This window comes from Streptomyces cylindrosporus, assembly GCF_022698165.1.
Taxonomy (GTDB): Bacteria; Actinomycetota; Actinomycetes; order Streptomycetales; family Streptomycetaceae; genus Streptomyces; species Streptomyces cylindrosporus.
The window spans coordinates 1-112,943 of the sequence record NZ_JALDAY010000023.1; the positions used below are offsets into that span (position 1 = coordinate 1).

Consider the following 112,943-nt stretch of genomic DNA (forward strand, 5'->3'; position numbering starts at 1 on the left):
GCCGGGCATCACGCGTAACGACAACCCGGTGTTCGGGATGCCCGAAGTGGTCGAGCAGATGGCCCAGTTGTCGGCGCTGGGGCGGGTGGGGGAGCCGGAGGACATCGCGGACGTGGTGGCCTTCCTCGCCTCGGATGACGGGCGTTGGGTCACCGGGTCCTTCGTGGACGCCACCGGCGGCACCCTCCTCGGCTGAGCCGCGCGGCAGGCCCCTCACCCCAAGGACTCCAGATGACCACCCGAACGACGACCGCCGAGCCGCCCGACCCCGCCCGCCTCGCGGCACTCACGCCCGAACAGCGGCGCCGGACCCTCGACCGGTACATCCGCGAAGAGATCGGCCGGCTGCTGGGCATCGCGGCGGAACGCGTCGACGTCACCGGCCGCACCATGTACAGCCTCGGCATCGGATCGATCGCCGGGCTGGAGCTCCAGTACCGACTGGAGGCCGCCCTGCACGTCTCCGTGGACCTCCAGCGCCTGCTGCGGGCCAACAGCGCGGCCGAACTGATCGACTGCCTGGCGGGACAACTCGGCCCGGACGGCGCCCACCAGCGGTCTGCGATACCGGTATGACGGCGCCGGTCGCCCCACCGGCGCCCGACGGCACGGCACTGCCGTCGCCGGTGTTCACCGTCTCGTCCGACCGGCTCGACCTGTGGCTCATCCGCAGCCCCGCCGGTGGTGACGTGAGTGCCCTCGACCTGTCCGGGCTCGACGACACGGAGCGGTCGAAGGCCGAGGCCTTCCTGCGCCCCGCCGACGGGCTGCTCTACGCGAGCGCCCACATCGCGCTGCGCCGTCTGCTGGGCCGCTACACCGGACGGCGCCCCGAGCAGGTGCGGTTCGGCCGCGAACCGTGCCCCGGCTGCGGGGAGCCGCACGGCCGCCCGGCCCTCGCGGATCCCCCGTACCCCCTGCACTTCTCGCTCTCCCACAGCTCCGGCGTGGCCCTGGTCGGCGTCGCCGCCGTGCCCCTGGGCGTGGACGTGGAGAAGCTGCCGGGCCAGGAGCGGGTCGAGGTCTGCGCGCAGGCGCTGCACCCCGACGAACGAGCCGAACTCGCCGCGGCACGGACCGCCGACCGGCCGGGCCGGTTCGGGCGGCTGTGGACCCGCAAGGAGGCCTACCTCAAGGGCCTGGGGACGGGACTGAGCCGCAGTCTGGCCGCCGACTACCTGGGCCTGCGCGCAGAACTGCACCCGGCCGGCTGGACGGTGCTCGACCTGCCCTGTTTCCCCACCCACGCGGCCGCGGCCGCCGTACACAGCACCGCGCCCGCCGAGGCGCGGGTGCGCCGTGTGCCGGAGCGCTGGCTGGACGCCTCGGACGCCTGGCTGACACAGGACGCCCCACCGGCGGTGCGGGTGGACCTGGGCGCGGCGGCTCCGGCCACCTCCGCGGCGGCCCTCCCGGCCCGCCTCACGAGCGACGGAGAGGACGCGCTCTGATGAACGGAAAGGACGTACTCGGATGACCTGTACCGCCTTCGTCTTCTCCGGCCTCGGCCCGTACCGCGTGGGCCTGGCGGAGTCCCTGCTCGCGCACCGGCCCGGCCTGGCCACGACGTACTACCGCGCGGCCGAGGACCTGCTCGGCATCCCGCTGACCCGGCTGTGCCGGGAGGGCCCCGCCCACCACTTCGCCGACCCGGCGGTCGCCCACCCGGCGGCCTTCGTGACCGGCCTCGCGGCCCTGGAGCTGCTGCGCGCCGAGGTAGTGCGACCCGACCTCGTCGCGGGGCACGGCCTGGGGGAGTACACCGCCCTGGTCGCCGCGGGTGTCCTGGACTGGACCGACGCGCTGCTGCTGGTGCGGCTGCACGCCGAGCTCGTGGCCACCGCCGACGACCGGGTGCCGGGCGCCATGGCCGTGGTCGAGGGACTCGACGCGGCCACGGTGGCCCGCCTGTGCGCCGAGTCCACGGCGGCCGGCCGGCGCGTGGGGATCGCCTGCGAGAACGGGCCCGGGCACACCGTCGTGTCCGGCGAGGTGGCCGGCGTGCACCGGCTGGCGCGGACCGCCGAGGCGGCCGGCGCGAGGCGCACGGAGCGGCTGCCCGTCGGCGGGCCGTTCCACTCCGGCCTCCTCGGCGGCTGCACGGCGGAGTTCGCCGAGGCGCTCCTGGAGACCGAGTTCCACGACCCGGACCTTCCCGTCGTCTCCAGCGTCACCGCCCGCCCGGTGACCGACGCGGCCGGGGCCCTCGTGGCCCTGCGCGACCAGCTCACCGCACCCGTGCGGTGGACGGACACCGTGCGGCGGCTGGTGGCCCTGGGCGCCGGGCGGTTCGTGGAGGCCGGCCCCGGACCCGTGCTGGAGGGGTCGATCCGCCGGGTCGCCCCCGGCGCCGACATCCGGGTGACCGGCACCGCCCCCGGGCTGCGCCTGGCCCTGGCGGCGGCGCCCGCAGCCATCCCTGCCTGAACCCCGTGGAGGACCACATGCCCGACGCGACCGGGACCATACGCAACCGCATCGACGAACTGACCGACCGCAAGCGCACCGCGCAGGACGGCCCGAGCCCCGCCGCCACCGAACGCCAGCACGCCAAGGGCAAGCTGACCGCCCACGAGCGCATCGCACTGCTGCTGGACAAGGGGTCGTTCAACGAGGTGGAGCCGCTGCGCCGGCACCGGGCGACCGGCTTCGGCCTGGAGGACAAGAAGCCCTACGGCGACGGTGTCGTCACCGGCTGGGGCACCGTCCACGGCCGCACGGTCTTCGTCTACGCCCATGACTTCAGGGTGTTCGGCGGCGCACTCGGCGAGGCACACGCCCAGAAGATCCACAAGATCATGGACCTGGCCGAGGCGGCCGGCGCGCCCCTGGTGTCGCTCAACGACGGCGCGGGCGCCCGCATCCAGGAAGGCGTCACCGCGCTCGCCGGCTACGGCGGCATCTTCCGGCGCAACACCAGGGCGAGCGGGGTCATCCCGCAGATCAGCGTGATGCTCGGCCCGTGCGCGGGCGGCGCCGCCTACTCGCCCGCCCTCACCGACTTCGTCTTCATGGTCCGCGAGACCTCGCAGATGTTCATCACCGGGCCCGACGTCGTCAAGGCCGTCACCGGCGAGGAGATCACCCAGAACGGCCTGGGCGGCGCCGACGTGCACGCCGCCACCTCGGGCGTGGCCCACTTCGCCTACGACGACGAGGAGCACTGCCTGGACGACGTGCGCTACCTGCTGTCGCTGCTGCCCTCCAACAACCGTGAACTCGCGCCCGTCGAACGCTCCGGCGACCCCGCGGACCGGCTCAACGACCGGCTCCTGGACCTGGTGCCGACCGAGCCGGGCCAGGCGTACGACATCCGCGCGGTGATCGAGGAGATCGTCGACGACGGCGAGTACTTCGAGGTCCACCCGGCCTGGGCGACCAACATCGTCTGCGCGCTGACCCGGCTCGACGGCCAGGTGGCGGGCATCGTCGCCAACCAGCCCGCCAGCATGGCCGGCGTGCTGGACATCGAGGCGTCCGAGAAGGCCGCCCGGTTCGTGCAGTTCTGCGACGCGTTCAACATCCCGCTGGTCACCCTGGTCGACGTGCCCGGCTTCCTGCCGGGCGTGGACCAGGAGCACAACGGCATCATCCGGCGCGGGGCCAAGCTGTTGTTCGCGTACTGCAACGCGACCGTCCCGCGGATCTCCCTGGTGCTGCGCAAGGCGTACGGCGGCGCGTACATCGTGATGGACTCCCGCTCCATCGGCGCCGACCTGTCCCTGGCCTGGCCCACCAACGAGATCGCGGTGATGGGCGCCGAGGGCGCCGCGAACGTCGTCTTCCGGCGGGAGATCAACGCGGCCGAGGACCCGGAGGCGGTACGGGCGGAGCGCATCGCCGAGTACAAGTCCGAGCTGATGCATCCCTATTACGCCGCCGAACGCGGACTCGTCGACGACGTCATCGATCCGCGCGAGACCCGCTCGGTGCTGATCCGGTCGCTGGAGATGCTCCGCGCCAAACACGCCGACCTGCCGTCGCGCAAGCACGGCAACCCCCCGCAGTGACCACCGTGAGGACACCGCCCGTGACCAGCCCCGCCCCCGACCCGGCCGACGCCATCCGCGTCGAGCGCGGCAAGCCCACCGACGAGGAACTCGCCGCGCTCGCCCTGGTGTTGATGGCCCGCTCGTGCGGTGCCCCGGACGAGTTCGACGAGGAAGAGGCGCGGCACTGCCCGACCGCCCCCTGGCAGGTGCCGGGCCACCGGGTCGCCCGCAGCTGGCGGGCCGACCCCGCGGCCGCGCGGCGGTCGTGAAACCGAGTGAGGAGCACAAGACGTGACGACCGTGGCACCGCACCACACGACCCCCGCCCTGGCCGACGAGGTCGCGGCCCTGCGCCGCGAGGTGCGCGAACTGCGCGACCGCGCCGAGCTCAGCGAACTGATCGGCCGTTACACGGTCCTGCTGGACACCCAGGACGAGGACGGCTTCGACGGGAACTGGCCGGCCACCGTCTTCACCGACGACGTACTGCTGCACTTCCCCATCGGCGTCCACGAGGGCATCGCGGGCGTCGCCGAGTTCCACCACCGGGCCAAGCTGCGCTTCGACCGCACGATCCACCTGAGCTCGAACCACCAGGTCCGGCTGGACGGCGACCGGGCGCGGCTGCGTTGCCACATGCACGCCACGCACGTGCACCACCCCGCGCCGGACACCCCGGACCGGATCGGCGCGCTGTTCTCCATCGGCGGCCACGGCGAGGGCGAGGCCGTCCGCACGCCCCGGGGCTGGCGGATCCGGGAGTGGGGATTCCACCTCGCCTGGGCCGACGGACCCGGCCCGGACGGCACTCCGGTGCTGTGAGCCGGCCCTCCGCCGTCGCCGCCCCTTCCACCGCCCGGGACAGCGCCCCCACCGCTCAGGACGCCCCCACCGCTCAGGACAGCGCCCCCACCGTCCGGGACATCGTCCTCGACGCCGACGGCGTCCAGCTCTCCGGGCTGCTCGCCGAACCGGCCCGGCAGCCGCCGCGCGCCGTCGTGGTCGCCGTGCACGGCAGCGGCATGCGCGCCGGTTACTTCGACAGCCGGGCCTGCGCGGGACTGTCGCTGCTGGCCACCGGCGCCGGGCTCGGCTACACCGTGCTGTCCGTGGACCGCCCCGGCTACGGCCTGTCGGCGGACCGGCTGCCGGAGGGGCTGCCGCTGGCCGAGCAGGCGCGTGTCCTGCACGCCGCGCTGGCCTCCTTCGCCGCCGCGCATCCCGTCGGTGCCGGGTTCTTCGTCGTCGGCCACTCCAACGGCGGGAAACTGGCGCTGGCCACCGCCGCCCACGAGGACGGCACCCGGCTGCTCGGGGTGGACGTCTCCGGCATCGGCACCCGGCTCGCCGTCACCTCCGACCAACTGCCCGGGCTCGCCGGGCACGGCGACTGGCGGCGGCACTGGGGCGCCCTGCGGCTGTACCCGCCGGACGCCTTCCGGCTCGGCCGCGCCCTGGTGTCGCCCGTCCCCGCCGCCGAGGTGCGTGAGGCGGCGGCCTGGCCGCGCGCCTATCCGACGCTCGCCGCCCGGATCCGGATCCCGGTCCGGTTCACCTTCGCCGAGCAGGAGCGCTGGTGGCGCTTCGACGAGGAGGCCCTCGCCGAGCTGCGCCGACCGCTGGCCGCACCGAAGGTGACGGTCGATCAGCTGCCCGACGCCGGCCACAACATCAGCCTCGGCTGGGCGGCCCGCACCTACCACCTGCGGGTCCTGGGCTTCCTGGAGGAGTGCCTGCTGGCCCGCGACGCGGCCCCGCCGCACCTCCGTACACCCATGGCCGGACCTGCCGGGCAGACCCGGCAGACGTGACAAGGAGACTCCATGGCTTCGCCGACCCCGACCCCCGTGACCGCCCCGCCCTCGCCCGCGGACACCGTGCCGGCCGCCCGGCTCGCCGCGCTGGAGGAGCGGCTGGGCGCACTGGAGGACCGGGCCGAACTGACCGCCCTGGTCGACCGGTTCGTCCACGGCCTCGACGACCCCGGCCCGCTGACCGCGGCCTGGTACCGCACGCTGCTCACCGAGCGGGTGCGGCTGAACCTTCCCAACGGCACCCACACGGGCATCGACGGACTGCCCGAGTTCCTGGCCGCCCCCAAGGCGCTCTTCGCCGGCAACCAGCACTACGCCACCAACTGCGCCGTCACCGTCGACGGCGACCGCGCCACGGCACACGCCAACCTCCACGCCGTGCACATCCCGCTGGACGACTCCGCCCCGCTGTTCACCGGCGGCGCCCACTACGACGTACGGGCCGAGCGCACCCCCGAGGGATGGCGCATCGCGGAACTCACCGTGCGCGTGCTGTGGACCGCGCAGGGGGCGCGTGGATGACCCGACCGAAGAAGCATTCTCGGCAACGTCCCCGGAATCGGGGCGAGAGGAAGAATCTGCCATGAAAGCCCTGGTGTTGTCGGGCGGGTCGGGGACCCGTCTGCGGCCCTTCAGCTATTCCATGCCGAAGCAACTCATCCCGATAGCCAACAAGCCGGTTCTCGAACACGTTCTGGAGAACGTGCGCAGTCTGGGCGTCACCGAGGTCGGGATCGTCGTCGGGGACCGCGCGGCGCAGATCAGCGCGGTCATCGGCGACGGCGAGAGGCTCGGCCTGCGCATCACCTACATCCGGCAGGAGGAACCGCTGGGCCTGGCCCACTGCGTCTCGCTGGCCCGCGAATTCCTCGGCGACGACGACTTCGTCATGTATCTCGGCGACAACATGCTGCCGGACGGCGTCGAGGCCGAGGCCCGGGAATTCACCGAGAAGCGCCCCGCCGCCCAGATCGTGGTGCACAAGGTGGCGGACCCGCGCGCTTTCGGAGTCGCCGAACTCGGCCAGGACGGCCGCGTGGAACGGCTCGTGGAGAAACCGGAGCACCCGCGCAGCGACCTCGCCCTCGTCGGCGTCTACTTCTTCACGCCCGCCATCCACGAGGCGGTGGCGGCCATCGGCCCCAGCGCCCGCGGCGAGCTGGAGATCACCGACGCCGTCCAGTGGCTGGTCACCCGCGGCGACCGGGTCACCGCCAGCACCTACGACGGCTACTGGAAGGACACCGGCCGCGCCGACGACGTACTGGACTGCAACCGCAAGCTCCTGGACGGCCTGAAGCACTCCGTGCGCGGCCAGGTCGACGAGGCCAGCGTGCTGATCGGACCCGTCGTCGTCGAGGAGGGCGCACGGGTGGTCGGCTCGCACATCGTCGGGCCGGCGATCATCGGCGCCGGCACCCTGGTCGAGCACAGCCACATCGGCCCGGACACCTCCATCGGCCGCGACTGCGTGCTGCGCCGCACCCACCTGAGCTTCTCCATGGCCCTCGACGGCGCGACCGTCACCGAGGTGCGCGGTCTGCACGGCTCGCTCATCGGCCGCATGGCCATCATCGGCCCCGCCGACGGACGCACCCCGCACCACCGGCTGGTCGTCGGCGACCACACCACCATCGAGGTCGCGGCATGAGGATCCTGGTCACCGGCGGCGCCGGCTTCATCGGCTCGCACTACGCGCGCACCCTGCTGGACGGCGGATACGACGAGTACGAGGGGTTCGCCGACGCCCGCGTCACCGTCCTGGACAAGCTGAGCTACGCGGGCAACCGCGACAACCTCCCGCTCCACCACCCGCGGCTGGACTTCGTCGAGGGCAGCGTCTGCGACCTGCCCCTCCTGCTCGACCTGCTGCCCGGGCACGACGCCGTGGTGCACTTCGCGGCCGAGTCGCACGTGGACCGGTCCCTGGAGTTCGCCGCCGACTTCGTCCGCACCAACGTGGGCGGCACCCAGGCACTGCTGGAGGCCTGCCTGCGCACCCGCGTGCCGCGGATGGTGCACGTCTCCACCGACGAGGTGTACGGGACGATCGACGAGGGCTCGTGGACCGAGGAGTGGCCGCTGCTGCCCAACTCCCCGTACGCGGCCTCCAAGGCGGCCTCCGACCTGATCGCCCGCTCCTACTGGCGCACCCACGGCGTCGACCTGTCGATCACCCGCTGCTCCAACAACTACGGGCCCCACCAGCACCCCGAGAAGCTCATCCCGCTGTTCGTCACCAACCTCCTGGAGGGCAGGCGACTGCCGCTGTACGGCGACGGCTCCAACGTGCGCGAATGGCTGCACGTGGACGACCACTGCCGGGCCATCCAGCTCGTGCTGACCCGGGGCCGGGCCGGCGAGATCTACAACGTGGGCGGCGGCAACGAGCAGACCAACCGCGCCATCACCGAGCGGCTCCTCGACCTGTGCGGAGCCGACTGGTCCGCGGTCCGCCAGGTCGCCGACCGCCTGGGGCACGACCGGCGCTACTCGCTCGACGAGACCAAGATCCGCACCGAGCTCGGCTACGCGCCGCGCATCCCCTTCGAGCGGGGCCTGGCCGACACCGTCGCCTGGTACCGCGACAACCCGCAGTGGTGGAAGGCCGGCAAGGACAAGGCCGGGCGGGCGTGACCGGCCGCGACGTCGTGGTCCTCGGCGCCACCGGTTTCCTGGGGCGCCACATCTGCGAAGCCTTCGAGGCCGCGGGCGACCGGGTGCTGAGGGTGTCGCGGAGCGCGCCGCCCGGGGCCGCGATCGACCTCGCGGCCGCCACCACACCCGACCTGACCGCCTTCCTCGCGGCACACCGGCCCGCCGTGGTGGTGAACGCCGCGGGCACCGTGTGGCAGGCCGACGAGCGACGGATGTACGAGCTCAATGACGCGTTCGTACGCCGCCTGGTCGCGGCCCTGCCCGGGCCCGCCCGGCTGGTCCAGCTCGGCAGTGTGCACGAGTACGGCCCGGCCCCGGTCGGCGTCCCGCTCACCGAGGACCGCGAGGCGGCCCCCGTCGGCGCCTACGGCCGCACCAAGCTGAGCGGCACCCGGTGGGTGCTCGGCGCCGCACGGGAGGGCCTGGACGCGGTCGTCGTCCGGGTGGCCAACGCGTGCGGGCCCGGGGCGCCGCCCGAGAGCCTGCTCGGCAAGGTGGCCGCCGAACTGGCCCGCCAGGCCGCCCGGAAGGACCCCGCGGGCGAACTGCGGCTGGCCCCGCTGCGGGCCCGGCGCGACTTCGTCGACGTACGCGACGTGGCCGAAGCGGTCGTGGCGGCGGCCGGCGCCGAGCGGGGCGTGGCGGCCGGCCGGATCGTCAACATCGGCCGGGGCGAGGCCGTTCCGGTACGCCGGCTGGTGGACCGGATGGTCGCCCTCAGCGGACTCCCGGTGCGGCTGGTGGAGCTGGAGGCCCCGGACGGCACCCGCGCCGCCCCCGAGTGGCAGCAGACGGACATCGCACTCGCCGGACGCCTGCTCGGCTGGCGGCCCCGGCGCGAACTGGACGAATCGCTGCGAGACCTGCTCGCAGCCGTATGAACCCCATCAGCGACAGGAAGCAGGGAAGGCGACGATGAGCGTCCACAAGGAACTGGCCCTGGACGAGGTCCGCAAATACCACCGAGACACCGCCGCGGACGGCGGGTTCATACCCGGCACCACCGAGATCTGGCCGTCCGGCGCCGTGCTGGACGAGGAGGACCGGGTGGCGCTGGTGGAGGCCGCCCTGGACCTGCGGATCGCGGCGGGACGCAGTTCCCGTATGTTCGAGTCCCGGTTCGCGCGCCGGATGAAACGCCGCAAGGCGCACCTGACCAACTCCGGCTCCTCGGCCAACCTGCTCGCGACCACCGCGCTCACCTCGCACCTCCTGGAGGACCGCAGGCTGCGGCCCGGCGACGAGGTGATCACGGTGGCGGCCGGGTTCCCCACCACGGTCAACCCGATCCTGCAGAACGGCCTGGTGCCGGTCTTCGTCGACGTGGAGCTGGGCACCTACAACACGACCGCGGCGCGGGTGGCGGCGGCCATCGGCCCGAAGACCCGCGCGATCATCATCGCGCACGCGCTCGGCAACCCCTTCGAGGTCGCCGAGATCGCCCAACTCGCCGAGGACCACGACCTGTTCCTCGTCGAGGACAATTGCGACGCCGTCGGAGCCACCTACAACGGGCAGCTCACCGGCACCTTCGGGGACTTCACCACGGTCAGCTTCTACCCGGCGCACCATCTGACGATGGGTGAGGGCGGGATCGTCATGACCTCGAACCTCGCCCTGGCCCGGATCGTGGAGTCGCTGCGCGACTGGGGCCGGGACTGCTGGTGCGAGCCGGGCGAGTCCAACAAGTGCCTGAAGCGGTTCGACTACCAGATGGGCACGCTGCCGGCCGGCTACGACCACAAGTACATCTTCTCGCACGTCGGCTACAACCTGAAGGCGACCGACCTGCAGGCGGCGCTCGGCCTGACCCAGCTCGCCAAGCTCGACGACTTCATCGACGCCCGCAAGCGGAACTGGCGGCGGCTGCGCGAGGGCCTGGACGGCGTCCCGCACCTGCTGCTGCCCGAGCCCACCCCGAACAGCGACCCCAGCTGGTTCGGCTTCGTCATCACGGTCCGGCCGGACGCGCCCTTCACCCGGGCCGCGCTGGTCGACTTCCTGGAGGACCGGAAGATCGGCACCCGGCGCCTGTTCGCCGGCAACCTCACCCGCCACCCCGCCTACATCGGCACCGAACACCGTGTCGTCGGCGACCTCACCAACAGCGACATCGTCACCGAGCAGACCTTCTGGGTCGGCGTCTACCCGGGCCTGACCGACGAGATGCTCGACTACGTCATCGCCTCCGTGCGCGAGTTCGTGGAGGCCAACTCATGAGCACCCTCACCCTGGGGATGGCCCTCAAGCCCCGCGAGGACCTGGCGCTGCCGTCCCGCATCGCCCGCTCCGCCGCCGCCACGACGGGCGCCCAGCTGCGCACCGAGGACTTCGCCGGCTGGCTCGAACAGCGCCGCCTCGCCCACCACTTCGAGGTCGACCGGATCCCGTTCGAGGAGCTCGACGGCTGGTACTTCCGGCAGGACACCGGCGACCTGGCGCACCGCAGCGGGCGCTTCTTCTCCGTGCAGGGGCTGCACGTCACCACGGGCGAGGGCGCCGTGCGCGACTGGCACCAGCCCATCATCAACCAGCCCGAGGTCGGCATCCTCGGCATCCTCGTCAAGGAGTTCGACGGCGTCCTGCACTTTCTGATGCAGGCCAAGATGGAGCCCGGCAACCCCAACCTGCTCCAGCTGTCCCCGACCGTGCAGGCGACCCGCAGCAACTACACCAAGGTGCACAAGGGCGCCGACGTGAAGTACCTCGAGTACTTCACCGACCCGCGGCGCGGCCGGGTCCTCGCCGATGTGCTCCAGTCCGAGCACGGCTCCTGGTTCCTGCACAAGAGGAACCGCAACATGATCGTCGAGGCGGTGGACGAGGTCCCCGAGCACGAGGACTTCTGCTGGCTGACCCTCGGTCAGATCGGTGCGCTCCTGCACCGGGACAACGTGGTCAACATGGACTCGCGCACCGTACTGGCCTGCGCGCCCTTCCCGGACGAGACGGGCGGCGCCCTGCACTCCGACACGGATCTGCTGTCCTGGTTCACCGCCGAGCGCTCCCGGCACGACGTGAGCGCCGTCCGCGTACCGCTGGCCGGGCTGCCCGACTGGCGGCGCGACGACAAGGCCATCAGCCATGTCGAGGGCCGCTACTTCGACGTCGTGGCGGTCCGGGTACAGGCGGGCAGCCGGGAGGTCAGCGGCTGGAGCCAGCCGCTGTTCGAGCCGGTCGGCCTCGGCGTCACCGCGTTCCTGACCCGTGAGATCGACGGGGTGCCGCACGTGCTGGCCCACGCCCGGGTCGAGGGCGGCTTCCTGGACACGGTCGAGCTGGGTCCCACCGTCCAGTACACGCCCGGGAACCACGCCCACCTGGGCGAGGCGGGCCGGCCGCCCTTCCTCGACCTGGTGCTGGGCGCGGGCCCGGACCGGATCCGCTACGAGGCCGTGCACGCGGAGGAGGGCGGACGGTTCCTCAACGCCGAGAGCCGGTATCTGATCGTCGAGGCCGACGAGGACGAGGCGCCCCTCGACCCGCCGCCCGGCTACCGCTGGGTCACCCCGGCCCAGCTGACCACCCTCGTCCGGCACGGCCGCTACGTCAACGTCCAGGGCCGCACCCTGCTGGCCTGCCTGAACGCGATGCGGACAGACACCTGATGGCTCCCCTGCGGATCGGCGTGCTGGGCTGCGCGGACATCGCCCGCCGCCGGGTGCTGCCCGCCATGGCGGCCACGGCGGACATCGGGATCGCGGCCGTCGCGAGCCGCGACACGGACCGGGCCCGCACCCTCGCGCGGCGGTACGGGGCCCGGCCCGTGCACGGCTACGCCGCACTGCTGGAGCGGGACGACGTCGACGCGGTGTACGTGCCGCTGCCCGCCGCGCTGCACGCGCGCTGGACGCGGGCCGCGCTGCGGGCCGGCAAGCACGTGCTCGCCGAGAAGCCGCTCAGCACCGATCCGCGCACCACCGGCGAACTGCTGGCACTGGCCCGGGAGTCCGGACTGGTCCTGATGGAGAACGTCATGTTCGTCCACCATCCCCAGCACGAGACCGTACGCGGCTGGATCGACGACGGCCTGATCGGCGAAGTCCGCGCGTTCCGGGCCGAGTTCGCGATACCCCGGCTGCCCGACCAGGACATCCGGCACAGCGCGGAACTCGGCGGCGGTGCCCTGCTGGACACCGGGGTGTACCCGGTCCGGGCCGCGCTGCACTTCCTCGGCGACGGGCTGCGCGTCCTGGACGCCGTGCTCCACACCGCGCCCGGCCGGTCCGTGGACATCGCGGGCTCGGCCCTGCTGAGCGCCCCCGGCGAGGTCGGGGTCCAGCTCACGTTCGGCATCGACCACGCCTACGGCTCCCGCTACGAGGTGTGGGGGAGCGAGGGCCGGCTCACGGTCGACCGGGCCTTCACACCCCCCGCCGACCACCGGCCGGTCATCACCCTGGAGCGGCGGTCCGGCACCGAGCGGCGCGAACTGGACCCCGCCGACCAGGTCCTGGCCACGGTCCGCGCGTTCGCGGCCGCCGTCACCTCCGGCGCCCTCCCCGACCCGGGGGTCCTGCGCCAGGCCGAACTGCTCGCGGACATCCGGCAGTCGGCCTTCCAGCCGGCGCCCGCATGACCGATTCCCGACATCGAACACGGAGGAAGGCATGGGCGCATCGACGGCGCCGGCCGCGTCCGGCCGCCCGCCCGTCGGCCCGCTGGGCCTGCCCGGCGCGTACTGGTGGATCTGGACGAGCATTCTCGTCAACTGGCTGGGCGCCTTCACCGGGCCGATCCTCGCCCTCTCACTGACCGACGCCCGCGGCTACTCCGTGTCGTACGCGGGTTTCGTGGTCTCGCTGCTCGGCGCCGGAGCCATCGCGGGTTCCGCGGCGGGCGGCATCCTCGCCGACCGGATCGGGCGCCGGCGGACGATGTTCGCCGGCCACTGCCTCACCGCCGCGAGCATGGTCCTGCTCGGGCTCGGCACGGACCGGGCGACGGTGAGCGCGGCGGCGTTCGCCGTGGGACTCGGGGCCGCCTCGGTGCGGCCGGCCGCCCAGGCCTCGCTCGCCGACCTGGTCCCGTCCGCCGACCGGCCGCGTGCCTTCGCCTACAACTACTGGGCCGTCAACACCGGCACCGCGGTCTCCGCCGTCCTCGCCGGGCTGATGGTGGAGCACGGCTACACCCTGCTCTTCCTCGCCGACGCCGCGACCACCCTGCTGTGCGGGGCGGTCGTACTGGCGAAGGTCCCCGAGACTCGGCCCGTACTGCCGCGCCCGGCGGACCGCGCCCGGCGGGAGACGGCGCGGGCCGGTTCTCCGGTGCCGCTGCGCAAGGACGCCCCCTTCCTGCTGTTCGTCCTGCTCACGCTGGTCTTCGCCGCCGTGTACGAGCAGAAGGCCGCGGCCCTGCCCGTCGTGGTCACCGGGCACGGCCACAGCGCGGCCACCTTCAGCCTGCTGATGGCGCTGAACGCGCTGCTCGTCGTCCTGCTGCAACTGCCGGTCACGAAGCTGGCCGCGGGCCGCTCACGGGCCGCCGTGCTGCTCGCCGGAGGAGTCCTCGTGGGCGTCGGCTTCGGGCTCACCGGCCTGGCGACGGGCACGCCGGCGCTCGTGGGCACGGTGGTCGTCTGGACGGCCGGCGAGATGCTCTACGCCCCGCTGGCGGGTGCCGTCTCCGCCGAACTCGCCCCGGTCCACCGGCGCGGCCGCTACCAGGGCGCGTACGGGACCGCCTGGTCCGCCGCCGCGTTCATCGGGCCGGCCGGCGGCACCTGGGTGCTCGACCACGCCGGTGCGGGAGCCCTCTGGTCCCTGTGCGCGGCGGCGGGCGTCGGGGCCGGCCTCGGCTGCGCCCTGATCCTGCGCACGGCCCGCGGCGGCACCCCGCACCCCGAGAACTTCCGCACGGCGCCCGCCGTGCGGAGCCGCCGACGCGACAACGGGTCGCGCCGGCCGTCCCGGTCCCTCCCCGGACGGGACACCATCATCGAGAGGAACTCCGCATGAGCGAGCGCATCACCCCCAACACCTGCGTCGCGGCCTTCGCCCCGAACACCTGCGTTTCGGCCTTCGCCCCGAACACCTGCGTCTCGGCGTTCACGCCCAACACGTGCGCCCCGGCATACGCCCCGAACACCTGTGCCCCGGCCTTCGCGCCCAACACCTGTGCTCCGGCGTACGCCCCGAACACCTGTGTAGCGGCGTTCACGCCCAACACCTGTGCTCCGGCGTACGCCCCGAACACCTGTGTAGCGGCGTTCACGCCCAACACCTGTGTCTCGGCGTACGCCGCGTAATGCAGACCAGCCAGACCAGCCAGCACCCGAAGCCCGCTCCGGACGGAACCAACCGTCCGGAGCCGGGCTCCGGCCCGTTGTCCGCCATCGTCGCCGGGACACAGGTGTTCAGCGGCTACGGCGGCACCCCGCCCCGGCTGCACCTGGCCGTGTCCGAGCTGCGGGACGCCACCGAACGCCTGCCGTGGCAGACCGACCGGCAGTCCTTCGGAACCTCCTGGGAGAGCCCGGAGCAGGCCGTACGGTCCGCCGAGGGCGAGGCCGTGGAACGCTTCTGCGGAACCTGCCCGCCCGCACGGACCGTCCACGGCTCGTACGAGCAGCTCACCCGGCGCGGACTGCGCGCCCTGGAGCCGCGGACGCTGGTGCTCCACTCGGACCGCCAGTACGCCACCGCGGGCTTTCCGTTCCGGCCCTTCCGGCCCGACTCGCCCGCCCACTGGGTCGAGGGCCGCAGCGCCGTCGACGGCGAACCGGTGCAGGTACCCGCGTTCATGGTCTACACGGCGTGGGCACGGATGCCCCGGCCGCACCCGGAACCCTTCTACGCCTTCCCCGTGATCGGAGGCATCGCCGCCGGCCCCACCGCGGACTTCGCGCTGCTCTCCGCCCTCGAAGAGGTCATCGAACGGGACGCCGTCGCCGTGTGGTGGGCCAACGCCACGGCGCTGCCCGCGCTTCGGCCGACGGACCGGCTGAGCGCCCTGGGAGACGGCGCCGAGCGCGCCTTCGAGACCCGACTGGTCCGTATCGACAACGAGTTCGGCGTCCCCGTGATCGCCGCCGGGGTGCGCAGCAGGGCCGAGGGATGGCTCACCTACGGGTGTGCCGCCCGCGCGGACGAGGAGGAGGCCGCGGCCAAGGCGCTCGCCGAGGCGCACACCCTGCAGATCACCTGCCGGGTCCTGGACGATCCGGCGACGCGCCCGGCCACCCCGGGCCGGCCCTCGCCGCTGAAACCCTGGCGCCGTGACCGCCGTTACCTGGACGACTACCGCGCCGACGGCTCGGACGCCGTCGAGCAGATCTGCCAGCAACAGCTCTATCTGGACCGCCGGGCCGCCGACCGCGTGGCCCCCTGGGCCTGGGACCTGCCCGAGGGCTCCTGGACCGGACCGGCGCGGCGCCCGCGGTACGACGCGGCCGGGCTGGTCGGCCGGGTCGCCGCCGCCGGGTACGACGTCGTGACCGTGGATCTCACCACCCCGGAGGCGGCCGAGGCGGGGATGCGGGTGCTGCGGGTCGTCGTCCCGGGGACGGCCGGGGTCGCCCCCGCCGCCTATCTGCCGCTCGGCCGCCGCCGTATGCAGGACACCGCGGTCCGCCTGGGCCGACGCCGGACCCCGCTGCGCGAGGAGGACCTCAACACCTTCCCGATGCCGCACTCCTGAGCCCGCCGGGGAACACGGTCCGCCCTTCTGTGGTACTGAGTCGGCATGACGGATGACGGATGGCGGATGGACGCCGGATGGACGCTGGACGGAGACGGATGGGCGGACGGATGCGGGCGCCGTGGGCGCGGCGAGTGGTCAGGGCCGGGCTCGCGGGGACGGTCTTCGGCGGTGCTGCCATGGTGGCGTATCTGTGGGTGGACCAGTCCTGGCGGTACTCCGTGACGATGGCCGTGTCGCTGATCGTCGTGTTCGGGGTGGTTCCGGAGATGGTCGGGGCCGGAAGCCGCCGGCGTACCGGGCAGGGAGACCGTTGAGCGCTGACCGTGGAAGTGCGGGAAGCGGGGGAAGCGGGTACTCCGGTACGCCCCTCGCCAAGAAGATCGGAATCAAGGCCGGCCACCGGGTCGCCCTCCGACACGCCCCGGACGCCTTCGACATCCCCGGCCTCCCCGAGGGCGTCACCCCCGCCCCCGGCGGCCCCCGCGACGCGGACGTCACCGTCGCCTTCTACCGCGAGCACGCCACCTTGGCCGCCGAAGCCCCCGCCCTGGTCGCCGAACTCGCCGACGATGCCATGCTCTGGATCGCCTGGCCCCGCAGGGCCGCCGGGCACGTCAGCGACATCGCCGAGAACGACCTGCGCGACCTCTTCCTCCCGCTCGGCGTCGTCGACGTGAAGGTCGCCGCGCTGGGGGAGGACTGGTCGGGGCTGAAGTTCGTACGGCGCAAGGAGAACCGGCGCGAGGGCGTACTTAAGAAGTCCTTACCGTGAACGGCTAGCATCGCGCCGGGAGTTTTCGGCGGCCGGACGGGGTGAGCTCATGGAGGAGTGCAACGCGCCGAGGATCGCCGTCGCCGTGGTCACCATGGGCAACCGCCCCGCAGAGGTCGAGGCCCTGCTGGAGTCCGTCGCCAAGCAGGACCACGCCCCCGCCAGGATCGTCGTCGTCGGCAACGGCTGCCCGCTGCCCGACTTCGCCGCCCGCCTCGCCCTCCCCGGCGAGGTCACCCTCCTCGAACTCGACGAGAACCTCGGCTGCCCCGGCGGCCGCAACCAGGCCCTCGCCCGGCTCAGGGACTTCGGCGACGTCGACATCGTGGTCGAACTGGACGACGACGGCCTCCTCGTGGACGTCGACGTGCTGCGCCGCGTGGGGGAGTTGTTCACGGCCGACCCCCGCCTCGGCATCGTCGGCTTCCGCATCGCCGACGAGCACGGCGAGACCCAGCAGCGGCACGTGCCGCGCGTCGGCGCCTCCGATCCGCTGCGCGGCGGATACGTCACCGGATTCCTCGGCGGCGGCCACGCCCTCCGTACGGCCATGCTCAACGAGGTCGGCGACTGGCCCGCCGAGTTCTTCTTCGCCCACGAGGAGATCGACCTGGCCTGGCGGGCGGCCGACGCGGGCTGGAAGATCCTCTACGCCCCCGAGATCCTCCTCCAGCACCCGAAGACGTCACCCGCCCGCCACGCCATCTACTACCGGGTGAACGCCCGGAACCGGGTGTGGCTCGTCCGCCGCCGCCTGCCGCTGCCGCTCATCCCCGTCCACCTGGGCATCTGGACGGCGCTCACCCTGTTGCGGACCCGCTCCCGGGAAGGGCTGCGGGCCTGGTTCGGCGGCTTCGTGGAGGGCCTGCGGGAACCCGCCGGGGAACGGCGGCCCATGCGCTGGCGCACGGTCTGGCGGCTGTCGCGGCTGGGGCGCCCGCCCGTCATCTGAGGATCGCGGGCGGGTCGTTGCCCGCTGACGGTGAGGGACGAGGATCCCGGCCGTTCACCTCCGCCGACCGGGACCCTCTCGCGTCCCCGGATCCGGCCTCGGCGGCGTCACTCCCCCGAGCAACGCGTCGTACGCGCGCACCCCCGGGCCGGTTCCGTGATGTGATCACATCAGGTCGCGCCAACGGATCGCTAACATGTGGCCAACGGTTCCGCGTCGCACCGACGGCCGACTGGCCTGAAGCCGCCGCACGGCGGTGCCGCGGAGGCTGGAACCGTAGCGGATTCCGGCGGAAGCCGAGGCCGGGAAGAGCCGGCGGAAAACCGCCGCACGGAGGGCGGAATTCCGCCAAGAACGACGGGTTCGGTTCATGGAGCGCGGTCCGTGGTCGCTACGGCGCGCGGAAAGGCAGTGGGCGTCGTGAGGCGGAACGGGCTGCGGTTCGGACTGCTGGGCCCGCCGGTTCTGTACGACGTCGGTGAGTTCGGCGCGCGCGAGCCGAGCGGCGGTGCCGGCGAGGAGGCCGGCGTCCGGGCCATCGGCAGCCCCAAGGTGCGCGCCCTGCTCGCCGCGCTGCTCCTCGAAGCCGGGCGGGTCGTCTCCGTCGAGGCCCTCAAGGACGTGCTGTGGGGCGGCGCACCGCCGGCCTCCGCACAGGCCTCGCTGCACAATCACGTGGCCCGGCTGCGCCGGCTCCTCGACGACCCCGAACGGCTGCGCGCGGTGCCGCCCGGCTACGTACTGCGCGTGGAGCCGGGCGAGTTGGACGTCCACGTCTTCGAACGCCACCTCGCGGCGGCCCGTGGCGCGTACGGCGCCCGCAACTGGGAGCGGGTCGTACGCGAGTGCGCCGCCGCGCTCGCGCTGTGGCGCGGCAGACCCCTGAGCGGCCTGCCGACCGACGCCGCCGGCTACGCGTACGTCCAGCGCTTCGAGGAGGCGCGACTGCTCCTCCTGGAGTGGCGTTACGACGCCGAACTCGCCCTCGGCGGCAGCCGCCTGGACACCCTCGTACCGGAACTCTCGGCCCTGGCCGCCGAACACCCCCTGCGCGAGTCCTACCACCGCCAACTGATGCTGGCCCTCCACCGCACCGGCCGCCAGCCAGAGGCCCTGGCCACCCACCGAGACCTCCGCACCCGCCTCCTGGACGAACTGGGCATAGAACCGGGCCAGGCAGTACGCGAAGCCCACATGCAAATACTCCGCCGCCCACCGGAGACCCACGAGCGCCGCGAGCAGGACGACTGGGCTGGGGGTGCGGGTCTGACGACCTCGCGGGACGACTGGGCTGGGGGTGCGGGTCTGACGACTTCGCAGGATGACTGCGCCGGTGGCGCGGGTCTGGCGACTTCGCGGGACCACTCCGCGCGTGACGCGGGGCAGACGATCCCGCACGATCACTCCGCGCGTGGTGCGGGGCCGGCGACTTCGCGGGACGACTGCGCCGGTGGCGCGGGTCTGACGACTTCGCAGGATGACTGCGCCGGTGGCGCAGGGCTGACGACCTCGCGGGACCACTCCGCGCGTGGTGCGGGGCTGACGCCCTCGCAGGACCACGCTGCCCGTGGTGCGGGGCGGACGACCTCGCACGACCACTCTGCCCACTGCCCCGGGCAGACGACCCCGCACGACCAATCCACCCGCGGCGCGAGGCGGACGACCCCGCACGACCACCTCGCCCACTGCGCCGGGCAGACGACCCCGCACGACCACTCTGGCCGCGGCGTGATGCAGACGACCCCGCACGATCACCCCGCCCCCGCCGCTGGGCTGACGACCCCGCATGATCACCCCGCCCCCGCCGCCGGGCAGCCCACCCCCCACGACCACCTCGCACCCGCCGACGGCGACTCCGCCCCACAGGGGCCACCCGCACTCGACGACGAAAGCCGCACGGGTGGTGCGGGTGGGAACCCAAACCCTCGCTCCCACACACCCGCACCCGCCCCACCCCCCCCCCCACCCCCCCCCTCCCCCCCCCCCCCCCCCCACCTCCCCCCCCCCCCCCCCCGCCGCACCTCCACCCTCACCCCCACCCCCACCCCCACCCCCACCCCCACCGTCACCGTCATCAGCGGCATGGCCGGCGTAGGTAAAACCGCCCTCGCCCTACACGCCGCCCACCACCTGCGGGAACGTTTCACCGACGGCCAGCTCTACCTGAACCTGCACGGCGCCACCCCAGGCATGACCCCCCTCACCCCCACCCACGCCCTCACCGCCCTCCTCCGAGACCTCGGCACGGACCCCCGCGACATCCCCGAACACCCCGACGCCGCAAGCGCGTTGCTCCGCTCCCTCCTCGCCCCCACCCGCACCCTCCTCCTCCTGGACGACGCCGCCACCGCCGCCCAGGTGCGCCCCCTCCTCCCGGCAGGCCCCGGCTGCGCGGTCATCGTCACCAGCCGTTCCCCACTCACCGCCCTCGACGGCGCCCGCCGCTTCCCGCTCACCCCTCTCTCCGCCGAGGAGAGCGCCACCCTGCTCCGCTCCCTCTCCGGCCGGCACGCCGACGACCTCGACGCGGCGCACCCCCTCGTGGAGCTCACCGGCCGCCTCCCCCTGGCCCTCCGCATCGTCGCCGCCCGCCTGGCCGCCCGGCACGCCCTCACCCCGGACGTCCTGGCCCGCCAATTGACCGCCACCGAAGGCCGCCTGCACCACCTGGAGTACGACGACCTCAGCGTCCGCCGCTCCCTCGCCGTCGCCCACGACGCCCTCGCCGCCTCGGACCGCCCGGCAGACCGCGACGCCGCCCTCCTCCTCCGCGGCGTAGGCACCCTGGACCTCCCCACCTACGGCGCCCCCCTCCTCGCCCGCCTCACCGGCACCCACCCGCACCACGCCGAAGCCGCCCTAGACCGCCTCGTAGACGTGGCCCTCCTGGAGGAAACGACATACGGCCGCTACACCCCCCACGACCTGGTCCGCGACTTCGCCCGCGAACTCGCCGACACGGAACCCGAAGCCGACGCCGAGCCCGAAACCGACAAGGTCACCGGCTCCGGCAGCGGCACTGGCGCCGACACCCCCGCCGACACCGCCCTCCGCTGGTACGCCGCCGTGGCCGAACGCCTCCTCACCGCCATCGTCGACCCCGGCCTCGACCAGGACGACCGCCGCCGCCCCACCGCCGCCCAGCCCCCGGACCACCTGGCCGAACTCGACACACTCCCCTCCTTCGAGTCCGCCGAACAGGCCTTCGCCTGGGGCGACATGGAGCTGGAGAACGTCGTGACGCTGGTCGAGCGGTACGCCGACGACCCCGACGCGGTCCGCGCCGCCCGCGTCTCCGCGCTGATCCGTCTCCTCTTCCCGTACGTCCGCCGCAGCGGCCGCGTCGCCGAGATGGAGGCGCTCGGCGCCGCCGCCCTCCGCGTGGCCCGGCGTCTCGGCGACGAGGCCGCCGAGGCGTACGCGCTGGGCGATCTGGCCGGTCTGCACTTCCTGACCGGCCGCCAGAGCGAGGCCCTCGCCCTCAACGACGAGGCCCTGGCCATCTGGTCCCGGCTCGGCCGCCTCTCCTGGATGCGCCGCTGCCTCAACAACCGCGGCCTGCTGCTCGAAGGCCTCGGCCGCTACGAGGAGTCGGGCCTCGCCCTGCGCCGGAGCCTGGAGTACTCACGGCGGTTGAACGACCCGCACGGCGAGGCCGTGACCCACAGCCACCTCGGCAACCTCTACGAGCACACCGACCCGCGCGCCGCCATCGAGCAGCACCGCCGCTCCCTCGCCATCGCCACCGAGCTCGGCGCCGTGATCGTCCAGCACTCCGCGCACTGCAACATCGGCTACGCCCACCTCACCCTCGGCGAACCGGCCGCCGCCCTCCCGCACTTCGAGGAGAGCCTGCGTGTCCTCGGCGGCCACGGCGACTGGCACGGCGAGTCCCAGACCCGCCTCGGCCTGGTCCGCGCCCTGCGCCTGCTGGGCCGTACCGAAGACTCCGGCCACGAGTGCGCCGAACTGCTGCGCCGCGCCGACGCCCGCGCCGACCGCTACACCGGCGGTCTCGCCCGCCACCAGCAAGGACTCCTGCTGCGCGAACGGGGCCGCACCGAGGAGGCGTACGCACAGTGGCGCACGGCCCTCGACGCCCTCGACGGCACGGACGAGAAGGCGGTGGTGGCGGAGCTGCGAGAGCTGCTCGCCGAGGCGGCCGTACGGTGATGAGCGGGCCCTGAGGCCTCACTTCGCGTCGGCATAGCACTCCACCACCGCCGTCGTGAACGGAAACCGCACCGGCGTCCGCCCGAAGGTCAGCCGCCCCGCCAGCTCCGCCGCCTCCCGGATCGCCGTCACGACCGTCGCCGCCTCCTCCTCGGGACAGTGCACGATCACCTCGTCGTGCTGGAAGAAGACCAGCTCGGCGGCCATGTCCGCGCACGCCTGGCGGAGTGCGGCGAGCAGCAGCAGGGCCCAGTCGGCCGCGCTGCCCTGGACCACGAAGTTGCGGGCGAAGCGGCCCCGCGCGCGAGCGTCGGTGGAGGCGTAACCGGGCATCCAGCCCTGCTCGGCGGGCTGTTCAGCCGGTTCGTCCTGCGGTATGCCCGCCTCGTCGCCGAGGCCGTCGCGCGCCCCGGCCGCGGGTGGGCAGGTCCGGCCCAGCCAGGTCCGTACGAGCCGTCCCTCCTCGCCCGCGCGCGCCGCGTCGTCGACGTACGCGACCGCCCTGGGGAAGCGGCGTCTGAGCGCGGCGAGGTTCTTGAGGCCGTCGCCAGAGGTCTGGCCGTAGACCGCGCCGAGCACGGCCAGCTTGGCCTGGGCCCGGTCGCCGGAGAAGGCCCGGTCGGAGACGGACTGGTAGAGGTCGCTCTCGCGCCCGGCCACCTCCATCAGGCCGGGATCGCGGGAGATGGCCGCGAGGACGCGCGGCTCCATCTGGTCGGCGTCGGCCACGACCAGCCGCCAGCCGGGGTCGGCGACGACGGCCCTGCGGATCACCTTGGGGATCTGGAGCGCGCCCCCGCCATTGGTGACCCAGCGGCCGGTTACGGTCCCGCCCGCCATGAACTCGGGCCGGAACCGCCCCTCGCGCACCCAGTCCTGCAGCCAGGACCAGCCGTGGGCGACCCAGATCCGGTACAGCTTCTTGTACTCGACCAGTGGCTTCACGGCGGGGTGGTCGATGGACTCGATCTCCCAGCGCCGGGTCGAGCGCACCTTGATCCCGGCCTGCGCGAAGGCCTTGATGACGTCGGCGGGCAGATCGGGCCGGACCCGGCGCCCGAAGGCCGCGGACACCTCGTCGGCCAGCTCGGCCAGGCGGCGGGGCTCGCCACCGCCTGCGTACCGCTCGCCGAGCATCTCGTGCAGCACCTGCCGGTGCACGTCCGCGCTCCACGGCAGCCCGGCGTGGTTCATCTCGGCCGCGACCAGCATCCCCGCCGACTCGGCCGCGGTCAGCAGCCGCATGCGGTCGGGGTGGGCGGTGGTGTCGTGCCGGCGCTGCTGCTCGGCGTACACCTCGACGAGGTCCGGGAGCGGTACGGGGATGGTGCGGGGTTCGAAGAGGGAGGACTGCAGGCCTGGTTCGGCCGAGCGCTGGGGCGGATCGGGCGGTACGGGGCCGCCGCGCAGCCGGGCCAGGGCGGCGGCGGCCGAGCGTGGTTCGCCGTACCGCCCCTCGTGGCCCAGCAGGAGGGTCTCGGCGTCCTCGACGTCGTAGCACCGCTCCACTCGCACCCCCGCGGCGAGCAGGCGCGGATAGACCTCGGGTGTGGACCGCCAGACCCACCGGCCGACCTCGGGCCGCCCCCGTACCGCCCCGGCCAGGTCCGCCTCCCGCCGCACCGGTCCGGCGAGCAGCCCGTCCGGGCCGAGGGGGGCGAGCTCCACGCCACCGTCCTCGGCCGGAGCGAGTGCCCAGCGGTCGGTCATGGTTGCGAGTGTGGCAGGAGGGTCTGACAACGGCTCGGACCTGCGGATACGGGTCTAGGCGGGCGGGGCCTGCAGATACCCCTCCAGCAGCCGCGCCAGCTCGCTCTCCACGGCCTCCTTTTCGACGCCGAGGCCGGACAGGACTCCGCTGCCGTGCTCGAACTCCAGCAGGGCCAGCAGGATGTGCTCGGTGCCGATGTAGTTGTGGCCCAGGCGCAGGGCCTCACGGAAGGTCAGCTCCAGGACCTTCTTCGCGTCGGAGGAGTACGGCACGAGCTCCGGGCCCTCCGCCGCGGCGGGCGGCAGCGCGGCCTGCGCGGCTTCCCGCACCGCGTCGAGGGTGACGCCCCGGGCGACGATCGCCTTGGCGGCCAGCCCGTCCGGTTCCGCGAGCAGGCCGAGGACCAGGTGGGCGGGAAGCACCTCGGTGTGGGGTGCGGACTTGGCCTCGTTGTGCGAGGTCATGACCACGTTGCGGGCGCGCAGGGTGTAGCGGCCGAAGCCCTGGTTGGGGTCCAGGCCGGTCGACTCCTTGGGCACGAACCGCTTCTGCGCGGCCTGCCGCGTGACGCCCATGCTCTGGCCGATGTCCGTCCAGGACGCGCCGGAGCGGCGGGCCTGGTCGACGAAGTGGCCGATCAGGTGGTCGGCCACCTCGCCGAGGTGGTCCGCGGCGATCACCGCGTCCTGGAGCTGGTCGAGGGGTTCGGAGTGGACCTTCTTGATGGCCGCGATGAGGTCGTCGAGACGCACGGATGACGTGACGGGGTTCGGGTTCGTCGACATGTGTCAACCGTAGGTTGACGACAGAAGGGTGTCAACCTTGAGTTGACAGCCGGATCGCCAGGCCCGTGAAGACCGTCCCGGTGAAGATGTTCAGCCCGCGCGCCACCCGCCGGCTGCGCCGCAGCAGGGCGGAGAGCTTGCCGGACAGCAGGCCGATCGAGCCGTCCACGAAGAACCCCATGACGGTGATGGTCAGCCCGAAGACCAGGAACTGCTCGCGCACATGGCCGAGTCCGGGGTCCACGAACTGCGGCAGGAAGGCCACATTGAAGAGGATCACCTTGGGGTTGAGCAGATTGGTCACGGCCCCCTGCCAGAAGGCCCGCCGCCGCCCCGGCTCCGCCGGCCCGCCCTCCCCAGCCGGGTCCCCGCGGTCCCGGAAGGCCTTCACCGCGAGGTACAGCAGATAGGCCGCGCCCGCCCAGCGCAGCGCGTGGTACAGCGTCGGCAACGACAGGAACAGCGCCGACAGACCGAGCGCGGCGGCCACCGTGTGCACGAACATCGCGCAGGCCACCCCGGCCGCCGCCAGCACCCCGGTCCGTGGTCCGCCGCGGCCCCCCATCGCCACGATGAACATCATGTCGGGGCCGGGGGTGACACAGAGCGCGAAGGCGGCCACGAGGAAGGCCGCGTACGAAGACAAGTCCACCATGGGGCCATGCTCGAAACCGCGGGGGAGTGTGGCGAGCGAATTTCGGGGAGTGAGACGAGTCCTGGAAAACGCCGTGTGGGGCGCGGGTGGACGGTGGTTGACTCAGCTGCCATGACCACGACCACAACGCCGCCCGGAACGGGTCTCACCGAACCCGCCGCCGCAACTCCCGTCCCCGTCACGGATGTTCCGGCGATCGTGGACGAGACGGCCCGGCTGCTCACCGAGCACTACGTCTTCCCGGACGTCGCCGAACAACTGGCGGCCCTGCTGCGCCGACGGCTGGCCGAGGGGGCGTACGACGTCGCGAACGCCGAGGAACTCGGCTCTCTGGTCAGCGCCGATCTGCAGTCGCTCAACAGCGACCCGCACCTGCGCCTCATGTACCACCCGGAGCGCGTACCGCAGGGCAGGGGAGAGGCCGCCGAGGCCGCCATGCGCCGCGAGTTCGACGCCTCCCTGGGCGGCGTCCCGCGTATGCAACTGCTCGACGGCGGCACCGCGCTCCTCGAACTCGCCCCCGTCCTCTTCCCGCTCGCCTGGTCGGCCGAGCCGCTCACCGCGGCGCTCACCCTGGTCGCCCGCGCCGACGCCCTGGTCCTGGACCTCAGGTCCACCAGGGGCGGCGATCCGGACGCCGTCGCCCACATCTGCAGCTACCTCCTGGACGAGCGCACCCACCTGAACACCCTGTACGCGCGCGTGGGCGACCGTTACGACCAGTACTGGACGCAGCCGCACGTCCCCGGCGCCCGCTTCGGCGGCACCAAGCCGCTCTACGTCCTCACCGGCTCCCGCACCTTCTCCGCCGCCGAGGAACTGGCCTACGACCTCCAGCAGCTGGGCCGCGCGACCGTGGTGGGCGAGCCGACCCGGGGCGGCGCCCACCCGCGCGAGGGCTGGACCGTCCACCCCAACCTGGAGGCCACCATCCCGGTGGCCCGGGCGATCAACCCGGTCTCCGGCACGAACTGGGAGGGCACGGGAGTCCTGCCGGACGTCCCCTGCCCGGCGCCGGAGGCGGTCGACCGGACCCTGACGCTGATCCGGTCCCTGCCCGACCGGCCCGCCTGATCCATCCTTTCCGGATCAGCGGCCGCACCCGTTGTCAGTGCCCCGTGGCACGATCGACGTGTGAGCAGCAGTACGCCCAGCACCGTCGAGCGGGCCTTCGAGGTCGCGCTGTACGCCGAGTCCGATGCCGCATTGGACGCCGGCGCCTCGATGCTGGCCGCCGACCCCGGCGCCGACGGGGAACTGGACCGGCGGGGGCGGGAGTTCGTGGCGTCGGCCTGGGGGCGCGGCTGGCAGCCCGCCGACGTGGTCCGGATCGTGCGCCGCGAGCTGGACGACGTACACGTGCGGCTGGTGTCCGCGCTGATCCGCGCGCAGCAGCCGGACGACCGCCCGCGCGGCCCCCGCTGGACCGCGCAGCTCGACGAACTCGCGGCCGAGGCCGCCGAAGCCGGCAGGCCACCCCGCACCGACCGCTTCTCGCACGCCACCACGGTCCTGGAGCTGTACCGCCTGCTGCTCCGCCTGCCCACGCTGGAGCCGCTGGACGAGCCCGCCCGGCACTCCGCGACCCCGTCCGAGTCCCGCATGCTCACCCGTATCCGCGCGCTGCTCGCCAAGGCCGAGGCGACCGGCTTCCCGGAGGAGGCGGAGGCGCTCACCGCCAAGGCGCAGGAGCTGTCGGCCCGGCACAGCATCGACGAGGCGCTGCTCGCGGCCCGGGCGCCCGCGAAGGACGCCCCGGGCGCCTGCCGGATCGGTGTCGAGCCGCCGTACGAGCAGGCCAAGGCGGTCCTGCTGGACGCGGTCGCCACCGCCAACCACTGCCGGGCCGTGTGGAACGAACCGCTGTGCTTCTCCACGGTCGTCGGCTTCGAGGCCGACCTGGAGGCCGTCGAGCTGCTCTACACCTCGCTGCTCGTACAGGCCACGCGCGCGATGACAAAGGCAGAGGCGGCGCAGCGGGCCGGGGGCCGGGGCCGTACGAAGACCTTCCGGCAGTCGTTCCTCGCGGCGTACGCCCACCGAATAGGCACCCGGCTCGCGGCCGCCGCCGAGACCCAGGTGACCGACGACCTGCTGCCGGTGCTGGCCTCGCGCGAGGTCGCGGTCACGGCGCAGACGGACCGGCTGTTCCCGAGCACGACCACGACCCGGCTGCGCGGGGTGAGCGACGAGGCGGGCTGGACGGAGGGCGCCGAGGCCGCGGACCGGGCCCAGGTGGGGGCCCGGCCACGGCTGCCGTGAGGCGGACCGTCAGTCGCCGGCCTGGGTGAACGGCGTGACCGAGGCGTTCGGCGCGTTCCCGTCGCCCTTGGTCGCGACCTCGCCGTAGGACCAGGTGAAGCTGTGGTCGGCGGTGGAGCCGGGCAGGGTGAACTTCACGGTCTTCACCGGGAGGCTCGCCTTCCCGCCCGCCTCCCCGCGGGTGTACGTGATCGTGAAGGAGGCCGTCGCGTCCTTGGCGAGCGTCAGCTTCTCGGGCGTCGCGGCCTTGTCGGTCGGGACGGTCGTGGAGACGTTCCCGGCGTAGAGGTCGACGGCGGGGAAGCCCTTCAGCGTGCACTTGGTGTCGCGGTTGGTGAGGGTGACGGTCACGTTCCCGGTGTCGCCGGCGGACGGGGCCGCGCTCGCGGCGACGTCCACGCCGAGCGAGTCCAGGACACACGCGTCGCCGGTCTTCTTCGCGGCGCCGTCGTCACCGCCGTTGTCGTCGCAGGCGGTCAGGAGGAGGGCCGCGGCGAGGGCGGCGACGGTGACGTGGGTGGCGCGCATGTGGTTCCTTGGGTGCTTCGGGGCGTGAGGCCGCGGATCGAGTCCATGGATCATCACGTACGGAGCCATGGACCGGCGAAACGGGGTTACTGCCCGAGACTCGCCGTGGGCAGGCCCGTCGGCAGCTTCCCGCCCTCCGACTTGGTGAACGTCTCCTTGCCGAGACTCCCCGACCAAGTGACCGCCATGGACTTCGAGTTGACGGAGTCGACCATGCCGGTCGCCCGGTCCTTGCTGCCGTCCGTGCACGTCAGGTGGATCATCTCCATCCCGGCCTCCTTGCCCGCGGTGCCGCTGCACACGGAGCCGCCGGTGGAGAAGAGGCCGGCCTCCTTGCCGGTGATCACCAGGGCGACGGCCTTGCCGCCGGTGGTGGCGAGCCAGCTGCCCTGCAGCCCGTCGGAGGCGGCCGTCGCCTCGCCGCTGCTGCCGCCGGTGTCGGCGGTCGACGTCGCCGAGGCGCTCGTGCTTGCGCTGGCCGAGGAGTCGTCGTCAGAGTCGCCACCGCTGCTGCAACCGGTCAGTACGAGTGCCCCGGTCAACCCTGCGGCGGCGGCAGCGATCCGCAGCTGCCGGCGCGACGCCGTGCGGGCGGGACGCGTGAAGGTCGCCGAAGTCACAGGAAGCTCCCAAGCTGTAGCGTGCCGAGACCGGACCGCCGGACGCCAAAGCCCGACGCCCGCAGCAAGCTACCAGCCCCACCCGTCCCACCCATGGGAAGCACCTGTGAGCCTTACCGGAAGGACTCACACCCTCCCAGCCCCGGGCGAGCCCGCCCCCGCGGCTGCCGAGCACCCCGCCCCCCGGCATCCGGCAGCAACGGCACCCGACAACCAGAAAGCGCCGCCCGCCCAGCCGCTGAACGCCCCCGCACGCCCGTGCTGCAGGGCGCCCCGAACCCTCCTCGCTCCAGCCGCCCCATCGCCCCTACCCCCCTCACCGGGACGACTTCCGTACCCCCTGGCCGATAGGCGCCCCGAACACCTCCCCCGCTCCGCGCCCCGCGCTCCGCGCCCCGCGCCCCGCGGCTCCGCGCTCCCGCGGCTCCGCGCTCCCGCGGCTCCGCGCTCCCGCGGCCCCGCGCTCCCGCGGCCCCGCGCTCCCGCGCCCCGCGGCCCCGCGCTCCCGCACCCCAGCCCCCCGTCGCCCCTACCCCCTCACCAAGACGCTTTCCGCACCCCCGGCAAATACCCCGCATGCGCCTGCCCCCGCAGCCCCACCCGCGACAGCCCGAACGCCCGGAAATACCCCCGCGGTCGCCCGTCCACCTGATCCCGGTTCCGTACCCGCGTCGCGCTCGCGTCCCGCGGCTGGCGGTGCAGCTCACGCTGGGCCGCCAGCCGTTCCTGCTCCGTGGACGTCGGTCGCCGGATGATCTCCTTCAGCTCGGCCCGCCGCTCCGCGTACCGCGCGACGACCTCCCGCCGCTTCTCGTTCTTCGCGATCTTGCTCTTCTTCGCCATCAGACCCGCACCCCCCGCGCCCGGATCCGCGCCACGGCCGCCTCAACGCCGATCGCGTCGACGGTCCTGATCCCCCGCGCGCTCAGCCGCAGCCGCACATGACGGCCCTCGCTCGGCAGCCAGTACCGCTTGCTCTGGACGTTCGGGTCGAAGCGGCGCGAGGTCCGCCGGTGGGAGTGGGAGACGCGGTTGCCGAAGCCTGGCCGTGCCCCGGTCAGCATGCAGTGCGCGGACATCGAGTGACGTACCTCTCCTGAAGCGATCCCAGAAGCCCTGTCGCTAATGGAATTCATTTTCAGTAAGATACCAGCATGGCACGCAACGAACTCCGCCCGGTCATCAAACTCCGGTCGACGGCCGGCACCGGCTACACCTACGTGACCCGCAAGAACCGCCGCAACGACCCGGACCGCATGACGCTGCGCAAGTACGACCCGGTCGCAGGCCGCCACGTCGACTTCCGAGAGGAGCGCTGAACCACCGCCATGCGCAAGGCAATCCACCCGCCCTACGGCCCCGTCGTCTTCCGTGACCGCGCCGCGAACCACGCCTTCCTCACCCGCTCCACGATGACGAGCGGAAAGACGATCGAGTGGGAGGACGGCAACACCTACCCGGTCGTCGACGTCGAGATCTCGAACGTCAGCCACCCCTTCTACACCGGCACGGCCCGCGTCCTGGACACCGCCGGCCGCGTCGAGCGCTTCGAGCGTCGTTTCGGAAAGCGGGGCGGCGCGTGAGCCTCTCGGTGGCGATCGTCGGCGGGCTGCACGCCGACGCCCGCCGGGCGACGGTCGCCCGGCTGCTGACCGAGGTGCCCGGCAGCGTCGTACTCCACCACGACCTGGCAACCGCCGCCGCGGGCACGGTCGTCCGCACGATCCGCGACGCGACCGGCATCCGCTCGGCCGGCGAGACACCCCTGGTCAACGACTGCGCGTGCTGCGCCCTGCGCGAGGACCTCGTCCCCGAGCTGCGCCGCCTCGCCGCCGACGGCACCACCCGGCTCGCCGTCGTCGAACTCTGGGACTCCGTCGAGCCCAAGGCGATGGCGGAGGTGGTGGCGGCCGGCGGCCTGACCGTCACCGGCGTGATCACGGCCGTGGACCCGGCCCTGGTCCTGCCCTACCTCGGCAACGGCGACGACCTCGCCGAACGAGGCCTCGCCGCGGCCGCCACCGACCAGCGCACGGTCGCCGACACCTTCGCCCGCCAGCTGGAGTACGCCCCCGTCCTCGCCGTCACCGACTCACCGGAGGCGGATGACGAGGACCGCGAGCTGCTCGCCCAGCTGCATCCGACGGCCCGCCAAGTGCCCGTGCGGGACGCTCCCTCCCAGGCATCCGCAATTGCACCGACCCGTCCGCAGGCCCTCCACAACACCTCCCCGTCGGTCTTCCCGCCCACCCCGCTGGCCCGGGCCGCCCTCGCCGGCTTCGACGTCGAGGCGGCCGCCGCCGCCCAGCACCCGGCCTGCGCCCTGCTCCCCGCCGAGGCCGACGCGCACGGCGTCTGCACCCTCGTATGGCATCGGGAGCGGCCCTTCCACCCGGAGCGGCTGTACGAGGCGCTGGAGGATCTGACCTGTGCGGCCGCCCGCAGCCGGGGCCGGTTCTGGCTCGCCGACCGGCCGGACACGCTGCTGCACTGGGACGCGGCCGGCGGGGCGCTGTGCGTGGAGGGCGTCGGGCCGTGGCTCGCGTCGCTCCCGGACGGCGCCTGGGACATGGTGCCGCCCGTGCGCCGGGCCGCCGCCGCGCTGGACTGGCACCCCGAGCACGGCGACCGCTGCCAGCACCTCGTCTTCACCTCGCCCGGCCTCGACCGCGACGGGCTCGAACGGCTCCTGGAGTCCTGCCTGTTGACCGACGCCGAGTACGCCGCCGGGCGGGACGCCTGGAAGCGGCTGCCGCCCGCCTTCGACACCCTCCTGGAGGTCTGAACCCCATGGTCCGCAAGCCCGAGCGCAAGCCCGCCAAGAACCGCCCCAACCCGCTGGACGCGGCCGGCGTCACGTACATCGACTACAAGGACACCGACCTGCTGCGGAAGTTCATCTCCGACCGCGGCAAGATCCGCAGCCGCCGCGTCACCCGCGTGACCACCCAGCAGCAGCGCCAGCTGGCCCGCGCGATCAAGAACGCGCGGGAGATGGCGCTGCTGCCGTACTCCAGCAGGTGAAGCCAAGGCCAGGCCGTATAGGTAGGAGATTCCCTACGATTGACATGTAGGGAATCTCCTACCTATCGTCGTCCCCATGAACATCACCCACGCCTCCTTCGTCACCCTCCCCGTCTCCGACCAGGACCGCGCCCTGCGCTTCTACCGGGATCTGCTCGGCTTCGAGGTCACCGCCGACCTGGATCTGCCGCAGGGCCGCTGGCTCCAGGTGGCGCCCAAGGGGGCACAGACCGTGTTCACGTTGTCCGGTCCGGGGATGGGTGGTTTCGAGGCCGGTTCGGCGCAGGGGATCATGTTGGTCACGACCGACGTCGACGCGGACTGCGCGCGGCTCGCGGAGGCGGGGGTCGCGGTGGAAGGGCCCGGCGAGTTCCCGTGGGGCCGGATGGCCTCCTTCGCGGACCCCGACGGCAACGGTCTGATGCTGCTGACGGAGGCACACCAGTAGGAAGGCCCGCATGACCGGAGCCGGGGCCCGCGAGGCCGTCGAGGACCAGGTCTTCGCCGCGCTCGCCAACGCCACCCGCCGCGAGGTGCTGCGGCTGCTGCGCGACGGCGGCCCGCAGCCCGTGCAGGCCCTGGCCGACCACTTCGACATGCGCCGGCCGAGCCTGTCCGAGCACCTCAAGGTGCTCCGGGACGCCGGCCTGGTCTCCGAGCAGCGCTCCGGCCGGCAGCGCATCTACCGTCTGGAGGCGGCCCCGCTCGCCGAGGTGCAGGACTGGCTCCATCCGTACGAGCGGTTCTGGCGCGAGCGTCTGAAGGGCCTCGGCGAGCTGCTCGACCGCATGCCGGACGATGGCGCGACATGAGCACCGAACCGAACGCCGCACCGGGCGGCGAGCCCGCCGAGGACCTCACCGTCATCCGCGTCGACCAGTTCTTCCCGCACCCGCCCGCCAAGGTCTGGCGCGCCCTCACCGAGCCCGAGCTGCTCGTGCAGTGGCAGATGCAGGGAGCCGAGGACTTCCGTCTGGAGGTCGGCCACCGCTATCGGCTGACCTCCGTACCGCGGCCGAACACCGACTTCTCCGGTGTCGTGGACGTGCAGGTCCTGGCCTACGACATCGAGCGGATGCTGTCCGTCCGGTGGGCCGACGCCGATCCGGCCAATCCCGCGGACTGGACCATCACGTGGACGCTGGAACAGGAAGGGCGCGGTACGCGTCTCTTCCTAGTGCACGAGGGATTCGATCCCGACGATCCGGCGCAGCTGATGGCGCGGAGGATCATGGGCAGCGGCTGGCGGTCGCATGTCCTGCGGTCTTTGGGGCACACGCTGGAGCGACTCCGGTAAAGGGGCCGTCAAAGCTGTAACCACGGGAACACCCCGCGTGCACGTGCATCTGCTCATGCATCTGCACGTGAACAGGGCTATGATCCGGAACAGTTGACCTCTGCATCAATGGCCCCAAGGCCACCGCACCACACGGGAGCGACCTGTGGACCACGACGTGTACAACGGCATGGCAGCCACGGAGCTGAACGGGGTGGCCTGGCAGAAGAGCCGGCACAGCAACTCGCAGGGTTCCTGCGTGGAGTTCGCCCGGCTGCCCGGCGGGGACGTGGCCGTGCGCAACTCCCGCTTCCCCGACGGACCCGCGCTCGTCTACACGCGCGCGGAGATCGTGGCGATGCTCGCGGGCGTCAAGGACGGCGAGTTCGACCACCTCGTGGCGGGCTGACGGTCCAAGGCCCGGACCGATGGCGTAACGCGCGTAGAACCGCGGCGTCGAAAAACGCCGCGGTGCCTCACTCGGTGCGGTCTGCGGCGCCGGCCTGCGGGTTCGGCAGCTGGAACAGGGCCCAGACCACCTTGCCGCCGAGGGTGCCCGCGAGCGGGTGCCAGCCCCAGCCGTCGGCGAAGGAGTCGACGAGGAACAGGCCGCGGCCCGACTCCGCCGAGAAGTCCTCGGTCTCGCGCTCGACCGGGCTCTCCGGGCTGGGGTCGCGCACCGCGCACACCAGCCGCTCGGGCCAGCGCATCAGGTGCAGCCGTACGGACGGCGTCTGTTCGACCGTGCACACGGCGCCGGCCGGCAGCGCGTGCCGCAGGGCGTTGGTGACGAGTTCGGAGACCACCAGGCAGATGTCGTCGAAGCGGTCGCCCATGTCCCACTGGTCGAGTGTCCTGCGGGTGAAGAGTCTCGCCTCGCGCACCGCCTCGTAGCGGGCGGGCAGAGCACACGACGCGGCGTTGGACACGGCCGCGGGATCAAGCGGCGGAAGGCCCTGCCGTAACGGCTCGAGCATGGTCGATCCATTCGTCCCCATGCGAGGCACTCCCGGGAATTCGCGGTCGTTGCGATGCAGCGGTTGCGCGGGACCATGGTTTCGGATGTGGGGTGCAGATGCAAGGTGCAGATGCACGTGCACGTGACCGATATGGAGGCCCCCGTACCGTTTGTTGGTCATTTTTTCCGCCAACTTCCCTCCCCCTACTTGCCAACTCCTTCCCGTTTCCTGTGCAGAATCTTTGGCTCTTTTCCTTCTCTGTAATCGGACGAGTACTGCTCGGAGTGTTTTAGTGGCAGACTTCGGCCCCTGAAGGCGGTTGGGGAGGCTGGCGAACGTGAGCGTGGGAGAGCCCGGATCGGTGGTGCGGCGCATGCTGCTCGGCTCGCAACTCAGGCGGCTGCGCGAGGCGCGCGGCATCACCCGTGAGGCGGCGGGGTACTCCATCCGCGCCTCCGAGTCGAAGATCAGCCGGATGGAACTGGGCCGGGTGAGCTTCAAGACACGGGACGTAGAGGATCTGTTGACGCTGTACGGCATCACCGACGAGGTGGAGCGGACCTCGCTCCTCTCCCTCGCCCGGGAGGCCAACGTGGCCGGTTGGTGGCACAGTTACTCGGACGTACTGCCGAGCTGGTTCCCCACCTATGTGGGCCTGGAGAGCGCGGCCTCGCTCATCCGGGCGTACGAGGTGCAGTTCGTGCACGGGCTGCTGCAGACCGAGGCGTATGCACGTGCAGTGGTCAAGCGCGGCATGAAGGGCGCGAGCGAGTCCGAGATCGAGAAGCGGGTCGCCGTGCGCCTGGAGCGGCAGAAGTACCTCGTCTCGGAGAACGCCCCCGACTTCCACATCGTCCTCGACGAGGCCGCGCTGCGCCGTCCGTACGGCGACCGCGAGGTGATGCGCGGTCAGCTCCAGCACCTGATCGAGGTCTCGGAGCATCCGAACGTACGGCTGCAGATCATGCCGTTCAGCTTCGGCGGCCACTCCGGCGAGAGCGGCGCCTTCACGATCCTCTCCTTCACCGAGTCCGACCTGACCGACGTCGTCTACCTGGAACAGCTCACCAGCGCCCTCTACCTGGACAAGCGCGAGGACGTGGCCCAGTACGAGAAGGCGCTCAAGGAGCTCCAGCAGGACAGCCCCGGTCCGGACGAGAGCCGGGATCTTCTACGAGGTCTCCTCCAGCTCTCCTAGGGTTTTCCCCAGAACCTCGCTCAGCGTCCCCAACTCTCCTGCGTCACAAGTACGATGACGTGTGATCAGTCCGTGATGTAGATCGCGTGTCTGCTAGTGATTTGGGGATCACATGTCGTCGTACTTCACCGACCTGGCCCAGCAGTACATCGACGGTGAGTGGCGCCCGGGGACCGGCTCCTGGGACATCATCGACTTCAACCCGTACGACGGCGAGAAGCTGGCGTCGATCACCATAGCCACGGTCGACGAGGTCGACGAGGCGTACAAGGCGGCCGCCAGGGCCCAGAAGCAGTGGGCGAAGACGAACCCCTACGCCCGCCGTGCCGTCCTGGAGAAGGCGCTGCGCCTGATCGAGGAGCGCGAGCAGGAGATCACCGAGGTGATCATCGCCGAGCTCGGCGGCACCTATCTGAAGGCCGGCTTCGAACTGCACCTCGCCAAGGAGTTCCTGCGCGAGTCGATCCAGTGGGCGCTGCGCCCCGAGGGCAAGATCCTGCCCTCGCCGGTGGACGGCAAGGAGAACCGCCTCTACCGCGTCCCGGTCGGCGTGGTGGGCGTGATCAGCCCCTTCAACTTCCCCTTCCTGCTCTCGCTGAAGTCGGTCGCCCCGGCCCTCGCGCTCGGCAACGGCGTGGTGCTCAAGCCGCACCAGAACACCCCGATCACCGGCGGCTCCCTGGTCGCCAAGCTCTTCGAGGACGCGGGCCTGCCCGGCGGCCTCCTGAACGTCGTCATCACCGACATAGCCGAGATCGGCGACGCCTTCATCGAGCACCCGATCCCCAAGGTCATCTCCTTCACCGGCTCCGACAAGGTCGGCCGGCACGTCGCCACGGTCTGCGCCGCGAACTTCAAGCGCTCGGTCCTCGAACTGGGCGGCAACAGCGCCATCGTGGTCCTCGACGACGCCGACATCGACTACGCGGTCGACGCGGCGGTCTTCAGCCGGTACGTCCACCAGGGCCAGGTCTGCATGGCCGCCAACCGGGTCCTCGTCGACCGCTCGATCGCCGACGAGTTCACCGAGAAGTTCGTCGCCAAGGTGAAGACCCTCAAGGTGGGCGACCCGAGCGACCCGGCCACCGTCATCGGCCCGGTGATCAACTCCTCGCAGGCGGAGGCCATTTCGGGCGTCGTCGACCAGGCGGTCACCGAGGGCGCCACCGCCCTGCTGCGCGGCGCGACCACCGACAACCTCATCGAGCCCTCGGTCCTCACCGGCATCCCCGCCGACTCGGCCCTGCTGCGCCAGGAGGTCTTCGGCCCGGTCGCCTTCGTGATCCCCTTCGACGGCGAGGACGAGGCGGTCCGCATCGTCAACGACACCCCGTACGGCCTGAGCGGCGCCGTCCACACCGGCGACGTCGAGCGCGGCGTCTCCTTCGCCAAGCAGATCGACACGGGCATGTTCCACGTGAACGACGGCACGGTCCACGACGAGCCGCTCGTCCCCTTCGGCGGCGAGAAGAACTCGGGCATCGGCCGCCTGAACGGCGAGGGCACCGTCGAGTGCTTCACCACCCAGAAGTGGATCTCGGTGCAGCACGGCCGGAGCGGCTTCCCGTTCTGAGCGCTCGACAAAGTGCTTGAGCCCGGGCCATTGAGGACAGCATCCGACCTCAATGGCCCGTAGCTTCGTCGGTGTCAGGCAGGGGGACGACTCCCCGCCACCGGCGAAAGGCGACGGTCATGGTCACTCACGTTCCCGCGGAGGCGCAGGGCGACGAGCGCGGAGCACTGCTCGCGTTCATCGAGGAGCAGCGCGGCGGGATCCGCAGGGCACTGCTCGGGCTGACCGAGGAGCAGGCGGCGAGCAGGCCGAGCGCCAGCGAGCTCTCCCTCTCCGGGCTGCTCAAGCATGTCGCCGAGGTCGAGCAGGGCTGGATCGCCAGGGCCAAGCAGGAGCCGCCGGCGATCAAGCGGGACGAGACCAACTGGCACGAGACCTTCCAGCTCGTCGACGGGGAGACCGTCGCGTCCCAGCTCGCGTACTGGGAGAAGGTCGCCGCCGAGACCGAGGCGTACATCCGCTCCGTACCGAGCCTCGACGACACCTTCCCGCTGCCGAACGACCCCTGGTTCCCGCCCGAGGGCCGCGTCTCCGTCCGCTGGCTCTGTCTGCACCTGATCCGCGAGACGGCCCGGCACGCCGGGCACGCCGACATCATCCGCGAGTCCCTCGACGGCGCCACCGCCTTCGAACTCGTCGCCAAGGAGCAGGGCACGAGCTGGGGCTGACGTCAAGGGTCCTACGCTGGCCCCATGTCAGCGATCCGTCTCCTCGTGCTCGGCGCGGTCCGCCAGCACGGGCGGGCCCACGGCTATCAGGTGCGCAACGACCTGGAGTACTGGGGCGCGCACGAGTGGTCCAACGCCAAGCCCGGCTCGATCTACCACGCGCTCAAGCAGATGGCCAAGCAGGGGCTGCTGCACGCGCACGAGATCGCGCCGTCCACGGCGGGCGGCCCACCGCGCACGGAGTACGAGATCACCGAGGCGGGCACCGGGGAGTACCTCCGGCTGCTGCGCCAGTACCTCACGGCGTACGACCAGAAGCCGGACGTGCTCACGGCCGCGCTCGGCTTCATGGTCGACCTCGACCGCGAGGAGGTCGTCGCGCTCCTGGAGGAGCGGGTGCGCGGCATCGAGGCGTGGCGCAAGTCCGTGACGGAGTACTACACGCCCGAGGACGGCCCCGGTCAGCTCGGCCACATCGGCGAGATCATGAACTTCTGGGTCCACTCCGCCGACACCGGCGCCGAGTGGACCCGGGGGCTCATCGAACGCATCCGAGGCGGGGCCTACACCTTCTCCGGGGAGGGCGAGCCGTTCGTCGGTGTCCTCGCGGAGGGCCAGGAGAACCCGTACGCGACCGGGCGGCCGCACTACGGGGACGCTCACTGATCAGGTTTGACCAATCGGGCGACTTCCCGGTCCCCGGCATGCTCGCGCTCACCATGGCCTTCGGCCTGGAGGGCACGATGCTCAACGTCACCCGGGACCTCGACAAGGGCGTGATCGACCGCTTCCGGTCTCTTCCCATGGCCAACGGCGCGGTCCTGGTGGGCCGTTCGGCCGCCGACATGCTCCAGTCGGCCGTCGGCCTCGCGGTTCTGGTCGGCGTCGGGTACGCGCTCGGCTGGCGCGTGCACGGCTCGCCGGCCGAATTCCTCGCCGCCATGGGCCTGTTGCTGCTCCTCCGGTTCGCCATGCTGTGGATCGGCATCCAGCTGGCCCTGGTCGCCGGGAAGCCGGAGCTGGTGCAGGCCGTGCAGATCCTGGTCTGGCCCGTCGGCTTCCTGTCCAACGCGTTCGCCGTGCCCGAGTCGATGCCGGACTGGCTCGGCACGGTCGTCGAGTGGAACCCGATGTCCCAGACCGCGACGGCCGTACGCGACCTGCTGGGCGGCCCCGGCGGGGAACCGGGACACGTGTGGGCGGCCGTCGCATGGCCGTTGGGCCTGCTGGCGGTGTTCTTCCCGTTGGCGGCACGGAAGTTCGGGCACATGAGCCGCTGGGGCCTGTCCGGCGGATCAGGTCGGCTGCAAGAAACGGTGCTTCCTGGCCAAGCCGAGCGGGGTCTGGTGCTCCCCCACTGCCTTAAGGGCGTGGGCGGTACCCCCAAGCTGCAAGGCGGAGGAGGCGTAGACATCAGCCGCTGCCGCGGCGGGCGACGCGGCGGGGGCACCTCCCGGCCGAAGGCTGGGGGACGTCGGCGACCGACGACAACGCCGCTGGGGGGTACCCCCTCTGGGGGAGCGCGTGCCAGACCCCGCGACGCCGGCATGGTCCGCCGGACAGGCCCTAGTGGTGGAAGCCGGTCGCCGCCCCCCTGTCGCTGGTGAACGGATGCCGCTGCCGGCGCAGCTCCGGCAGCAGTCGCCCCAGGTCCTCCACGAACAGGTCGGCGAGGTCGGTCGAGAAGCCGTTGCGGCACACGATCCGCAGCACGGACAGGTCCTCCCGGTTCGGCGGGAAGGTGTACGCGGGCAGCAGCCAGCCGCGCTCACGCATCCGCCGGGACACGTCGAAGACGTCGTACGACTCCACGCCCGGCGCCGTGGTGAAGGCGAACACCGGCAGTTCCTCGCCCCTGGTGAGGAGCCTGAAGTCGCCGAGCGCCTCCACGCGTTCGGCGAGCTGCACGGCCACGTCGCGCGTCGTCTGCTGCACCGCCCGGTAGCCCTCGCGGCCGAGGCGCAGGAACGTGTAGTACTGCGCGACCACCTGGGCGCCGGGGCGGGAGAAGTTGAGCGCGAAGGTCGGCATGTCGCCGCCCAGGTAGTTGACGCGGAAGACGAGCTCCTCGGGCAGCGCCTCCTTGTCGCGCCACAGGGCCCAGCCGACGCCCGGGTACACCAGCCCGTACTTGTGCCCCGAGGTGTTGATCGACGCCACGCGCGGGAGGCGGAAGTCCCACACCAGGTCCTGGTCGAGGAAGGGCGCGATCATGGCGCCGGAGGCGCCGTCCACGTGCACCGGGACGTCCAGGCCGGTGCGCTCCTGGAGGGCGTCCAGGGCCGCGCACAGGTCGGCGATCGGCTCGTAGGAGCCGTCGAAGGTGGAGCCGAGGATGCCGACGACCCCGATGGTGTTCTCGTCGCAGAGCTCGGCGGCGGCCCGCGGGTCGAGGTGGAAGCGGTCGCCCTCCATGGGGACCAGCCGGGGCTCGACCTCCCAGAAGTTGCAGAACTTGTCCCAGCAGACCTGGACGTTGATCCCCATCACGAGGTTGGGGCGCGCCCCCGGCTTCGGATTCCGCTTGCTCCAGCGGCGCTTGAGGGCCATCCCGGCGAGCATGCACGCCTCGCTCGACCCGGTCGTCGAGCAGCCCACGGCGGCCGCCGGATCCGGCGCGTTCCACAGATCGGCGAGCATCGCCACGCAGCGCCGCTCCAGCTCGGCGGTGCGCGGGTACTCGTCCTTGTCGATCATGTTCTTGTCCCGGCACTCCGCCATCAGGACGCCGGCCTGCGGCTCCATCCACGTGGTGACGAAAGTGGCCAGATTCAGCCGGGAGTTGCCGTCCAGCATCAGCTCGTCGTGCACCAGCTGATACGCCGTCATCGGGGGCAGCGGGGAGTCCGGGAGGTGGTGCTTGGGCGGCGCCTGGGTCATGCCGCCGACCGGATTGGCCTCCCCGAAGAAGGGGTTGACCGAAGCCGGTCGCTCGTCGGGCTTCTCGGGACCTTTGTGGAGCGGCATGGACGTGTCTCCTCGTGTCGTCTGAAGAACGGATGTCAGCGGACGGGAGTTCCGTCGGCGCGCAACTGCATCTGCGGGCGCCCGGTCACCAGCAGCCAGGCGGGCAGCGAGGCCAGGCACAACAGGGCGAGGATCTCCGGCGAGGACACCAGCACCGCGGCCGTGAACAGGCTCACCCAGCCCTGCCGGGTGACGGCGAGGAGCATGCCCAGCACGCCCGTGGCGACACCGAGCGCCGGATGAACGGCCGGTACGAGCGTGTGCGCACCGAGCCCGAAGGCGGCGCCCACGAACACCGCCGGGAAGATCCGGCCGCCCCGGAACCCGCAGGACGCGGCCACCAGCAGCGCGGCCAGCTTCACCACCGCCATCCCCACGAAGGCGCCCGCCGACCGGCCCTCGGGATCCCGCGCCAGCTCCGCGACCTCGTCCAGCCCCTTGAAGAGCGTCAGATGCCCGCCCAGCGCCCCCAGCAGGCCCAGCACGAGCCCGCCGAGCGTCAGCGCCGGCATCGGGTGCCCCAGCCGCCGGAAAGCGCCGTGAACGTATGGGAAGGCGTACACCGCGCACATGCCGAGCACGGCCGCCAGCGACGCGACCACCAGTGCCGACAGCAGATCGCCCCAGCCGGGCCGCCCGAACGCGGGCAGCTGAAGGTCGAAGGTCGGATGCGCCACCAGGGTGGTGGTCAGGGCACCCGCGCCCGCCGCCACCAGCGGCCCGAACACGTTGTCCCACAGCAGGCCCCTGAGCTGCCGTCCGGCCAGCGCCTCGGAGATCACCAGCGCCGCCGCCACCGGCGTCCCGAACAGTGCCCCGATCGTCGCCGCCTCCGCCAGCGCCGCCCACAGCCCGCCCGGCATCCGGGGCGCCAGCCGGCCGCCGAGCCAGAAGGCGAGCCCCACGTTCACCGCGATGATCGGGTTCTCCGGGCCCAGGCTCGGCCCGCCCGCCAGCATCAGCGCGGTCGCCAGCAGCAGCCCCGGCAGCACCACGGGCGGCATGGGGGCCGCCGCGAGCCCCAGGGTCGCCGGATCCGGCCCCGCGTGCCCGGGCACCTTCCACACCACCAGGCCGACCGCCACGCCGGTCGCGGTCAGCACGACGAGCATCCACAGCACGGAGTACCGGCCGACGCCCAGGGCGTCCGGGAGATTCCGCCACAGCACGTGCTGGAGGGCCTCCGCCGCCTCGCTCACCCCGAGGAACAGCAGGCTCGACCCCACGCCCACGAGGAGAGCGGGGAGGATCAGTGGCAGCAACGCGCGCGCGGGGGCTGCCGGGGCGGTCGGCGCCTGCTGCGCGGTGTCGGAGGCCACGGGCTCACGATAAACGGACAAAACCGGCACAACATCCGGAGCGGCGGCCCGGCGCGAGAACGGGCTTGCACCTCACGCGACGTGAGGACCCACCGTGGAGCGCGTACCGAGAAGGGAGCGGACGAAGTGAGCGACACCGCAGGACGGATCGGCCACTCCGTGGGTCAGGTCGCCGGCTACGCGCGCGTGACGGTGCGCACGCTGCACCACTACGACGCCATCGGGCTGCTCGTCCCGAGCGAGCGCAGCCACGCGGGCCATCGGCGCTACAGCGACGCCGACCTCGACCGGCTGCAGCAGATCCTGTTCTACCGGGAGCTCGGCTTCCCGCTCGACGAGGTCGCGGCCCTGCTCGACGACCCGGACGCGGACCCGCGCGCGCATCTGCGCCGCCAGCACGAGCTGCTGACCGCCCGGATCGAGAAGCTGCGGAAGATGGCCGAGGCCGTGGAGCACGCCATGGAGGCACGCAAGATGGGCATCAACCTCACCCCCGAGGAGCGGTTCGAGGTCTTCGGGGACAAGGACCCCGACCAGTACGCCGAGGAGGCGGAGGCGCGCTGGGGCGGCACCGAGGCGTACGCCGAGTCCCAGCGCCGGGCCGCCCGCTACACCAAGGACGACTGGAAAAGGCTGCAGGCCGAGGTCGACGCCTGGAGCGAGCGGTACGCCGCCCTGGTGGCCGCCGGCGACCCGCCGACCGGCGAGGCGGCCATGGACCTGGCCGAGGAACACCGCCTGCACATCCACAGGTGGTTCTACGAGTGCCCGTACGAGATGCACCTGTGCCTCGCCGGGATGTACGTCGCCGACGAACGCTTCAAGGCGTTCTACGACTCCATGCACCCCGGCCTGGCCGAGCACCTCAAGAACGCGATCACGGCGAACGCGGCCCGCCAGGCCTCGTAACCCCGCCGGCCCTCCCGGCCCGGGGGCTCACTCCCGGGCCAGGACCACCGCGGTCCCGTACGCGCACACCTCGGTGCCCACGTCGGCCGCCTCCGTCACGTCGAAGCGGAACATCAGCACCGCGTTCGCCCCACGCGCACGTGCCCGCTCGGCGAGCCGCTCCATGGCCTGGTTGCGGGTCTGCACGAGCGTCTTGGTGAGCCCCTTGAGCTCACCGCCGATCATCGACTTCAGCCCGGCCCCGATCTGGCTGCCCAGATGCCGGGACCGCACGGTCAGCCCGAACGCTCATCGATTCCCATGACCTCACAGCTTTGTCCCAGTCGGCCCACAGTGCATCCTGGAGACACCGGTGGAACCTGGGGCGGACACATTGCGTTGATAGCTTTGTGCGCCCGCAGAAGGACGCCGTGCCTTTCTCCACCCCTCCAGGGAGCCCGGAACCGTGACGACGCTTGCCCTAGGCCCGAACTGGCTGGATCCGAACTACCTGCTCGACACGTTCGGCATCTGGGGCCTGCTCCTGATCGTCTTCGCAGAGTCGGGTCTGCTGATCGGCTTCTTCCTGCCCGGTGACTCCCTGCTGTTCACCACCGGCCTGCTGATCACCTCGCACCAGATGGACTTCCCGCTGTGGGGCGCCATCGCCCTGATCTGTGCCGCCGCGATCCTCGGCGACCAGGCGGGCTACATGTTCGGCAAGAAGGTCGGCCCGTCCCTCTTCAACCGCCCGGACTCCCGCCTCTTCAAGCAGGAGAACGTGGTCAAGGCCCACGAGTTCTTCGAGAAGTACGGCCCGAAGTCCCTGGTCCTGGCCCGCTTCGTCCCCGTGGTCCGCACGTTCACGCCGATCATCGCCGGCGTCAGCGGCATGAAGTACCGCTCGTTTTTGACCTTCAACGTGATCGGTGGCGTCCTCTGGGGCGCCGGAGTCACCCTGCTCGGCTCCTGGCTCGGCAAGATCGACTTCGTCCACAAGAACATCGAGGCGATCCTCATCCTGATCGTCTTCGTCTCGGTGATCCCGATCATCATCGAGTTCCTGAGGGCCCGCGGGAAGAACAAGAAGGCGCCCGCCCAGCAGCCCCCGACCCCGCTCCAGCACCAGGCCCCGCCGATGATGGACGACGCGACGACCCAGCTCCGCCGCATCCCGTCCGCGGACGAGCAGCCGTACTACCAGCCCCAGCAGCAGCCGTACGACCCGAACCAGCACTACGCCCAGCCCCAGTACCCGCAGCAGCAGCAGTACGGCGGCCGGCAGAACGGCCAGCACCCCTTCAACCAGGGTTACTGAAAGCGCCCCTTCAGGGGCGCGGGGAACTGCGCGACCAGCCACGGCCGACCCGCACACGCCACCGAACCGTGCACCCCACCCCAATAGGCGCTCAGAACCCCCGAGTCCGCTTAGCAGCCCGCCGCTTGTCCGCGGAGCCGATCCGCAGGAACAGCCGCGAGATCTCCGACCCCAGATTGACCCCGATGGCGATGGCCATGGCCAGTGACGCGGCCGTGGCCAGCGACACCAGGCCCTTGTCGACATCGTTCTGCGCGATCGACAACAGCCCGAAGTACGTCGAGGAACCCGGCAGCAGAGGCCCGATCGCGGCCGTCGTGTATGGCAGCGCGGAGGCGAACCGGTAGCGGGACAGCAACTGCCCGAACAGCCCCACCAACCCCGCCGCGACGGCCGTAGAGGCAACCGGAGACAGGCCGCCGGGGTAGTGCAGCGCGCCGTACACACACCACGCGACACCCCCGTTCAGCGTCACCCACAGCACGGTGGACCGTTCCTGCTGGAGCAGCACGGCGAAGGTCAGCGACAACAGCATCGACGCGGCGATCTGCCACCCCGGCCGATTGGCGATCGTCACGGCCGCGTCGGGATTGAGCTTCGCCCCCAGGTACACCCCGAAGTACAGGACGACCAGCACACCCACGACGATCCCGACGAACAGGTAGACGACCTCCAGGAGCCGCGCCGACGCGGTGATGTAGAACCCGGTCAGCCCGTCCTGCACGCCCGCCACCAGCGCCCGCCCCGGCAGCAGCGCGAACAGCCCACCGGTGATCACGGCGGACGCCTTCACGTCGACGTGGGCCACCGTCAGCGCCACCCCGATCGCCGCCGGAGGCATCGCGGCCACCGTGAACTGGTAGAACTCCGGCAGCCCCCGCCCCGCGCACAGCCACGCCAGCCGGTCGCCGAGCATCGCGCCCAGCATGGCCGCCAGGAACACGACCACGTCACCGCCGACGAGCACGGACGCGGCGCCCGCGAGCAGCCCGCTGGCCCCGGTGAGCACCCAGGTGGGGTACGGGTGCCGGTTGCGCCGTATCTCCGCGAGCCGCCGGTAGGCCTCCTCCAGCGTGAAGTGCGTCTCCGGGTCGCTGAGGTCGTCCACCAGCTGGTACACGGCCGCGAGCCGCGTGTAGTCGGTCGCCCGGCGCCGCACGGTCCGGGACGCCGTCACCGGGTCGTCCACCAGTGACGGCTGGTAGGAGATCGACAGCAGCGTGAAGGTGACGTTCGGCTCGCACCGGTCAAGGCCGTACGACCGGCAGACCGCGAACATCGCGGCCTCCACGTCCTCCGCGCCCTCGCCGCCCGCGAGCAGCAACTCGCCGATGCGCAGCGTCAGGTCGAGCACGCGCGGGACGGCCGGACCGCCCTCGTCCGCCTTCGGCGGCGGCTCCGGCGCGGGCCGCTCGGCCACCGGCATCCGCAGCATCGTGCGCATCCGGTCCTGCCACGGCACGTCCTTGGTGAGGCTGACCACCGGCACGCCGGCCGCCGGCGTGAACGCGGCCGGGGCGTGCTGGGCGCTGTAGGTGCTCGGCGTGCTGAACGCGGAACCCTCCGTCTCGCCCGGAGGGGCCGGTGACGGGCCGAGACCCCGGGGGAGGGCGAACTCGGAGGTGATCTCGGACTCACTGCCCTCGACCTCGACGCCGGCCGGTGGTGTGAAGGCCATCCGAGCCTCGTCCGACTGCGGCTTGTGGTCCTCCGCTTCCATCACTTGCGCAGCGCTCCCTCTACGACGCCTCCAGCAGCCTCAGTATGCGCGGGCATGCGAATGGGCCGCACACGTGCGCGTACGGCCCGTTCACCCCGCCGGAGGCCTCAGTGGCCGCCGGACTCCTTGAAGCGCTTGTACGACCGCTCGATCTCGACCTCGGCGTCGACCCGGCCCACCCAGTTGGCGCCCTCGACGGACTTGCCGGGCTCCAGGTCCTTGTAGACCTCGAAGAAGTGCTGGATCTCCAGGCGGTCGAACTCCGACACGTGGTGGATGTCACGCAGGTGCTCCACGCGCGGGTCCGTCGCCGGCACGCACAGCAGCTTGTCGTCGCCGCCGGCCTCGTCCGTCATCCGGAACATGCCGATCGCGCGGCACTTGATGAGGCAGCCCGGGAAGGTCGGCTCGTCCAGGATGACCAGCGCGTCCAGCGGGTCACCGTCCTCGCCGAGGGTGTTCTCGACGAAGCCGTAGTCGGTCGGGTAGGCGGTCGAGGTGAAGAGTCGACGGTCCAGGCGGATCCGACCGGTCTCGTGGTCCACCTCGTACTTGTTCCGCGAACCCTTCGGGATCTCGATCGTGACGTCGAACTCCACCGGTGGCTCCTCCATGATCAGCACATAGTTCTGGTGGTTAAGTGTCCCTCACGCAGGTGTGTGATCGCGAAAGGGGCTGGTGGTCGTGCCTGAGCTGAGGCCTTGGCGGGCCGCGAGACCGCATGTGGCGCGGGCCGCGAACGCCGTACGACCGCGTCTGGCACGGGCCGCCGGGACCGTACGCCCGCAGCTCGAACGGGCCGCGAACGCCGTGCGCCCACGTCTCGAACGGGCCGCGAACGCCGCGCGACCGCGCCTCGCGCGGGTGCGCCCGAGCCGGATCGCCTGGCCGGAGCCCGTCCGGACCTGGCAGTACACCGCGGGCGCCGCCACCGCCGGTCTGGCACTGGCCGCCACCGTGGCCACCGCCGTCGGCCCCTGGGACTCCACCGGTCAGCGTACGGCCGAGGCGGACCGGGCAGTCGCCCTGGGCCGACTGGGTGGCGCAGATCACGGTCGTAATTCCGATACGTCCGCCTCCTCGGGTACGGCCGCGGGGGCACCCCGGCCCGCGCCGAGCGCCGCGTCCGTCCTGGTCGGTCTCGGCGGCGCCGCGAGCACCGTCAAGTCGGCGCCGGGCGGCCCCGCCCTCGCCGACGTCCTGGGCCCCCTCCTGGGCGAATCCGCGCTCGGCACCCACCACGCCGCCGCGGTCGTCGACGTGGCCACCGGAAAGCGCCTCTACGGCGCCGACGCCGACGACGCCCTCACCCCCGCCTCCACCACGAAGATCGCCACCGCCGTCGCCGCCCTGACCGCCATGGGCGCCGACCACCGCCTCACCACCCGCACGGTCCTGGAGCCCGACACCAAGGAACTCGTCCTGGTCGGCGGCGGCGACCCGACCCTGACGGCCCGCAAGGACGCGGAGGGCTGGGCGAGCCTGCGCGACCTCGCCGACAAGACGGCCGCCGCCCTCAAGAAGCGCTCGGTGAGCGAGGTGACGCTCTCCTACGACACGACCCTGTACGCCGGCCCCGAACTCCACCCCATCGGCAAGAACACCAACCTCGCGCCCGTCAGCGCCCTGATGGCCGACGAGGGCCGCACGAACGACTCCACGAGCGGAACGGCCGTCCGCGTGGACGATCCGGCGGCGGACGCGACGGCCAAGTTCGCGGAGTTCCTCGCGGCCCGCGGCATCAGGACGACGGCCCCCGGCCCCTCCAAGGCGACCTCGCGCGCCAAGGCCCTCGCCGCCGTCTCCTCGCCCCCGCTCTCGGCCCTCGTCGAGCGCATGCTGACCAACTCCGACAACGACATCGCCGAGGCACTGGCCCGCCAGACCGCCGTCGCGACGGGTGGCCGGGCCAGCTTCGACGGCGGCGCGAGCGCGATCGCCGCCCAGCTCAAGAAGCTCGGACTCCCGCTCAAGGGCGCCGAGTTCCACGACGGCAGCGGCCTGAACCGCGAGGACAGACTGACGGCCGACCTCCTCACGGCCCTGCTGGTGAAGGCGGGCGCCCCTGCCCACCCCGAACTCCGCGCCGTCCTCACCGGCCTCCCGGTGGCGGGCTTCACCGGCACGCTGACCACCCGTTACGCCGACGGCGCGGCAGGAGTCGTACGAGCGAAAACGGGCACCCTGACCGGCGTGAACACCCTTGCGGGCACGGTGGTGGACCAGGACGGCCGGCTCCTCGCGTTCGCGTTCCTCGCGTCGGACACGATCAGCGCGGAGGCGGCGCAGGCGGCGTTGGACCGGACGGCCACGGCGCTGGCGGCCTGCGGCTGCAGTTGACGTCCCGCCCGGTGCGGCCGGGCTCCGCGGCCTGCCCCAAGTGGGAACGCTCACGTACCGTTGACGCATGACGAGCATCGGTGGTGCCGAGATGGTCGACTGGAATCTCGCGGTCGCGACCGCGACCCGGCTCGTACGGCCGGGCCCCGACGTGAGCCGCGACGAGGCCCGGGAGGTCGTCGCGGAACTGCGCCGGCATGCCAAGGCCTCGGAGGAGCACGTCCGGGGCTTCACCCGGATGGGGAGCGAGGAACTCCACGACACTCCCGTGCTGGTCGTCGACCGGCCCGGCTGGGTGCGGGCGAACGTCGCCGGCTTCCGGGAGATCCTCAAGCCCCTCCTCGAGAAGATGCAGGAACGGCGGAGCAACAGCCCCGGCGGAGCGGTCCTCGGCGCGGTCGGCGGCAAGGTCACCGGCGTCGAGCTGGGGATGCTGCTGTCGTTCCTCGCCTCCCGCGTCCTGGGCCAGTACGAGACCTTCGCCCCGGCGACCCGTGATCTCCCCGCGGGCGAGAACGGCGGCGGCCGTCTGCTCCTCGTGGCCCCCAACATCGTGCACGTGGAGCGCGAACTCGACGTCCAGCCCCACGACTTCCGCCTCTGGGTCTGCCTGCACGAGGAGACCCACCGCACCCAGTTCAGCGCGGTGCCCTGGCTGCGCGACCACCTGGAGGGCGAAATCCAGTCTTTCTTGGGGGAGACGGACGTCGACCCCATGACCGTCCTGGAGCGCATCCGCGAGGCAGCCCAGTCCCTCGCGGGCGGGCGCCCCGAGGCCGAGGAGGACGACGGCGGGCGCTCCTTCGTCGAAATCGTGCAGACCCCGGCCCAGCGCGAGATCCTCGGCCGCCTCACCGCCGTCATGTCCCTCCTGGAGGGCCACGCCGACTTCGTGATGGACGGAGTGGGCCCGGCCGTCGTGCCGTCCGTCTCCGAGATCCGCGAGAAGTTCCAGCAGCGACGGGCGAAGGGCGCCTCCCGGCTGGACATGGCCCTGCGCAAGCTGCTGGGTCTGGATGCCAAACTCAGGCAGTACCGCGACGGCGAGCGGTTCGTACGGGCCGTCGTCGACCAGGTCGGCATGGACGGCTTCAACCGCGTGTGGACCTCCCCGAACACCCTGCCGACCAAGGCGGAGATCTCCAAACCGGCGGACTGGGTCGCGCGGGTGCACCGCAAGACCGAGTCGTGAACCTCGCGGAAAGGTCGTGAACCGAATCCGGCCGACGGCAGGCGAACGCCCCTCCAATCACCCGTCCGAGGGACCGTGAGCCCTGGGTAGGCGTGCGATGCTCGGGGAACGGCCCGGTTCTGTCACCATCTACACACTCTGAGTGACCGACCTCGGGCTCACCCCCCGAAAACTTCATGAAGGGAACCGGACATGGGTCCCCATCCTGCGGTCGCGGCGATACGCCTGGCGGTCCGCCGCGTCCTGCACGACATCCTCAACGAAGCCAGTCGTACGCCCGCGTACAGCCCCCACGGCGGGGAGAACCGCACGGCCGACGACAGCCGACCGGCCGGAGTGGTCCCCGCCCCCGGCAGCCCGCACGAGCGCCCGCCCTCGCCGCTCGTGCTCGTGGCGTGCTCCGGCGGCGCCGACTCCATGGCCCTCGCCTCCGCCCTCGCCTTCGAGGCCCCCAAACTCGGCTTCCGGGCCGGCGGCGTCACCGTCGACCACGGCCTGCAGCCCGGCTCCGACCTGCGCGCCGAGGAAGTCGCCCTGCGTCTGCGCGAGATGGGGCTCGACCCGGTCGACTCCGTCGCCGTCACCGTCGGCCGCGAAGGCGGCCCCGAGGCCGCCGCCCGGGACGCCCGCTACGCCGCCCTGGACGCCGCCGCCGCCCGCCACGGCGCCACCGCGATCCTCCTCGGCCACACCCGCGACGACCAGGCCGAGACCGTCCTGCTCGGCCTCGCCCGCGGCTCCGGCATCCGCTCCCTGTCCGGCATGGCCGCGGTCTCGGGGGCCGACGGCCGTTACCGCCGCCCCTTCCTCCAGCTCGACCGGCAGACCGCCCGCAAGGCCTGCATGGTCCAGTCGCTCCCCGTCTGGGACGACCCGCACAACGCCGACCCGGCCTACACCCGCTCCAGGCTGCGCCACGAAGGCCTGCCCGCCCTGGAGAAGGCGCTCGGCAAGGGTGTCGTCGAGGCCCTCGCCCGCACCGCCCAGCTCTCCCGCGACGACGCCGACGCCCTCGACACCTGGGCCCGCCAGGCCGCCGCCTCCGTCCGGGACGCCGCCGGCCTTCTGGAGTGCGCCAAGCTCTACGCCCTGCCGCCCGCCGTGCGCCGCCGCATCCTGCGCCGGGCCGCCATCGAGGCCGGTGCGCCCGCCGGGTCGCTGTTCGCCCGGCACATCGAGGAAGTCGACCGGCTGATCACCGGCTGGCGCGGCCAGGGAGCCATCAATCTCCCCGGCAAGGTCGTCGCCCAGCGCCAGGGTGGCAGACTGGTGATTCGGCAAGGCTGAAACCTTGCCCCCCTTTGGGGGGTGATGGGCGGCCGGTGGGACGACCGAAAGTGATGCGGGTGGACGCGAAAGACATGGGCACCGACCTCAAAGAGGTGCTCATCACCAAGGAAGAGATCGACGCGAAGCTGGCCGAGCTGGCCGCGAAGATCGACGCGGAGTACGCGGGCAAGGACCTGCTCATCGTCGGCGTCCTCAAGGGCGCGGTGATGGTCATGGCCGACCTCGCGCGGGCGCTGTCCACCCCCGTCACCATGGACTGGATGGCCGTGTCGTCGTACGGCGCGGGCACCCAGTCCTCCGGCGTGGTGCGGATCCTCAAGGACCTCGACACCGACATCAAGGGCAAGCACGTCCTGATCGTCGAGGACATCATCGACTCCGGACTGACCCTGTCCTGGCTGATCAACAACCTCGGCTCGCGCGAGCCGGAGTCCCTGAAGATCTGCACCCTGCTGCGCAAGCCGGACGCCGCCAAGGTCGCCATCGACGTCGAGTGGGTCGGCTTCGACATCCCGAACGAGTTCGTCGTCGGCTACGGCCTCGACTACGCCGAGAAGTACCGCAACCTGCCGTTCGTCGGTACGCTCGCGCCCCACGTCTACGGCGGCTGAGACGGCCTTAGGGCCAACAGAGCCGTCTTTGTAGGACGATCGGGAACCCCGGCGGGTTTCGCGCCGTTGGAGCATGCAGACGGGTCCGGCACCCGGTCCGTGCGGCTTCGGGCCACAATGCTGGGGTACCGTCAGAAGAACTGTCTTATCAAACTCACTATGGCAGGAGGGACGGGGCGACACCGCTCCGTATGGATGGACGTGAAGCGATACTTCCGTGGGCCGGTCATGTGGATCGTGCTGGCCGTCCTTGCCGTGGTCGTGTTGATGCAGGTCGTCGGCTCGTCCGGCGGCTACAAGACGGTGGACACAGGCCAGGTCGTGGCAGCGATCAACGACAACAAGGTGGAATCGGCGAAGCTGACCACCGGTGACGAGCAGACCGTCAAGGTCCAGCTCAAGGACGGCGAAAAGGTCGAGGGCAGCTCGAAGATCCAGGCGAGCTACATCGGCGACCAGGGCGTGACCATCGCCAACACGCTGCAGACCAAGTACCAGGACAAGCAGATCCCGGACGGCTACACCGTTTCGCCGTCCAAGCAGAACCCGTTCCTCGGCATCCTGCTCTCCCTGCTCCCCTTCGTCCTGATCGTGGTCGTCTTCCTGTTCCTGATGAATCAGATGCAGGGCGGCGGCTCCCGGGTCATGAACTTCGGCAAGTCCAAGGCCAAGCTCATCACCAAGGACACCCCCAAGACGACCTTCTCCGACGTCGCGGGCTGTGACGAGGCCGTCGAGGAGCTCCACGAGATCAAGGAGTTCCTCCAGGAGCCGGCCAAGTTCCAGGCCGTCGGCGCCAAGATCCCCAAGGGCGTGCTGCTCTACGGCCGCCCCGGTACCGGCAAGACGCTGCTCGCGCGTGCCGTCGCCGGCGAGGCGGGGGTCCCCTTCTACTCGATCTCCGGTTCCGACTTCGTCGAGATGTTCGTCGGTGTCGGTGCCTCCCGAGTGCGTGACCTCTTCGAGCAGGCCAAGGCGAACGCCCCGGCGATCGTCTTCGTCGACGAGATCGACGCGGTCGGCCGCCACCGCGGCGCCGGCCTCGGCGGCGGTCACGACGAGCGCGAGCAGACGCTGAACCAGCTGCTCGTCGAGATGGACGGCTTCGACGTCAAGGGCGGTGTGATTCTCATCGCCGCGACGAACCGCCCGGACATCCTCGACCCGGCCCTCCTGCGCCCCGGCCGCTTCGACCGCCAGATCGCGGTCGACCCGCCGGACCTGCAGGGCCGTCTGGAGATCCTCAAGGTCCACCAGAAGGGCAAGCCGGTCGCGCCCGACGTCGACCTGGCGGCGGTCGCCCGCCGTACGCCCGGCTTCACCGGCGCGGACCTGTCGAACGTGCTGAACGAGGCGGCGCTGCTCACGGCCCGCAGCGACAAGAAGCTGATCGACAACTCCATGCTGGACGAGGCGATCGACCGTGTGGTCGCGGGCCCGCAGAAGCGGACCCGGATCATGTCGGACAAGGAGAAGAAGATCACCGCGTACCACGAGGGCGGACACGCCCTGGTCGCGGCGGCCTCCCCGAACTCCGACCCGGTCCACAAGATCACGATCCTGAGCCGCGGCCGCGCGCTGGGCTACACGATGGTGCTCCCGGACGAGGACAAGTACTCGACCACCCGCAACGAGATGCTCGACCAGCTCGCCTACATGCTGGGCGGCCGGGCGGCCGAGGAACTGGTCTTCCACGACCCGACCACGGGCGCCGCGAACGACATCGAGAAGGCCACGGCAACGGCCCGCGCGATGGTCACGCAGTACGGCATGACCGAGCGTCTCGGCGCCATCAAGTTCGGCGGCGACAACACCGAGCCGTTCCTCGGACGTGAGATGGCTCACCAGCGCGACTACTCGGAAGAGGTCGCCGCGCTGGTGGACGAGGAAGTCAAGAAGCTCATCGAGAACGCGCACAACGAGGCCTGGGAGATCCTGGTCGAGAACCGCGACGTGCTCGACAACCTCGTCCTGCAGCTGCTGGAGAAGGAGACGCTGGGCAAGGAGCAGATCGCCGAGATCTTCGCCCCGATCGTCAAGCGTCCCCCGCGGCCGGCCTGGACCGGCTCCTCCCGCCGCACGCCGTCCACCCGCCCGCCGGTGCTCTCCCCGAAGGAGCTCGCACTGACGAACGGCGCGAACGGCGCGACGCCGGCGATCACCACCGCCAAGGCGACGGCGACGGAGCACGCTCCGGCGACCGAAACGGCCCCTGAGGACCGCCCCGAGAGCTGACGCTCCGGCCCGGCGGCCCCATCAGGCCCGGAATGGATGCCGCGTCCCCCAGGTTCTAGCCTGGGGGACGCGGCATTTTCAGCCATGCCCGCAGAAGAGGCGCGCGGCCCGCACGCGTGACCCGCACAGGAACGAGGCACCAGATGACCGACCCCGTGACGCTGGACGGCGAGGGCAAGATAGGCGAGTTCGACGAGAAGCGCGCCGAGAACGCCGTACGCGAACTCCTGATCGCGGTCGGCGAGGACCCGGACCGAGAGGGCCTCAGGGAGACGCCGGCGCGGGTGGCGCGGGCGTATCGGGAGCTTTTGGCCGGGCTCAGGCAGCAGCCTGAGGATGTTCTGACGACGACGTTCGATCTGGGACACGACGAGATGGTCCTGGTGAAGGACATCGAAATCGTGTCTTTGTGCGAGCATCACCTGCTGCCGTTCCATGGCGTGGCTCATGTCGGGTACATTCCGGCCGACACCGGCAAGATCACCGGTCTGTCGAAGCTGGCTCGCCTCGTCGAGGTGTTCGCGCGGCGCCCGCAGGTGCAGGAACGACTCACCACCCAGATCGCCGATTCGCTCATGCGGATTCTGGAGGCCCGCGGCGCAATCGTCGTCATCGAGGCCGAACACATGTGCATGTCTGTGCGGGGCATCCGCAAGCCTGGTGCCAAGACCACGACATCGGCAGTGCGTGGTCAGCTTCGGGACGCTACGACCCGTGCCGAGGCGATGAGCTTGATATTGGCGCGCTGACCCGATTGTCAGTGCTGCTCGGTACGGTCCTTGATCAGTGATTCGGTCGCTGATCAAGGGGGGGCGCGGGTGGGTTGTGGGTTGCCCAGCAAGCAGACGGTCAACGCCGTCGGCGGACGAAAGCAGGCGCGTGACGTACGGGCCGGTTGCCGTCTGTGGACGCTGGACGGGGAGCGAACCGTTCAGACCAGCGTGGTCGAGGTGACGGCGGTCAAGGCGCGCGAGGTCCTGGACGTCGTAACCGACCATCTGACATTCACCGTGGCGCCGGACCAGATGCTCGGGACACCCGACGGGTGGGTGCATGCACGGGACTCTCAAGGAACCGTGCTTGCGTGGACGCCCGCGCGGAAACTGTGTCGTGAGCGGCTGACGATCCGCCCGGGCTACGAGTTCGGCTACATGGTCGGGGCCACCTGCTCGGACGGGACGGTGGGCGGCAATTACGTGTCCCTTGTCGTCAATGACATGGGCTTCGCCTCGCGCTTTGCGGCGAGCCTGACAGCAGCGACCGGGCTGCCCGCGCGGCTGGAGGCGGTGACGCGGCCGTCGGGTTACCTGGAGCGGGATCTGCCTGGTTTCCGAGTGCGTGTCGTCTCCTCGTACCTGGCGGATCTGATGAGGCAGTACGTGGGCGGCGACGCGCATCACATGCGACAGCGCTTACCCCGTGTCGTGCTCCGGAATCGGGAGACATTCGAAGGCTTTCTGGAGGGCTACACCGACGGCGACGGATACCGGTCCAAGACTTGGCGCGGTCGCTTGCTCGTCAGCGCCAACGTGCCCTTTCTCTCCGAATTGGCGCAGGTGATCGGCGCGCGATTCACACCCCGTACCGATGGACCGGCGTCCCACCTCGTCGTGGCCGACAGCTGGACCTCTCGTGTGGCGTTCGAGCCCGAGCAGCACCCACTGCAGCTCAGAGAATCCACCTGGGTGGAGGTGCACGAGGTTCGTCCGCGCAGGGCGGACGGCCAGAAGCCGTTCACCCTCTACAGCTACCGCCTCGACCCCCACCCCGGCTTTCTGGTCAACGGACACCTCGCCCGCCAACCCTGGTGACGCTCAGGCCGGAGACGCCGCGCCGTTGTTGTGTTCGTCGTCCTCCGGGAGTTTGCAGACTCGCTCCAGGAAGATGGCCGCCGCTATGACCGCGATGCCCGCCACGACCGAGAAGCCGGCGTAGATGGCCTGGTCGCGGCGGGCCGGGATGTCCAGGAGTTCCAGGAGGAAGACGCCCGTGCCGCCGTACATGCCGGCGACGAGGGCGGCTACCAGGGCGCTGGCCTGGCCGAAGACGACCGCGCGGGCCGCCATCAGGGGGTCGACGCCCTTGGCCTCGGGGCGGCGCTCGCGCTGGGCCCTGAAGCGGCCGCGCAGCGAGAGCGCCGTCGCCGTCAGCACCACGGCGATCAGGGCGAGGACGATGGGGGCGGCCAGGGGGACGCTGGGGAGGGTCCCGATCGAGTTCCAGAGGCGGGCGCCCGCCCAGGACAGGACTGCGGCCACGACGAACACGCCGGCCAGCACCCTGATGCGCAGCTCTCTCACGGTGTCCCTTCAGCTCCCCCGGTTTCCGCGGACCGTGTGTCCTGCGGGCAGTGGTCCTCGTGACCTTTCGTCCTGACCTTAACGACTACTCGGGCAGGTGGAGTTCCAGGTCCTTGCGCGGGACCACGCCGTCGCGGGTGACGGTGTCGAGGAGGTCGCCGACCCGGCCGCGGCCGGGCAGCGAGGCCTCGGGCTCCAGGTCGAGCCAGGGGGCGAGGACGAAGGCACGCTCGTGCGCGCGCGGGTGGGGGAGGGTGAGCTGCGGGTCGTCGGAGACGACGTCGGCGTACGCGACGATGTCGACGTCCAGGGTGCGCGCGCCCCAGCGCTCGTCCCGTACGCGGTGGAAGGCCTCCTCGATCGCGTGCGCCCGCTCCAGGAGCGAGGACGGGGGCAGGGTGGTCTTGAGCACCACCACCGCGTTGAAGTACGACGGCTGGCTACCGGGCTCGACGCCCCACGGCTCCGTCTCGTACACCGGGGAGACGGCCTTGATGCGGACGCCGGGGGTGTCCTCCAGGGCGTCGATGGCGCCCTGGAGGGTCTCCAGGCGGTTGCCGAGGTTGGCGCCGAGGGAGATCACCGCCCGTTTCGGGTTCTGGAGGGTCGTGTCGGCGGCGTCGACCTGTTCGACGACGGAGGCGGGCACCGGCTGGACGGTCGGGTCGACGGGACCCTGCGTGAAGGACGCGGTCATACTCGGCTCCGGGTGATGGTGACGGTCACGTCGTCGAAGGGGACCGTGATCGGTGCGTCCGGTTTGTGGACGCAGACCTCGACCTCCTGGACCCCGTCGTGCTTGAGACAGGCCTGGGCGATGCGCTCGGCGAGTGTCTCGATGAGGTCGACGGGCTCGCCCTGGACGACGGCCACGACCTCCTCCGCCACGATGCCGTAGTGCACGGTCTTCGCCAGGTCGTCGTCGGCCGCGGCCGGCCGGGTGTCCAGGCCGAGCACGAGGTCCACGATGAAGGTCTGGCCCTCCTCGCGCTCCCTGGGGAACACCCCGTGGTGCCCGCGGGCCTTGAGGCCGCGCAGCGCGACACGATCCACGCGAATCACTCCTGCAATCGTCGGTTGCGGCCGGTCTCTGCCGTGTGCGGGCGGCACACCGGCCTCGAACGAATCTACCTGCGGGCACTGACAGGGCCGGGCCACGGGGGCGCGGGCCCGTACCGGGGCCAGGAGGTTTCATCGCGTGTTTCCCCTGGGGAACCCGGTGGCTCATGGGTTGGTAGCCGCCCCTACCCAGGTGGTCGTGATTCCAACCACTTCTTGGTCCCGGCGGGTGCCTGTGGGGCGTCCGCGGGTGTCTTCGAGGGGGCGCCTACCCCGTCAGGAGGGGGTGTCCTCGTCCTCGGCCTCGTCGTTTTCGGCCAGAACCGGGGAGGCGTGGTGGGACCAGAGCTTCCAGCCGTCCGGGGTACGGCGGAACACGTTGGTGGCGACCACCAGCTGGCCGACGAGCGGTCCGAGCTCCTCGCCGCCCTGGGGGGCGGGGCCGCCGCTGAGGATGTTCTCGGTGCAGGTCACCAGGGCGGTGTCGCCGGTGACGGAGACGTGCACGTCGGTGAGGAAGAACTGGATGTAGTCGGTGTTCGCCATGATCAGCGCGTACGACCTCAGGACCTCGCCGCGGCCGGTCAGCACCGGCCAGCCGGGGTGCACGCAGGAGATCACGCCGGCGTCGGCCGGGTCGTGGTACTCCTCGTCGACGCCCAGGTCGGCCGGGGTCAGCCAGAGGGACGAGAGCTCCTCGAAGTCACCGCGCTCCATCGTCTCGTAGAAGGCGGTGTTGGCTGCCTCCACCTGCTCGACGTCGGTGTGGGGGGCGCTCACCGGGCTCCTTCCGAGCCGGGCGTGTGGTCTGTGGGGTGCGCCGGGCTCGGTGCGTGCGCGCCCGGCGCGTAGTGGGAGCTTCGCGCCCCGCTTGCGGTGGTCGCGCCCGGCGCGGGATGAGCGTCATGCGCCCCGCGCGTAGTGGTCGCGCCCGGCGCGTTCTCCGCCCCGCGCGCCTCCTCCACGGCGCGTGCGACCCGTACCGCGTCCGCCGTCGCGCGCACCTCGTGCACGCGCACCGCCCATGCGCCGGCGTGCGCCGCGAGCGCGGAGACGGCGGCCGTGGCGGCGTCGCGCTCGCGCGCGGGAGGCGGCGCGCCCTCCGGGCCGGCGAGGACGCGCCCCAGGAACCGCTTGCGGGAGGCGGCGACGAGCAGGGGGTGGCCGAGGGCGAGCAGGCGGTCGAGGTGGGCCAGCAGGACGAGGTCGTGCTCGGCGTCCTTGGAGAACCCGAGGCCCGGGTCGACGACGATGCGGTCGGGGGCGACGCCGCCGGCCAGGACGGCCTCCACGCGCGCGTGCAGTTCGTCGACGACTTCGGTGACGACGTCGTCGTAGACGCCCTTGACGTTGCCGCCCTCCAGGAAGCCGCGCCAGTGCATGACGACGAAGGGGGCGCCGGTCCCGGCCACGACGGGGATCATCGCGGGGTCGGCGAGGCCGCCGCTGACGTCGTTGACGAGGGCGGCGCCGGCGGCGAGGGCGCGTTCGGCGACGGAGGCGCGCATGGTGTCGACGGAGACCGTGACGCCTTCCGAGGCGAGGCCGCGGACGACGGGGACGACCCGCTTGAGCTCCTCGGCCTCGTCCACGCGGGTGGCGCCGGGGCGGGTGGACTCGCCGCCGACGTCGACCAGGTCGGCGCCCTGGGCGACCAGCTCCAGGCCGTGCTTGACGGCGGCCGTGGTGTCGAAGAAGCGGCCGCCGTCGGAGAAGGAGTCGGGGGTGACGTTCACGACTCCCATGACCGCGCAGCGGTCCCATTCCGGAAGGCCCGCGACGCGCCCGCGTCCGCTCTGCTTGCTCATGCGTTCAGCCTAGGCCCCGGACCGGCTCCGAAGCCGCCGCGGCCCGGGCGCGGGCTCCCCGGGCCGGTGGGGCGGGGCCTGCGTCCGGGCCTGTCCTCGGTTCACGCCGCTCGTACGTCGCGCTCCGCGACGGCGTGCGTGCACGCGCGCGGGGCGGACCTGCGGCGGCGCAGGAAGCGCGGCAGGGGCAGCGCGAGGTTGACGAAGCCCTCCGCCTGCATGGCGGCGAAGCCGATGCGCGGCAGGTCCGCGGAGGCGCGGTAGACGACGAAGCGGGGCTCCCAGCGCGGGCGGAACTTCGCGTTGAACTTGTACAGGGACTCGATCTGGAACCAGCGGGAGAGGAACACCAGCAGGCCGCGCCAGGCGCGCAGCACCGGACCGGCGCCGATCTTCTCGCCGCGCGCGAGTGCCGAGCGGAACATGGCGAAGTTGAGCGACACGCGCGTGATGCCGAATTTCGGGGCCGCCTGGAGGGCGGCGACGATGAGGAGTTCGTTCATCCCGGGGTCGGCCGAGCGGTCGCGGCGCATCAGGTCGAGGGAGGCGCCGTCCGTGCCCCAGGGCACGAAGTGCAGGATCGCCTTCAGGTCGCCGTACTCGCCCGGGTGTTCGTCGGCCTTGTGGGCGGTGGCGATGAGGCAGTCGCCGTCGGAGGCGTCGCCGATGCGGCCGAGCGCCATGGAGAAGCCGCGCTCGGTGTCGGTGCCGCGCCAGTCCTCTGCGGCCTGCCGGATGCGCTCCAGTTCGGCGTCGCCGAGGTCACGGACACGTCGTACCCGGGTTTCGTAACCGGCGCGCTCGATGCGCTTGACCATCTGGCGCACGTTGCGCATCGCGCGGCCGGCGAGGGAGAAATCCGCTACGTCCACCACCGCCTCGTCGCCCAGTTCGAGGGCGTCGAGGCCGGTCTCGCGGGTCCACACCTCGCCGCCCGTCTCCGAGCAGCCCATGACGGCGGGGGTCCAGGAGTGCGCGCGTGCCTCGTCCATGAAGCGCTCGATGGCGCCGGGCCAGGCCTCGACGTCGCCGATGGGGTCGCCGCTGGCGAGCATCACGCCGGAGACGACGCGGTACGTCACCGCGGCCTTGCCGCTGGGCGAGAAGACGACCGCCTTGTCGCGGCGCAGGGCGAAGTGGCCCAGCGAGTCGCGGCCGCCGTGCTTCTCCAGCAGGGCGCGCAGGTGGGCCTCGTCCTCCTCGGTGAGCCGCGCGGCCGGGTGTTCGGGCCGGAAGGCGAGGTAGATCGTCGTAACGGCCGTGAGCAGGCCCAGGGCGCCCAGGGAGAAGCCGACGGTCCAGGAGGTGTCGCCCTGGTAGTCGACGGGCCCCTCGAAGCCGAACAGGCCGTACAGGACGTGCGTAATGCGATCGGCCAGGCTCGGGTCGCCGACCATCCGGTTCGGGTGGACGCTGACGATGATCAGTCCGAGGACGAGGGAACCGGCGCCCATGAGGACGAAGTTGGCGAGCGCGCGCCACCTGCTGCGCGGGTCGGGCAGCGCCTTGAACTGGTCCCGGTGGCGCACCAGGGGTGCGAGCAGCGCCAGCGAGATGAGCACTCCGATGAGGGAGTGCCGGTACGTGAACTGCGCCACGGCGCCCGCCGGAAGCAGTACCACCGCGGCCCGCCAGGCGCGCCGCTTGCCGCGCCTGAGACCGTGCGCGAGCAGCAGCAGGAGGATGCCGGCGCTGAGCGACAGCGCGGCGGCGAACGGGCCGAACGCGCCGGGCAGCACCTCGGCGAGGGTGTGCATACGGCTGTGCCTGAAGCGCGGGAAGACGCCCGCGGCGATGTCCAGGACGCCTACAAGAGCGCAGGCTCTGGCGACGAGGACGGGGACGGCCTCGGGGCGCGGCCCATGCAGCATGCGCCGCTCAGTGTGTGATCGGGAGGGAACCCCGCCCGACATTTCCTCATCTGTCCTGACAGACATCGCATCCCGTAGTTCTGCGAGAGACCTTGGATCCGGTACCGATTCGGGCATCCGGCGACATTGCGCCCTCTAGGACGGTGTCACGGCAGGAGAGGTTCACTCCGCTTCTCAAAGCCGTTTCAAAGGCCGGGGAAAGTCCCGGACAAGCCCTCGCGAAGGTGCGGGGGAGACGGGCGAAACCGCAGGCAGGAAGCAGGTCATGGGTCTTACGAGCAACAACGTGCTGTGGTTGGCGGTCGCGTTCGCCGTACTGCTGTTCGTCGGCACGGTCTGGCTGTGGCCGCGGCTGGCGCGGCGGAACTGGCGGGCCGTCAGCGGACGCGTAGGCCTGCTCCTGGGCACCCAGCTCGCTCTCTTCATGTCGCTCGGTCTCGCCGCCAACCAGGCCTTCGGCTTCTACGCGAGCTGGGCGGACCTGTTCGGCCGGGAGAAGGACCAGGGTGTGGTCGTCAACCACACCGCGCTGGGCGGCAGCGGCGGCCCCCTTCAGGTGGTCGACACGGCACGCGTGCGTGGAGCGGGCGGTTCCCCCGGTGCTGGGCCGCGGACCGGCGGGCAGATCCAGAAGGTCGACATCGTCGGCCGTACGACCCACATCGCCACGCCCGCGTACGTGTACCTGCCGCCGGAGTACTTCCAGCCCCAGTACCGCACGCGTACGTTCCCTGCCGCGGTCGTCCTCACCGGATATCCCGGCACCGCCGAGGCGCTCGTGGACAAACTGCACTACCCCGCAACGGCCCAGAACCTCGCCAAGAGCGGCCGTATGCAGCCGATGATCCTGGTCATGCTGCGGCCCACGGTGGCGCCGCCGCGGGACACCGAGTGCGTGGACATCCCGGGCGGGCCGAAGACGGAGACGTTCTTCGCCAAGGATCTGCCCAACGCCGTACTCGCGCACTACAGGGTGGGCAGGAAGCCGGGCAGCTGGGGGATCATCGGCGACTCCACCGGCGGCTACTGCGCGCTGAAGCTCGCGATGCACCACCCTGGGGCGTACGCGGCCGCCGCGGGCCTTTCGCCGTACTACAAGGCGCCGATCGACCCCACCACGGGTGATCTCTTCCACGGCGACAAGGGGCTGCGCAATCGCGCCGACCTGTGGTGGTGCCTCAAGCACCTGCCCCCGCCGAACACTTCACTGCTCGTCACCAGCAGCCGGATCGGGGAATCCAACTACAAGGCGACGCTGAAGTTCATAGGGCGAGTGGAGGCCACCAAGCTGACCCGGATCTCGTCGATCATCCTGGATAGCGGCGGCCACAACTTCAACACCTGGCGGCGGGAGATTCCGGCGACGCTGCAGTGGATCAGCGGGCGGCTGAGCGACCGGTGACCGGTGTTCCGGAAGTTGACGATCTTGCCGAATTCGCTGCGGAAGAATTCCTGATGCCCTGTGAACGTTTCGGTATGGCTGTGTTTTTACGGGGCGGGGAGCCAACAGTCGCCTACGCGCGGTAAGTTTCTGGCCATGCCACGTGGACGTCACCGCCATTCACCGCCCTTGCACAGGCTGCTGCCCCCGTCGGCGATCGCAGGCGTCTCCCTCGTCTGCGCCTTCGGCCCCTGGGTGTTCACGGAGTCGGCCGTGCTGCGCGTCATCGCAGCCTTCGCCGCGGCGACGGCGGTCGTCGGCGCGGCCGTCATGCGCCGCTGGGACGCGCAGGCCGGCAAGCAGGTCGCCGACCTCACGCGCGCGCGTGCGAGCGACGAGTGGCGGCACGAGGAGCGGGTCGCGGAGCTGGAGACCGACCTCGAGGAATCGCGCGAGCTGCGCGCCAAGCTGGAGCAGCGGCTGCGCGCCAAGCGCTCCGAGCTGGCCGGGCTGCGCAACGAGCACGCGGCCCTGCTGCGCCGGTACGCCACCGCGGAGACCGAGCGCGCGAGCGCCCTGGAGGGCCGCCGGCTGCTGGAGATAGAGGCCGGTGCCCCGACGACGCCCGCGCTGCCGCCCGTAGCGGCGGACGAGACGGAGCCGGCGGAGGCCGAGGCTGTGGCTGCCTCGGCGGACGAGACCGAGGCCGTGGCCGACCTGGCGGAGGAGGCGGAGGCGCCGGAGGCCGACGAGGAGCCGGAGGCTCCCGCGGTCTTCTCGCCCGAGGGTTCGAAGCTGTTCCTGCGGGCCGGCGCGGCGCTGAAGAAGCTCGACAAGGACGGCGACGCTTCCCCGAAGGCCGCCGACGCGGTGGCGGGGGAGGACGAGGCCCGGGCGGACTTCGAGGACGACGGTGACTTCGAGGCCGACGCCGAGGTCGAAGGCGGTGCTGAGGCCGGCGGTGACGTCGAGGCCGAGGCCGACGACGAGGAGGCGGCCGCTTCCGGCGAGAGTGCTTCCGAAGACGGGGCTTCCCCCGAGGACGACGGCTCCCCGAAGGGCGGCGGTTCACCCAAGGGCGACGGCCGGTCGAAGCGTGACGGCGCCCCCAAGGGCGCGCCCGTGACGGCGCACAACGGTGCCGCGGCGAGCCAGGCGCCCGCGCCCGCCGAGGGGACCGCACCCGCCGCGCAGACCGCCCCCGCGGTGGCCGAGGCCGCCGCGAGCGGTGGCACCGAGGCGGCGGCGCAGGAGGACGAGGCGCAGGGGCAGCCCGAGGCGGTCGACGGGCATGAGCGCGCGGCCGCCACGACTCCGGCCCGTTCGGCCCAGCCCGTGCAGCAGCCCTCGGGGCACTTCGTCGCACCGACCGCGGTGGCCGTCGTACCGGGCACGCCCGCGCGGCGCCCGGCGATCCAGGGCGGCTTCGACTTCTTCGGCAACAAGAAGGAGCCGAACCCGGCGGCCCTGGACGCCGTCCAGAACGAGGACCTCGCCGACGTGGTCGGCCAGGAGGCCCTTGCCGTCCACAAGGCGGAGGCGGAGGCCGAGTTCAAGCCGGCCGACGAGGAGGCCCGGGGCGTGGGCCAGGTGATCGACCTGACGGCCCACGACGAGACGGAACAGATCGACCTGCAGGGCCTGCGGAGCGCGGTTTCCTGACACCGGGTGGCGGGGTGCTCGCCGGTCGTCGTACGACACCGGCGGCGCGCCCTACGACGCCATCCACCGGTCCGGCCGGGCGTCCCGGCGCCCCGTCCGCGACCGCTCCGACTGCCCCCGCAGCAGCTCCGCCGCCTCCTGCGCGTCCCTCAGACGGGCTGTGACGGTCTTGTTGGCCCCCGTGTCCACATGGACGTCGGCGAGCCGCCACAGCCGCTCCCAGGGCCCCTGGGCCAGCCGTACGCTCTGCACCTTGGCGTGCGGCACCAGCGCCAGGCTCCGCTTCAACAGCCCGTGCCGCGCCGCGAACACCGTGTCGGTGACCGCGAGCCCGTAACCACGCCACCACAGGGGCACGCACCGTCCGGCCCGCCGCGGCGGCCGCGACAGCGCGGCGGCGGCCGGCACGGTCACCCCCGGCAGCACGCGCGCGACGACGGCCTCCGCGACCTCGCGCGGAGCGACCGGCACGAGCACCGAGTTGGACGAACCGGCCACGTCCAGCTCCACCCGCACCCACCCGCGCCGCCGCCACAGCAGCGGTTCCACGATCCGCACGGTCTGCACCCGCCCCGGTGGCACCGTCTCGTGCGTACGGTCCAGCAGCCCGTGGTCGATGCGCAGCCCGTCCGGCGACTCGCCCACCGTCCAGTCGTACTCCCCGACGAAGCGCCCCACGCTGCTCGTGGCCGCCGCGCCGAGCAGGGGCACGCCGGTCGCGAGGACCGTCCACACGCTGTGGGTGGCGAGCCACAGGACCGGTGGCACGACGAGCGCGGCGGCCAGGGAGCCCCAGGTGGCGCCCGTCAGCACGAGGGAGATCGCGAGGTGCAGCGGGGGCGTGCGCAGCAGAACCTGCGCCGGCGCTTCCCCGACTTCGTGCGCCGTCTCGGGCGCGAACCCGGCGGCGCGCGCCAGCAGTTCCGCGCGCAGCGCACGCGCCTCGCGCTCCCCCAGGAAGGCCAGTTCGTCCTTCTTGTCGGTGCCTATGACGTCGAGTTTCAGCTTGGCGACGCCCGCCACGCGCGCGAGGAGCGGCTGGGTGACGTCGATCGCCTGGATGCGCTCCAGCCGGATGTGCGCGGTACGGCGGAACAACAGGCCGGTACGGATGCGCAGTTCGGACTCGGTCACCGCGAAGTGCGTAAACCACCAGGTGAGGAAGCCGTACAGGGCGGCCGCAGGGACGAGCACGGCGAGGGCGATGAGCAGCGTGGTGGCCGTCAGTCTGGTCAGCTGCCGCTGCGCCTGGTCGGGGTCGTGCACCGCCCACCCGATGAGCACCGCGACCGGCGCCCACGCCCGCCGAAGCGGCGTTATGGGATGCAGCCGACGCTCGGTGACGGGTTCCTTCGCGCGTACGGCGTCGTCGACGCCCGGCGCGGTCACAGGCCCGCCGATCGGGCCTCGCCGAGCTCGGTGAGCCGGTCGCGCAGCCGCTCCGCCTCGGCCGGATCGAGACCCGGGATGGTCGCGTCGGTCGCCGCGGCCGCCGTGTGCAGCTGCACGCTGGCCAGCCCGAAGTGCCGCTCGACGGGCCCGGAGGTCACCTCGACCAGCTGCATGCGCCCGTACGGCACGACGGTCTCCTCGCGCCACAGCACGCCCCGGCTGATCAGCAGGTCGTCGGCGCGCTCGGCGTACCGCCAGGAGCGCCAGTTGCGGCCCAGCAGCACCCAGCCCCAGGCCATGAGCGCGAGCGGCAGCAGCGCGAACGCCGCCCAGCCGGGGCCAGCGAGCAGACCGAGTAGCAGACCCAGAGCGAGGGCGATCAGCCCCAGCCACACCACCAGCAACAGCCGCCGCATCCGCAGCAGCCCCGGCGGCAGCCCGGTCCACACCGGTTCTGCCGCCTCGTCCCCCGTCGTGCCCGTGCCGCGCGGGCTCCCCGTCTCCATACGGCCAGCGTACGTAGGAGAGACTGTGTCCATGACTCCCACGACGGAGACCATGGTCGGTATCGGCGGCGCCGCGGAGAGCACCGACATGGTGCTCAACATCGGGCCGCAGCACCCGTCCACGCACGGCGTACTCAGGCTGCGCCTGGTGCTGGACGGCGAGCGCATCACGCACGCGGAGCCGGTGATCGGGTACATGCACCGCGGCGCGGAGAAGCTCTTCGAGGCGCGCGACTACCGCCAGATCATCATGCTGGCCAACCGGCACGACTGGCTGTCGGCCTTCTCGAACGAGCTCGGCGTCGTCCTTGCCGTGGAGCGCATGCTCGGCATGGAGGTCCCCACGCGCGCGGTGTGGACGCGCACGCTGCTCGCGGAGCTCAACCGGGTGCTCAACCACCTGATGTTCCTCGGCTCGTACCCGCTGGAGCTCGGCGGGATCACGCCGATCTTCTACGCCTTCACGGAGCGCGAGGAGCTCCAGCACGTCATGGAGGAGATCTCCGGCGGGCGCATGCACTACATGTTCAACCGCGTCGGCGGCCTCAAGGAGGACCTGCCGGCCGGCTGGACCACACGCGCGCGTGCCTCCGTCGCGGCCCTGCGCTCCCGCATGGACCGCTTCGACGACCTGGTGCTCGGCAACGAGATCTTCCGGGGGCGCACGCGGGGCGTGGGCGCGCTCGCGCCGGAGACCGTGCACGCGTACGGCGTGAGCGGGCCCATCGCGCGCGCCTCGGGCGTCGATTTCGACCTGCGCCGGGACGAGCCGTATCTCGCCTACGGGGAACTGCAGGACACTCTCAAGGTCGTCACCCGGCAGGAGGGCGACTGCCTCGCCCGCTTCGAGTGCCTCCTGGAGCAGACGCACAACTCCCTCGACCTCGCCGACGCCTGCCTCGACCGGCTCGCCGAACTGCCGCCCGGCCCGATCAACCAGCGCCTCCCGAAGGTCCTGAAGGCACCCGAGGGCCACACCTACGCCTGGACCGAGAACCCGCTCGGCATCAACGGCTACTACCTCGTCAGCAAGGGCGAGAAGACCCCGTACCGCCTGAAGCTGCGCTCGGCCTCGTACAACAACATCCAGGCCCTCGTGGAACTCCTCCCCGGCACGCTGGTCGCGGACATGGTGGCGATCCTGGGGTCGCTGTTCTTCGTGGTCGGGGACATCGACAAGTAACGGCAAGTAACGCGGGAAGGCAGGGCTCTCTCATCCCGCGAGTGGGTCCGGAATTCCTACCGGCTGGAGCAGCCAGCCGAAGTCGCCCAGGCCGCCGGGGGCGGTGAGTTCGGCGGCTTCACCGGCGCTCGCGAGGGCGCGTACGTAGGCGGCGGGTTGTGCGGTCGCGAGCGCGAGCGGGGGGCGTGCGCCTGCGATGCCCAAGGCGCGCAGGGCGTCGCGCTGGCGCAGGAGGCGCGCGCGGAAGCCCTCGTGCGCGGTGTTGAGCGCCGCGCACGCCCCTTCGCTCGCGCCGGCGCCCGCCCTACCTACCGCGCCCCCACTTGCCTTCGCGCCCTCACGGGTTTCCGGGCCGCCACTTGCCTTCGCGCCCCCACGGGCTTCCGAGCCCCCGCGGGCTTCCGCGCCCCCACGGGCCTCCACGCCGCTGCTCGCCTCCACGCGCCCACTCGCCTCCACACCCCCACCGACCTCCGCGCTCCCACTTGCCTCCATCGCTCCACGAGCCGCACAAGCATCCAGCGCCACATGCGCCGTGATGTCGCACGACCCGTCCGGCACGGGCGCCGTCTCGCGCCCCGCGCGAAAGCCCGTGAGCGTGCCGAACAGGGGGCGCGAATCCGCGGAGTGCGCGTAGTCCACGGCGACCGCGAGCCCCCGCTCCACGGCCGAGACCGCGCCCGCCCAGGCCTCGTCCCGCGGCAGCCCGATCTCGGCTCGGAGCCCTTCCTCGTCCGGCAGCGGCCACCACCGCGCCAGCCATCGCGCCTCCGCGCCGCCGACGGGCTCCCCGAGGCGTTCGGTGCCGTCGCGGCGTACGAGAACCCGGCGCGCCACCCCCTCGCCGTCCACCTCGGCGACCTCGACCGGGACGTTGTCGAGCCATTCGTTGGCGAACAGCAGGCCGGTGATGCCGGATGGCGGTGATGTGCGCCACTCGATGCGTGTGTCGAGGGTCTCGGGGCGGTCGGCCAGTTCGACGCCGTACGCACGCACGCGTGCCGTCACGTCGGCGGGCAGGGCGGCCAGGACGGCGGTGACCAGTTCGCCGCGGCCCGCCGCCATGTCGACGAAATCGAGGCGCGCGGGCCGGTCCAGGGCCTCGTCGACCCGGCACAGCAGCCGGGCGACGGCCTCGGCGAACAGCGGGGAGACGTGCACGGACGTACGGAAGTGGCCGGCCGGGCCCTCGGGGCGGCGGTAGAAGCCGCCGGGCCCGTAGAGGGCGGCCTCCGTCGCCGTCCGCCAGCCCTGCCACTCGCCCGTCGTCTCACCCGTCACCGGCCCAGGCTAAGCGCACAGAGGAACGGAGCCTCCACCTTGCGGAGTATGCGCGCGGGGTGCGGATCGGTCCTCCGGTTGACCCCTGCACGCATCACGCTTCCCTACTCTGGGTTACGTGCAGCGCCTCTATGACTTCCTTCGCAGACACCCGACCGGGGTCGACACCTTCTGGGCCGTCATCCTGTTCGGGATCTCGGTCGCCGGAGGCATGTCCGTCCGTGGTGAGAACGGCCGGGGCAGCGACTCGCCGGCGCTGATCGTTCCGATCGTGCTGCTGCTGTGCCTGGTGATCGCGCTGCGTCGCCGTATGCCGGAGAAAATGCTGCTGCTGACGATCGGGCTCGGCGTGGCGCAGGTGGCGCTGAACGTCGCGACGACGCCCGCCGACTTCGCGATGCTCGTGATCGTCTACACGGTGGCCGCGACGGGCGCCCGCTGGGCCTCCCGGCTGGCGCTGGCCACGGGCCTGGGCGCGGCCGCCGTGGCGCAGCTGCGCTGGCCGAACGAGCAGAGCAGCGCACTGGGCAACCTCGCGATAGTGATCTTCCAGACCGTCCCGTTCGCGCTCGCCTGGGTGCTCGGCGACTCCATCCGCACCCGCCGCGCCTACTTCGCGCAGCTGGAGGAGCGCAACGCCCGGCTGGAGAAGGAGCGCGAGGCGCAGGCGAAGGTCGCGGTCGCGGCCGAACGCGCCCGGATCGCACGCGAGTTGCACGACGTCGTCGCGCACAACGTCTCGGTGATGGTGGTGCAGGCCGACGGAGCCGCCTATGTCCTCGACACCGCCCCCGACCAGGCGAAGAAGGCCCTGGAGACGATCTCGTCCACCGGCCGCCAGGCCCTCGCCGAGATGCGCCGCCTGCTCGGCGTGCTGCGCACCGGCGAGCACAAGGAGGTCGGCGAGTACGTCCCGCAGCCGGACGTCGAGCAGATCGACGAGCTGATCGAGCAGTGCCGCACCTCGGGGCTGCCCGTCGACTTCAAGGTGGAGGGCACCCCGCGCCCGCTCCCCAGCGGCGTCGAGCTCACCGCGTACCGGATCGTGCAGGAGGCCCTCACCAACACCCGCAAGCACGGCGGGCCCAACACGGGCGCGAGCGTGCGGCTGGTGTACTTCGACGACGGGCTCGGCCTGCTCGTCGAGGACGACGGCAAGGGCGCGCCGCACGAGTTGTACGAGGAGGGCGGCATCGACGGGCAGGGGCACGGCCTCATCGGAATGCGCGAGCGGGTCGGTATGGTCGGCGGCACCCTGGACGCGGGCCCGCGCCCCGGCGGAGGATTCCGCATCAGCGCGCTGCTCCCGCTCAAACCGGCGCATTGACGTCGACGCACGCCCCCTGTTGACACCTGTAACAACCCCGGTGCACGTACACAACCCTTGTGGACGCGACAACCCTCGTACACGGAGATGGAAGAGGCCCCGATGACGATCCGCGTGATGCTCGTCGACGACCAGGTGCTGCTGCGCACCGGGTTCCGGATGGTGCTCGCCGCGCAGCCGGACATGGAGGTCGTCGCGGAGGCGGGGGACGGCGTCGAGGCCCTTCAGGTGCTGCGCTCGACGGACGTCGACGTCGTACTCATGGACGTGCGCATGCCCAAGCTGGACGGCGTGGAGACCACACGGCGCATCTGCCAGGAGCCGAACCCGCCGAAGGTGCTCATCCTGACCACCTTCGACCTCGACGAGTACGCCTTCTCCGGGCTGAAGGCGGGCGCCTCCGGCTTCATGCTCAAGGACGTGCCGCCCGGTGAACTCCTCACCGCCATCCGCTCGGTGCACAGCGGCGACGCGGTGGTGGCCCCGTCGACCACGCGCCGCCTCCTGGACCGGTTCGCCCCGATGCTGCCCAGCGCCGGCAAGGAGCCGCAGCACAAGGAGCTGGAGCGGCTCACCGACCGCGAGCGCGAGGTCATGATCCTCGTCGCGCAAGGCCTGTCGAACGGCGAGATCGCCGCCCGGCTGGTGCTGTCCGAGGCGACGGTGAAGACCCATGTCGGCCGCATCCTCACCAAGCTGGGGCTGCGGGACCGGGTCCAGGTGGTGGTCCTGGCGTACGAGACGGGCCTGGTGCGCGCGGGCGGGCACGGCTGATCCACGGGCGCGTGACCCCCGTGTAACCGGTGGCCACTAGGGTCTGCGCATGCTCCTGTGGATCAACGGCCCTTTCGGGGGCGGCAAGACACAGACCGCGCACGAGCTCCAGCGGCGCCTGACGGGCAGCGTGATCTGCGACCCCGAGCACGCCGGTTTCGGTCTGCGCCGCACGCTCCCGCCCGAACTGCGCGGGAACTTCCAGGACCTGGCCTCCTGGCGGCAGGGCGTGGTCGAGGTGCTCGACCTGGCGCTCACCAAGCACGAAGGGGTCGTGATCGTGCCCATGACCGTCACGGACTCCGGCTACTTCGAGGAGACCGTCGGCCGGCTGCGGGAACTCGGCCACGACGTACGCCACTTCACGCTCCTCGCCCAGCGCGAGACCGTCCTGCGGCGGCTGCGCGAGCGCGGCTTCGGGCACCTCCTTCAGTACGTCGCCGGGAAGAACGCCGGTCTGGGACGCGAGACCTGGGCCGTGCAGCAGCTCGACCACTGTCTGGAGCGGCTGCGGGAGCCGGAGTTCGCCGAGCACCTGTGGACCGACCACTCGACCGTGCCGAAGACGGCGGACCGCATCGCCGTCCTGGCCGGCCTGACGCTGCGGCCGAACAACGAAGGCGCCCTGCGGACCCGTCTGCGGCAGGCGCGGGTGGGGATCCGGCACATCCGCTTCGACTGACGGCCCGGCTGAGGGCTCAGCGCAGGATGCCCTCCAGGAAGTCGCTGCCCAGCCGGGCGACCACGGATATGTCCAGCTGGTGCTGGACGTACCGGCCGCGGCGGCGGGTGGTGACCAGGCCCGCCTTCTTCAGGACGCCGAGGTGCCGGGATATCTCCGGGGCCGTCATGCCGTGCGCCTGGGCCAGCTCGCTCGTGGTGTAGGCGCTGCGGGCCAGATAGCGGCACATCCGCATCCGGACCGGGTGGGACAGCGCCGTCATCCGCAGCGCGAGCTGCTCGACGGACGGCGGGGCGGCCAACTCCGGGGAGCCGACCGGGTAGTGCAGCACGGGCTGCCAGCCGGGCCGGTACAGGACGGCGAGGTGGGGCCAGCCGAGACTGGTCGGTACGAGGAGGAGCGCGCCGTCACCCGTGGTGGTGCGGCCCACGCTCAGCTTGTCGACCGTGATCTCGGCGGCGGCCTCGTCGAGCGTGACCGCCGGGGACGCGGCGGACAGCGCCTCGGCCAGGCCCTTGCGGCGCAGGAGCTCGGTCTTGTGGCGGGCGTCCGCCGTGAGCTGGTGGCGCAGCCGCGACCAGGCCTCCGCGAAGAACGCCTCGTCGCAGTCCTCCAGGAACTGCCGCAGCCAGGCCCGGATCTTGGGCGGGTCGGTCAGCAGCAGCTCGGTGAACCGCTCCTGGCGCGGGCCGCGCGCGGCGGCCAGGTCCAGGGCGCGCCGGCCCAGCGCGGCGTCGACGAGCCAGCCGGCCCCGACGCCGTACGACATGGCGCAGCTGAACTCCAGTGCCGCGTCGACGAACTGCTCGTCCGTCAGCTTGTCCAGCAGGTCCAGCTCCTCGGCCAGCGTGGCACCCGGCACGGCGCCGCCGGGGAGGCCCGCGTACGGCAGGAACAGGTCCGAGAACGTCGTCGTCCACAGGAAGTCGGCGTCGCACATCCGGTCGGCCAGATGCGGGTCGAGGCCCGCGCTCACGCCCGTCACCCAGCCCTGGAGCCCCGGGTGGTGCCCCGGCTCGGACAGCGCGTGCAGCGCCATGCCGAGCTCGGCCAGGGGGGAGGGGACGACGGCGACCCTCTCCGGCCGCAGCCCCGCGATGTCGATGCGCACGCTCATGACCTCATGGTGCACCCCGCCACTGACAGCGCCCTCCCCGATTGACGGCGCCCGTCAATCGACGCGACTTCCCCGCCGTACCGGCGCAACGTGGGACCACCGGGGCAGCCGCGGAGCCCACGAACCCTCACTCCACGTCCCGAGAAGGCGATCGGCCATGAGCATCACGCAGCAGTACCTCCTCGACACCTACCGTGCCCAGCAGCTCGGCGAGCCCGCACCGCCCGCGCCGGGTGCCCATGAATGGCAGGTCGCGCGCGAGTGGCGGGACTACCGGCAGTTCCTCGCGGTCCTCGCCGAGCGGCCGGCCCACGGGCGGATACGGCTGGCCCGGGGCCGGTGGCTGCGTCCGCGCTCCCGCTCTACTTGCTGACCGCCTCCTCGGGTAGGCGGGCGACGAACTCCGCGACCGCCGCCTGCACGTCGTCGGCGGTCCACTCCAAGCCCGCGGCCCGGACGTACACCTCGGTGAACGCCAGGCCCGGGCCCTTGGCGTCCCACGCATTGGCGAACAGCATCGTGTCCGTCTCCTCGCCCTGCCGGATCGCGGCCTCCGAGACGACGTCGACGTCGTACGGCAGCCAGAGCTGGAAGTCGTGCGTGTACGGCACCTCGGGATGCACCCGCACCCACGGCACCCCGGCCGCGGCGAACCCCTCGCGCAGCGCGGCGGCGACCACGCGCGCGTGGGTGACGTAGTCGGGCAGCCGGGGCAGCTCCCGCTCCAGGCCCGCGAGAGCCGACAGGGCCGTCGGGAACTGCTGGAAGACCTGGCCGCCGTACCGGTGGCGCCAGGTCTTCGCCTCCTCGACGAGTGTCTTCGGGCCGGCGAGCGCGGCGCCCCCGTAGCCGTCGAGGGACTTATAGAACGACACGTAGACGCTGTCCGCGAGGCCCGCGATCTCCTCCAGGGGGCGGCCGAAGTGGACGGGGCACTCCCACAGGCGCGCGCCGTCGAAGTGCACCACCGCGTCGCGCTCGTGCGCGGCTTCCACGACGGCCGTGAGCTGCTCCCAGGTGGGCAGCACGAAACCGGCGTCCCTGAGGGGCAGTTCCAGCATCAGCGCGCCGAAGGGTTCCTCGAAGTCGCGCACCTCGTCGGCGGTCGGGAGCCGGGGCTCGCTGGTCACGCGGACCGGGCGCAGGCCGCTGACCTGGCTGAACGCGTTGCGTTCGTGCACTTCGGGGTGAGCGAGGGCGTGCAGGGCGACGGTCGGGTTCCCGGTGCGCCCGGCCCAGCAGCGCAGGGCCGCCTGCTGGGCCATCGTGCCGGTCGGGAAGAACGCGGCGGCCTCCTTGCCGAGCAGGCCGGCGACCTTATCCTCCAGGGCCTCGACGACGCCGTTGCCGTAGATGTCCGCCGACTCGTCCAGGTCGTACAGGTCCCCGGCGCCGTCCAGCAGCGCGAGGCGCTCGCGGAGCGTGCCGAGGAAGCCGGGGCGCGCGAGAGTGCGCTTGGCGCTCCGGTACGCGCTGACGCGCCGTTTACGGCGCCGCTTGGCCTTTTCCTCATCGGATGTATCCGAGATGTCGGAGATCTGCTCGCCCTGTTCCGCCGTATCACTCATGGCCCGGATCATCCCGCGCCGGCCCCGTGCGGGCACCCGGATTTCGGGTGTGCGGAAACCCACAGCCTGTGGACAACCGAACGCCCCTCGAACCGATAGCGTTAACATGACGAGAAATCGTCCGGTACCCGGAGCGGACTGGAACGGGAAGGCCGCCGTCGCGTGAGTACAAGCCAACTGCCAGATCCCAAGGACCGCCCCGCGCGGCTCACCGTCGGCGTCGTCGGCGCCGGCCGCGTGGGTCCCGCACTGGCCGCGTCCCTCCAGCTCGCCGGGCACCGCCCGGTGGCCGTCTCCGCGGTCTCCGAGGCGTCCAGGAGGCGCGCCGCACAGCTGCTGCCCGAGGTCCCGGTCGTCCCGCCCGCCGAGGTGCTCCAGCGCGCCGACCTGGTGCTGCTGACCGTCCCTGACGACGCCCTGCCCGCCCTGGTCGAGGGCCTCGCCGAGACCGGCGCCGTACGGCCGGGGCAGCTGCTCGTGCACACCTCCGGGCGGTACGGCGCGAAGGTCCTGGACCCTGCCCTGCGCGCGGGCGCGCTGCCGCTGGCCCTGCACCCCGCGATGACCTTCACCGGCACGCCCGTGGACGTCCAGCGCCTCGCCGGCTGCTCGTTCGGCGTCACCGCGCCCGACGAACTGCGGCTGGCCGCCGAGGCCCTCGTCATCGAGATGGGCGGCGAACCGGAATGGATCGCCGAGGAGCGGCGCCCGCTCTACCACGCGGCGCTCGCCCTGGGCGCGAACCACCTGGTCACGCTGGTCGCGCAGTCGATGGAGCTGCTGCGCGAAGCCGGCGTGGAGGCGCCCGACCGGATGCTCGGCCCGCTCCTCGGCGCCGCCCTCGACAACGCCCTGCGCTCCGGCGACGCGGCCCTGACCGGCCCGGTCGCACGCGGGGACGCGGGCACGGTCGCCGCGCACGTCGCCGAGCTGCGCAGGCACGCCCCGCAGACCGTCGCCGGCTATCTGGCGATGGCCCGCGCCACCGCGGACCGCGCGCTCGCGCACGGGCTGCTCAAGCCGGAACTCGCCGAGGACCTCCTCGGAGTGCTCGCCACCGGGACCAACGGCGCCGAGGGAGACGCCCGATGACCACCACCTTGCTGCGCACCGCCGACGAACTGCACGCACGCACGCGTACCGGCCGCCGCGCCGTGGTGATGACCATGGGCGCCCTGCACGAGGGCCACGCCACCCTGGTCCGCACCGCCCGCGAGATCGCCGGACCGGACGGCGAGGTCGTCGTCACCGTCTTCGTGAACCCCCTGCAGTTCGGCAAGGGCGAGGACCTCGACCGTTACCCGCGCACCCTGGACGCCGACATCAAGATCGCCGAAGAGGCCGGCGCGGACGTCGTGTTCGCGCCCTCCGTCGACGAGGTCTACCCGGGTGGCGAGCCCCAGGTGCGCATCAGCGCGGGCCCCATGGGGGAGCGCCTGGAGGGCGCCTCGCGCCCCGGGCACTTCGACGGCGTGCTCACCGTCATCGCCAAGCTGCTCCACATCATCCGCCCCGACGTCGCCCTGTACGGCCAGAAGGACGCCCAGCAGCTCGCCCTGATCCGCCGCATGGTGCGCGACCTGAACTTCGGCGTGGAGATCGTCGGGGTCCCCACCGTGCGCGAGGAGGACGGGCTCGCCCTCTCCAGCCGCAACCGCTACCTCTCGCCCGACGAGCGGCGCACGGCGCTCTCCCTCTCGCACGCGCTGTTCGCGGGCCGCGACCGGCACGCCGCGCAGGAGGCGCTGCGCGCACGGGCCCGCGAGGTGCCCGCCACGCACGCGCGTGCCGAAGCGCTCAGCGCCCTCGGGGAGTCGCGCGCCGCGGCCGACGCGCACGCCGTCGCGAAATCCCTCCCGGGCTCCCCCTCGGCCGTACGCGCCGCCTCCCGTCTGGTGCTCGACGAGGCCGCGCGCCTGTCCCCGCCGCTCGAACTGGACTACCTCGCTCTCGTCGACCCGTCCGACTTCACCGAGATCGAGGACGACTTCACCGGCGAGGCCGTCCTGGCCGTCGCCGCCCGGGTCGGGACGACCCGGTTGATCGACAACCTTCCACTCACTTTCGGAACCCTCGGAGCCGCCTCGTGACCAGCACAGGCATACGACTGCACGCGCCCGCCCCCGGATGGTCCATCAACGCGGACGTGGTGGTGGTCGGCTCCGGGGTCGCCGGACTCACCGCGGCCCTGCGCTGCGAGGCCGCCGGCCTGAAGACCGTCGTCGTCACCAAGGCCCGCCTCGACGACGGCTCCACCCGCTGGGCGCAGGGCGGCGTCGCCGCCGCGCTCGGCGAGGGCGACACCCCCGAACAGCACCTGGACGACACCCTGGTGGCCGGCGCGGGCCTGTGCGACGAGGAGGCGGTACGGATCCTCGTCACGGAGGGCCCGGACGCCGTACGGCGGCTCATCGCCACCGGCGCGCACTTCGACGAGTCCGAGGAGGGCGCCCTGGAACTCACCCGCGAGGGCGGCCACCACCGCCGGCGCATCGCGCACGCGGGCGGCGACGCCACCGGCGCGGAGATCTCCCGAGCGCTGGTCGAGGCGGCACGCGCGCGTGGGGTGCGCACGATCGAGAACGCGCTCGTCCTCGACCTGCTGACCGACGGCGACGGCCGTACGGCGGGTGTGAGCCTGCACGTCATGGGCGAGGGCCAGCACGACGGCGTGGGCGCCGTGCACGCCCCCGCGGTGGTCCTCGCGACCGGCGGCATGGGCCAGGTCTTCTCCGCCACCACCAACCCGTCGGTGTCGACCGGCGACGGCGTGGCACTCGCACTGCGGGCCGGCGCGGAGGTGAGCGACCTGGAGTTCGTGCAGTTCCACCCGACCGTGCTCTTCCTCGGCCCGGACGCCGAGGGCCAGCAGCCACTCGTCTCCGAGGCCGTGCGCGGCGAGGGCGCCCACCTGGTCGACGCCGACGGCGTGCGCTTCATGGTGGGGCAGCACGAACTGGCCGAGCTCGCGCCCCGGGACATCGTCGCCAAGGGCATCCTGCGCCGGATGCTGGAGCAGGACGCCGAGCACATGTTCCTCGACGCCCGGCACTTCGGCGCCGACATGTGGGAGCACCGCTTCCCGACCATCCTGGCCGCCTGCCGCGCCCACGGCATCGACCCGGTCACCGACCCCATCCCGATCGCGCCGGCCGCCCACTACGCCTCCGGGGGCGTGCGCACCGACTCCCGGGGCCGTACGACCGTGCCGGGCCTGTACGCGTGCGGCGAGGTCGCCTGCACCGGCGTGCACGGCGCGAACCGGCTCGCCTCCAACTCCCTCCTCGAAGGCCTCGTCTACGCCGAGCGCATCGCCGCCGACATCACGGCGGCGCACGCCGCGAACGGCCTCCACGCGCGCGTGCCCGAGCCCGTCGAGCACCCCGAGGTGCCCGCGCACCCGCTGCTGGCCCCCGAGGCCCGGTTCGCCATCCAGCGGATCATGACCGGCGGCGCGGGCGTCCTGCGCTCCGCCGACTCCCTCGCCCAGGCCGCCGACGAGCTCCAGCGGCTGCACACCGAGGCCCGCGACGCCCTCGACGAGAACGGCAAGACCGCCGAGCCCGGCGTCGACACCTGGGAGTCCACCAACCTCCTGTGCGTGGCCCGCGTCCTGGTCGCCGCCGCCCGGCTGCGCGAGGAGACCCGCGGCTGCCACTGGCGCGAGGACCACGCCGAGCGCGACGACACCGCATGGCGGCGCCACATCGTCGTACGGCTGAATCCGGACCGCACGCTCGCCGTACACACCACCGATACCCCAGACTTCCCCCCGACACAGCAGCCCCAGCAGCGCCACCAGGAGCAGTGACAGAAGTGAGCACCCCCGACCTTCCCCTCGCGTCGAACGGCGGCTGCGGCGACGGCTGTGCCTGTGGCGCCGGCGAGGACGCCGAATACGCCGAATACCTGGAGTGCGGGCTCGATCCCGCGCTCGCCGAGCTCCTGGCCGGCGCCGGACTCGACCCCGTGGAGGTCGAGGACATCGCCAACGTGGCCATCCAGGAGGACCTGGACGGCGGCGTGGACGTCACGACCGTCTCGACCATTCCCGAGGACGCCGTCGCCACCGCCGACTTCACCGCGCGCGAGGCGGGCGTCGTGGCCGGGCTCAGGGTCGCCGAAGCGGTGATCTCCGTGGTGTGCGAGGACGAGTTCGAGGTCGAGCGGCACGTCGAGGACGGTGACCGGGTCGAGGCCGGGCAGAAGCTGCTGTCGGTCACCACGCGCACGCGTGACCTGCTCACCGCCGAGCGCAGCGCCCTCAACCTGCTGTGCCGCCTGTCCGGCATCGCGACCGCCACGCGCGCGTGGGCGGACGCACTGGAGGGCACGAACGCACGCGTGCGTGACACGCGCAAGACCACGCCGGGCCTGAGGTCCCTGGAGAAGTACGCGGTGCGCTGCGGCGGCGGCGTCAACCACCGCATGTCGCTCTCCGACGCGGCCCTGGTCAAGGACAACCACGTGGTCGCCGCCGGCGGTGTCGCGCCGGCCTTCAAGGCCGTACGGGAGGCCTTCCCGGAGGTGCCGATCGAGGTCGAGGTCGACACCCTGCACCAGCTGCGCGAGGTCGTCGACGCGGGCGCCGACCTGATCCTGCTGGACAACTTCACGCCCGGCGAGTGCGAGGAGGCCGTCGCCCTGGTGCACGGCCGGGCCGCCCTGGAGGCCTCCGGCCGCCTCACCCTGGACAACGCCAAGGCGTACGCCGACACAGGCGTCGACTACCTCGCAGTCGGCGCCCTCACCCACTCCTCGCCGATCCTCGACATCGGTCTCGACCTGCGAGCGGCGGAGTAGGTAACCCCCATGCTGCTGACGATCGACGTAGGGAACACGCACACCGTCCTGGGCCTCTTCGACGGCGACGACATCGTCGAGCACTGGCGCATCTCCACGGACGCGCGCCGCACCGCCGACGAGCTGGCCGTGCTGCTGCAGGGCCTGATGGGCATGCACCCGCTGCTCGGCGACGAACTGGGCGACGGCATCGACGGCATCGCCATCTGCGCCACCGTCCCCTCCGTGCTGCACGAACTGCGCGAGGTGACCCGCCGCTACTACGGCGACGTGCCCGCCGTCCTCGTCGAGCCGGGCGTCAAGACCGGTGTGCCGATCCTGACCGACAACCCCAAGGAGGTCGGCGCCGACCGCATCATCAACGCGGTGGCGGCCGTCGAGCTCTACGGGGGGCCGGCGATCGTCGTGGACTTCGGTACGGCGACCACCTTCGACGCCGTCTCCGCGCGCGGGGAGTACGTCGGCGGTGTGATCGCCCCCGGTATCGAGATCTCCGTCGAGGCGCTCGGCGTCCGCGGCGCGCAGCTGCGGAAGATCGAGGTGGCGCGCCCCCGGAGCGTCATCGGCAAGAACACGGTCGAGGCGATGCAGTCCGGCATCATCTACGGCTTCGCCGGCCAGGTCGACGGGGTCGTCAGCCGCATGGCGCGGGAACTCGCCGAGGACCCCGACGACGTCACGGTCATCGCGACCGGCGGCCTGGCGCCGATGGTCCTGGGCGAGTCCTCGGTCATCGACGAGCACGAGCCGTGGCTGACGCTGGTCGGGCTGCGGCTGGTGTACGAGCGGAACGTGTCCCGTATGTGACCGCGACGGGTGGGAGAGCAACCGGGTGGCGCGGCTGCGCCACACCGCCCCCCTATGTCGAGTTTGTCTGATTAGCGCGTATCGTCGCCGCATGCCCACGCCATACGGATCCCGCGGCGGCATGGCGTTCGGCGCGGAGGAGCTGCGTGTGCTCCGCCGCGCGCTCGCCCTCGCCCTCCACCCAAGCCCCGCCTCGGCCGAGGACGTCCAGGACTGCCTCCGCCTCGCCGATTCCCTCGACGAGGCGATGCGCGAGGGTGCCCGGCTGCGGGCCTTCCTGGTGGCCGACCTCGCCCGCTACCGCGCCGCCCTGCCCGGCACCGCCGCCGGCTACCTCACGCTCCTGGAGGAGGCGCTGGGCGCCGCGTACCGCCCGAACCCGGACGACCTCGCCGCGCTGAGGGCGCTGCGCGGCAACCCGGTCGCGGCGGCCCTCCTGGACCGGTGCCAGATCCTCGCGGAACAGGACGTACGCGCCCGTCTCGCGCGCGGAACGGCCCGCCACGCCTCCCCGGTCGTCCCCGCCTCCCGCACGCGCCTCACGGCCCTCCCCGGCGGCCTCTCGGGACCCGTGGCCGGGGACGCCGACCAGGACCCCGCCAAGAAGCCGGAGCGGAAGCCCGCGGACAAGCCGGCGGCCCCCAAGCCGGCCCCGGCCACCCCGAAGCCGACCCGCCCCATCCCCACCCCCGGCGAGGTCTTCCCGCGCCGCAAGCCGACCCCGCCGCCCGCGCCGAACCCGCCCCAGGAACTCGCCGCGGGCTGAACCGGGCGCCCCGGGGACCGAATGCACCGAACCCCGCCATCGGCCCCCTTTCGGGGCGTGGCTAACCTGGACGCATGGACTACGTCTCCGCGCTCGTGCCCCCGGTCGTCATGGCCGTGTTCTTCATCGGCGTGATCAGGGTGATCGTGAAGACCCAGGGCGGGGCCAACAAGGCCAAGGAGGACGCGGCCGTCGACGCCGCCATCGCGCGCGCGGAGGGCGTCCGCCAGGGCTCCGCCAAGACCGAAGGCTGACCGCGCCCGCCACGGGCGTGTCCGGCACCGGCGTACGGCTCTCGTTTTCCGAGCCGTACGCCCTTTTTGTTGCCGTTTGCCGGTGAAAGTGCACGTCCGGCACGCCAATGCCGAGTTCTCCCACTATTGTGCTGAGCTGTGCCTCGCCCATTGGGAGAACTCGAAGACGCGGTCATGACGCGGGTGTGGAAGTGGAACCGCCCGGTGACCGTTCGAGAAGTCCTGGAAGACCTTCAGCAGGAACGGTCCATCGCGTACACCACGGTGATGACCGTTTTGGACAATCTCCATCAGAAGGGCTGGGTGCGCCGTGAGGCGGAAGGCCGGGCCTATCGATATGAGGCCGTCTCCACCAGGGCCGCCTACGCCGCCGCCCTGATGAACGACGCCTGGTCCCAGAGTGACAACCCGGCCGCCGCTCTCGTCGCGTTCTTCGGGATGATGAGCGAGGAACAGCGACAGGCCCTGCGCGACGCCGTACGGATCGTCCAAGGGCCGGAAGAGGCCGCGGAAACATCCGGGCCCGCGGATGGCGAGGAGAACCCCGGCTCCGCACCGGACGGCGGCGGGCGATAGCGTCCGCTCATGTCAGTGCAGAGCCCCGAAGGCCCCGAAGTCAGCGCTAAAGCCATCACCGTCCGGCGGGCCCGTACCAGCGATGTCCCCGCGGTGCGCCGACTCCTTGACACGTACGTCCGTGAGCGCATCCTGCTCGACAAAGCGACGGTGACGCTTTACGAGGACATCCAGGAGTTCTGGGTCGCCGAACGCGACGACAACGCGGAGGTCGTCGGGTGCGGCGCCCTGCACGTGATGTGGGAAGACCTCGCGGAAGTCCGCACTCTCGCGGTGAAGCCCGGCCTCAAGGGCGCCGGAGTCGGGCACCGGGTTCTGGAGAAGTTGCTGCACACCGCGCGCTGGCTGGGAGTTCGCCGCGTTTTCTGCCTGACCTTCGAAGTGGACTTCTTCGGCAAGCACGGCTTCGTCGAGATCGGGGAGACACCCGTCGACACCGATGTCTACGCCGAGCTACTGCGTTCCTATGACGAGGGCGTGGCGGAGTTCCTCGGTCTCGAACGGGTGAAACCGAACACCTTGGGCAACAGCCGGATGCTTCTGCATCTGTGATCGCCGATCATCGCTGCGTATTCCGCGGCCCATGCCCAGGCTCCCTATGTCCGAAACGCGCATGTTTCCGGACCGGAGGCGGGCTGTCGGTCTCTCCCGGGGGTTTGTGTTTTTCCCGCAAAAGCGGTTTGCTTTCCGACGTACTGCAGTACTGCATATAACAGGGGACGGCGAAACGGCGGACGCCGCAGACCCCAGGCCCGCAAGTTATGGATGAAAGGAAATCCGGTGGCACAGAAGGTTCAGGTCCTTCTTGTCGACGACCTCGACGGCGGCGAGGCGGACGAGACCGTTACGTTCGCGTTGGACGGCAAGACGTACGAGATCGATCTCACGACCGCCAATGCGGACAAGCTCCGTGGCCTTCTCGACCCTTACGTGAAGGGCGGTCGTCGTACCGGAGGCCGCGCCTCGGGCGGTCGCGGAAAGACGCGTGCGGCTTCCGGTGGCAGCCAGGACACCGCGCAGATTCGCGCGTGGGCGAAGGAGAACGGTTTCGAGGTCAACGACCGCGGCCGTGTCCCCGCGTCCATTCGCGAGGCCTACGAGAAGGCCAACGCCTGATCGCTGGCCGGTGGAAAGGCCGGCGGCTGCGCGCATCCGCGCCGCAGCCGCAACCGGTGGCACTGCGTTGCCACCGTGTCCACGAGTCGTACGAGATCGGGGGCGCCCCCTACGCCCCCCACGGCCGACATCGTCGGCAGCGAGGCCTCGACCTCGCACCCCGGCTCGGGGGGCCGCAGCCATACGGCGGCCCCCTGTGCGGCGTCCCGTCGCCCCGGGGGCAACGGCGCGTCCATGAGCGCGCCCTCGCCGAGCGCCGTCAGATCGAGAGCCGGCACCCGCCACTCCAGCCACTCCAGCAGCCCCGGCAGCTCCTCCGCGCTGCCCGCGGCCACCAGCAGCCGCATCCGCCCGCCCTGAAGCGCCACCGGCGAGCCCGCCACGAGATGGCGCAGGCCCGCACGGCCCGCCTCGGCCGGCACGTCCAGTACGTCGAAACGGTCGCCCACCCGCAGCCGTACCGGAAATCCCGTGTTCCCTCCGGGGTTCTCGCGTGTCGCGGGCACCGTGGCCCAGCCCAGTTCGTTCTCGTACCACCGGCGGACCCGATCGCCGGGCCGGGCGTCCGGATCGAGCGGCCGGCGAGGGAGCGGGACCAGCGGGACCGTCGTGCGGTCCGGGCGGTCCGCGCGGTCTGTGGGGAGAGCGGAGGAGGTGACCGGAGGGTGGCTGCCAACCATGCCAAGTGCAACCGCCCGAAGCACCCGCGAGTTACGCTGGGTGTTCCGGCGAATGCGCAGAGTGCCGAAAGAGGGGGCGTGCGGGGGTGCGGGGAGGCGCAAGGTTGTTCGCCCATAGCGGAGCGAACCGGTGCGCGCGGCATGGAGTGTCAGTCCCAGCGGGTAAGACATCCCTAGTGGGAGGGGGCGACACGCAGGCAAGGTGGTCTCACGTTCGCCATCGGCGTACTGATGGTGGGGGTAACTGCCTGGCCTGCGGGAACATCGTCTCGCACCATCGGGTTGGAGCAGATGTCGGCGTTCGGGGTCAGGAGGCCAAGGACGGTGTCGGCAGTTGGAATGAGCGGTCCCCGCTTGCGGGACTAAGCTGCGGAAGGACAGGGAGGGGAAGTTCCCCCCACTGCCTGACCGCTCTGAGGAGCGATTAACGATGTTCGAGAGGTTCACCGACCGCGCGCGGCGGGTTGTCGTCCTGGCTCAGGAAGAAGCCCGGATGCTCAACCACAACTACATCGGCACCGAGCACATCCTCCTGGGCCTGATCCACGAGGGTGAGGGTGTCGCCGCCAAGGCCCTTGAGAGCCTCGGGATTTCGCTCGAGGCGGTCCGCCAGCAGGTGGAGGAGATCATCGGCCAGGGCCAGCAGGCCCCGTCCGGGCACATCCCCTTCACCCCCCGTGCCAAGAAGGTCCTGGAGCTGTCGCTCCGCGAGGCCCTTCAGCTGGGCCACAACTACATCGGCACGGAGCACATCCTGCTCGGCCTGATCCGCGAGGGCGAGGGCGTCGCCGCCCAGGTCCTGGTCAAGCTGGGCGCTGATCTCAACCGGGTGCGGCAGCAGGTCATCCAGCTGCTCTCCGGCTACCAGGGCAAGGAGACCGCCACCGCCGGCGGGCCTGCCGAGGGCACCCCCTCGACGTCCCTGGTCCTCGACCAGTTCGGCCGGAACCTCACCCAGGCCGCTCGTGAGTCCAAGCTCGACCCGGTCATCGGGCGCGAGAAGGAGATCGAGCGGGTCATGCAGGTGCTGTCCCGCCGTACCAAGAACAACCCGGTCCTGATCGGTGAGCCCGGCGTCGGCAAGACCGCCGTCGTGGAGGGCCTCGCCCAGGCCATCGTCAAGGGCGAGGTGCCCGAGACCCTCAAGGACAAGCACCTCTACACCCTCGACCTCGGCGCGCTGGTCGCCGGCTCCCGCTACCGCGGTGACTTCGAGGAGCGCCTGAAGAAGGTACTCAAGGAGATCCGCACCCGCGGCGACATCATCCTGTTCATCGACGAGCTGCACACGCTGGTCGGTGCGGGTGCCGCCGAGGGCGCCATCGACGCGGCTTCCATCCTGAAGCCGATGCTGGCCCGCGGTGAGCTGCAGACCATCGGCGCCACCACGCTGGACGAGTACCGCAAGCACCTGGAGAAGGACGCGGCCCTGGAGCGCCGCTTCCAGCCCATCCAGGTCGCCGAGCCCTCGCTCCCGCACACCATCGAGATCCTCAAGGGTCTGCGTGACCGGTACGAGGCCCACCACCGCGTCTCGATCACGGACGAGGCCCTCGTCCAGGCCGCGACCCTGGCCGACCGCTACATCTCGGACCGCTTCCTGCCGGACAAGGCGATCGACCTGATCGACGAGGCCGGTTCCCGGATGCGCATCCGCCGGATGACCGCGCCGCCGGACCTCCGCGAGTTCGACGAGAAGATCGCGGGCGTGCGTCGCGACAAGGAGTCGGCCATCGACTCCCAGGACTTCGAGAAGGCGGCCTCTCTCCGCGACAAGGAGAAGCAGCTGCTGGCGGCGAAGGCCAAGCGCGAGAAGGAGTGGAAGGCCGGCGACATGGACGTCGTCGCGGAGGTCGACGGCGAGCTGATCGCCGAGGTCCTCGCGACCGCCACCGGCATCCCGGTCTTCAAGCTGACCGAGGAGGAGTCCTCGCGTCTGCTGCGCATGGAGGACGAGCTCCACAAGCGGGTCATCGGCCAGAAGGACGCCGTCAAGGCGCTCTCGAAGGCGATCCGTCGTACGCGTGCGGGCCTCAAGGACCCGAAGCGCCCCGGTGGTTCGTTCATCTTCGCGGGCCCGTCCGGCGTCGGTAAGACCGAGCTCTCCAAGGCCCTCGCGGAGTTCCTCTTCGGTGACGAGGACGCGCTGATCTCCCTCGACATGTCGGAGTTCAGCGAGAAGCACACGGTCTCGCGTCTCTTCGGTTCGCCCCCCGGTTACGTGGGCTACGAGGAGGGCGGCCAGCTGACGGAGAAGGTGCGGCGCAAGCCGTTCTCGGTGGTCCTCTTCGACGAGGTCGAGAAGGCGCACCCGGACATCTTCAACAGCCTTCTCCAGATCCTGGAGGACGGTCGCCTGACCGACTCCCAGGGCCGGGTCGTGGACTTCAAGAACACGGTCATCATCATGACGACCAACCTCGGCACGCGGGACATCTCGAAGGGCTTCAACCTGGGCTTTGCGGCCTCGGGCGACACGAAGTCGAACTACGAGCGCATGAAGAACAAGGTCTCGGACGAGCTCAAGCAGCACTTCCGCCCCGAGTTCCTCAACCGCGTCGACGACGTCGTCGTCTTCCCGCAGCTGACCCAGGACGACATCCTCGCGATCGTCGATCTGATGATCAGCAAGGTGGACGAGCGCCTCAAGGACCGGGACATGGGCATCGAGCTCTCCCAGTCCGCCAAGGAGCTGCTGTCCAAGAAGGGTTACGACCCCGTGCTGGGCGCGCGGCCGCTGCGTCGCACGATCCAGCGCGAGATCGAGGACACGCTGTCGGAGAAGATCCTCTTCGGCGAGCTGCGTCCGGGTCACATCGTGGTCGTCGACACGGAGGGCGAGGGCGAGACCCAGACCTTCACCTTCCGCGGCGAGGAGAAGTCGGCACTGCCGGACGTCCCGCCGATCGAGCAGGCCGCGGGTGGGGCTGGGCCCAACCTGAGCAAGGAGGCGTAGCCCTTCGGGGGTGAGTCGATGAGAGGGGCCGGTGCCGTAGGGTGCCGGCCCCTTTCGCTTGGTCAGAAGAGGTAGGGGCGGGCGATAGGAGAGACGACGTCGGCGTCCGGGAAGAGGGCTGCGTAGGAGGCCACTTCCAGTGACGTAAAGGGAACAGCCGAGTGCAGCAGGACTCTGCGAGCCTGTGGGCACGCGCGGGCCAGCGATGTCAGATCCTCGTCTCCCGAGACTCTGTCCACGTGCAGGATCTCGACCGTGGGCAGCTGAGGTGCCCCCTTGAGGCTGGAGACGAGGCCGGCCGTGATTCCCAGGGTGACGAGGTTGGGGAGCCGGGCGGCCTCGGACCAGTCCTTGGGGCCGAGGTCGCCGGAGCCGTCTCGCAGATCGAGGTAGTCCAGCATCGACCAACGACTCAGGCCGTGCAGGCCTGTTCTTGCGATGGCTCCGCCGCCCAGGCCGAGCGCTGTGAGCGGTGCGTCCTGAGGCAGGGCGGCCAGCCCGCCGCCCGGCAGGGGCGTCTCGACGATGAGGCTCTCCAGCGTTCGGAACTGGTCCAGCCCGGAGATCTCGCCGATTTCGTTGAGATACAACTGGCGCAGGCCAGACCTGGCCAGGGGCAGGAGATCGCCGGCCTTCGGGCAGCGCACGAGAAGCACGTAAGAGAGCGAGCGCAGGGCTGTCAGCGGCTGTAGATCGCACAGTAGTGGGTTGTCGTAGAAGCCGAGGTGCTCCACGCTCTCGGGCAGCACCGTCCAGATGTCCGAAGGGGCATGAGCGCCCTGTATGCCGAGCCGCATCCGAGGGCCGAGTCGCGGCAGAGCACGTACCTGCTCGGGCGAGGTGGGGAAGACGAAGTAATCGTCGGTGCTGACATGGGCCAGCACCTCATTGGCGTACACCTCGGCGTCGAAGCGCTCCCAGGCTCGCGACAGATTGTGCCGTACACGGTCCGCCGCATGCCCCCGGAACCGCGCCAGCACCGGCACCGCCGCATCCGTGCCCACCAGAGTCGCCGTCGCCGTCACCGCCTCGGCCTCGACGTCCGACAGCCCCTCCGGACCCGGTAGCAGCTCAAGGACCAGCGGACCGATCTCCGCCAGTTCCTTGGCCTCCTCCGCCGTCCGCGGCGGCAGCAAGGCGGCCGCCAGTTCCTCGACTCGGCCCCGCACGGTCGGATCCAGTTCCGTCGCGTGTTCCAGGCAGGCCATGGCCAGCAGATGCGCGCGCTTGTCGGGGGACGCGGTCAACAGGCCCAGCAACTCGGCCCGTTCCCGCGGCCGAGCCTGTGCCACGGCCATCCGGATCACGTCCGCCCACTGGTCGTCGGCGGCATGCTCGGCCAGCAGGCCGAAGTCGCCGGACTCGACCGCGGCCCGCGCCCCCAGGTAGTCCTGGAAGGTGCGGTGCACGAAGTGGATCGTGGCGTCGGTCGGTGACAGCAACAGGCCCGTCCGGATCAGGAAATGCCGCAGCACCGCCCCCGCGTCCCCGAGCACCCCTGCCGCCGGAACCGCCGGCAGCACCTCCCCGATGATGCTCTCCGCCCGGCTTCGGTCCATCTCCGTGCGGCCGTTGCGGATCAGCCAGTACGCCAGTCGTTGCAGGAGCTGCAGCTGTGGTTCCTCGCTGAGTTCCGGCACGGTCATGTCCCGTTCCCGGTCACGGCGGACCAGCAGCATGGACAGGGCCGAGTCGTACAACTCCTTGCGGCCGTACGGGAGATAGCCCCGCCGGTCGCGGTGCAGGGCGCAGATCAGGCCGCACATCAGGGGGTTGGTGGCGAGTCGGCCCAGGTCGGGCTTGGTGCGTACGGCGTCGAGGAGTTGGGACTCGTACGAGGTGAGCTGCTCGTCTTCTTCCGGGGTGCCCGTGGCTGCCGCCCGGTGCCAGCGCCGGATGAAGGAGGACACGTCCGACGGGCTCATCGACGACAGGCCGAGCTCCGTGAAGCCGTCCGCCGCGAGCCAGTCCTCGCGGACCGCCGAGGGGCGGGACGTGACCAGCCAGCGGTTGCCGGGGAAGGCCTCGACCAGGTCGCGCAGCCAGGTGCGGGCTCGTTCGCGTTCCGGCTCCGGGACCTCGTCCAGGCCATCGACCAGGACGAGCGCGCGGCCGCCCGCCAGGACGCGGTTCTCCCAGCCCTCCGGCTGGGTGCCGGCCAGGGGGCAGCCCACGGCCGTGAGGAAGTGCGCCGGGGCCGGGAGGCGTTCGCCGTGGCGGGTGAGGGTGCGCAGGGGGAGGACGAAGGGGATGCGGCCGGTGAGGTAGGCCATGCGGTCGGTGGGGCCGGTCGCCGCCGAGACCGCGAGCCACTGTATGAGGGTGGTCTTGCCGGAGCCTGCCGTACCGCGCAGGAGTACACGGTCGTGACCGGCCAGGGCTTGGTCGGCGGGGGTGGAGACGGGCGCGGCTGACGGTGGGCCGAACGCCGGGTCCTCGCCGCGTCCGATCACGTCCAGGCTGAGGTAGGCCGCGTCCAGGGGCCAGCGGTTGTGGGAGTTGGTGAGGTCTATGCCGTAGATCGTGAGCTTGCCGTGCTTTCGGGCGACGTACTCCAGGTAGCCGCGTTCGAAGGCGGTGTCCCGGCCGTCCGGGCGCGGGGTGCGGGCGATCAACTCGTCGACCTTGGCGATGAGTTCGGCCTGTGCCCGGGTCTGTTCGACGAGGGTGCGGGCCACGAAGGTGGACCGGCGGGTGAAGAACTCCAGGATCTGGAGGCAGGCCCATTCCGTGGCGGAGTCGAGGAAGAGGCAGGCGTCCCCGGAGAGGCCGTCGGTGGACGGAGAGCGCCGGCTCAGCCGGCGGGCCAGTTCGGCGCCGCCCAGCCGCACGGCCTGGACGTCGTCCATGTCCAGCTCGCCGAGGGCCAGCAGCCTGCGGGCCAGGGCGTCGGCCACGGCGGTCTGCTCCCGGGCCCGGAACGGCGCTTCGCCGGGCGAGTCGAAGGCCTGCCGGACGAGGTGGTCCGCGAGTTTCTGTACGTCCTTGGCGTCGAGCGTGCGCTTCTCGCCCCGGAAGGACACCAGATCCTTCAGCCGCACCGGCTTGTCGACCAGGCCCGCGCCCGGCCCGTCCGCCACGAACAGCTTCTTCACCAGCGGGCCGACGACGCTCGACGCCAGCTTGCCGCCCAGTACCGCAGGCTCCATCCGCCACCCCCGTGACTCGCGCCAACGGATGGAGCCTAACCGTCGGCTACGACAACTGACCGTCGTAGTCCGGCAGTTTGAACGTCCTGTCCGCGTGGCCGCCCGACAGGTCCGTCGCGCTGTTGCCGATGTTCGCGATGATGTCGTACCCCTTGTTCTCGATGTCGACGCGCTGGGCGGTCTTGTAGGCGGCGACGTCCTTGAAGAGGTCGAAGAGGCCGCGGACGTAGAGGCCGGAGACCTTGTAGCCGTCGTGTTCGAGGTTGTACTCGGTCGGCAGGTAGATGATGCCGGGGCGGGCCGTGACGAAGAAGAGGGAGACGCCGTGTTCCTGGGCGTACTTCGCGACGTTCAGGACGGGCTTGTTGGCCGGCTGGGGGTAGCTGAAGCCGAAGTCGGTCTCCAGCGTGGTGTTGTCGATGTCGAAGACGATCGCCTGCTTGGCGCCGGGCTTGGCGGAGGCGATGCGCTCCTTCAGGTAGGGGAGGGCCTGGTCCATCACCGACTGGCAGTCCTTCTGCCAGGTCGCGTAGTCGACGTCACCGGCGGCGGTGGTCGTCGCCGCTTGGGCGGGGGCCGCCAGGGCCAGGAAGGCGGAGGCGGTGACGGCGGTGACGGCCAGGCGGCTCACCAGCGGGCGTCGGCTTCTCATGGGGGTCCTCTCACGTCCGTATGCCGTTGTCTGGTGCATGTTCGGGGGCGAGGGTGGCGCGAGGGGAACCGTAGGGTTACTGGCGGGTAAGTGGCCAGAGATGTGCGTCACATGGGGCAGGGGATTCTCGACGGTCGCCGGTGACATGCCGCACAGGCGCTTCCGGCCGTACTAGGTCGGATAGTGGGCCGGTCGGGCCGGGCGGACAGAGGTTTCACCGGGGAAGTTTTGTGGTGAAGTACTATATGTCGTCGTAGTTGAGTGTTTTGGGGGTTTGTGGGGGTTGGGGTTACCAAGGGATGGCCCATCCGGCGGCCGCCTGTGCGCCGGGTGGTTTTTCTGTCCCCGTCTCCCCGAGGTTCCGATGTCTTCGCGTGTCACGTCCCGCTCTTCCCGTACGTCCCTGCTCCGCGCCCGCGCGGCCGTCCTGGCCGCCGGACTCGGCGCGTCGGTCGTGCTGGGGGCCGGGGTCGCGGTCGCCGCCGACGCCACCGCCGCCTCCGGTGCGGCGAGCGCCGTCCAGGCGCAGGCCGCCGCGCAGGCCAAGGCCGCGCAGGCCGCCAAGAGCGCCGCCGCCGCGAAGGCGAAGGCCGCGAGCGCGAAGAAGGCGGCCGCGGCCGCGAAGAAGGCGGCGGCGAAGAAGGCTGCTGCCAAGAAGGCCGCCTCCTGGGTGCGCCCGGTGGCGAAGTACACGCTCTCCGCGAGCTTCGCGCAGTCCGGCAGCATGTGGCAGTCCACCCACAGCGGGCAGGACTTCGCCGTCGCGAGCGGTACGAACGTCGTCGCCGCGCACGGCGGGACCGTCGTCAAGGCCGGCGGCAACGGCGCCGGTGACGGGTCCGCGTACGGCAACGCGATCGTCATCAAGCACGGCAACGGGACCTACTCGCAGTACGCGCACCTGTCCCGCATCGACGTCAAGGTCGGCCAGGTCGTGACCACCGGCCAGCACATCGCGCTGTCCGGCAACACCGGCAACTCCAGTGGCCCGCACCTGCACTTCGAGATCCGTACGACCGCCAACTACGGCTCGGCGATCGACCCCGTCTCCTTCCTGCGCGCCAAGGGCCTGAGCCTGTAGGCGCGCCGCGCGGTCACGACGCGTGCATGCCCTCGTGCGCCTGTGCCACGAGGGCCGTCGCGACCTCCAGGACCGCCGCCCGCTTCTCCTCGTCGGTGCCCGGCAGATCGTTCAGCGCGAACATCCCGGCGTGCATCGTGAAGACCGCGCTGACGCAGCGGACCTGGTCGACCAGGTCGGCCTCGGGGTCGATGAGGATGTCGCGCATGCCCATCATGCGGTGCCGGAACATCTCGCCGATGCGCAGTTCCTTCACCGCCGCCTGGTTCTCCTGCATGAAGCGGAAGAGCGGCAGCGCCTCGGAGAGGGCCTCGTTGTAGCGGCGGATGATCTCCTGCTTGGTCTCCAGGCTGTGCGGCTGGCCCTTGCCCCACTCGATCAGTTCCTCGATCGGCTGGGAGAGGTCCTCGAAGATGCTGACGAGGATCTCTTCCTTCGTCTTGAAGTGGTAGTAGAGGGCCGCCTTGGTGACGTCCAGGCTCTCCGCGATCTCCCGCAGCGAGGTCTTCTCGTACCCCTGCTCGGCGAAGAGTTCGAGCGCCACGTCCTGGATGCGCTGGCGAGTGTTTCCGCGGCGCTGCCGCTTGGTGCCGTCCATCGTGCCGCCCATTCTCGCGCTCCTCACGCCCCCTGCGAACTTACTTGCCGCCCGACTAGAAAACTTACTTGACGCCCGGCTAGTTACGGGTCTACCTTCCTCAGTGTAGTCAACTAGCCGGGCGGCAAGTAAGTGGTCGGCCGGGGGAAGCACCAGGCGGTTCCAGGCGGTGCCAGGCAGTTCCTTGGGGAGTGGAAAACGATGGCGGACACACAGACGGTCGAGACCAAGCCGGACGAACTACCGGACGGACAGTCCGGAAAGCAGCCGAAGAGCGTACGGGTCGTGCTGCTCGCGCTCATGATCACCATGATGCTCGCGATGCTCGACAACATGATCGTGGGTACGGCGATGCCGACGATCGTCGGCGAGCTCGGCGGCCTGGAGCACCTCTCCTGGGTGGTCACGGCGTACACCCTGGCCACCGCGGCGGCCACCCCGGTCTGGGGCAAGCTCGGCGACATGTTCGGGCGCAAGACCACGTTCATGACCTCGATCGTGATCTTCCTGATCGGGTCGGCGCTCAGCGGCATGGCCCAGAACATGGGGCAGCTCATCGGCTTCCGGGCCGTGCAGGGCCTCGGTGCCGGCGGTCTGATGGTCGGCGTCATGGCCATCATCGGCGACCTGATCCCGCCGCGTGAGCGGGGCAAGTACCAGGGCATGATGGCCGGCGTCATGGCGATCGCGATGATCGGCGGACCGCTGGTCGGCGGCACCATCACCGACAACTGGGGCTGGCGCTGGGCCTTCTACATCAACCTGCCGCTCGGCGTCGTCGCGCTCGGTCTGATCAGCGCCGTACTCCACCTGCCGAAGAAGCGGGCCAAGGCCGGCATCGACTACCTCGGTGTCGTGCTGCTGACCGTCGGCATCACCTCGATCGTGCTGGTCACCACCTGGGGCGGTTCCGAGTACGCCTGGACGTCCGCGCGGATCATGGAGCTCATCGGCATCGGCGTGGCCGCGCTGATCGGGTTCGTGTTCTGGCAGACCAGGGCCGCCGAGCCGGTCGTACCGCTGCACATCTTCCGCAGCCGCAACTTCACCCTGATGTCGGTCATCGGCTTCATCACCGGGTTCGTGATGTTCGGCGCGACCCTCTTCCTGCCGCTGTACCAGCAGTCCGTGCAGGGCGCGTCCGCGACCAACTCCGGGCTGCTGCTCCTGCCGATGCTCGGCGCGATGCTGGTGACCTCGATGGTGGCCGGACGGGTGACCACGAACACCGGCAAGTACAAGGTGTTCCCGGTCGTCGGCAGCGTCCTGATGATCGTCGGCCTGTACCTGCTGTCCACGATGGACACCGGGACCTCGCGTTTCACCTCCGGTGTGTTCATGGCGATCGTCGGCCTGGGCATGGGCTGCCTGATGCAGATCACCATGCTGGTCGCGCAGAACAGCGTCGAGATGAAGGACATGGGCGTCGCGTCCTCGTCGACCACCCTGTTCCGTACCCTCGGCTCGTCCTTCGGTGTCGCGATCATGGGTGCGCTGTTCAACAACCGCGTGCAGCACGTCATGGCCGAGCGGGCCGGTTCGCTGGGCTCGAAGATCACCGAGAAGTCGGCGCAGCTGGACGCGGCGAGCCTGGCGAAGCTGCCGGCGGCGGCGCGCGAGGCCTACCAGCACGCGGTGTCCGCGGGCACGCACTCCGCCTTCCTGCTGGGCGCGGTGGTCGCCGTCGTCTCGCTGGTCGCGGCGGTGTTCGTGAAGGAGGTCGCGCTGCGAGGGGCGGGACCGAAGCCGGAGGACGGATCGGCGGAGGGCGCGGCCGTGCAGGCGCCGGTTGTGGAAGCCGTCTGATCCGACGATGAGCCGAAGGCCCCCCGGAAGGTGTCCGCCCCGGGGGGCCTTCGCCTTTTCCCGCACGTGCGTTGTCGGAAGCCGTAGTCGGAAGCCGTAGTCAGAAGCCGGAGTCAGAAGCCGTTGTCAGACCCGCGTGCCACCATCGGGGCATGGACAAAATGCGGCAGTTGCGGCTTGCCAAGGACGCCATGGACCGGGACTGGGCCGATCCTGAGCTGGACCTGGATGTCGTCGCCGCGCATGCCGGGTACTCGCGGTATCACTTTCTGCGGGCCTTCAAGGAGGCGTACGGCGAGACGCCCGGGCAGTACCTGACGCACCGCCGCATCGAGCGCGCCGAGGAGATGCTCCGCAGCGCCGATCTGAGCGTCACCGAGATCTGCAACCTGGTCGGCTTCAGCAGCCTCGGGCCCTTCTCGTCCCGCTTCAAGGCGCGGACCGGGCTCACGCCGAGCGAGTACCGGACCAAGCACGTCGGCCGTGGCGCCGCGCTCATACCCGGGTGTTACGCGATGCTCTGGGCCGGGGGTTTCCCCACCGCAACTTTGAAGAAGCGCCCCGGGGTTCGCGCTGCCTACGGTGACGGAAAGGACACCACCGACATCACCGGCATCACCGACGAGCCAGGGAGAGCGGAGCCATGATCCTCGGGCTGGGCATCACCACCGTATGGACCTTCGACCAGCAGCGCACCAAGGCGTTCTTCACCGAGAAGCTGGGCTTCGAGGTGCGGGACGAGGTGTCGATGGGCGACATGAAGTGGGTCACCGTCGGGGCCAAGGAGCAGGCCGGGGTCGAGCTGGCGCTGATGAGCCTGGACGGGCCGGGGCTGGACCCCGAGTCCGCGGAGGCGCTGAAGAAGTTGGTGAGCAAGGGGGTGCTGGGGGCGGGGGCGTTCCGCACGGACGACTGCCGCGGCGACTACGAGACGTTCAGGGCGCGCGGGGTCGAGTTCCTGCAGGCGCCGCAGGAGCGGCCGTACGGCATCGAGGCGATCTTCCGCGACGACAACGGCAACTGGTACTCACTGACCGAGCGCAGCGAGGAGCTGGACTTCTCGAAGGACTTCGGGTGAGGGACGCGGGGTGGCCGAGGACGGGACGAGACGCCCTGCTCCTCCGCAACTCCCGGCGCCCCCCCCGCAACTACCACCCCCCTCGCACCCCCGGCGCGCCCCCGCACCCCCTACGGCAACACCGGATAGCTCCCCGTGTTGGTAGGCGCATGTTCCGGTAGCCACAGGACTGCCACCGCGCCCTCCGCCGGGACGTGGTCCGGGGCGCCTGCTGGGCGGACGTTGCGGAAGGTGAGGCGGGCGCCCAGGACGCGGGCCTGGCCCGCCGCGATCGTCAGGCCCAGGCCGTGGCCGTGGCCGGCGCGGTCCGTGCTGCCCGTGCGGAAGCGGCTCGGGCCCTCCGCGAGGAGGTCGGACGGGAAGCCGGGGCCGTGGTCGCGGACCCGGATCACGCGGCCCTCGACCGTGACCTGGATCGGCGGCTTGCCATGCTTGGCGGCGTTGGCGAGGAGGTTGAACAGGACGCGTTCGAGGCGGCGCGGGTCGGTCGTCACCATCGACTCGTGGACCACCCGGACCTCGATCGCCGGGTCCTTCGCCGCCACCCGCCGGCTGACGAACTCGCCCAGCAGGATGTCCTGCAGCTCGGCCCGCTCCGAGGCCCCGTCCAGGCGGGCCACCTCCAGCACGTCCTCGACGAGGGTGCGCATGGCCTTCGCGCGGTCCAGGACGAGTTCGGTGGGGCGGCCGGGGGGCAGCAGCTCCGCCGCCGTGAGCAAACCCGTGACGGGGGTACGGAGTTCGTGGGCGATGTCCGCCGTGACCCTGCGCTCCGCCTCCAGCCGCTGCTGGAGCGCGTCCGCCATCGCGTCCACCGCGCTCGCCAGGTCGTCGGTCTCGTCCCGCACGACCCCGCCGATCGCGTCCCGCACCCGTACGTCCGACTCACCCTTCGCCACCTGGTTCGCCGCGGCCGCCGCTTTCCGCAGCCGGCGCGAGAGCTGGCCGCCGATCAGCACCCCCAGCGCGCTGCCGCCCAGGACGACCGCGATGGAACCGATCACCAGGGCCTGGTCGAGGTCGTTGAGGATGTCCGTGCTGCGGTCGGTCCAGTTGGTGTGGAGGGACAGGACGTGCCCGTCCTTGACCGGTACGGCGGCCCAGATGTCCGGCGAGCCGTTCGGCCGGTCGGTGATGTACGTCGCCCGCCGCCCCTCGGCGACCTTCTCCCGCAGCGCCGCCGGCAGATCGGGGGCGTCCTTCTCGATGTCGGGGAAGTTCGCCCGCCCCGACAGCTCGTAGCTGCGCTGGGCGATCCGCAGCCGCTCGTCCGCGAGCTCGCGCGCGTTGTCCAGCATCGAGACCCGCGCCGCGTTGTGCACGACCAGGCTCAGCGCGATCGCCACCAGCGCGCCCACCAGCGCGATGGCCGCGCTGAGTTTCCAGCGCAGCCCGGTACGGATGCCGGCCGTGATGCCGCCCGTCTCGCCTGTCACCGGGTTCCGGAAGATCCCCCGCATGTCCCCGCTGTCCCCGCTCAGGCCTTCAACTTGTAGCCGAAGCCGCGGACCGTCTCGATCCGGTCCTGGCCGATCTTCGTACGCAGCCGCTGCACATGGACGTCCACCACGCGGGTGTCCCCGCCCCAGCCGTAGTCCCACACGCGCTCCAGCAGCTTGTCCCGCGACAGGACCGTGCCCGGCGCCGAGGAGAACTCCAGCAGCAGCCGCATCTCGGTCGGCGTGAGCGCCACCGGCTGCCCGGCCCGGCGCACCTCCATGCCCTCGGTGTCGATCTCCAGCTCGCCGAAGGTCAGCACCCCGCCGGAGACCTCGGGGGCGTGGTCGTCGCCCTTGTCCCCGCCGCTCGCGTGCCCGAAGCGCCGTAGCACCGCACGGATCCGTGCCACCAGCACCGCGCCGTCGAACGGCTTGGTCACGTAGTCGTCGGCGCCCGCCTCCAGGCCCAGCACCACGTCGATCGAGTCGGCCCGCGCCGACAGCATGATCACCGGCACGGTCGACTCGTCGCGGATCCGGCGGCACAGGCTCACCCCGTCGAGACCCGGCACCATGACGTCGAGCAGCGCGATGTCGGGGCGGTTCGCGCGGAACGCGTCAAGGCCCGACAGACCGTCGGGCATCGCGGTGACCGCGAAGCCGTCCCGCTCCAGGGCGAGCTGGGTGGCCTCGCGGATGACGTCGTCGTCCTCGACGAACAGGACATGGGTCTGGTCTGCCATCCCGGTGCTCTCAGTTCTCGTGGGGGTGCGTGCCGATCGCTTCACTCTTACGAGGGTGACCCTACGAGGGCGACGACGCGTCGCCTCCCACGGCGTTGCTGTAGTCGTTGTGCGTGCGGTACTCCTCGGTGAAGTGGTCCGCGGCCCAGCGGTACGTGATCACGTTCTCGCCGGACGGACTCGACACCGGGTCGCCCTTCTCGTACACCTGCTTGGTCACCACCAGGTCGCCGCGGTCTATCTCCGCGTAGACCGGAGGCGCCTCGGCCTGGAACACGTTCTCGTACCGGCCGCCCTCCTCGCGATACACGTACGAGCCGATCCCGACCGCGTCCCCGCAGGTCAGCACGTTCACCACGACGTCGTCGTCGGATCCGCCGGTCAGGTCGCCGTACGACACGTCGACGGGGTACTCGTCGGCGACGCACGGCTTCAGCTCCTGTTTGACCTCCGTCGAGACCGCGGGGTCGTCCTTGACGAGCTTGACCGCGTCCACGCGCGTGGTCTTCGACGGGCTGGGCGTGATGGTGGGGGTGGCCGCGGCACCGGCCACCGATTCGGCGTGCGCCGGGCCCTCGTCACGGGCTCCGGTGCCGCCGGTCGCGCAGGCGGAGACGAACAGGGCGAGGGCGGCGAGCACGGCCACCGCCGTGAACGCCGCCTGCAAGGTCCCTCGGCCCGAGTCCGTCAGACCGCGCAACGCTCCCGCTCCTCACGCTCCAGCGCGCGTGCGTCCAGATCGCGGCTCTCCAGCTCCTCGCGGAGCCGGGCGAGCGCCCGGTGCAGCGTGCTCTTGACCGTTCCGGCCGACATGCCGAGTGCGGCGGCCGTCTCCTCCGTGGACATCTGCTCCCAGTGTCGCAGGACGACCACACTGCGCTGCTTCGGTGCGAGGACTTTCATGATGTCCATGAGAAGCGCCCGGTCCGCGTGCTGTTCGGTCGAGTCGTCGACGCTCGCGTCCGGCAGCTGCTCGGTGGGGACCTCGTCGAGCTTCCGGGCCCGCCACCACTCGGTACGTGTGTTGATCATGACCCGGCGCAGGTACGCGTCCGCGAGCCGCTTGTCCGCGATGCCCTCCCAGCGGCCGTACGTCCGTACGAGCGCCGTCTGGAGGAGGTCCTGCGCGTCCACCGGGTCCGGGACCAGCCGGCGGGCACTGCGCAGCAGCGCGTCCTGCCGGGTGCGGACGTACTCCTCGAACTCGAGCACCTCGCCCTGCGCCATGTCGAACCGCCTCCCGTTCCCCGTTCCCGGCCGGCCCTTTTCGCCGTCGGTGTCTTCCGTGGGAATGAAGCTACGGAGGCTTTGTGACGGGGCTGTCCGAAGCAGCGCTCGGCTGGCAATCGGCTGTCCGTCGGTTGTGTAACGGACGTAGGCGCGGGGTAAAGAGGCGCACCGAATCGGCCCGGTATGGGGCGATTCGGGGAGGCGGTGGTCTGTGACGGGGCGGCGGTTTATGTCAGCGGGAGGCGATACAGACCCCCCGGCAGGGGCTCCACGAGCCCGTCCGACACAAGGCCGTCCAGGGCCCGCGCGCGCTGTACCGGCTCGTGCCACACCCGGTCCAGGACGGGCTGCGGGACCGGTCCATGGGCCTCACGGAGTACGGCGAGCAGCTTGCCGCGGACCTGGCGGTCGGTGCCGGCGTACGTCTGGCCCTTGCGCGGCGGGCCGTCGTGCTGCGGCTTGCCCGCGGCCCGCCAGGCGCAGCTCGACGCGATCGGGCAGCGGTGGCAGGACTCGTTCTTCGCGGTGCAGATCAGGGCGCCGAGTTCCATGGAGGCCGCGGCCCAGCGGGAGGCCGTGCGCTCGTCCTCGGGCAACAGGGCGCGGGCCAGCCTGCGTTCGGCGGCCGTGGTGGCGTTCGGGGGGTACTGGACGCCGGTGACCGCGCGGGCCAGGACCCGGCGGACGTTGGTGTCCAGGACGGGGTGGCGCTGGCCGTAGGCGAAGGAGGCGACCGCCGCCGCCGTGTACTCGCCGATGCCGGGCAGGGCGAGGAGCTGGGCGTGGTCGGTGGGGACGTCGCCGCCGTGCCGTTCCGTTATGGCCAGGGCGGCGCCGTGCAGGCGCAGGGCGCGGCGCGGGTAGCCGAGGCGGCCCCAGGCCCGGACGGCCTCGCCGGGGGGCTCCTCGGCCAGGTCGGCGGGGCGGGGCCAGCGGGAGAGCCACTGCTCGTAGACCGGCAGGACGCGGGCGACCGGCGTCTGCTGGAGCATGAACTCGCTGACCATCACTCCCCAGGAGCCGGCGTCCGGGCGGCGCCACGGCAGGTCGCGGGCGTTGTCCTCGAACCAGTCGATGACGGGGGAGTGGAGGGCCGGGGCCTGGACGGGGGCGGCGGCTTCGGGGGTGTTCGTGAGCGCAGTCATGGCATTCCGATCCTGCCATGGGCCGCGGGGGTTGGGCCGCGCTTGCGGCCGCGGTGCGTCGCGGGCGTCGCAGCCGGGATGATGATCCGGAAAAGTTGACGTACCGGCGGCGGGTGGGGCAAGCGAACGCGCCGATCTCTCGTACAGTTTGCGCCGTGGGATCTCTGCGCAATCCTGTCGGGCCGCTTCCCTCCTCCATCTACTGGCGCCGGAGGGTCGTACTGCTGTCTGTCCTGGGCGTGTTGGCGCTGCTCATCGTCTGGATCGTGACGTCGGGCGGCGGTGGCGGCAAGAAGGACGACGGGGCCAACGGCAAGACGCCCGCGCCCACCATCAGTGCGGGGCCGTCGAGTTCGGGGCCCGCGATCAGTCAAGCGCCGGGCGGGCGCGACGAGTCGAGCAGTGGCGGCACCGGCGGCGGTACCGGCGGGGATTCCAGCGGGTCGGATTCCGGGGGCGGTTCGGGGACTTCGGGTACGTCCGGCTCCGGCGGGTCGGAGGGTGCCGGCTCGGGTGGGGTCGCGGGTGGCGGCTCGGGCAGCGGGGTCGGGCAGAACGACACCGTTCCCGCCGGGTCGACCTTGCCCAACTGCACCGCCGGAGCCGTGAAGTTGAGCGTGCGCAGTCTGCACAACACCTACGGGCCCGAGGACACGCCCACCCTGTTGCTGACCGCGACCAACTCGTCCGCCAGTGACTGCAAGGTCGATCTCGGGCCCAAGAGCGCCGTGTTGACGATCTCGAAGTCGAGCAGCAGCGACGACGTCTACTGGTCCTCCGCCGACTGCCCGAAGACTGCCGGGAGTCTGCTGTTCCGGGCGCCCGCCGGCAGCAGCATCACCTACACCGTGAAGTGGGACCGCAAGCCGAGTGCCCCGGAGTGCGCCACGCCGCCGGCCGGGTCGGCGGCGGCGGGCACCTATCTGGTGGAGCTGACGGCCTCCGGGTTCGCCAAGGGCCAGACGTCGTTCGTGCTGGACGACGACTGAGGGCCGCTCGGGTCAGTTGAGGGCGGCCGGGGCCGGGGTGCCGTAGAACGTGATCGCGGGCCAGCCGCGGGTGGCCAGGAAGGCGTTGAGGGCGTTCGCCACGTCGATCGGGTCGACCTTGCTGCCCGCGACGCTTGTGTCGCAGCTCACGCGGAAGTGGATGCTCACGTTTCCGGCGCCCTCGCTGTAGACGGGGTCAGGGAGGGTGGCTGTGCCGCTGAACTCGGTGTCCGGGGGGAACTCGGGTGTCGAGGTCTCGTCGTCCGCCGCCTGGGCGGAGGTGGTGGTGCCTAGGGCCGCGGCTGCCGCCGTCGTTCCGGAGTATCCGAGCAGCGCGCGTCTGGACATGCTGGTCAAGGTGCCCCCTCGTGTGTCGCCTGCCGTGCCGCGTTCGAGCGTATGCGCGGTTTTGTGGCGGGTGGGGCTGAACGGCAGCGTCCGTAAGTGGAGGGGGCGCGGGGCCGGTTGGTTACACGTAGCGTTCCAGGATCGAGCTCTCCGCCAGGCGGGAGAGGCCCTCGCGGACGCTTCGGGCCCGGGCCTCGCCGACGCCGTCGACCGTCTGGAGGTCGTCGACGCTCGCCGCGAGGAGCTTCTGCAGGCCGCCGAAGTGCTCCACCAGGCGGTCGATGATGGCGCCGGGGAGGCGGGGGACCTTGGCCAGGAGGCGGAAGCCGCGGGGGGAGACCGCCGAGTCCAGGGCCTCCGGGGAGCCCGTGTAGCCCAACGCCCTCGCCACCGTGGGCAGTTCCAGGAGCTCCGCGTGGGTGAGCGCGTCGAGTTCGTAGAGGGCCTCGTCGACCGTGCGGGAGCGCTTGGCGGTGGGCTCGGGGACGTAGTCCCGGACCACGAGTTCGCGCTCGGGTTCCACGCCCGCGATCAGCTCGTCCAGCTGGAGGGCCAGGAGGCGGCCGTCGGTGCCGAGTTCCACGACGTACTCGGCGATCTCCGTCGCGATGCGGCGGACCATCTCCAGGCGCTGGGCCACGGCCGAGACGTCCCGGACCGTCACCAGGTCCTCGATCTCCAGGGCCGAGAGGGTGCCCGCCACCTCGTCCAGGCGGAGCTTGTAGCGCTCCAGCGTGGCCAGGGCCTGGTTGGCCCGGGAGAGGATCGCGGCCGAGTCCTCCAGGACGCGGCGCTGGCCGTCCACGTACAGCGCGATCAGGCGCATGGACTGGGAGACGGAGACCACCGGGAAGCCGACCTGCTTGGAGATGCGGTCGGCCGTGCGGTGGCGGGTGCCCGTCTCCTCCGTGGGGATCGTCGCGTCCGGGACGAACTGGACGCCCGCGCGGAGGATCTTCGAGAGGTCGGAGGAGACCACGATCCCGCCGTCGAGCTTGCACAGCTCACGCAGGCGGGTGGCCGTGAACTCCACGTCCAGGACGAAACCGCCCGTGGACATGGCTTCCACCGTCTTGTCGAAACCGAGGACGACGAGTCCGCCGGTGTTGCCGCGGAGCACGCGCTCCAGGCCGTCACGCATCGCCGTGCCGGGAGCCACGGCGCTCAGTGAGGCGCGCATCAGGCCATCGGCACCGGAACTCCCGCCGGACTTTCCGGGAGCTGCCGCCCGGTCGTTGGCTGCCACTGCACTCCTCCGGTCGCAGGTTCTGGGGCGCCCCCGTGTCGCGTGTTTTCTTCGCACGGACGGGCGAGACCAGGGCAAAGTCTACCGGCGGTCCTCCTCGTCCCGTGGGGCCTCTCGGCGACGGGAGCGCGGAAGGACTCTCAGGGCGTCCCCTATGTCGGCGACTTCCAGGACCTTCATACCCGGAGGGATCTTGCCGGGATCGCCCGGAACGAGCGCGTGCGTGAAGCCCAGACGGTGTGCCTCGGAGAGCCTGCGCTGGACGCCCGTGACCCGTCTGACCTCGCCCGCGAGGCCCACCTCGCCGATCGCGACCAGGTTCTTCGGCAGAGGGGTGTCGCTCGCCGCGGAGGCCAGGGCCAGGGCGATCGCGAGGTCCGCGGCCGGCTCGGAGAGCTTCACTCCGCCCACGGTCGCGGAGTAGATGTCCCGCTTGCCCAGGGCGCTGATCCGCCCGCGCTGCTCCAGGACGGCGAGCATCATCGAGACACGGGAGGTCTCCAGGCCGGAGGTGGTGCGGCGGGGGGACGGGATCTGTGAGTCGACCGTGAGCGCCTGGACTTCGGCGACCAGAGGGCGACGGCCCTCCAGCGTGACCGTCAGACAGGTACCGGGGACCGGTTCGTCACGTCGTGTCAGGAAAAGTCCGCTCGGGTCGGCCAGGCCTGTGATGCCCTCGTCGTGCAGTTCGAAGCAGCCGACCTCGTCCGTGGCGCCGTAGCGGTTCTTGACGCCCCGGACCAGGCGCAGACGGGCGTGCCGGTCGCCCTCGAAGTGCAGCACCACGTCCACCAGGTGTTCCAGGAGGCGCGGGCCCGCGATCGCGCCGTCCTTGGTGACATGGCCCACAAGGAGGGTGGACATGCCGCGCTCCTTGGACGCGCGGATGAGCGCGCCCGCGACCTCGCGGACCTGGGCCATGCCACCCGGGGCGCCGTCGATCTCCGGGGACGCGACGGTCTGCACGGAGTCCAGGATCAGCAGCGACGGCTTCACGGCGTCCAAGTGGCCGAGCACCGCGGCCAGATCGGTCTCGGCCGCGAGGTAGAGGTGGTCGTCGAGAGCCTTGATGCGGTCGGCCCGCAGGCGGACCTGGCTCGCCGACTCCTCTCCCGTGACGTACAGAGTGGGGTGCTCGTCGCTCGCCGACTTCGCGGCCACGTCGAGCAGGAGGGTCGACTTGCCGACGCCGGGCTCGCCCGCGAGCAGCACGACCGCGCCGGGGACCAGGCCGCCGCCGAGCACGCGGTCCAGCTCGGCGACGCCGGTGGAGCGGGCGGTGGCCTGGCGGCCGTCCACCTGACCGATGGGCACGGCGGAGGTGGTGACGCGGCCCGGTGTCGTCGTACGGACCGCGGGCGCGCCGTACTCCTCGATCGTCCCCCAGGCCTGGCACTCGGGGCAGCGGCCGAGCCACTTGGCCGTCTGCCAGCCGCACTCCGTGCAGCGGTAGGAGGGCCGTTCCTTGGCGGTTTTGGTACGGGCAGCCATGCCGAGAACGGTAACCGGGGGCACTGACAACGCGAGTGCCGGTGGGCGGGGGCGCGCGTCACCGGACGGCCGCGCCTCCGGGTCCACCGGCGCCAACAAGCCACTCCCGCCCCGAACCAGCCACGGAATGAAGGGTTCCTGTCCCCTTATGAGGGATCGTTTCACCCGTACGGAGTAAATGTGCTCAAGGGGGCAGAAGGGCCTGCTCTCCGGCGCCTACGGTCCACGGATGATGAGCAGCAGTCCGGAGACCTCGACCCGCACCACCGGCGCACACCGGGCGCGCCGGGAGGCTCGCGACCGTGCCGCGGCGCGCACGCTGGCGCAGCGGCCGCCCGCGCGCTACGAGCCGTATCTCGACGGCCTGTTCACCTACTGCCTGTCCGTGCTGTGCGACCACGACGCCGCCACCGCGGCCCTCGGCGACGTCCTCGCGCTCGCCGAGAAGCGCGGCGGCCCGGAGGCCTCCGGCGACCGGCGGGCCTGGCTGTACGCGCTGGCCCGCTGGGCCTGCCTGCGGGGGCTCGCCGAGGCCAAGCAGAAACGTCAGGCCACGCACGCGGCGGGCCGGCACGGCCCCAGGGCCCACCCCGCGGCCCCGCCCGTCGCCGAGGAGGTCCAGGAGGAGCGGCGCCGCGAACTCGCCCTGCTCGCCTGGCCGGAGGCCGCCGGCACCACCCCGGAGCAGCGCGAGGCGCTGGAGCTGGCCGTACGGCATCATCTCGCCGCCCATGAGGTCGCCGCCGTCCTCGGCATGGACCTCGCGGGCGCCCGCGAGCTGCTCGCCTCCGCCGCCTGCGAGGTCGAGCGCACCCGCGCGGCCCTCGCCGTCGTGGAGAGCGGCGGCTGCCCGAGCGTCGCCCGGCTCACCGGCGACAACCAGCTGGTGCTCGGTGCCGCCCTGCGCAAGGAACTCGTCCGGCACGTCGACGACTGCCCGCACTGCCGGCGCAGCGCCGAGCGCGCGATCCCCGGCCGCTGGCCCGGCGCGATGGTCACCCCGGCCGAGCTGCCCGTCCTGGAGGCGCCCCGCGCGGCCCTGCACGTCGCGATGGCGCACCATCCACGCGCGCGTGGCGCGGCGGCGCCGAGGTTCGACCGGCGCGGGTTCCCGATGGATCCCAAGGACCGTGCCGCCCGGCGCGACCGGCTACGCGCGCGTGCCGTGACGACCACCGTCGTGGCGACCGTCGTGGCCGCCCCGGTGCTCGCGCTCTGGGCCGCCTACCGGGGCGGGCCCGCCGGGGAGGGAGTCGACGGGCGCTCCGCCACCGCCAGTGAGGCGCACGGGCCCGGCAGCCTCGACGGCGAGGCGGCCGGCGGCAGCTACGAGAACGCCGGGAACGCCAGTACCAGGCCCGGCGGCCGCTTCGGCGACGGCAAGCGGCCCGACGTCTCCGTGGAGGTCGTCAGCGTCACCGGCGCCGGCCACAAGGGCGCCGGCCGCCTCGACGTGACGGCCGGCAACAGCGGCGACACCACGCTGATCACCCTGACCGCGACCGGTTCCGCGCCCACGCGCTGGTCCGCGACGACCGGCGCCTCCTGGCTCTACCTCAGCCAGGCGTCGGGAACCCTCGCGCCGGGCGAATCGTTGACGATCAAGGTGTACGTCGACCATCTGCGCGAGCCCTCCGGCCACTGGCACGCGAAGGTGGCGATCTCACCGTCCGGCGCCGTCGTCACCATCGACGGCTACGGCACCGCACCCAGCCCCTCCGACCCGGACCCCGACCCGACCGGCCCCGGCGACCCGCCGCCGTCCCACCCCGACCCGACGCCCACGACCTCGGCGCCCTCGGACCCGCCCCCGAGCGACCCGCCCACGTCACCGGACCCGACCCCGACGCCCACCGACCCGGCCCCGTCCGACCCGGGAAGCCCGCCACCCGGCAACGGCGGCGACCCGAGCCCGTCGGCCACGTAGGGCCTGTGCGGCGGGTCATGCCGACGTCGCGGGGTCTGGCACGCACGCCCTCGGACAGACCCCGGCCGCAGGCGCCGTACAGCCCGATGACCTCAGTCGACGGGGTCTGCCGGATGCGGGGCCAGCAGGGGCAGCTGTGCGGCCAGTCGTTGCTCGCAGAGCTCCACGAGACGGTCGTAGCCGGCCTTGCCCATCAGCTCGGTCAGCTCCGCCCGGTAGGACACGTACACGGGGTCGCCCGCGCCGTGCGCCGAGGTCGCCGACGTGCACCACCAGTGCAGGTCGTGGCCGCCCGGACCCCAGCCCCGGCGGTCGTACTCACCGATCGAGACCTGCAGCACCCGGGTGTCGTCGGGCCGGTCGATCCAGTCGTAGGTGCGTCGTACCGGCAGCTGCCAGCACACGTCCGGCTTGGTCTCCAGCGGCTCGCGGCCCTCCTTCAGGGCGAGGATGTGCAGCGAGCAGCCCGCGCCGCCCGCGAATCCGGGCCGGTTCTGGAAGATGCACGAGCCCTGGTACGGGCGCGTCTGGCGGTCGCCGTCCTCGTCCTCCGAGACCCAGCCGTTCTCCGTGCCCTCGTCGTGGTGCTGCCAGATCTCCGGCGTGAGCCTCGCCACGAACCCGGCGACCCGCTTCTCGTCGTCCTCGTCGGAGAAGTGGGCACCCAGCGTGCAGCACCCGTCGTCCGCCCGGCCCGCCTGGATGCCCTGGCAGCCGCTGCCGAAGATGCAGTTCCAGCGAGAGGTCAGCCATGTCAGGTCGCACCGGAAGACCTGCTCGTCGTCCGCCGGATCAGGGAACTCCACCCACGCGCGCGCGAAGTCGAGGCCCTTCTCGTCCGCTGCCCTGGCCTTCTTCGACATCAGCTTCGCCGGCCCTGCCGACTTGTCGGCCTTCGCCGTTTTCGTCTTTGGCACAGGACCAGCGTAAGGCTCCCGCAGCCCCATCGAATACGGAGGACCGCCCAGGTGGCAGTAGCGTTCCGTACATGAGACTCGGTGTCCTCGACGTTGGATCGAACACGGTGCATCTGCTGGTGGTGGATGCGCACCCCGGCGCGCGCCCGCTGCCCGCGCACTCGCACAAGGCGGAACTGCGCCTTGCCCAACTCCTCGACGAGGACGGGGCCGTCGGCCCCGAAGGGGTCCAGAAACTGATCGACGTCGTCCAGGAGTGCCTGCAGGCCGCCGAGGACAAGGGCGTCGAGGACTTCCTCCCCTTCGCGACCTCCGCCGTGCGCGAGGCCAGCAACGCCGACGACGTCCTCGCGCGCGTGCAGGCCGAGACCGGCGTCGAGCTGCAGGTCCTCACCGGCGAGGAGGAGGCCCGCCTGACCTTCCTCGCGGCCCGCCGCTGGTTCGGCTGGTCCGCGGGCAAGCTGCTCGTCCTGGACATCGGCGGCGGCTCCCTGGAGATCGCGTACGGCATCGACGAGGAACCCGACGCCGCGGTGTCGCTGCCGCTGGGCGCCGGCCGCCTCACCGCCGGCTGGCTCCCCGGCGACCCCCCGGCCCCGGAGTCCATAAGGGCCCTGCGCCGCCATGTCCGCGCCCAGATCGCCCGCACGGTGGGCGAGTTCACGCGTTTCGGCGCGCCGGATCATGTGGTGGCGACCTCGAAGACCTTCAAGCAGCTCGCAAGGATCGCGGGTGCGGCTCGCTCGACGGAGGGCCTGTACGTCCAGCGCGAGCTCAAGCGCGAGTCCCTGGAGGCCTGGGTCCCGCAGCTGGCGGGCATGTCGGCGGCACAACGGGCCGAGCTGCCGGGCGTGAGCGAGGGGAGGGCCGGCCAGCTCCTCGCCGGCGCGCTGGTGGCGGAGGGCGCGATGGACCTGTTCGGGGTGGAGAGCCTGGAGGTCTGCCCGTGGGCGCTCAGGGAAGGCGTGATCCTGCGCCGACTTGATCACATGGGTTCCGTGTAGATGCCTTCCTGGGGGCGCGGGGCTGTATCGATTTGCGGCTCCGCCGCGTGGGCGCGACAAGCCCCCACGAACCCGCACCCGCCTATGGCGAACCCCACAACGGCCAATAGGCGCGCGGCTCCACTCACCCGTACCCCGTAACCTGTCGGCATGGCGGAGCCAGTCGTACGCATCCCGGATGCGAAGGTCGCGCTGTCCACGGCCTCCGTGTACCCGGAGTCCACGGCGACGGCCTTCGAGATCGCCGCGCGCCTCGGGTACGACGGTGTCGAGGTCATGGTGTGGACCGACCCGGTCAGCCAGGACATCGAGGCGCTGCGCAGACTGAGCGACTACCACCGCATCCCGATCCTCGCGGTCCACGCCCCCTGCCTGCTGATCACGCAGCGGGTCTGGTCGACGGACCCCTGGATCAAGCTCCAGCGCGCCCGGGCGGCGGCGGAGAAGCTGGGGGCGACCACGGTGGTCGTACACCCCCCGTTCCGCTGGCAGCGCCAGTACGCCCGCGATTTCGTCACCGGGATCTGGCGGATGGCGAACGAGACGGACGTGCGGTTCGCCGTCGAGAACATGTACCCGTGGCGCTACCGGGACCGCGAGATGCTCGCGTACGCCCCCGACTGGGACGTGACGAAGGAGGACTACCGTCACTTCACGATCGATCTCAGTCACTCCGCCACGGCCCGCTCCGACGCGATGCACATGGTCGACCGCATGGGCGACCGGCTCGGACACGTCCATCTCGCGGACGGCAGGGGTTCGGCCAAGGACGAGCACCTCGTCCCGGGCCGCGGCAGCCAGCCCTGCGCCGAGCTGCTGGAACGTCTCGCCCTGACCGGCTTCGACGGCCATGTCGTCATCGAGGTCAACACCCGGCGCGCGATGTCCGGCGCCGAACGCGAGGCCGACCTGGCGGAGGCGCTCGCCTTCACCCGGCTCCACCTCGCCTCCGCCGTGAAGGTGCCCCGGCCGTGACCGACACCGCCGCCCGGCGCCGCGGCCGCCGTACCCGGGTCGAGTCGGCGGACACCCGGGACCGGATCCTGAACGTGGCCCGCGAGGAGTTCTCCGAACGCGGGTACGACAAGACGTCCGTGCGGGGCATCGCGAAGGCGGCCGGCGTGGACTCCGCGCTGGTGCACCACTACTTCGGCACCAAGGAACAGGTCTTCGAGGCGGCCATCGAGGTCGCCTTCGCGCCCGCGCTGAACGCGCCGGAGGCGGTCGCCGAGGGCCCGCTGGACGGCGTCGGCGAGCGCCTGACCAGGTTCATCTTCGGCATCTGGGAGAACCCCACCACCCGTACGCCCCTGCTGGCGATTCTCCGCTCCGCGGTCAACAACGAGGCCGCGGCGGCCGTCTTCCGCCGGCTGGTCGCCTCCCAGCTGCTGCGCCGGGTCGCCGCGCAGCTCGACCAGCCGGACGCCGAGCTGCGCGCCGAGCTGGCGGCGGCGCAGCTGGTGGGCTGCGCGATGCTGCGGTACGTCATCAAGGTCGAGCCGCTGGCCTCGGCGGACGTGGAACAGGTGATCGCGCGGGTGGCGCCGGTGGTGCAGGGGCATTTGACCGGGCCCTGATTCCTGAGCCCTGGATTACTGAGATCTGGTGAGATCAGGATTCCTGAGACCGGCGTCTTGGATTCCGGACACCGTCTCGGCTCCCCGGAGGACCGGCGTACGCTCGGTAGCAGCCAGAACTGTCTGAAGGAGCGAGCGACGATGCCCGAGCTGAGGTCCCGCACAGTCACCCACGGCCGCAACATGGCGGGCGCCCGCGCCCTTATGCGCGCCTCCGGTGTACCCGGTGCGGACATCGGCCGCAAGCCGATCATCGCGGTCGCCAACTCCTTCACCGAGTTCGTGCCGGGCCACACCCACCTGCAGCCGGTCGGCCGGATCGTCTCCGAGGCGATCGTCGAGGCGGGCGGCATCCCGCGCGAGTTCAACACGATCGCGGTCGACGACGGCATCGCGATGGGCCACGGCGGCATGCTGTACAGCCTGCCCTCCCGCGACCTGATCGCCGACTCGGTCGAGTACATGGTCGAGGCCCACTGCGCGGACGCCCTGATCTGCATCTCCAACTGCGACAAGATCACGCCGGGCATGCTGAACGCGGCCCTGCGCCTGAACATCCCGACGGTCTTCGTCTCCGGCGGCCCGATGGAGTCCGGCCGCGCGACCCTCGTCGACGGCACGGTCCGTACGCTCGACCTGGTCGACGCGATCTCCGACGCCGTGAACGACAAGATCTCGGACGAGGACATCCTCCGTATCGAGGAGAACGCCTGTCCGACCTGTGGCTCCTGCTCCGGCATGTTCACCGCCAACTCGATGAACTGCCTGACCGAGGCCATCGGCCTCTCCCTCCCCGGCAACGGCTCGGTCCTGGCCACGCACACGGCCCGCAAGGGCCTGTACGAGGCCGCCGCCCGCACTGTGATGGACATCACCCGGCGCTACTACGAGCAGGACGACGAGACGGTCCTGCCGCGCTCGATCGCGTCCTTCTCGGCCTTCGAGAACGCGATGGCCCTGGACATCGCGATGGGCGGCTCCACGAACACGATCCTGCACCTCCTCGCGGCGGCCCAGGAGGCGGGCGTCCCGTTCGGCCTGGAGGAGATCAACGAGGTCTCGCGGCGGGTGCCGTGCCTGGCGAAGGTCGCCCCGAACGTCGCCAAGAACCGCACGTACTACATGGAGGACGTGCACCGCGCCGGCGGCATCCCCGCCCTGCTGGGCGAGCTGCACCGCGCGGGCCTGCTCAACGAGGACGTCCACTCGGTCCACAGCCCGTCCCTGGCGGACTGGCTGAAGACGTGGGACGTGCGAGGCGGCTCCCCGTCCCCCGAGGCCGTGGAACTGTGGCACGCGGCCCCCGGCTGCGTCCGCTCCGCCGAGGCCTTCTCGCAGTCCGAGCGCTGGGAGGCGCTGGACGAGGACGCGGCCGAGGGGTGCATCCGCTCCGTCGAGCACGCGTACTCGAAGGACGGCGGCCTCGCGGTCCTCAAGGGCAACCTCGCGGTCGACGGCTGCGTCGTGAAGACGGCCGGCGTGGACGAGTCGATCTGGACCTTCGAGGGCCCGGCGGTCGTCTGCGAGTCGCAGGAGGAGGCCGTCGAGAAGATCCTCAACAAGCAGGTCACGGACGGCGACGTGGTCGTCATCCGTTACGAGGGCCCGAAGGGCGGCCCCGGCATGCAGGAGATGCTCTACCCCACCTCCTTCCTCAAGGGCCGCGGCCTCGGCAAGACCTGCGCCCTGATCACCGACGGCCGCTTCTCCGGCGGCACGTCGGGTCTGTCGATCGGCCACGCGTCGCCCGAGGCGGCGTCCGGCGGCACGATCGCGCTGGTCGAGGACGGCGACCGCATCCGCATCGACATCCCGAACCGCACGATCGAGCTGCTGGTGGACGAGGCCGAGCTCGCGCGGCGGGAGGCGGCGCTGGGTGGCGTGTACGCGCCCAAGTCGCGGGAGCGGAAGGTGTCGGCGGCGCTGCGGGCGTACGCGGCGATGGCGACGAGCGCGGACAAGGGCGCGGTACGGGACGTGTCTAAGCTGGGCTGACCGGGCTGGGCTGACCGGGCCGGGGTGACCGGGCCGGGGTGACCGGGCGGGGCTGACCGGGCGGGGCTGACCGGGCCCGGCCGAGGGGGCCCGGCTGCAAGGTCGGGTCGAGGAGGCCGGGCGACACGGTCGGGCTGACGGGGCCGCGAGTATTCAGGGCCGTCCCTTCGGGGGCGGCCCTTTCGCGTGCGTACGAGGTGGGCGGGGGCGCGGGCCGAGCGGTGGGCGGGGATCAGGGCCGAGGGCCGAGGGGTGGCCGCGCGGCCGAGCTGACGGGGGTCTCACGGCCGGCTGGCGATGGCCGCGCAGCCCGGTCGGGGGGCGAGTCACGGCCTGGTTGGCGGTGGCCGCGCAATCCGGTTGGCGGGCGTCTCGCGGCCTGGTTGGCGGTGGCCGCGCAATCCGGTCGGCGGGCGTCTCGCGGCCTGGCTGGCGGTGGCCGCGCAACCTGGTCGGCGTGCATCCCTCGGCCCGGCTGGCGGGGGGCGCGCAAACCCGGCCGGCGGGCCCGTGCGGTTCGACTGGCGGGTCTGTGCAGTCCGACTGGCGGGTGGGATACGTCCGTTACCAGCCCGCCGGCTTACCGGCGTCCACCGCGAAGACCGTGCCGTCGGGGGCGGTGGCGTAGACGTGGGTGTTGGCGAGGACCGGTTGGGGGAGGGCGGCGGTCACCGTCTGGCCCGAGTCCGCGCCGAGGCGGGCCGGGGTCTGTCCGGCGAGGGTGCCCTTGCGGGCGTCCACGGCGAGCAGACGGCCGTCGGCGGCGCTGAAGTAGACGTAACTGTCGTCGACGACCGGCGCCGAGCCCCGGCTCACCGAGGTCTCGATGTTCCACAGCTGCTTGCCCGAGGTCGTGTCCACGGCCTCCAGGGAGCCCCCGGCGGCCAGCAGGTAGACGACGCCGCCGCGCACGGTGGCGTGGGCGCTCGGGCGGCGGACCGGCAGAGTCACCCGGTGCGTCGACCCGGAGCGGGGGTCGTAGCGGACCACCGCCTGCGTGTCCCCGTAGACCAGGTCGTCCGCGAGGAAGAAGACCGAGCCGCCGGCGCTGCCGACCGACTGCAGGGACCCGTCCAGCCGGACGTCCCAACGCACGTCACCCGTGACGGGATCCACCGCGACGACCCGCGTACTCGCCCCGTCGGCGGAGACGTTCGTGATGTACGCCAACGGGTCACCCGGGAACGAGGAGAAGACCGGCGGCCCGTCGCCCGGCATCGACCGGGACCACTTCGTGTCGCCGGTCGCGCTGTCGACGCCGGTGACCTTGCCGTCCGCGTGGGTCAGCAGAAGCATGCCGCCGACCTGCTGCAGCGACTCGTAGGCAGGCACGTCCCGCGTCCAACGGACCTTGCCCGAGGCCGGGTCGAGCGCCTCCAGACGCCGGCCGTGGTCGGGGAGGGGCTGCACCAGACCACCCGACACGACCGGGGCGGCGCTGTACTGCGTCGTACCGGCCGAGTGCCGCCACAGCAGCTCGCCGTCGGACGGGTCGAGGGCGAACACCGTGCCGGGCCGGGAGCAGAGCAGCTTCCCCGCGGCGTACGAGCACCTGGCCTGCCCCTTGCTGTCGGACACGGGCTTTGCCGCCCACGCGCGGAACGCGGCGGGGGAGGTGTGCGGCGCCGTGCCCCGCGCGGCGGAAGGATCCCCTCCGCCGAGCAGCTGCACCGAGGCGAGCACACCGCCGACGACGAGGACGAGGGCCGCACCGGCGACGAGCAGCGCCTTGGCGGACAGGCGGCGCGGCTTGGGCCGTCGCGCCGTTTCTCCGCCTTCCTCTCCGCCTTCCTCTCCGCCTTCCCGGGCTTCGTCTCCCCGGGCTTCGTCGACTTCCTCGACACGGGATTCCGGGAACAGCGGCGGCGCATCACCCGTCCGCTGCGCCGGTATGAACGCCTGGGTGTCGTACGAGGCCGCGCGTGACCGCAGTTCCCGCATCAGCTCGTCGGGGGTGGGCCGCTCCTCGGGCTCCTTGGCGAGGCAGCGCAGCACCAGCGGAGCGAGGTCCTCCGGTACGCCGGTGAGGTCCGGCTCGTCATGGACGACCTGGTAGGCGACCACGTACGGGCTGTCGGAGTCGAACGGGCCCCGGCCGGTCGCGGCGTGCACCAGCACGGAGCCGAGGGCGAAGACGTCTGCGGCGGGCCCGACCTCCCGGGGCCGCCGGAACTGCTCGGGCGCCATGAAGGGCGGGGTGCCGATCAACTTCCCGGTCTCGGTGCGCAGTTCGCTGTCCTTTGGCCGAGAAATGCCGAAGTCGATGACCTTCGGACCGTCCTCGGCGAGCAGCACGTTGCTCGGCTTCAGATCGCGGTGCACGACGCCGACGCGGTGGATGTCGCGCATGGCCTCGGCCAGTCCCGCCATCAGGCGGCGCAACTGGTCCGGGGGCATCGGCCCGTTCCGCTTCACATGATCGGAGAGGGTCGGACCGGGGATGAACAGTGTGGCCATCCAGGGCCGTTCGGCCTCCGGGTCGGCGTCGACGACGGACGCGGTGAAGGCGCCGCTGACCCGCCGAGCGGCCGCGACCTCCTGCCGGAAACGCCCTCTGAACTCGGGGTCCTTGGCGAATTCGGCGTGTACGACCTTCACTGCGAGCTTCATGCCGGAGGTGCTCCGGGCCAGGTGCACGACGCCCATGCCGCCGGAGCCCAGGCATGACTCGAGACGGTAGTGACCGGCGTATTCGGGAAGTTCCGCTTCCGCGCCGGCCCCGCTGTTGTGCTGTGGCGCCATGGAACCACCCCCGTGCTGTTCGTCCGCGCGCGCGACGCACGGAGCCTAGTCGATTACTCGTACGGGACCGAGGCGGCTTGCTAGCGTTCGCGTGCGAGTTGCGTACATGTGTTTCATGGCGTGTTTTAGGGGAATCAACGGGACCCCATGGCATTCATGGGGCTCAACGGGGGAGGTTTTTCATGTCTGTTGACCACGTCGACGAGGCCGGAAGCAGCGAGGGCGAGTCCGTCGCGGCGGCGGCCGTCGCCGCGGAGGCCCTGCACTACTACCCGGTCGCCCCGGGCGTCCGCCTCAACGTCCGCCGCGGCCCCGGCACCCAGTACGGCATCGTCCGTGTCCTGCCGGAAGGCGCGAAGGTCCCGATCTTCTGCCAGACGCCGGGCACGACGGTCTCGGGCCCGTACGGCACCTCGAACATCTGGGACAACATCGACGACGGCGAGTTCGTCGCGGACGCGTACGTCCTCACGGGCAGCGACGGCTACGTGGCGTCCCGCTGCAGCTGAGTGCTGGGCTCGGCGTCTACTGAACGGCGAGTACGTCTCGGACGCCTACGTCCACACCGGCAGTGACGGCTACGGGGCGTCCCGCTGCGGTTGACCCGCCCTGACCCGGAAGGAGCCCGCCCCCGCCGCGGAGCCATAATCGTCCCGTGAGCGACGAAAACGGCACCTCGGCGGGCCCGGCGGGCTCCACCGGTCCCCGCCCGGAACCGATCCGGTTCTTCGGTACCACCTGGGTGGACCACGACAACGGCTACCCCGCCCGCC

112 protein-coding genes and 2 pseudogenes (1 of these 114 running past the window's edge) are annotated in these 112,943 nt (G+C 71.6%); 76 read left to right on the forward strand and 38 right to left on the reverse strand.

The annotated features are described in order from the left end of the window. The 22 genes from MQP27_RS48685 to MQP27_RS48790 form a co-directional block, all read left to right on the forward strand. A partial coding sequence (locus MQP27_RS48685; RefSeq protein ID WP_242778307.1) for an SDR family oxidoreductase occupies positions 1-196 on the forward strand: 196 nt, incomplete at its 5' end. Between the two features lie 35 nt (positions 197-231). After that, a complete protein-coding gene (locus tag MQP27_RS48690) occupies positions 232-576 on the forward strand; it encodes an acyl carrier protein (RefSeq protein WP_242778310.1) in 345 nt (114 codons plus the stop codon). Next, entirely contained in the window at positions 573-1,451 is an 879-nt protein-coding gene (locus MQP27_RS48695; RefSeq protein ID WP_242778313.1) for a 4'-phosphopantetheinyl transferase family protein, read from the forward strand. Before MQP27_RS48690 ends, MQP27_RS48695 begins: the two co-directional genes overlap by 4 nt. A gap of 22 nt (positions 1,452-1,473) precedes the next feature. Continuing rightward, positions 1,474-2,427 (forward strand): ACP S-malonyltransferase, encoded by a 954-nt coding sequence (locus MQP27_RS48700; protein WP_242778316.1) that lies wholly within the window; start codon positions 1,474-1,476, stop codon positions 2,425-2,427. 17 nt (positions 2,428-2,444) lie between these two features. Beyond that, positions 2,445-4,010, forward strand: a complete 1,566-nt coding sequence (locus tag MQP27_RS48705) for an acyl-CoA carboxylase subunit beta (protein ID WP_242778319.1) — start codon at positions 2,445-2,447, stop codon at positions 4,008-4,010. A gap of 20 nt (positions 4,011-4,030) precedes the next feature. After that, a complete protein-coding gene (locus MQP27_RS48710; protein WP_242778322.1) occupies positions 4,031-4,261 on the forward strand; it encodes an acyl-CoA carboxylase epsilon subunit in 231 nt (76 codons plus the stop codon). 22 nt (positions 4,262-4,283) lie between these two features. After that, entirely contained in the window at positions 4,284-4,814 is a 531-nt protein-coding gene (locus MQP27_RS48715) for a nuclear transport factor 2 family protein (RefSeq protein ID WP_242778325.1), read from the forward strand. Continuing rightward, on the forward strand, positions 4,811-5,803 hold the full coding sequence (locus MQP27_RS48720; RefSeq protein WP_372511478.1) for an alpha/beta hydrolase family protein: 993 nt from the start codon (positions 4,811-4,813) through the stop codon (positions 5,801-5,803). The genes MQP27_RS48715 and MQP27_RS48720 overlap by 4 nt, the downstream gene beginning before the upstream one ends. 12 nt (positions 5,804-5,815) lie before the next feature. After that, on the forward strand, positions 5,816-6,328 hold the full coding sequence (locus MQP27_RS48725; protein ID WP_242778328.1) for a nuclear transport factor 2 family protein: 513 nt from the start codon (positions 5,816-5,818) through the stop codon (positions 6,326-6,328). Between the two features lie 61 nt (positions 6,329-6,389). Beyond that, on the forward strand, positions 6,390-7,457 hold the full coding sequence (locus MQP27_RS48730) for a glucose-1-phosphate thymidylyltransferase (RefSeq protein WP_242778331.1): 1,068 nt from the start codon (positions 6,390-6,392) through the stop codon (positions 7,455-7,457). Next, positions 7,454-8,443 (forward strand): dTDP-glucose 4,6-dehydratase, encoded by a 990-nt coding sequence (rfbB, locus tag MQP27_RS48735; protein ID WP_242778334.1) that lies wholly within the window; start codon positions 7,454-7,456, stop codon positions 8,441-8,443. The genes MQP27_RS48730 and rfbB overlap by 4 nt, the downstream gene beginning before the upstream one ends. Then, positions 8,440-9,345: an NAD-dependent epimerase/dehydratase family protein gene (locus MQP27_RS48740; protein WP_242778337.1), complete on the forward strand. Its 906-nt coding sequence runs from the start codon at positions 8,440-8,442 to the stop codon at positions 9,343-9,345. The genes rfbB and MQP27_RS48740 overlap by 4 nt, the downstream gene beginning before the upstream one ends. A gap of 34 nt (positions 9,346-9,379) precedes the next feature. Beyond that, a complete protein-coding gene (gene rfbH, locus MQP27_RS48745) occupies positions 9,380-10,684 on the forward strand; it encodes a lipopolysaccharide biosynthesis protein RfbH (protein WP_242778340.1) in 1,305 nt (434 codons plus the stop codon). Then, a complete protein-coding gene (locus MQP27_RS48750) occupies positions 10,681-12,072 on the forward strand; it encodes an NDP-hexose 2,3-dehydratase family protein (RefSeq protein ID WP_242778343.1) in 1,392 nt (463 codons plus the stop codon). Before rfbH ends, MQP27_RS48750 begins: the two co-directional genes overlap by 4 nt. Beyond that, entirely contained in the window at positions 12,072-13,043 is a 972-nt protein-coding gene (locus MQP27_RS48755; RefSeq protein WP_242778346.1) for a Gfo/Idh/MocA family protein, read from the forward strand. Before MQP27_RS48750 ends, MQP27_RS48755 begins: the two co-directional genes overlap by 1 nt. Before the next feature lie 31 nt (positions 13,044-13,074). Then, a complete protein-coding gene (locus MQP27_RS48760; RefSeq protein WP_242778349.1) occupies positions 13,075-14,424 on the forward strand; it encodes an MFS transporter in 1,350 nt (449 codons plus the stop codon). After that, on the forward strand, positions 14,421-14,714 hold the full coding sequence (locus MQP27_RS48765) for a hypothetical protein (RefSeq protein WP_242778352.1): 294 nt from the start codon (positions 14,421-14,423) through the stop codon (positions 14,712-14,714). Before MQP27_RS48760 ends, MQP27_RS48765 begins: the two co-directional genes overlap by 4 nt. After that, on the forward strand, positions 14,714-16,105 hold the full coding sequence (locus tag MQP27_RS48770) for a YcaO-like family protein (RefSeq protein ID WP_242778355.1): 1,392 nt from the start codon (positions 14,714-14,716) through the stop codon (positions 16,103-16,105). The genes MQP27_RS48765 and MQP27_RS48770 overlap by 1 nt, the downstream gene beginning before the upstream one ends. A 77-nt stretch (positions 16,106-16,182) precedes the next feature. Continuing rightward, positions 16,183-16,422: a hypothetical protein gene (locus MQP27_RS48775; protein WP_242778358.1), complete on the forward strand. Its 240-nt coding sequence runs from the start codon at positions 16,183-16,185 to the stop codon at positions 16,420-16,422. Then, entirely contained in the window at positions 16,419-16,880 is a 462-nt protein-coding gene (locus MQP27_RS48780; protein ID WP_242778361.1) for a DUF3052 domain-containing protein, read from the forward strand. Before MQP27_RS48775 ends, MQP27_RS48780 begins: the two co-directional genes overlap by 4 nt. Before the next feature lie 49 nt (positions 16,881-16,929). Further along, positions 16,930-17,832, forward strand: a complete 903-nt coding sequence (locus MQP27_RS48785; RefSeq protein WP_242778364.1) for a glycosyltransferase family 2 protein — start codon at positions 16,930-16,932, stop codon at positions 17,830-17,832. Between the two features lie 411 nt (positions 17,833-18,243). After that, positions 18,244-22,005, forward strand: coding sequence for an AfsR/SARP family transcriptional regulator (locus MQP27_RS48790; RefSeq protein ID WP_443735771.1), 3,762 nt, complete (start codon positions 18,244-18,246; stop codon positions 22,003-22,005). An 18-nt stretch (positions 22,006-22,023) separates the two neighbouring features. On the opposite strand, the gene MQP27_RS48795 is transcribed toward MQP27_RS48790, so the two are convergent. From MQP27_RS48795 to MQP27_RS48805, 3 genes are read right to left on the reverse strand one after another with little or no spacing between them, the layout of a single operon-like run. Continuing rightward, positions 22,024-23,715 carry a bifunctional 3'-5' exonuclease/DNA polymerase gene (locus MQP27_RS48795; protein WP_242778369.1) on the reverse strand — a complete coding sequence of 564 codons (1,692 nt, stop codon included), beginning with the start codon at positions 23,713-23,715 and terminating at the stop codon, positions 22,024-22,026. 54 nt (positions 23,716-23,769) lie between these two features. Continuing rightward, positions 23,770-24,501 (reverse strand): Clp protease N-terminal domain-containing protein, encoded by a 732-nt coding sequence (locus MQP27_RS48800; RefSeq protein ID WP_242778372.1) that lies wholly within the window; start codon positions 24,499-24,501, stop codon positions 23,770-23,772. Positions 24,502-24,532: 31 nt separating this feature from the next. After that, entirely contained in the window at positions 24,533-25,156 is a 624-nt protein-coding gene (locus MQP27_RS48805) for a LysE family translocator (RefSeq protein ID WP_242778375.1), read from the reverse strand. A 111-nt stretch (positions 25,157-25,267) separates the two neighbouring features. Between MQP27_RS48805 and MQP27_RS48810 the strand changes: the two genes are divergently transcribed. Further along, complete coding sequence (locus tag MQP27_RS48810) at positions 25,268-26,230, forward strand: S41 family peptidase (RefSeq protein ID WP_242778378.1); 963 nt, start codon at positions 25,268-25,270, stop codon at positions 26,228-26,230. 60 nt (positions 26,231-26,290) lie between these two features. Further along, positions 26,291-27,418 carry a DUF2786 domain-containing protein gene (locus tag MQP27_RS48815; protein ID WP_242778381.1) on the forward strand — a complete coding sequence of 376 codons (1,128 nt, stop codon included), beginning with the start codon at positions 26,291-26,293 and terminating at the stop codon, positions 27,416-27,418. A gap of 9 nt (positions 27,419-27,427) precedes the next feature. Here MQP27_RS48815 and MQP27_RS48820 read toward each other — a convergent pair whose 3' ends face one another. The 4 genes from MQP27_RS48820 to rpmB all read right to left on the reverse strand — a co-directional run bounded on the left by MQP27_RS48820 (position 27,428) and on the right by rpmB (position 29,645). Beyond that, the gene (locus MQP27_RS48820) at positions 27,428-27,946 is read right to left on the reverse strand and encodes a DUF4232 domain-containing protein (protein ID WP_242778384.1); all 519 of its coding nucleotides are present in this window, start codon (positions 27,944-27,946) and stop codon (positions 27,428-27,430) included. Positions 27,947-28,032: 86 nt separating this feature from the next. Beyond that, the gene (locus MQP27_RS48825) at positions 28,033-28,566 is read right to left on the reverse strand and encodes a hypothetical protein (protein ID WP_242778387.1); all 534 of its coding nucleotides are present in this window, start codon (positions 28,564-28,566) and stop codon (positions 28,033-28,035) included. Positions 28,567-29,103: 537 nt separating this feature from the next. Next, positions 29,104-29,409 carry a 30S ribosomal protein S14 gene (gene rpsN / locus MQP27_RS48830; RefSeq protein WP_242778390.1) on the reverse strand — a complete coding sequence of 102 codons (306 nt, stop codon included), beginning with the start codon at positions 29,407-29,409 and terminating at the stop codon, positions 29,104-29,106. Beyond that, positions 29,409-29,645 carry a 50S ribosomal protein L28 gene (gene rpmB, locus MQP27_RS48835; RefSeq protein ID WP_242778393.1) on the reverse strand — a complete coding sequence of 79 codons (237 nt, stop codon included), beginning with the start codon at positions 29,643-29,645 and terminating at the stop codon, positions 29,409-29,411. Before rpmB ends, rpsN begins: the two co-directional genes overlap by 1 nt. A 75-nt stretch (positions 29,646-29,720) precedes the next feature. Here rpmB and rpmG point away from each other — a divergent pair, with 75 nt between their 5' ends. From rpmG to MQP27_RS48875, 8 genes are all read left to right on the forward strand, one after another. Then, complete coding sequence (rpmG, locus tag MQP27_RS48840; protein WP_030573688.1) at positions 29,721-29,885, forward strand: 50S ribosomal protein L33; 165 nt, start codon at positions 29,721-29,723, stop codon at positions 29,883-29,885. Positions 29,886-29,894: 9 nt separating this feature from the next. Next, a complete protein-coding gene (locus MQP27_RS48845) occupies positions 29,895-30,149 on the forward strand; it encodes a type B 50S ribosomal protein L31 (RefSeq protein ID WP_242778396.1) in 255 nt (84 codons plus the stop codon). After that, positions 30,146-31,351, forward strand: a complete 1,206-nt coding sequence (locus tag MQP27_RS48850; protein ID WP_242778399.1) for a CobW family GTP-binding protein — start codon at positions 30,146-30,148, stop codon at positions 31,349-31,351. Before MQP27_RS48845 ends, MQP27_RS48850 begins: the two co-directional genes overlap by 4 nt. Before the next feature lie 5 nt (positions 31,352-31,356). Beyond that, on the forward strand, positions 31,357-31,590 hold the full coding sequence (gene rpsR, locus MQP27_RS48855) for a 30S ribosomal protein S18 (protein WP_242778403.1): 234 nt from the start codon (positions 31,357-31,359) through the stop codon (positions 31,588-31,590). 76 nt (positions 31,591-31,666) lie between these two features. After that, positions 31,667-32,038, forward strand: a complete 372-nt coding sequence (locus MQP27_RS48860) for a VOC family protein (protein ID WP_242778406.1) — start codon at positions 31,667-31,669, stop codon at positions 32,036-32,038. Positions 32,039-32,048: 10 nt separating this feature from the next. After that, positions 32,049-32,402, forward strand: a complete 354-nt coding sequence (locus MQP27_RS48865; RefSeq protein WP_242778409.1) for an ArsR/SmtB family transcription factor — start codon at positions 32,049-32,051, stop codon at positions 32,400-32,402. Further along, positions 32,399-32,887, forward strand: coding sequence for an SRPBCC family protein (locus MQP27_RS48870; RefSeq protein ID WP_242778412.1), 489 nt, complete (start codon positions 32,399-32,401; stop codon positions 32,885-32,887). The genes MQP27_RS48865 and MQP27_RS48870 overlap by 4 nt, the downstream gene beginning before the upstream one ends. A 169-nt stretch (positions 32,888-33,056) precedes the next feature. After that, positions 33,057-33,275: a DUF397 domain-containing protein gene (locus tag MQP27_RS48875; RefSeq protein ID WP_242778638.1), complete on the forward strand. Its 219-nt coding sequence runs from the start codon at positions 33,057-33,059 to the stop codon at positions 33,273-33,275. A gap of 67 nt (positions 33,276-33,342) precedes the next feature. Here MQP27_RS48875 and MQP27_RS48880 read toward each other — a convergent pair whose 3' ends face one another. After that, the gene (locus MQP27_RS48880; RefSeq protein ID WP_372511480.1) at positions 33,343-33,864 is read right to left on the reverse strand and encodes an ATP-binding protein; all 522 of its coding nucleotides are present in this window, start codon (positions 33,862-33,864) and stop codon (positions 33,343-33,345) included. Between the two features lie 322 nt (positions 33,865-34,186). On the opposite strand from MQP27_RS48880, the gene MQP27_RS48885 reads away from it, so the two are divergent. The 5 genes and pseudogenes from MQP27_RS48885 to MQP27_RS48905 all read left to right on the forward strand — a co-directional run. Continuing rightward, a complete protein-coding gene (locus tag MQP27_RS48885; RefSeq protein ID WP_504979102.1) occupies positions 34,187-35,023 on the forward strand; it encodes a Sco1979 family transcriptional regulator in 837 nt (278 codons plus the stop codon). 112 nt (positions 35,024-35,135) lie between these two features. Beyond that, positions 35,136-36,596, forward strand: a complete 1,461-nt coding sequence (locus tag MQP27_RS48890) for an aldehyde dehydrogenase family protein (RefSeq protein WP_242778420.1) — start codon at positions 35,136-35,138, stop codon at positions 36,594-36,596. Between the two features lie 119 nt (positions 36,597-36,715). Beyond that, on the forward strand, positions 36,716-37,264 hold the full coding sequence (locus tag MQP27_RS48895; RefSeq protein ID WP_242778423.1) for a DinB family protein: 549 nt from the start codon (positions 36,716-36,718) through the stop codon (positions 37,262-37,264). Between the two features lie 24 nt (positions 37,265-37,288). After that, complete coding sequence (locus MQP27_RS48900) at positions 37,289-37,930, forward strand: PadR family transcriptional regulator (RefSeq protein ID WP_242778426.1); 642 nt, start codon at positions 37,289-37,291, stop codon at positions 37,928-37,930. Between the two features lie 20 nt (positions 37,931-37,950). Then, positions 37,951-38,541: pseudogene (locus MQP27_RS48905) on the forward strand (ABC transporter permease); the annotation flags it as partial. 289 nt (positions 38,542-38,830) lie between these two features. Here the strand turns inward: MQP27_RS48905 and gad are convergent. After that, positions 38,831-40,231: a glutamate decarboxylase gene (gene gad, locus MQP27_RS48910; RefSeq protein ID WP_242778429.1), complete on the reverse strand. Its 1,401-nt coding sequence runs from the start codon at positions 40,229-40,231 to the stop codon at positions 38,831-38,833. A gap of 35 nt (positions 40,232-40,266) precedes the next feature. Continuing rightward, positions 40,267-41,550, reverse strand: a complete 1,284-nt coding sequence (locus tag MQP27_RS48915) for an ion channel protein (protein WP_242778432.1) — start codon at positions 41,548-41,550, stop codon at positions 40,267-40,269. A 147-nt stretch (positions 41,551-41,697) separates the two neighbouring features. Here MQP27_RS48915 and MQP27_RS48920 point away from each other — a divergent pair, with 147 nt between their 5' ends. Further along, entirely contained in the window at positions 41,698-42,459 is a 762-nt protein-coding gene (locus MQP27_RS48920; RefSeq protein WP_242778643.1) for a MerR family transcriptional regulator, read from the forward strand. A gap of 27 nt (positions 42,460-42,486) precedes the next feature. Here MQP27_RS48920 and MQP27_RS48925 read toward each other — a convergent pair. Then, positions 42,487-42,744, reverse strand: a pseudogene (locus MQP27_RS48925) (YbjQ family protein); the annotation flags it as partial. A gap of 160 nt (positions 42,745-42,904) precedes the next feature. Here MQP27_RS48925 and MQP27_RS48930 point away from each other — a divergent pair. Continuing rightward, positions 42,905-43,756, forward strand: coding sequence for a DedA family protein (locus MQP27_RS48930; RefSeq protein WP_242778435.1), 852 nt, complete (start codon positions 42,905-42,907; stop codon positions 43,754-43,756). A 91-nt stretch (positions 43,757-43,847) separates the two neighbouring features. On the opposite strand, the gene MQP27_RS48935 is transcribed toward MQP27_RS48930, so the two are convergent. Together MQP27_RS48935 and MQP27_RS48940 are read right to left on the reverse strand one after the other, a co-directional pair. Further along, positions 43,848-45,479 carry a threonine/serine exporter family protein gene (locus tag MQP27_RS48935; protein WP_242778438.1) on the reverse strand — a complete coding sequence of 544 codons (1,632 nt, stop codon included), beginning with the start codon at positions 45,477-45,479 and terminating at the stop codon, positions 43,848-43,850. Between the two features lie 104 nt (positions 45,480-45,583). Continuing rightward, positions 45,584-46,075, reverse strand: a complete 492-nt coding sequence (locus MQP27_RS48940) for an inorganic diphosphatase (protein WP_194078292.1) — start codon at positions 46,073-46,075, stop codon at positions 45,584-45,586. Between the two features lie 79 nt (positions 46,076-46,154). Here MQP27_RS48940 and dacB point away from each other — a divergent pair, with 79 nt between their 5' ends. From dacB to MQP27_RS48975, 7 genes are all read left to right on the forward strand, one after another. Continuing rightward, the gene (gene dacB / locus MQP27_RS48945) at positions 46,155-47,816 is read left to right on the forward strand and encodes a D-alanyl-D-alanine carboxypeptidase/D-alanyl-D-alanine endopeptidase (protein WP_242778440.1); all 1,662 of its coding nucleotides are present in this window, start codon (positions 46,155-46,157) and stop codon (positions 47,814-47,816) included. A 67-nt stretch (positions 47,817-47,883) separates the two neighbouring features. Beyond that, positions 47,884-49,008 (forward strand): Rv3626c family coenzyme F420 biosynthesis-associated protein, encoded by a 1,125-nt coding sequence (locus tag MQP27_RS48950; protein ID WP_242778444.1) that lies wholly within the window; start codon positions 47,884-47,886, stop codon positions 49,006-49,008. A gap of 192 nt (positions 49,009-49,200) precedes the next feature. After that, positions 49,201-50,295 (forward strand): tRNA lysidine(34) synthetase TilS, encoded by a 1,095-nt coding sequence (gene tilS, locus MQP27_RS48955; protein ID WP_242778447.1) that lies wholly within the window; start codon positions 49,201-49,203, stop codon positions 50,293-50,295. Positions 50,296-50,348: 53 nt separating this feature from the next. Further along, positions 50,349-50,909: a hypoxanthine phosphoribosyltransferase gene (gene hpt, locus MQP27_RS48960; protein WP_242778646.1), complete on the forward strand. Its 561-nt coding sequence runs from the start codon at positions 50,349-50,351 to the stop codon at positions 50,907-50,909. A gap of 195 nt (positions 50,910-51,104) precedes the next feature. Beyond that, on the forward strand, positions 51,105-53,144 hold the full coding sequence (ftsH, locus tag MQP27_RS48965) for an ATP-dependent zinc metalloprotease FtsH (protein WP_242778450.1): 2,040 nt from the start codon (positions 51,105-51,107) through the stop codon (positions 53,142-53,144). Between the two features lie 143 nt (positions 53,145-53,287). Next, entirely contained in the window at positions 53,288-53,893 is a 606-nt protein-coding gene (gene folE / locus MQP27_RS48970) for a GTP cyclohydrolase I FolE (protein WP_242778453.1), read from the forward strand. Between the two features lie 81 nt (positions 53,894-53,974). Next, the gene (locus MQP27_RS48975) at positions 53,975-54,955 is read left to right on the forward strand and encodes a hypothetical protein (protein WP_242778455.1); all 981 of its coding nucleotides are present in this window, start codon (positions 53,975-53,977) and stop codon (positions 54,953-54,955) included. Between the two features lie 3 nt (positions 54,956-54,958). On the opposite strand, the gene MQP27_RS48980 is transcribed toward MQP27_RS48975, so the two are convergent. From MQP27_RS48980 to MQP27_RS49005, 6 genes are all read right to left on the reverse strand, one after another. Continuing rightward, positions 54,959-55,444 carry a DUF3180 domain-containing protein gene (locus MQP27_RS48980; RefSeq protein ID WP_242778458.1) on the reverse strand — a complete coding sequence of 162 codons (486 nt, stop codon included), beginning with the start codon at positions 55,442-55,444 and terminating at the stop codon, positions 54,959-54,961. An 85-nt stretch (positions 55,445-55,529) separates the two neighbouring features. Continuing rightward, the gene (gene folK, locus MQP27_RS48985; RefSeq protein WP_242778460.1) at positions 55,530-56,141 is read right to left on the reverse strand and encodes a 2-amino-4-hydroxy-6-hydroxymethyldihydropteridine diphosphokinase; all 612 of its coding nucleotides are present in this window, start codon (positions 56,139-56,141) and stop codon (positions 55,530-55,532) included. Continuing rightward, positions 56,138-56,497: a dihydroneopterin aldolase gene (gene folB / locus MQP27_RS48990; RefSeq protein WP_242778463.1), complete on the reverse strand. Its 360-nt coding sequence runs from the start codon at positions 56,495-56,497 to the stop codon at positions 56,138-56,140. Before folB ends, folK begins: the two co-directional genes overlap by 4 nt. Positions 56,498-56,779: 282 nt before the next feature. Continuing rightward, the gene (locus MQP27_RS48995; protein ID WP_242778466.1) at positions 56,780-57,283 is read right to left on the reverse strand and encodes a nuclear transport factor 2 family protein; all 504 of its coding nucleotides are present in this window, start codon (positions 57,281-57,283) and stop codon (positions 56,780-56,782) included. Continuing rightward, complete coding sequence (gene folP, locus MQP27_RS49000) at positions 57,280-58,311, reverse strand: dihydropteroate synthase (protein ID WP_242778469.1); 1,032 nt, start codon at positions 58,309-58,311, stop codon at positions 57,280-57,282. The genes MQP27_RS48995 and folP overlap by 4 nt, the downstream gene beginning before the upstream one ends. Positions 58,312-58,412: 101 nt before the next feature. Further along, positions 58,413-60,224: a phosphatidylglycerol lysyltransferase domain-containing protein gene (locus MQP27_RS49005; protein ID WP_242778472.1), complete on the reverse strand. Its 1,812-nt coding sequence runs from the start codon at positions 60,222-60,224 to the stop codon at positions 58,413-58,415. Positions 60,225-60,447: 223 nt separating this feature from the next. Between MQP27_RS49005 and MQP27_RS49010 the strand changes: the two genes are divergently transcribed. Both MQP27_RS49010 and MQP27_RS49015 read left to right on the forward strand, forming a co-directional pair. After that, a complete protein-coding gene (locus MQP27_RS49010) occupies positions 60,448-61,584 on the forward strand; it encodes an alpha/beta hydrolase (protein ID WP_242778475.1) in 1,137 nt (378 codons plus the stop codon). Between the two features lie 135 nt (positions 61,585-61,719). Next, on the forward strand, positions 61,720-63,225 hold the full coding sequence (locus MQP27_RS49015) for a hypothetical protein (RefSeq protein WP_242778478.1): 1,506 nt from the start codon (positions 61,720-61,722) through the stop codon (positions 63,223-63,225). Positions 63,226-63,276: 51 nt separating this feature from the next. Here MQP27_RS49015 and MQP27_RS49020 read toward each other — a convergent pair whose 3' ends face one another. Continuing rightward, a complete protein-coding gene (locus MQP27_RS49020) occupies positions 63,277-64,614 on the reverse strand; it encodes a PH domain-containing protein (RefSeq protein WP_242778481.1) in 1,338 nt (445 codons plus the stop codon). Further along, positions 64,611-65,123 carry a PH domain-containing protein gene (locus tag MQP27_RS49025; protein ID WP_242778483.1) on the reverse strand — a complete coding sequence of 171 codons (513 nt, stop codon included), beginning with the start codon at positions 65,121-65,123 and terminating at the stop codon, positions 64,611-64,613. The genes MQP27_RS49020 and MQP27_RS49025 overlap by 4 nt, the downstream gene beginning before the upstream one ends. Positions 65,124-65,154: 31 nt before the next feature. Between MQP27_RS49025 and MQP27_RS49030 the strand changes: the two genes are divergently transcribed. Beyond that, complete coding sequence (locus MQP27_RS49030) at positions 65,155-66,306, forward strand: NADH-quinone oxidoreductase subunit D (protein ID WP_242778486.1); 1,152 nt, start codon at positions 65,155-65,157, stop codon at positions 66,304-66,306. A gap of 30 nt (positions 66,307-66,336) precedes the next feature. On the opposite strand, the gene MQP27_RS51555 is transcribed toward MQP27_RS49030, so the two are convergent. Further along, positions 66,337-67,587: an SAM-dependent methyltransferase gene (locus MQP27_RS51555; protein ID WP_242778489.1), complete on the reverse strand. Its 1,251-nt coding sequence runs from the start codon at positions 67,585-67,587 to the stop codon at positions 66,337-66,339. A gap of 118 nt (positions 67,588-67,705) precedes the next feature. Between MQP27_RS51555 and MQP27_RS49040 the strand changes: the two genes are divergently transcribed. From MQP27_RS49040 to MQP27_RS49050, 3 genes are all read left to right on the forward strand, one after another. After that, entirely contained in the window at positions 67,706-68,914 is a 1,209-nt protein-coding gene (locus MQP27_RS49040) for a sensor histidine kinase (protein ID WP_242778492.1), read from the forward strand. Between the two features lie 102 nt (positions 68,915-69,016). Beyond that, the gene (locus tag MQP27_RS49045; RefSeq protein ID WP_242778495.1) at positions 69,017-69,688 is read left to right on the forward strand and encodes a response regulator; all 672 of its coding nucleotides are present in this window, start codon (positions 69,017-69,019) and stop codon (positions 69,686-69,688) included. A 49-nt stretch (positions 69,689-69,737) separates the two neighbouring features. Continuing rightward, on the forward strand, positions 69,738-70,370 hold the full coding sequence (locus MQP27_RS49050) for an AAA family ATPase (protein ID WP_242778498.1): 633 nt from the start codon (positions 69,738-69,740) through the stop codon (positions 70,368-70,370). Between the two features lie 16 nt (positions 70,371-70,386). Here the strand turns inward: MQP27_RS49050 and MQP27_RS49055 are convergent, their stop codons facing one another. Further along, entirely contained in the window at positions 70,387-71,487 is a 1,101-nt protein-coding gene (locus MQP27_RS49055) for a DUF5937 family protein (protein WP_242778501.1), read from the reverse strand. Between the two features lie 157 nt (positions 71,488-71,644). Between MQP27_RS49055 and MQP27_RS49060 the strand changes: the two genes are divergently transcribed. After that, a complete protein-coding gene (locus tag MQP27_RS49060) occupies positions 71,645-71,860 on the forward strand; it encodes a hypothetical protein (protein ID WP_242778504.1) in 216 nt (71 codons plus the stop codon). Here the strand turns inward: MQP27_RS49060 and MQP27_RS49065 are convergent. After that, positions 71,850-73,055 (reverse strand): threonine aldolase family protein, encoded by a 1,206-nt coding sequence (locus MQP27_RS49065; RefSeq protein WP_242778507.1) that lies wholly within the window; start codon positions 73,053-73,055, stop codon positions 71,850-71,852. The genes MQP27_RS49060 and MQP27_RS49065 overlap by 11 nt on opposite strands. A gap of 162 nt (positions 73,056-73,217) precedes the next feature. Between MQP27_RS49065 and MQP27_RS49070 the strand changes: the two genes are divergently transcribed. From MQP27_RS49070 to MQP27_RS49115, 10 genes are all read left to right on the forward strand, one after another. Next, positions 73,218-74,147 (forward strand): Rossmann-like and DUF2520 domain-containing protein, encoded by a 930-nt coding sequence (locus MQP27_RS49070; RefSeq protein ID WP_242778510.1) that lies wholly within the window; start codon positions 73,218-73,220, stop codon positions 74,145-74,147. Continuing rightward, positions 74,144-75,145 carry a pantoate--beta-alanine ligase gene (panC, locus tag MQP27_RS49075; protein ID WP_242778513.1) on the forward strand — a complete coding sequence of 334 codons (1,002 nt, stop codon included), beginning with the start codon at positions 74,144-74,146 and terminating at the stop codon, positions 75,143-75,145. Before MQP27_RS49070 ends, panC begins: the two co-directional genes overlap by 4 nt. Next, positions 75,142-76,866: an L-aspartate oxidase gene (locus tag MQP27_RS49080; RefSeq protein ID WP_242778516.1), complete on the forward strand. Its 1,725-nt coding sequence runs from the start codon at positions 75,142-75,144 to the stop codon at positions 76,864-76,866. The genes panC and MQP27_RS49080 overlap by 4 nt, the downstream gene beginning before the upstream one ends. 5 nt (positions 76,867-76,871) lie before the next feature. Continuing rightward, positions 76,872-77,858: a carboxylating nicotinate-nucleotide diphosphorylase gene (gene nadC / locus MQP27_RS49085; RefSeq protein WP_242778519.1), complete on the forward strand. Its 987-nt coding sequence runs from the start codon at positions 76,872-76,874 to the stop codon at positions 77,856-77,858. Between the two features lie 9 nt (positions 77,859-77,867). Beyond that, on the forward strand, positions 77,868-78,665 hold the full coding sequence (locus MQP27_RS49090) for a type III pantothenate kinase (protein WP_242778522.1): 798 nt from the start codon (positions 77,868-77,870) through the stop codon (positions 78,663-78,665). Between the two features lie 121 nt (positions 78,666-78,786). Beyond that, a complete protein-coding gene (locus MQP27_RS49095) occupies positions 78,787-79,431 on the forward strand; it encodes a hypothetical protein (RefSeq protein WP_242778649.1) in 645 nt (214 codons plus the stop codon). Between the two features lie 74 nt (positions 79,432-79,505). Next, a complete protein-coding gene (locus MQP27_RS49100) occupies positions 79,506-79,685 on the forward strand; it encodes a hypothetical protein (protein WP_242778525.1) in 180 nt (59 codons plus the stop codon). 174 nt (positions 79,686-79,859) lie between these two features. After that, on the forward strand, positions 79,860-80,261 hold the full coding sequence (locus tag MQP27_RS49105; RefSeq protein ID WP_242778652.1) for a BlaI/MecI/CopY family transcriptional regulator: 402 nt from the start codon (positions 79,860-79,862) through the stop codon (positions 80,259-80,261). A gap of 9 nt (positions 80,262-80,270) precedes the next feature. Then, complete coding sequence (locus MQP27_RS49110; protein WP_242778529.1) at positions 80,271-80,813, forward strand: amino-acid N-acetyltransferase; 543 nt, start codon at positions 80,271-80,273, stop codon at positions 80,811-80,813. Between the two features lie 228 nt (positions 80,814-81,041). After that, positions 81,042-81,377 (forward strand): histone-like nucleoid-structuring protein Lsr2, encoded by a 336-nt coding sequence (locus MQP27_RS49115; RefSeq protein WP_242778531.1) that lies wholly within the window; start codon positions 81,042-81,044, stop codon positions 81,375-81,377. Here the strand turns inward: MQP27_RS49115 and MQP27_RS49120 are convergent. Further along, positions 81,356-82,057, reverse strand: coding sequence for an SCO3374 family protein (locus tag MQP27_RS49120; RefSeq protein ID WP_242778534.1), 702 nt, complete (start codon positions 82,055-82,057; stop codon positions 81,356-81,358). The two genes, MQP27_RS49115 and MQP27_RS49120, sit on opposite strands and share 22 nt — an antisense overlap. Positions 82,058-82,487: 430 nt before the next feature. On the opposite strand from MQP27_RS49120, the gene MQP27_RS49125 reads away from it, so the two are divergent. Beyond that, positions 82,488-85,013 (forward strand): ATP-dependent Clp protease ATP-binding subunit, encoded by a 2,526-nt coding sequence (locus MQP27_RS49125; RefSeq protein ID WP_242778537.1) that lies wholly within the window; start codon positions 82,488-82,490, stop codon positions 85,011-85,013. Positions 85,014-85,075: 62 nt separating this feature from the next. Here the strand turns inward: MQP27_RS49125 and MQP27_RS49130 are convergent, their stop codons facing one another. Together MQP27_RS49130 and MQP27_RS49135 are read right to left on the reverse strand one after the other, a co-directional pair. Further along, entirely contained in the window at positions 85,076-88,162 is a 3,087-nt protein-coding gene (locus MQP27_RS49130) for an NACHT domain-containing protein (protein WP_242778540.1), read from the reverse strand. 46 nt (positions 88,163-88,208) lie between these two features. Further along, positions 88,209-88,814, reverse strand: coding sequence for an HAD family acid phosphatase (locus MQP27_RS49135; protein WP_242778543.1), 606 nt, complete (start codon positions 88,812-88,814; stop codon positions 88,209-88,211). Between the two features lie 364 nt (positions 88,815-89,178). On the opposite strand from MQP27_RS49135, the gene MQP27_RS49140 reads away from it, so the two are divergent. Beyond that, on the forward strand, positions 89,179-89,895 hold the full coding sequence (locus tag MQP27_RS49140) for a M23 family metallopeptidase (protein ID WP_242778546.1): 717 nt from the start codon (positions 89,179-89,181) through the stop codon (positions 89,893-89,895). Positions 89,896-89,908: 13 nt separating this feature from the next. Here the strand turns inward: MQP27_RS49140 and MQP27_RS49145 are convergent, their stop codons facing one another. Then, entirely contained in the window at positions 89,909-90,505 is a 597-nt protein-coding gene (locus MQP27_RS49145; protein WP_242778549.1) for a TetR/AcrR family transcriptional regulator, read from the reverse strand. 189 nt (positions 90,506-90,694) lie between these two features. Between MQP27_RS49145 and MQP27_RS49150 the strand changes: the two genes are divergently transcribed. The 3 genes from MQP27_RS49150 (at position 90,695) to MQP27_RS49160 (ending at position 93,377) form a co-directional block, all read left to right on the forward strand. Then, complete coding sequence (locus tag MQP27_RS49150) at positions 90,695-92,299, forward strand: MDR family MFS transporter (RefSeq protein WP_242778552.1); 1,605 nt, start codon at positions 90,695-90,697, stop codon at positions 92,297-92,299. Between the two features lie 161 nt (positions 92,300-92,460). Further along, positions 92,461-92,946 (forward strand): helix-turn-helix transcriptional regulator, encoded by a 486-nt coding sequence (locus MQP27_RS49155; protein WP_242778655.1) that lies wholly within the window; start codon positions 92,461-92,463, stop codon positions 92,944-92,946. Further along, on the forward strand, positions 92,943-93,377 hold the full coding sequence (locus MQP27_RS49160) for a VOC family protein (protein WP_242778555.1): 435 nt from the start codon (positions 92,943-92,945) through the stop codon (positions 93,375-93,377). The genes MQP27_RS49155 and MQP27_RS49160 overlap by 4 nt, the downstream gene beginning before the upstream one ends. Positions 93,378-93,487: 110 nt before the next feature. Here the strand turns inward: MQP27_RS49160 and cseC are convergent, their stop codons facing one another. The 5 genes from cseC to MQP27_RS49185 all read right to left on the reverse strand — a co-directional run bounded on the left by cseC (position 93,488) and on the right by MQP27_RS49185 (position 97,934). Further along, complete coding sequence (gene cseC / locus MQP27_RS49165; protein WP_242778558.1) at positions 93,488-94,837, reverse strand: two-component system sensor histidine kinase CseC; 1,350 nt, start codon at positions 94,835-94,837, stop codon at positions 93,488-93,490. A gap of 17 nt (positions 94,838-94,854) precedes the next feature. Continuing rightward, a complete protein-coding gene (cseB, locus tag MQP27_RS49170; RefSeq protein ID WP_242778561.1) occupies positions 94,855-95,559 on the reverse strand; it encodes a two-component system response regulator CseB in 705 nt (234 codons plus the stop codon). 61 nt (positions 95,560-95,620) lie between these two features. Next, a complete protein-coding gene (locus tag MQP27_RS49175; protein ID WP_242778564.1) occupies positions 95,621-96,259 on the reverse strand; it encodes a hypothetical protein in 639 nt (212 codons plus the stop codon). Further along, a complete protein-coding gene (locus MQP27_RS49180) occupies positions 96,247-96,786 on the reverse strand; it encodes a SigE family RNA polymerase sigma factor (protein ID WP_242778567.1) in 540 nt (179 codons plus the stop codon). The genes MQP27_RS49175 and MQP27_RS49180 overlap by 13 nt, the downstream gene beginning before the upstream one ends. A 230-nt stretch (positions 96,787-97,016) precedes the next feature. Next, entirely contained in the window at positions 97,017-97,934 is a 918-nt protein-coding gene (locus MQP27_RS49185) for an iron-sulfur binding domain-containing protein (protein ID WP_242778570.1), read from the reverse strand. Between the two features lie 155 nt (positions 97,935-98,089). Here MQP27_RS49185 and MQP27_RS49190 point away from each other — a divergent pair, with 155 nt between their 5' ends. Continuing rightward, entirely contained in the window at positions 98,090-98,923 is an 834-nt protein-coding gene (locus MQP27_RS49190; protein ID WP_242778573.1) for a hypothetical protein, read from the forward strand. A gap of 12 nt (positions 98,924-98,935) precedes the next feature. Here the strand turns inward: MQP27_RS49190 and MQP27_RS49195 are convergent, their stop codons facing one another. The 3 genes from MQP27_RS49195 to radA all read right to left on the reverse strand — a co-directional run bounded on the left by MQP27_RS49195 (position 98,936) and on the right by radA (position 102,008). Then, positions 98,936-99,271, reverse strand: a complete 336-nt coding sequence (locus MQP27_RS49195) for a hypothetical protein (RefSeq protein ID WP_242778576.1) — start codon at positions 99,269-99,271, stop codon at positions 98,936-98,938. Between the two features lie 121 nt (positions 99,272-99,392). Next, positions 99,393-100,517, reverse strand: coding sequence for a DNA integrity scanning diadenylate cyclase DisA (disA, locus tag MQP27_RS49200; RefSeq protein ID WP_242778579.1), 1,125 nt, complete (start codon positions 100,515-100,517; stop codon positions 99,393-99,395). Between the two features lie 81 nt (positions 100,518-100,598). Next, the gene (gene radA, locus MQP27_RS49205) at positions 100,599-102,008 is read right to left on the reverse strand and encodes a DNA repair protein RadA (RefSeq protein WP_242778582.1); all 1,410 of its coding nucleotides are present in this window, start codon (positions 102,006-102,008) and stop codon (positions 100,599-100,601) included. Positions 102,009-102,237: 229 nt separating this feature from the next. Here radA and MQP27_RS49210 point away from each other — a divergent pair, with 229 nt between their 5' ends. Beyond that, a complete protein-coding gene (locus MQP27_RS49210) occupies positions 102,238-103,935 on the forward strand; it encodes a BACON domain-containing protein (protein WP_242778584.1) in 1,698 nt (565 codons plus the stop codon). 92 nt (positions 103,936-104,027) lie between these two features. Here MQP27_RS49210 and MQP27_RS49215 read toward each other — a convergent pair whose 3' ends face one another. Then, positions 104,028-104,852: a DUF3109 family protein gene (locus MQP27_RS49215; RefSeq protein WP_242778587.1), complete on the reverse strand. Its 825-nt coding sequence runs from the start codon at positions 104,850-104,852 to the stop codon at positions 104,028-104,030. 71 nt (positions 104,853-104,923) lie between these two features. On the opposite strand from MQP27_RS49215, the gene MQP27_RS49220 reads away from it, so the two are divergent. From MQP27_RS49220 to ilvD, 4 genes are all read left to right on the forward strand, one after another. Continuing rightward, a complete protein-coding gene (locus MQP27_RS49220) occupies positions 104,924-105,856 on the forward strand; it encodes a Ppx/GppA family phosphatase (RefSeq protein WP_242778590.1) in 933 nt (310 codons plus the stop codon). A gap of 150 nt (positions 105,857-106,006) precedes the next feature. Continuing rightward, on the forward strand, positions 106,007-106,831 hold the full coding sequence (locus MQP27_RS49225; protein ID WP_242778593.1) for a sugar phosphate isomerase/epimerase family protein: 825 nt from the start codon (positions 106,007-106,009) through the stop codon (positions 106,829-106,831). Continuing rightward, entirely contained in the window at positions 106,828-107,433 is a 606-nt protein-coding gene (locus MQP27_RS49230; protein ID WP_242778596.1) for a TetR/AcrR family transcriptional regulator, read from the forward strand. The genes MQP27_RS49225 and MQP27_RS49230 overlap by 4 nt, the downstream gene beginning before the upstream one ends. Positions 107,434-107,574: 141 nt before the next feature. Then, positions 107,575-109,428, forward strand: coding sequence for a dihydroxy-acid dehydratase (gene ilvD / locus MQP27_RS49235; protein ID WP_242778599.1), 1,854 nt, complete (start codon positions 107,575-107,577; stop codon positions 109,426-109,428). A gap of 564 nt (positions 109,429-109,992) precedes the next feature. Here ilvD and MQP27_RS49240 read toward each other — a convergent pair. Then, positions 109,993-112,170 (reverse strand): serine/threonine-protein kinase, encoded by a 2,178-nt coding sequence (locus MQP27_RS49240; RefSeq protein ID WP_242778602.1) that lies wholly within the window; start codon positions 112,168-112,170, stop codon positions 109,993-109,995. Between the two features lie 182 nt (positions 112,171-112,352). On the opposite strand from MQP27_RS49240, the gene MQP27_RS49245 reads away from it, so the two are divergent. Continuing rightward, entirely contained in the window at positions 112,353-112,679 is a 327-nt protein-coding gene (locus MQP27_RS49245) for an SH3 domain-containing protein (RefSeq protein ID WP_242778605.1), read from the forward strand. 146 nt (positions 112,680-112,825) lie between these two features. Beyond that, positions 112,826-112,943, forward strand: the 5' end (the start) of a protein-coding gene (locus MQP27_RS49250) for an EamA/RhaT family transporter (protein ID WP_242778608.1). Its footprint extends 386 nt past the window's final position; the window shows 118 of its 504 coding nt (coding positions 1-118); the start codon lies at positions 112,826-112,828; the stop codon falls past the right edge of the window.

Bases quoted from the DNA above. Each gene is read 5' to 3' on its own strand.
- MQP27_RS48690 (WP_242778310.1), top strand. From the start codon at position 232: ATGACCACCCGAACGACGACCGCCGAGCCGCCCGACCCCGCCCGCCTC.
- MQP27_RS48695 (WP_242778313.1), top strand. From the start codon at position 573: ATGACGGCGCCGGTCGCCCCACCGGCGCCCGACGGCACGGCACTGCCG.
- MQP27_RS48700 (WP_242778316.1), top strand. From the start codon at position 1,474: ATGACCTGTACCGCCTTCGTCTTCTCCGGCCTCGGCCCGTACCGCGTG.
- MQP27_RS48705 (WP_242778319.1), top strand. From the start codon at position 2,445: ATGCCCGACGCGACCGGGACCATACGCAACCGCATCGACGAACTGACC.
- MQP27_RS48725 (WP_242778328.1), top strand. From the start codon at position 5,816: ATGGCTTCGCCGACCCCGACCCCCGTGACCGCCCCGCCCTCGCCCGCG.
- MQP27_RS48730 (WP_242778331.1), top strand. From the start codon at position 6,390: ATGAAAGCCCTGGTGTTGTCGGGCGGGTCGGGGACCCGTCTGCGGCCC.
- rfbB (WP_242778334.1), top strand. From the start codon at position 7,454: ATGAGGATCCTGGTCACCGGCGGCGCCGGCTTCATCGGCTCGCACTAC.
- rfbH (WP_242778340.1), top strand. From the start codon at position 9,380: ATGAGCGTCCACAAGGAACTGGCCCTGGACGAGGTCCGCAAATACCAC.
- MQP27_RS48750 (WP_242778343.1), top strand. From the start codon at position 10,681: ATGAGCACCCTCACCCTGGGGATGGCCCTCAAGCCCCGCGAGGACCTG.
- MQP27_RS48755 (WP_242778346.1), top strand. From the start codon at position 12,072: ATGGCTCCCCTGCGGATCGGCGTGCTGGGCTGCGCGGACATCGCCCGC.
- MQP27_RS48760 (WP_242778349.1), top strand. From the start codon at position 13,075: ATGGGCGCATCGACGGCGCCGGCCGCGTCCGGCCGCCCGCCCGTCGGC.
- MQP27_RS48765 (WP_242778352.1), top strand. From the start codon at position 14,421: ATGAGCGAGCGCATCACCCCCAACACCTGCGTCGCGGCCTTCGCCCCG.
- MQP27_RS48770 (WP_242778355.1), top strand. From the start codon at position 14,714: ATGCAGACCAGCCAGACCAGCCAGCACCCGAAGCCCGCTCCGGACGGA.
- MQP27_RS48775 (WP_242778358.1), top strand. From the start codon at position 16,183: ATGGACGCTGGACGGAGACGGATGGGCGGACGGATGCGGGCGCCGTGG.
- MQP27_RS48785 (WP_242778364.1), top strand. From the start codon at position 16,930: ATGGAGGAGTGCAACGCGCCGAGGATCGCCGTCGCCGTGGTCACCATG.
- MQP27_RS48795 (WP_242778369.1), bottom strand. From the start codon at position 23,715: ATGACCGACCGCTGGGCACTCGCTCCGGCCGAGGACGGTGGCGTGGAG.
- MQP27_RS48800 (WP_242778372.1), bottom strand. From the start codon at position 24,501: ATGTCGACGAACCCGAACCCCGTCACGTCATCCGTGCGTCTCGACGAC.
- MQP27_RS48805 (WP_242778375.1), bottom strand. From the start codon at position 25,156: ATGGTGGACTTGTCTTCGTACGCGGCCTTCCTCGTGGCCGCCTTCGCG.
- MQP27_RS48810 (WP_242778378.1), top strand. From the start codon at position 25,268: ATGACCACGACCACAACGCCGCCCGGAACGGGTCTCACCGAACCCGCC.
- MQP27_RS48820 (WP_242778384.1), bottom strand. From the start codon at position 27,946: ATGCGCGCCACCCACGTCACCGTCGCCGCCCTCGCCGCGGCCCTCCTC.
- rpsN (WP_242778390.1), bottom strand. From the start codon at position 29,409: ATGGCGAAGAAGAGCAAGATCGCGAAGAACGAGAAGCGGCGGGAGGTC.
- rpmB (WP_242778393.1), bottom strand. From the start codon at position 29,645: ATGTCCGCGCACTGCATGCTGACCGGGGCACGGCCAGGCTTCGGCAAC.
- rpmG (WP_030573688.1), top strand. From the start codon at position 29,721: ATGGCACGCAACGAACTCCGCCCGGTCATCAAACTCCGGTCGACGGCC.
- MQP27_RS48845 (WP_242778396.1), top strand. From the start codon at position 29,895: ATGCGCAAGGCAATCCACCCGCCCTACGGCCCCGTCGTCTTCCGTGAC.
- rpsR (WP_242778403.1), top strand. From the start codon at position 31,357: ATGGTCCGCAAGCCCGAGCGCAAGCCCGCCAAGAACCGCCCCAACCCG.
- MQP27_RS48860 (WP_242778406.1), top strand. From the start codon at position 31,667: ATGAACATCACCCACGCCTCCTTCGTCACCCTCCCCGTCTCCGACCAG.
- MQP27_RS48865 (WP_242778409.1), top strand. From the start codon at position 32,049: ATGACCGGAGCCGGGGCCCGCGAGGCCGTCGAGGACCAGGTCTTCGCC.
- MQP27_RS48870 (WP_242778412.1), top strand. From the start codon at position 32,399: ATGAGCACCGAACCGAACGCCGCACCGGGCGGCGAGCCCGCCGAGGAC.
- MQP27_RS48875 (WP_242778638.1), top strand. From the start codon at position 33,057: ATGGCAGCCACGGAGCTGAACGGGGTGGCCTGGCAGAAGAGCCGGCAC.
- MQP27_RS48880 (WP_372511480.1), bottom strand. From the start codon at position 33,864: ATGGGGACGAATGGATCGACCATGCTCGAGCCGTTACGGCAGGGCCTT.
- MQP27_RS48890 (WP_242778420.1), top strand. From the start codon at position 35,136: ATGTCGTCGTACTTCACCGACCTGGCCCAGCAGTACATCGACGGTGAG.
- MQP27_RS48895 (WP_242778423.1), top strand. From the start codon at position 36,716: ATGGTCACTCACGTTCCCGCGGAGGCGCAGGGCGACGAGCGCGGAGCA.
- MQP27_RS48900 (WP_242778426.1), top strand. From the start codon at position 37,289: ATGTCAGCGATCCGTCTCCTCGTGCTCGGCGCGGTCCGCCAGCACGGG.
- gad (WP_242778429.1), bottom strand. From the start codon at position 40,231: ATGCCGCTCCACAAAGGTCCCGAGAAGCCCGACGAGCGACCGGCTTCG.
- MQP27_RS48950 (WP_242778444.1), top strand. From the start codon at position 47,884: ATGACGAGCATCGGTGGTGCCGAGATGGTCGACTGGAATCTCGCGGTC.
- tilS (WP_242778447.1), top strand. From the start codon at position 49,201: ATGGGTCCCCATCCTGCGGTCGCGGCGATACGCCTGGCGGTCCGCCGC.
- hpt (WP_242778646.1), top strand. From the start codon at position 50,349: ATGCGGGTGGACGCGAAAGACATGGGCACCGACCTCAAAGAGGTGCTC.
- ftsH (WP_242778450.1), top strand. From the start codon at position 51,105: ATGGACGTGAAGCGATACTTCCGTGGGCCGGTCATGTGGATCGTGCTG.
- folE (WP_242778453.1), top strand. From the start codon at position 53,288: ATGACCGACCCCGTGACGCTGGACGGCGAGGGCAAGATAGGCGAGTTC.
- folK (WP_242778460.1), bottom strand. From the start codon at position 56,141: ATGACCGCGTCCTTCACGCAGGGTCCCGTCGACCCGACCGTCCAGCCG.
- folP (WP_242778469.1), bottom strand. From the start codon at position 58,311: ATGAGCAAGCAGAGCGGACGCGGGCGCGTCGCGGGCCTTCCGGAATGG.
- MQP27_RS49005 (WP_242778472.1), bottom strand. From the start codon at position 60,224: ATGTCGGGCGGGGTTCCCTCCCGATCACACACTGAGCGGCGCATGCTG.
- MQP27_RS49010 (WP_242778475.1), top strand. From the start codon at position 60,448: ATGGGTCTTACGAGCAACAACGTGCTGTGGTTGGCGGTCGCGTTCGCC.
- MQP27_RS49015 (WP_242778478.1), top strand. From the start codon at position 61,720: ATGCCACGTGGACGTCACCGCCATTCACCGCCCTTGCACAGGCTGCTG.
- MQP27_RS49025 (WP_242778483.1), bottom strand. From the start codon at position 65,123: ATGGAGACGGGGAGCCCGCGCGGCACGGGCACGACGGGGGACGAGGCG.
- MQP27_RS49030 (WP_242778486.1), top strand. From the start codon at position 65,155: ATGACTCCCACGACGGAGACCATGGTCGGTATCGGCGGCGCCGCGGAG.
- MQP27_RS49045 (WP_242778495.1), top strand. From the start codon at position 69,017: ATGACGATCCGCGTGATGCTCGTCGACGACCAGGTGCTGCTGCGCACC.
- MQP27_RS49050 (WP_242778498.1), top strand. From the start codon at position 69,738: ATGCTCCTGTGGATCAACGGCCCTTTCGGGGGCGGCAAGACACAGACC.
- MQP27_RS49055 (WP_242778501.1), bottom strand. From the start codon at position 71,487: ATGAGCGTGCGCATCGACATCGCGGGGCTGCGGCCGGAGAGGGTCGCC.
- MQP27_RS49060 (WP_242778504.1), top strand. From the start codon at position 71,645: ATGAGCATCACGCAGCAGTACCTCCTCGACACCTACCGTGCCCAGCAG.
- MQP27_RS49065 (WP_242778507.1), bottom strand. From the start codon at position 73,055: ATGAGTGATACGGCGGAACAGGGCGAGCAGATCTCCGACATCTCGGAT.
- panC (WP_242778513.1), top strand. From the start codon at position 74,144: ATGACCACCACCTTGCTGCGCACCGCCGACGAACTGCACGCACGCACG.
- MQP27_RS49090 (WP_242778522.1), top strand. From the start codon at position 77,868: ATGCTGCTGACGATCGACGTAGGGAACACGCACACCGTCCTGGGCCTC.
- MQP27_RS49095 (WP_242778649.1), top strand. From the start codon at position 78,787: ATGGCGTTCGGCGCGGAGGAGCTGCGTGTGCTCCGCCGCGCGCTCGCC.
- MQP27_RS49100 (WP_242778525.1), top strand. From the start codon at position 79,506: ATGGACTACGTCTCCGCGCTCGTGCCCCCGGTCGTCATGGCCGTGTTC.
- MQP27_RS49105 (WP_242778652.1), top strand. From the start codon at position 79,860: ATGACGCGGGTGTGGAAGTGGAACCGCCCGGTGACCGTTCGAGAAGTC.
- MQP27_RS49110 (WP_242778529.1), top strand. From the start codon at position 80,271: ATGTCAGTGCAGAGCCCCGAAGGCCCCGAAGTCAGCGCTAAAGCCATC.
- MQP27_RS49120 (WP_242778534.1), bottom strand. From the start codon at position 82,057: ATGGTTGGCAGCCACCCTCCGGTCACCTCCTCCGCTCTCCCCACAGAC.
- MQP27_RS49125 (WP_242778537.1), top strand. From the start codon at position 82,488: ATGTTCGAGAGGTTCACCGACCGCGCGCGGCGGGTTGTCGTCCTGGCT.
- MQP27_RS49130 (WP_242778540.1), bottom strand. From the start codon at position 88,162: ATGGAGCCTGCGGTACTGGGCGGCAAGCTGGCGTCGAGCGTCGTCGGC.
- MQP27_RS49135 (WP_242778543.1), bottom strand. From the start codon at position 88,814: ATGAGAAGCCGACGCCCGCTGGTGAGCCGCCTGGCCGTCACCGCCGTC.
- MQP27_RS49140 (WP_242778546.1), top strand. From the start codon at position 89,179: ATGTCTTCGCGTGTCACGTCCCGCTCTTCCCGTACGTCCCTGCTCCGC.
- MQP27_RS49145 (WP_242778549.1), bottom strand. From the start codon at position 90,505: ATGGGCGGCACGATGGACGGCACCAAGCGGCAGCGCCGCGGAAACACT.
- MQP27_RS49150 (WP_242778552.1), top strand. From the start codon at position 90,695: ATGGCGGACACACAGACGGTCGAGACCAAGCCGGACGAACTACCGGAC.
- MQP27_RS49155 (WP_242778655.1), top strand. From the start codon at position 92,461: ATGCGGCAGTTGCGGCTTGCCAAGGACGCCATGGACCGGGACTGGGCC.
- MQP27_RS49160 (WP_242778555.1), top strand. From the start codon at position 92,943: ATGATCCTCGGGCTGGGCATCACCACCGTATGGACCTTCGACCAGCAG.
- cseC (WP_242778558.1), bottom strand. From the start codon at position 94,837: ATGCGGGGGATCTTCCGGAACCCGGTGACAGGCGAGACGGGCGGCATC.
- cseB (WP_242778561.1), bottom strand. From the start codon at position 95,559: ATGGCAGACCAGACCCATGTCCTGTTCGTCGAGGACGACGACGTCATC.
- MQP27_RS49180 (WP_242778567.1), bottom strand. From the start codon at position 96,786: ATGGCGCAGGGCGAGGTGCTCGAGTTCGAGGAGTACGTCCGCACCCGG.
- MQP27_RS49185 (WP_242778570.1), bottom strand. From the start codon at position 97,934: ATGACTGCGCTCACGAACACCCCCGAAGCCGCCGCCCCCGTCCAGGCC.
- MQP27_RS49195 (WP_242778576.1), bottom strand. From the start codon at position 99,271: ATGTCCAGACGCGCGCTGCTCGGATACTCCGGAACGACGGCGGCAGCC.
- radA (WP_242778582.1), bottom strand. From the start codon at position 102,008: ATGGCTGCCCGTACCAAAACCGCCAAGGAACGGCCCTCCTACCGCTGC.
- MQP27_RS49210 (WP_242778584.1), top strand. From the start codon at position 102,238: ATGATGAGCAGCAGTCCGGAGACCTCGACCCGCACCACCGGCGCACAC.
- MQP27_RS49220 (WP_242778590.1), top strand. From the start codon at position 104,924: ATGAGACTCGGTGTCCTCGACGTTGGATCGAACACGGTGCATCTGCTG.
- MQP27_RS49225 (WP_242778593.1), top strand. From the start codon at position 106,007: ATGGCGGAGCCAGTCGTACGCATCCCGGATGCGAAGGTCGCGCTGTCC.
- ilvD (WP_242778599.1), top strand. From the start codon at position 107,575: ATGCCCGAGCTGAGGTCCCGCACAGTCACCCACGGCCGCAACATGGCG.
- MQP27_RS49240 (WP_242778602.1), bottom strand. From the start codon at position 112,170: ATGGCGCCACAGCACAACAGCGGGGCCGGCGCGGAAGCGGAACTTCCC.
- MQP27_RS49245 (WP_242778605.1), top strand. From the start codon at position 112,353: ATGTCTGTTGACCACGTCGACGAGGCCGGAAGCAGCGAGGGCGAGTCC.